The organism is Spirosoma sordidisoli (genome assembly GCF_004138325.1).
GTDB classification, from domain to species: Bacteria; Bacteroidota; Bacteroidia; order Cytophagales; family Spirosomataceae; genus Spirosoma; species Spirosoma sordidisoli.
Genome location: NZ_SBLB01000004.1, coordinates 346029 through 461371, shown reverse-complemented (window position 1 = coordinate 461371; position 115343 = coordinate 346029). Strand labels below are relative to the sequence as shown.

Here is a 115343-nt window from a genome sequence, read left to right as displayed (position 1 = left end):
CTGGCGGTTCATGACCGGCGGGAAAGTCTATTCGACCCCTGCCCTGCATAAGAACAGCATCGTAGTGGCCTCTACAGACGGCACCATCTACTGCCTCGACAAACGAAACGGGAAGGCCATCTGGACGGTCAGAACCGGTCAACCCATCGTCGCATCGCCCCGTATTGATGGCCAAACTGTATACATCGGTAGTTCGGAAGGTAAGTTTCGGGCGCTGGCACTCCGGACGGGGGCTGAGCGATGGACGTTCAACGGGGTAGAGGGCTTTGTCGAGTCGGTACCGGTAGTTGACAAAAAACGGGTATACGTGGGCTCATGGGGGTCAACGCTGTACGCGCTGAACCGGAAATCGGGGCAGCCAGCCTGGACCTGGACCAATAAGAAAGGGCGTAATTTCTCGCCCGCTGCCGGTATTCCGGTGCTGACCCACGGACGTATTTTCCTGCAAACCCCCGACCGGACCCTTACCGCTCTGGATGCGGAAACCGGACGCGAAGTCTGGAAATCGTCGGAGCATAAAGGATTCGAATCCAGCGGGTTGTCGGACGATGGGTCGCTGGTGTTTATCAAATGCATGACCGACACACTCTGGGCTATATCGGCCCGCTCCGAGACGCCAAAGCCGGCCTGGTTCGTCAACTGCGGATACGGGTACGAGATCAGCCCTTCGCCGGTTACGGTACGGAACGGCATGGCGTTCATCCCGACCGACGATGGGGTGTTGTATGCCGTCGATGAGCGAAAGCAACAGCTTGCCTGGGCTCATAAACTCTCCAACGCCATGGTAAACCGGGTGTATCCCCTGAGTCAGTACGAGGTTCTGATGACTACGATGGACGGGAAAGTAACCCGGCTCCGGTATACCCCCTAAGTACGAAACCAGGGGCTCCGCTCTCCGCAGCCATAGCCGCGACCCGATGGAGGGACGGGGTAGGGTGATTTGTATCCGTTGTATTATTATAGAAAACTAATGAGTCGAATAGCGCCTTATTCCGTATATACGTAATAGTATAAGTAAATAAAGATATCCCTAAGTAAATATTTTTATAGTATAATTTCTAATTTTAGCCTTCAATACAGCCTCTCCCCTACAATTTCTACATTAGTGATTAACTGTTCAGCTATTCGTAGACGATTTGCGGATGCATTACCACCGTTCCATTCCATATACCCATCTAAACCATGTTTTTCAGCGTGATTTTGACGGGTATATGCCGCCTGTGAAGGCGTTTGCGGGCTATTCGTTCAGGAGTAACCTGCCCCGATATACCTACATTCTGATTGCATTGACTGGTTTTCTGGGGTTACTGGGTGGCGGTACGGCCGTGGGTCAGCCAGTTGCCCGGCAGGGCGTGCTGGATTTGAGGCAGACGGATCTTTCGCAGGATGACGTGGCGCTGAGGGGGGAGTGGGTCTGGTACTGGAACCAGCTGCGTTTACCCAACCAGCCCGAATCGGCACACGAGTTCACCGATTTTCCGAAGCTATGGTCGTCCAGCCAATGGCAGAGACATGCCATACCCAGCCAGGGGTTTGCTACCTACAGACTAACCGTTCTGCTGCCGCCGGGCTCGGCGCCGATCATGCTGAAAGTACCCGATCACTACTCGGCTTATCGGCTGTTCGTGAACGGTACAGACGTCGCTCATGATGGCAACCCGGCCACTACCGCTGCCCAAACCATTCCGCACTGGTCGACCCAGCTGGTTCGGATGCCAGCTGCCGATACCCTGCAGCTACTGCTTCAGGTGGCTAATTTTCACCACGCCAAAGGGGGCGCTTCACAAGCTATACGGATTGGGGAGACCACGCAGATGGAAGCCAGTATGGCCACAGACCGGGCCCTGGCGCTGTTTCTGACGGGCTGCGTGCTGATGATCGGCTTGTTTTTTCTGGGGCTGTACGGTTTTAGCCGGATGGATCATCCCATGCTTTATTTCGGCCTGTTCTGTCTGGTGTACAGCTACCGCCTGATCGGCACCAACCTGTACTCGCTGCATACCCTGTTTCCGGGTTTACCCTGGGGCCTCACACTCCGGCTCGAATACGCATCGCTGTACCTGGCCATCGGCATCTTTGTCATTTATACGCAGTCGCTGTACCCGAAAGATACCCATCGGCGCATCATTACGCCCATGACCTGGATCTGTTTCCTCTTTGCCGGAACGGTGTTGGTGTTGCCAACGGTCGTATTCACGCAGCTGATGAATCCGTTTCTGGTCCTGATGGTCGCCTACATTGGGTATGCCATGTATGTGTACTGGACGGCCTATCGGCGGCAGCGCCCGGGAGCCGCGTATTCGCTCATGAGTACGGGGCTGCTCCTGTCGGTATTCAGTTTGATTCTGGCGCAGTATTTCGGCGTTGCCACTCCCGTTGTGCTCATATTGTTTGTGGGCTATGTGGGCTTCTTCTTCCTGCAGGCGCTTGTGCTGGCCTACCGGTTCTCGTTCGCCCTGAACGAAGCCCGCTATACGGAGAAGCAGTTTCTGGCCAACATGAGCCACGAAATCCGGACGCCCCTCAATGCTATTCTTGGCTTCTCGGCCATGCTCGAAACAACGCCCCTCAATACGGATCAGCAGGAGTTTCTGGGCTTTATTCGTACGGCGGGCAAAAACCTGCTGACCATCGTTAATGATATCCTCGATATTGCTAAAATTGAAGCTGGCATGTTACCCTTAGAATCGATCCCGTTTAGTATCAATTCGCTGACGGACTCAATCCGAACCATGCTCCAGCCCGTGGCTTCGGAAAAGAATTTACAGCTCACGGTCTATGTCGATCCTTCCTTACCGGCCATCGTGCTGGGCGACCCGACCCGGCTGACCCAAATTCTGCTGAACCTGCTCAGTAATGCCATCAAATTCACCAAACAGGGGGGCGTAACCGCCCGAATCGAAAAACTGGACGAAACGGCTGATCTGGTTCGGGTGCGGTTTGTGGTGCAGGATACAGGAATCGGCATAGCTGCCGATGTACTACCCTATATTTTTGAACGATTCCGGCAGGCCAGCGATTTTACGACCCGCTATTACGGCGGTACCGGGCTGGGACTCAATATTGTCAAGTCGCTGACCGAGATGCAGGGCGGCTGGGTAACCGTAACGAGCCGGCTGGGCGAAGGGTCGTGTTTCACGCTCGAGATACCGTATAAGATAGCGCCCAGCCAGGTCGAGACAGAAGGTGATCTGTTCGTAGCGCCATCCGGGCTCATTGGCCAGAACGTGCGTATACTGGTTGTCGAAGACAACATGATGAACCAGAAGCTGGCTCTGCAGGTCCTCAAGCGGCTGGGCTATACGGCGCAGGTGGCCGAAAACGGGCAGGAAGCGCTGGACAAACTGCAGGAAGAACCGTTTGATCTGGTGCTGATGGATATTCAGATGCCGGTCATGGATGGTTACACCACCACCCGCCACATTCGGAACACCCTGCAAAACTCGGTCCCGATCATCGCCATGACGGCCCATGCGCTGGCTAGCGAACGCGAGCAGTGTATTCAGGCCGGTATGAATGACTTTTTGCCCAAGCCGTTTCAGGTTGAGGAGCTGCAGCGCGTTATGCGGAAATACACCCCCATGGCCCGTCCTGATGCGGTTGCGGATCCGCTGCCGGCCCAGCCAGCCCCGGCTCCGCCCCAGCCCGCCACCAGTTCGGCCTTTACGCTCGAACCGCTACTGAACGCGGTAGATAACGATCCGGGCTTTGCGGCTGAGATTCTGGACCTGTTTCTTGAGCAGACACCGGTTGAACTGGAGCAGATCCGGCAGGCCCTGACCGCACAGGACACAAAAACAATTGGCCGGCTGATCCACACGCAGAAGGTGCCCATCCGGACGTTTGGCCTGACGTACATGAGTCCGCTGATTGCCACCCTGGAAGAGCAGATTGCCGCCGGTAACGAAGCCGCCGACGTTGCGCCACTGGTCAAACAGTACATACAGGCCATCGAAACCGAGCTGCCCGTTATGCGGCTGGCCCTGGAAACGACCCTACGGGGCACCACTGCCGACTAGGTACACAACTGTACCGGCTTTGTCGTTTATTGCGGCATGAATTCCTTGTCTCTGTATCTACAGGCCTTTTTGTACATCGCGGCCGGGCTGAATCACTTCATAAATCCCAGACCCTATCTGGCCATGATGCCGCCCTACTTACCCGCTCATAGCCAGATGGTGATCTGGAGCGGGGTTGCCGAAGTGGTACTGGGTCTTGGTCTGTTGCTGCCCGCCACCCGCCCCTGGGCCGCCTGGGGGCTTATTCTGCTGCTGATGGCTGTTTTTCCGGCCAACGTGTTCATGGCAACCAGCAGCCGGTTTCAGAAACTGCCGGCCTGGCTGCGCTGGGGGCGGCTGCCGCTGCAGGCCCTGCTCATCTGGTGGGCCTACCGCTACACCTAGCTTTAAGCGCTTTATACCTGGCTCAGAACGAAGTTGTGGAGCATTAAGCCTTTTTCAATTGGTTGGTTTTCTTTAGCTCTTTGCCGAAACCAATAGGTACGGTATTGTGGGTGCGCATCCATTGTAAACCCTGTTGCAGTGGCTCCTGGGTGTACAACAGCTTCCGATCGATTCAGTGGTAGAAATCCTCCATCAGTAGCTCTCCGTAACGGGGTGATTCAGAATGATTCGGTTGTTCCAGACGGCGTAGAGGGGAGCAATGATTTTCGCTTCAATGTCGGTCAGGTTGGCCATGAGCGAAAACAGACGATCTACGCAACGTCGGAACTGTTTAGTGCAGGACCAGATTCATAAAAAACTTTACCGACTCGTGTTATGTGTTCTTTAAGGTCTGTTTTTGTATGTAATGTTTGATCGAAATGTCAATTGTATAAGGTAGCAGAAGATCATCAATTTCATTTTCAATGTTATATAAAATTGACATAGTTAGTTTGGAGCCTTCTAAGCACAGATCGATATCAGAGCCTGTATGATAGTTGCCTTTAGCTCTTGAACCATACAAAATAGCCCGGTCAACCTGAGGATACCGTTTGAATATCTGCTGCAGTGCCATTGTTGCACTATCGGGTAATCCAAAAGGCATCATTAAAATAAACTTGTTTGTGTACCAGTCCTGTTTTGTTCCATAACGTATTGAAAGTTGAGGAACTCAGGGTGATATAACTCTAGAATATCGATAAAAATCTCGTCAGCAGTTGCCTGGTTATACGTATACGTATGCGAGGTTTTGTTTCTGCTTGCAATCATAGCCATCCAGGCTTCGCCATTTTTAATTAATCCCGTAGCAAAAGCTGCTCGGGTTGCGTCTCTGGAGCCATATATAGGTGTTGTTCCTCTTTCCATAAGAAAGTCTTTCATGACATTCCAGGCCAACTCATGGGTGTACTCAAATCGTTGAATGAGGCCTTCCTTGATGAGTTCATCTTCTTCGGCAAATAGTTCTTCCTGAAAAACATCGTGCCTATAATAATTTGCTTTAATGCGAATAACCGCCTGATCTAATTTGGCTAACGCTTTTTTATAATTAGCAAACCGTTGTTGCCAGCGAATATCCTGACTATTGTTCATAGGCTTTATTCTTCTGTTTTGGAGCCGAATGTTTTAGAGCGTGTTTAGAAATTGAGAAAGGTTGAGCGTCGTGAGCTTTGGTCGAATGGAATACCGACCGCCCCGGCGGCTCGGTTTGAGAAGGCTTCACGCCCTGAAACAGCCCACGGTTTCGTACTCATAGCCAAACGTAGAACGTAGGTAGTGGAACAGTCAATCGCCTGGATGGAGCGCACGGGCGCCCCTGTTCTTTCGACGGATTAGCAAAGACTACGAGTATGCTACATCAACTTCTGTGAATTGGCTGTATTTGGCTAACAGCCAAATCATGTTGCAACGGATTGACGCTTTGTACCAGCATAATTTCTCAATACACTCTAAACACTGTCAAATTGGTATAGCCTTATAAATCGGGTAAATCCTCTACAACTACAATTGTACCGCCTAGCTCAACGTCAGCGTGATTACTTTTTCAGCCAGCTCTCTGGCACCGGTACCGGGGGTTACAGACTGCTCTTTCACCTTGCCCCGGCCCTCTACCACAACCCGAAACCCGCGGTTTTCGAGCAGAAAGAGCGCATCGCGCAGGGTTAACCCGCGTACGTCGGGTACCTGATCCGATCGGGTCGGCCGCGATTGCCAGCGGCCCGTGGCCGACTTTTCGACCCAGCCTTCGGTGCTGGGCTCGTTCTGGGTGTTCAGGGCCGTACTGATGGTATGCAGATCGTCCGAATACCCGGCCAGCATACCGGTTGTGGTGCTGCTGGGGCGGGTGCTGGCCCGGATGGGTGCGTGCATACGTATATCGTAGGCAACAATCCGGTCGGCTACCTGCTTGAATACCGGAGCCGCTACCGAGCCTGCGTACAGGAGATCGATGTTGTTGCCCTGCGGACTATCGACCACCGTAATCATGCTGTACTTTGGCTTGTCGGCCGGGAAGTAGCCAATAAACGAGGTGTAGTATTTACCCACCTGGTATTTACCATCAATGATTTTCTGGGCCGTACCGGTCTTGCCGGCAATGGCGTAGTGCGGATTGTTGATGTGCTTGGCCGTTCCGTGCGATACTACCCCGCGCAGCAGCTCCTGTGCCTTGCGGGCAGTTTCTACCGAGCAGATGGGCTCGGGTGCCACGTAGGGTACGTTGTCCTGAATGAGTTCATTGGCGAGCCTGATCTGCCGGACAATAGTAGGTCGTACCCAGCGCCCTCCGTTGGCCACAGCATTGTAGAACGCCAGCATCTGAAGCGGGGTGATCTGCATCTCATAGCCGTACGACATGGAGGTGAGCGAGACCTTGCTCCAGCCTTTCATATCGGGGTTCCGGACCACGGGTATAGCTTCGCCTTTCATGTGTATGCCGGTTGGCTGCGTCAGGTGAAACCGGCGCAGGTACTGGCAATACAGGTCCGGGCGGCTGTAGAAATAGGTGCGCATGAGCATGTGCGTACCAACATTCGACGATTTTTCGAAGACCTGCCGGGCCGTGATGGTACCGGCTCCGCCCCGCTTGGCATCGCGGATGTGTAGCCCTTTGTAGATCGTTGAGCCTCCGCCCGTAGCAACCGGCTGCTCGAGCGAAATGGCTTTTTCTTCCATCAGGGCCATCATGGTCGCCAGCTTGAAAGTAGAGCCAGGGTCTGTGCGGCCGGCCAGCGCGTGGTTGAAGTTTTCGGTGTAGCCGGTGCGGGTTTTGCTGAGGTTCGCCATGGCCCGAATTTCGCCGGTAGCCACCTCCATCACGATCACACAGCCTTTGGCCGCGTTGTATTTTTCCAGCGCCGACCGCAGCGCCGACTCGGCCATGTCCTGGTAGTTGATATCGATGGTGGTGTACAGATCCATACCCGGCTCGGGGCGCATGTCGGGTCCATCTTCAACCGGTTTGCGGACACCACCCGAAAGCACTTCGACCAGCCCGACGGCGTTTTTACCCGCCAGCGCCGGCTGGAACGAGGCTTCGAGCCCAATCAGCCCCCGCCCAGTTTTGGCATCGAGGTTGCCGATGGTCCGTTCGGCCATCGATCCGAACGGATGGTATCGTTCGTAATACGGACGCAGCACACCGCCCCGGGCCGCCACCTTGGGCGACGATCGAAAAAACGGCCATTTGAGCATTTCCTGCCGCTCCTGAAACGTAACCCGACGGCGGTTCAGGAGTACGTACCGGCGTTTGCGCGCGCGGGCATCGCGTACCAGATCGGTATAGTCCCGCGCCGACCGGTCTTTGTAGATGCGCGACAGCAGCAGCCCCAGCGAGTCAACTTTTTTGGCGAAATACTCGGGTTTGGCCTGCGTCGGGTCGAGCCCAACTACGTAGGTAGGCAGGGAGGTAGCCAGCAGGCTCCCGTCGGCTGCGTAGATATTGCCGCGCATGGCCGGAATGGTGTCGCGCCGGATCAGGGTGGCGGCTACCCGTTCGCGCCAGAATTTGCCCTTGAACGTCTGGAAATACTGGACGTACACCAGCCGCATGATAACGCACATGGCCAGAAAAATAACCACGTAGTAGACGTGATTGGCCCGCGCAATGATGTCCTGCTTAATGTTCATCGATCTTGACAACGAGTTTATGGGGTGGTGTCAGACTGCTGTCGGTAAGGCCCAGGGCGGCCACCCGCTTGCTTAGTTCAGATTGCTTGCCGCTGAGGTTATAATCGGCCTGCAATACGGTAGCCTGCGAACGAAGCTCATCAACCTGCGTTTTGGTCCGCTGAATCCGCCGGACCAGCCGTTCGGCATTGTGGTTCAGGCCGATGTAGATAATCAGCAGGAAGGTAACCCACAAAATGCGGTCGATATGCCGAATCGGCCAGGCGTTATCTTCGCCAAAGAGCCGGTCGAGTCCAATAAAATCGTTGAGCCACGACGCCAGCCTGATCTGCCGCCGTTGCTTTTTCTGTTTGGCAACCCGTTCGGGCTGTTTGAACGTGTTTTTTGCCATGAAGTGGGTAGGGTCTTGACGCAATACGACAAAGTAACGAAATCCCCGGCGCTTGTTGTAGCCCGAAATCGCCTTCGTAGTAAATGGTCCCGGCTACTCTTTCCAGCGCCACTCGTTCGCAATTTGCAGCGGAGTGCGTAACCCCTGGGCAACCAGGTAGTCGCGGGTTTGGGTGTCGGTTTGTCGGCGCGTCGGAATATCGTCGGCATCGGCCAGGGCGTAGAGGAGCATGCTGGCATAGCGCACCGTATTCTTCAGCTGATCGGGGTTGACGAGGTCGATCCGGTCGCAGTTGGCGTGATAACAGTCGAGTACGGAGCGGTCGAGGTGACCGTTCATACCCACAACCGGTACGCCCTCCAGCATAAACGGCTGATGATCGGAGTGCAGCCCGGCCTGGTTCAGCATCTGGTTGGCAAAGGCGGGTTCGACCTGCTTCATGGTTTCGCCGACGGTTGTCAGAAACGGCAGTATATCGGTACGGCCGAAGGCATTCAGACCGCTGGGATCGTTGGTCATGTCGAGGTTCATCATGTAACGAACCCGGTCCAGCTGCCCGCTTTTCTTCAGGTTGTCGACGCTCGCCCGTGAGCCGAGCAGCCCCTGCTCTTCGCCCATGAACAGCACGAACTCGATGGTCCGTTTGGGCTTCAGCTTCAGGGCGCGGAAGGTGCGGGCAATGTCCATCACGGCAAACGACCCGATTCCATTATCGATAGCGCCCGTTGCCAGATCCCATGAATCGAGATGACCGCCTACAATGATTTTTTCGTTGGGGAGTTTGGACCCGCGCAGGGTGGCGATGACGTTACGGGCGCGAATTTTCCGACTCGTATTGGTCATGTCGATGACGGCATGAAGCCGCTCGCGTTCTTCTTCCATCCAGCCCCGAATCGCCTGGCCGCTTTCCAGCGAAACGCAGACCGACGGAATGGGAATAAGCTTCCCCGTAACCGATGCGGTGCCGGTTAGCAATACATTGCCGGGAACCAGGTTGACCATGATGACCCCCGTTGCGCCGTACTGAATGGCGAGGGCGGTTTTTTCGGACCGGTGCAGGTTGCGCGCGCCTTTGGTGGGGGCGGCCAGACCAATATTGACCAGCACCACCTTACCCTTGATTTTGTCGCGCAGCCCCGCAAAATCGCCTTCCAGACCATTGCCAACGTCAATGATTTCTCCTTTGATATGGGCTTCGACGGGTGAGTGGGCCAGCGCCACCACGGGTACTTCGCGGAAGTTGTCGCTGCGGTTGGGAACTACGGCCAGCGTAACGGTATCGCGCCCCCAGGCTTCTACCTCAAAGGGTTCGTAGCGCACGTTGTCAAACCCGTACTGGGTCAGCAGCGCATGGGCATACTCTTCCGCCCGGGAGCCGTTGGTACTGCCTGTCAGGCGATGGCCAATACGCTGCGACGCGTCAGACAGCGTTTCGTACGCTTTGCTGTGCTGCTGAACCTCGTTGTTGATGCGGGTAAAGGCTTTTTCGAGCGGGAGTTTATCTGGGTTGAAGGCGGTTATAAAACCGGCAGAACTGAGGGTGAACAGCACGAGCCGGAGTCGCGGCACGGTAAACGTTCGGTGCATAGAACGAGAGTAAGATTCGTTGCTAAAGATAGAGAAAAAAAAGCTCACTGATTAAGCACAATTGTTTAGACACCGCCTTTCTCAAAAGCGTTCTAGCAAACGGCAAAAAAGTTTGCCAAACAACGCTTATTTACCTTTAGGTGTTGATGGTAACCTGGTTGGTTTTATATATTTGATCGATCCATCAAACTATGAAAACACAGCTTATTTACGTCATCGCCCTACTGGCTGCCCTGTCGGCCTGCACACCGCAGGCCCAGGTGGTAACCTTACGGGGCAGCAATGTACAACCCGCTGCCGACGGGTTTGTACTCGATACCGATACGCTCACCCTGCGCTACTCGTTTTCGAGTGAGCGCGGTCAGATGGTCGTCTCGCTGGTCAATAAACTCGACCGCCCGCTGTATGTCGACTGGAAACGGTCGTCGTTCATCATTGGCGAAGATAAAATGGACTACTGGACCGATGTGGCCGATGTCAATCTGGCTACGTCGTCCTATACCAGCCGCTACTGGCGCTACACAATTGGCTCGGTAGCGGGCACTATTTCGAAAGACGATGCGGTGTCGTTTATTCCGCCCCGCACCCGGCTTGAAAAACGCCGGTTTGTGGTGGTGCCGAACGGGGCCCTGCGGCTGACGGGAACCCCAACGGTTCGGAACGAGCGGCCTAACTGGAATCCTGAACGCAAAAAACCAATCGATATAGCGGTTTATTCGTACGAGCCCAGCGAGTCGCCCCTCAGGTTCCGCAATTACCTGACGCTCTCGACCGATAAAGACTTCAAATCCGAGTTTCATCTCGATACGTCTTTCTGGGCGGCCGGGGTTGAGGTGATGCCAAAGCTGCAGGTGATGGGACCCATGGTACAGCAGTTTAACGGGACGTATTCGGCGCAGGTGCCGTTCAAAAAAAACGACGGCTTTTACATTCCCCTGCCGGCCCAGCAATAGAAAAACGGGTTTTAAACTCTTGGCCCCTTTTCCCAGAAAACCTTTCAGGCATACATGTTACCATTGATACCAACCCATTTGGGGGCTCACCTGCGTTTTTGTAACCTTGGGTCGGGGCCGTTTTCTGGTGCATCAATGGCCGTAACCTTCGTACGTATGAAACCACTACTTGCTTTGATCGGTCTGTTGCTGGCCGTTCCCGCTCTGGCGCAAACCGCCGACGAAACGGCTGCCAAAGCCGTTATCACCCAGATGTTCGACGGCATGAAACGAGCCGATTCAACGGCGCTCAAATCCCTATTTCTGCCGGGTGCCCGACTGCAGAGTGTTGTCAATAAGCAGGGCGAGGTATCGGTCAGCGATCAGGCCATCGATCGGTTTATCACCTCGGTAGGCAAAGCAAAGGCGGGCGCGCTGGACGAGCGGCTCAGTGGCATGGAGGTCAAGGTAGATGGCGATCTGGCTACCGTCTGGACACCCTACTCGTTTTATTACAATGGTCAGCAAAGCCATTGTGGTGCTAATGCGTTTACCCTTGTACGAATATCGGGTGCTTGGAAAATTCAGCACATCATCGACACCCGCCGAAAGTGCCAGTAGGTTACTACCCCCAGTTAGGTAGTCGTTTTTCCAGAAAAGCCGCCATGCCTTCCCGGGCATCGTGGGTTTGCTGAAGCTGCTGAAACTGATCGTGTAAAAAGGCCTGCTGCTGATCGGGTGGCAGGCTTTTCAGCGTCTGGAAGGCCCGTAGACCGAACTGCATGGCCACGGGCGAATACAGCCTGAGTTCGTCGGTCAGGAGCCGGACGGTTGGGTCGAGTCCATCGGCGGGTACGGAATGGGTCACCAGCCCGATCTCCTGCGCGTCGGCTGCGTTGAGGGTGCGGGCCCGAAGGCAGAGGTCGAGGGCCCGCCGGGCTGGCATGATGTCGAGCAGAACGGCCAGAACCTGAAACGGGAACAGCCCCCGTTTTACTTCGGGCAGGGCAAAGGTGGCCGAATTGGCCGCTACCACGTATGTACTGCCCCCCACCAGCAAAAAACCACCGGCATAAACCGGTCCCTGGACCCGCGCTATACAGGGCTTGTGTAAACCGGCCATGAGTTCGCCCAGCCGAACGGGGCCTGCCGGTTCGGGCACGCTCGCCTGTTCATCACTCCCCGCCGAGAGCGATTTTAAATCCATACCAGCGCAGAACGTGTCGCCCGTAGCCGCCAGCACAACGATCCAGACGTCGGCGGTGTAGTGCGCATAGGCCAGGGCGAAAGCCAGTTCGGCCAGCATGGGCGGGTGGAGCGCGTTCTTTTTTTGCGGACGGTTCAGGGTGATGGTCAGTATATGATCGTTGAGAGAAACGAGCAGGTAACGGAAGGTATCGGTGGGCAGCTGCGCGACTTGTTCGGCGGTGTAAAGCATGGGCAAAAGTAGAGAAAAGGCCGTTTACGGAATGTGCTTAATCGGCTATATAGTAAAACTACCGTAGCTGCTCAGGATACTGACCCGGTACCCTTTCGTTTGCATAAGATGGTAGAAACTGGTCGTTCAATTGTTTGGTTAACCGCAGCATAAGGCGCCGGGGTCCGGGCTGATCTGTTACGCCAGCCTCCGCACTCTAGGTCTTTGGAAATAAACTGTGTGTAGATGAAACCCGTGGAACAACAGCTGACGGGGGGCGCGAAAAGAAATTGTACGGAGTCGGGAGGGAGGGGAGCTAGACGAGCTGTTTCCAGGTGCCTTTGATCCAGTTGTATTTCAGCGTGCTGGGCAGGGCTTTCCAGAAATACTTCGTCACATCGACCGCAAATGACGGCTGCATGTAGCAGTTGATGGCACAGCCTTCGCAACCGGGCAGCCGACCTTCCTGCGCTACCAGCTGCTGTACATCGGCTGAGCGGTAGAGGGTGTACAGATTGTTGTTGATCGGGTGATCGGAGAGGCCGAGGTGATAGCAGGGCAGAACGAGCTTGTTTTCGGGCGAGATTACGATGGTTGTGCTGGCGGCCCGGCAAACGGGTTTGTCGATGTGGTTGCCGCCATCGCGCCGGAGCTGGATGAAGCCGTCGTTCAGGTAAACATTGGGTTGTTTGCCCCACCAGGCCATATCCCGCAGGGCGCTGTCGGATAACTGCCCGCCGGTGTCGACGCTGTTGTACTCGAAAACCGGATTCAGAATCAGGACCAGATCGTTGGGTCGGCAAATGTCTTCGTACATAGCCCGGATCTGGTGAACGTTATGGTCGAAGACGGTAAACAGAATGTCGGGCCGTTCGCCGAGTTGCCGGGCTATGTCGATCGACTCCATCACTTTGTCAAAGCTACGGACCCCCCTGGATCGGTCATGCTCCTCGGCCACCGGCGAATCGAGCGAGAAGTGCAGCATATCGACCAGTCCCCGAAGCCGCTCGGCCTGTTTGGGGTAGAGCAGCGCGTTTGTTGTAACGGTCGTGATGAGGCCGAGCTGTTTAGCTTCGCTCAGGAGCTCGGGCAGCTGGCGGTGCAGTAATGGCTCTCCCCCCGTAAAATCAATGACCCGAACGCCCAGCCGACGAAGATCGCGGAGGTTCGCCCGGGCATTGTCGAGGGTAACATAGGGCGATGGCCGCTCCCAGATATCGCAGAAACTACAGCTGGCGTTACAGCGGTACGTCACGTAGTAGTTACACAGAACCGGGTGTCGGACAAGGCGCATACGAATAAACCAATTTTCTTTCCGTACCAGCCCGTTTCTAGGCGAGCATGGTAAACAGGCTGGACAGCTTGTCTTTCAGGTCTTTCCGGTCGACGATGAAATCCAGAAAGCCATGTTCCAGCACGAATTCGGCGCTCTGGAAATCTTTGGGCAGGTCTTTACCGATGGTTTCGCGGATAACGCGGGGACCGGCAAAACCAATCAGCGCACCGGGTTCGGCAATGTTGAAATCGCCCAGCATGGCGTAGGATGCCGTTACACCCCCCGTTGTCGGATCCGTCAGCAGCGATACATACGGCAGTTTAGCCTGCGCCAGCAGCGCCAGTTTAGCCGATGTCTTGGCCATCTGCATCAGCGAGTAGCCCGCTTCCATCATGCGCGCGCCACCCGACCGCGAAATCATCAGGAAGGGCGTACGGCTCTGGATAGCGTGATCAACGGCACGGGCAATTTTTTCGCCAACGACCGATCCCATCGAGCCGCCGATGAAATTAAAGTCCATGCAGGCAACCGTTACCGTTACGCCATTCATGGGCCCGTAGGCGGTTCGGACGGCGTCTTTGAGGCCGGTTTTAGCCATCGTGGCTTTAACCCGGCCGGGATACGATTTGGTATCGGTGAACTTGAGCGGATCGGCAGAGGTCATGTTCGGGTCAAGCTCGGTGAACGCGTTCTCGTCGAAGAGGATCGAGAAATAAGCGTCGGACCCTATTTTTTCGTGATAATTGCAGTGAACACAGGTATATGCATTGATCTTATGCTCCCGCGTGTGCATTACTTTTTTGCAGTTCGGGCATTGATACCAAAGACCGTCGGGGGCCTCCCGCTTCATTTCGGTCGGGGTCAGAATCCCCTTATCTTTTCGGACGAACCAAGACATGACGTTTATTTACGGTTTACGATTTATGAGCCGCCGTTGATGAGGGCTTTTCATAAACGGGTCGTAAAGGTACAAAGAAAACGAGTGGTGGGTTGCAAAAGAAAATATAGGTACCCTCGTCCGGCTATCGTTTCGTATTTAGTCCGTTTTTTTGTGGCAGACTAACGAAGGCCGGCGTTTAACCGCTGGTACGGCCGTATCATCTTCATGCAACTAACCGATCTTCTGTATAAAATTCCGCTGCTGGCTACGTCGGGCAGTATGAATACCGATATTACCAGCCTTACCATGGATTCACGCCGGGTAGGCCCCGGTAGCCTGTTTGTGGCCGTTCGCGGCACCCTGACCGACGGCCATGCGTTTATCGAAACCGCCGTTCGGCAGGGGGCAGCCGCCATTCTCTGCGAAGACCTTCCCGACAATACCGCCGATGGGGTAGCTTACGTACGGGTCCAGAATACCCCGCATACCCTGGGCCTGATAGCCGCTGCCTTTTACGACCGACCGTCGCAGAAACTACGACTCGTGGGGGTAACCGGTACAAACGGCAAAACCTCGGTGGCTACGCTGCTGTTCCGGCTTTTTCGGGCCCTGGGCTACCGCTGCGGCCTGCTATCTACCGTGCAGAACCAGATCGATGATCAGGTAATACCGGCGACCCATACCACCCCCGATGTGATCACGACCAACCAGCTGCTCACCCAGATGCTGACCAATGGCTGCCAGTACGTCTTCATGGAGGTGAGTTCACACGCCGTGGTCCAGGAGCGGATTGCGGGTTTGCAGTTTGCTGGGGGGATCTTCACCAATATCACCCACGATCACCTCGATTTTCACGGTACATTCGACAACTACATCCGGGCCAAGAAAGGCTTCTTCGATCAGCTGCCGGCTTCGGCCTTTGCGCTGACCAACGTAGACGACAAGCGCGGGCTGGTGATGCTGCAAAACACAGCCGCCCGCCGGGAAACGTACTCACTCCAGACGCTGGCCACGTTTAAAGGCAAGCTGCTGGCCGATACGCTGTTTGGCCTGAACATGCTGGTCGACGATCGGGAGGTATGGTTCAAGCTGATCGGGAAGTTCAACGCCTACAACCTGTTAAGCGTCTACGGAGCGGCTGTGCTGCTGGGCGAAGACCCAACCGAGGTGCTGACCCAGCTGTCGGCTCTGATGCCCCCGCCGGGTCGGTTCGAGCAGGTCGTATCAGACGATAAGATTGTTGGTATTGTCGACTATGCCCATACGCCCGATGCGCTCCAGAACGTGCTGGAAACCATTGTCGGCCTTCGGCATACCGACGAGCAGGACTACCTGCCGCAAATTATCACCGTAGTGGGGTGCGGAGGCAACCGCGATGCTGCAAAGCGACCCATCATGGCCGATATTGCCTGCCGGTTCAGCAACCGGGTCATTCTGACATCCGACAACCCGCGCAACGAAGACCCGATGGCTATTCTGGAGCAGATGCAGGCGGGGGTGTCGCCGGTCGACTTCAAAAAAACAAATACCATCGAAGACCGGCGTGAAGCGATCCAGCGGGCCGTTGCCATGGCCCGGCCGCACGATATCATTTTGGTAGCGGGTAAAGGCCACGAAACCTATCAGGAAATCAACGGGATAAAATACGATTTTGACGACCGGGCCGTACTGCGCGATGCTTTCGCAGAACGCCGAAATCAGTAACTTTGGCCAATAATAATGGATGAGCGATTGAGTGATTGAGCGAATTAATCATGCACTGGCAACTCGCTCAATCGCTCAACCACTCATTCACTCATTTCGTGTATGCTGTATTACCTTTTCCAATTTTTAGACGAACGGTACAACTTTCCGGGGGCCGGGGTATTTCAATACATCTCGTTTCGGGCGCTGGGGGCGGTCATCACCTCGCTGCTGATTGCGGCCATTTTCGGCCGGCGTATCATCGATAAACTACGTACGCTGCAAATCGGCGAATCGATTCGGGATCTGGGGCTGGAAGGGCAAATGCAGAAGCGCGGTACGCCTACGATGGGTGGGTTCATCATCCTGTCGTCTTTGCTGATACCGGCGCTGCTGTTTGCCAAGCTATCGAACGTATACGTGGTACTGGCGCTGGTATCGACCGTATGGACCGGGCTGATCGGCTTCCTCGACGATTACATCAAAGTTTTCAAGAAGAATAAAGAAGGACTGGAGGGGAAGTTCAAAGTAGTTGGGCAGGTTGGTCTGGGATTGATCGTTGGCCTGACGCTGTACTTCAACGAATACGTGAAGATACGTATTTATGCCCCCCGGCTGCTGAGCACATCCAACGTACCGGACGTGTACACCGACGTTAAGTCGACGCTGACAACGGTACCGTTTCTGAAGAATAACGAATTCGACTACAGCTCCCTGCTGTTCGGCGTACTACCCGACGAGTATACCTGGATCGTATATGTACTGGTCTGCATTTTTATCATCACAGCCGTATCGAACGGTGCCAACATTACCGATGGTATTGACGGACTGGCGGCCGGAACATCGGTTATTATCGGGCTGACCATCGGGGTGCTGGCCTACCTGTCGGGTAACAAAGTATTTTCCCAGTATCTCAACATCATGTACATCCCCAACTCGGGTGAACTGGTGATTTTCTGCGCGGCTTTTGTGGGGGCCTGCGTTGGGTTTCTATGGTACAATTCGTACCCGGCGCAGGTGTTCATGGGCGATACGGGCAGCCTGATGCTGGGGGGCGTCATAGCGGTTCTGTTTCTGGCCATTCGAAAAGAGCTGCTTATTCCTATTGTCTGCGGTATTTTCCTGATCGAAAACATATCGGTCATTATGCAGGTCAGTTATTTCAAATACACGAAACAGAGGTATGGCGAGGGCAGGCGTATTTTCCTGATGTCGCCCCTGCACCACCATTTCCAGAAGAAAGGATACCACGAAGCAAAAATCGTTACCCGTTTCTGGATCATTGCCATCATTCTGGCCGTGCTTGCGCTGGCCACCCTGAAGCTCCGGTAGAGGATTTTCAGTCACTCCCTTGTATTTCAGCAGTATACCGCCTATATTTGCACTCCCGTTTCAGGACGGGAGTGTTTTTTGCGTAAGCAAATCATTAGAAATCAACCAATTAGTCTCCATAACAGTGAATACGCTCAGTTACAAAACCATCTCTGCCAACAAAGAAACGGCGCAGAAAGAATGGGTTGTGGTTGACGCTCAGGGTGAGGTGTTGGGTCGGCTGGCCAGCCAGATCGCACGCCTGATTCGCGGCAAACACAAAACCAACTTTACGCCCCACGTTGACTGTGGAGATAACGTAATCGTCATCAATGCCGAGAAGGTTCGTCTGACCGGCGCCAAGATGACCGACAAAGTCTACGTTCGCCACACCGGCTACCCCGGTGGTCAGCGCTTCGCGTCGCCCCGTATCCTGCTCGAAAAGCATCCTCAGCGCATCATCGAGCACGCCGTTAAAGGCATGTTGCCTAAAAATCGGTTAGGCCGTCGGTTGTTTACCAACCTGCACGTATACGCCGGGGATCAGCACCCGCATGAGGCTCAGCAACCCACAGTCGTTAAATTCTAAGTCACAGCCGAATGGATCGTATTAATACCATTGGTCGCCGGAAGACTGCCATCAGCCGCATCTACATGTCGGCAGGCAGCGGGGCCATCACGGTGAACGGAAAAGACTACAAACAGTATTTTCCCACCGAAGTGTTGCAAATCATTCTGAACCAGCCGTTCGCAACGGTAAACGGCGTAGGTGGCTACGACGTGAAGGTCAATGTTCGTGGTGGTGGTGTAGCCGGTCAGGCTGAAGCAACCCGTATGGCCATTGCCCGCGCACTGGTTGAACTGAACGCCGAGTTCCGCCCTGCCCTCAAGAAAGAAGGCTTCCTGACCCGGGATTCGCGTATGGTAGAACGGAAAAAGTACGGTCGCGCCAAGGCTCGTCGTCGGTTCCAGTTCTCGAAACGCTAATCAATGGAAAATGTATAATGAACAATGCCGTTACAGTCCTGTAAGCCTATTTTTCATTACACATTATTCATTTAAAATCGTCCAGACTACCCTTAGATGATGCCGACGGGTGGTGCTGCGTATTTTTAACAACATTCATTTTCAAAGTCTGAAATGGCACAAATCGAATATAAAGACCTCCTCGACGCTGGTGTGCACTTTGGCCACTTAACGCGGAAGTGGGACCCCCGGATGGCTCCGTATATCTTCATGGAGAAAAACGGCATCCACATTATTGACCTTAACAAAACGGTTGCGGCACTCGATGAAGCCTGCAACGCCATCAAAGGCATTGTACGCTCGGGTCGGAAAGTGATGTTCGTGGCTACGAAGAAGCAGGCTCAGGAAATCGTTTCGGAAGAAGCGCGTCGCCTGAAAATGCCGTACGTGACTGACCGCTGGCAGGGCGGTATGCTCACCAACTTCGCAACCATCCGAAAGTCGCTGAAAAAAATGCAGACGCTGGACAAAATGCTGAAAGACGAGGAGACCGTCAAGAGCATTGCCAAGCGCGAGCGTTTGACCAAAACCCGCGATAAAGAGAAACTGGAGCGCGTACTGGGCGGTATTGCCGACCTGACCCGCCTGCCAGCTGCTCTGTTCGTTGTCGACGTAAAGCGTGAGCACATTGCCGTATCGGAAGCACACCGTCTGGGTATTCCGGTTTTTGCTATGTGCGATACCAACTCGAACCCCGAGGAAGTAGATTTCGCGATCCCAGCCAACGATGATGCGTACAAATCTATCGCTCTGATTACGCTGGCCATTGGCCGGGCCATCGAAGAAGGGCTGATGGAGCGCAAACAGGATAAAGACGACCAGCGCGTTCAGGAAGAGGAAGAAGCCAAGCGTAACGAAGACGTTGTGCAGGCCCGCGCCGAAGACGAGAGCAAACTGGCTGATCAGCCCGAAGCAACCGGCTCGCCAGCCGCTGTTGCTGAAGATGAGCAGGATGCATAAACTGATTGACGGTATACCGGTTCCGGCGGTTTGGTGCTACGGCTGCTGATAGCCGACCGACTGATACCCGACATCAACATCAGAAAATAGCCCGTAGCAGCCGCTATGGGCTATTTTCTGATAAAAAGAAATTTACCGTTATGTTAATAACAGGCGGCTTTGTGAATCGAAAAATTAACAACTGAAAACCGTTTTTTACAATGGCAATTACTGCTGCTGACGTAAACAAACTTCGGCAAGAGACCGGAGCCGGGATGATGGATTGCAAAAAGGCCCTCACCGAAGCCGACGGCGATTTTGAAAAAGCCAAAGAGATTCTGCGCAAGCAGGGTCAGAAAATAGCCGACAAACGGGCCGACAACGCTACTGCAGAAGGTATCGTACTGGCTCACGTTAGCGAAGATGGTAAAACCGGCAAAGTGATTGCCCTGGCCTGCGAAACCGAACCCGTATCGAAAGTAGCCGATTTCCAGAATCTGGCTATGGCCGTTATGAGCACGGCTGTTGCTACCAACGCTTCCAGTAAGGAAACGCTGCTGGCAACCCCTCAGGCCGATGGTCGTGCCCTGCAGGATCATATCACGGATCTGATGGGTAAGATCGGCGAGAAAATCGATGTCGCTTCGTTCGAAACCGTTTCGGCCGACAAAGTGGTATCGTACATTCACTCGAACGGTAAACTGGGTGTGCTGGTTGGATTGACCAACACGAACGGTACCGACGTGACCGAAGTAGGTAAGGACGTAGCTATGCAGATTGCAGCGATGAAGCCCGTTGCTCTTGACAAGGATGGCGTCGATGCTACCATTGTTGAGCGTGAGATTGAGATTGGTAAAGAGCAGGCTCGTCAGGAAGGAAAGCCTGAAGCTATGCTGGAGAAGATCGCGATGGGTAAGCTTAACAAGTTCTACAAAGAGAACACCCTTCTGAATCAGGAGTTTGTAAAAGATAGCTCGCTTACTATTGCACAGCTGCTGGAGAAAACCAGCAAAGGGCTGACGGTTTCAGCCTTCAAACGTGTTGCAATAGGATAAAATAAGTAGTTAACTACCGTTTAGTAGATACCCGGCTTTTGAGCCGGGTATTTTTGTTTTTATTCAATCTGACAACTTAATGACCTACGTACATGAAATTATTTAACTAAATTTACCGAGTAACCCACAGTAACTTTATGAAACAAAAGTTAACTGACGAGGAATTGGTCAACAATTACCTCGAAACCCACCAGAATGACTACTTTGAGCAATTGTATGAACGCTATTGCCATAAAGTACATCGTAAGTGCCTTTCGTTTACAAAAGATGACGTACAGGCTCAGGATTTAACCCAGGACATTTTTCTGCGGTTGATGACCCGGCTTGACAGTTACAAACACCAGGCCCGGTTCTCGACCTGGCTATACTCGGTAACGCATAATTATTGTACTGATCAGATCAGGGGCGCCAACAAACGGCAGGCGCTGACTGGCGATAACGACTGGGATACGCTGGATATCAGTGCCGATGATGGTATAGCCGAGCAGGAAGAGCAGATAGCCCGCCGAATTCATCGGGCCATGACCTGTTTGAGCGCTGACGAGCAGATGCTGCTTCATCAGCGGTATCAGGATGGTATCAGCGTAAAGGAACTGGCAATGCAGCATGCGCTAACCGAAAGCGCGGTGAAGATGCGTCTGAAACGATCCCGTGATCGCCTGCGTCAGTACTATTGGCAAAACGATTAAACCCGCCAGCCGTCGAAGATCGATGTGTAGACAAACAGAGTATACTATTTCGCAAAAAAGCCCGGCTGCTCCAGTCGGGCTTTTTTGCTGCTAATCCCATGGGATTATTTGAGTATCGGTGAGTAATAGACCGTTACTTTCTGGCTAATTCAAGTCTTAGACAGGTTATAACCACCGTATGGCTGACTACTCGGATGAAGAATTGGTGCGTCGTTACACGGAGACCCAGCGAAATGAGTACTTCGAGCAATTGTACGAACGCTATTGCGATAAAGTGTATCGCAAGTGTCTGTCATTTAGCAAATCGCCGGCGCAGGCCGAAGACCTTACTCATGATGTCTTTTTAAAGCTGGTGCTCAAACTGGGCAGCTTCAAAGAACAATCGAAGTTTTCGACCTGGCTTTATTCCATAACCTACAATCACTGTGCAGACTACATACGGTCGGCGCAACGGCATACGGAAGTACACATTGATGAAGGCTGGGATCGGATCGATAATTCACAGGACGACGAACTCGCTGAGCTGGCCGAATTTGAAGCCCGGAAACTCAAGTGGGCGCTGGAGAAAATGCCTTACGAAGAACGGACCATGCTGCTAATGAAGTATCAGGATGGGGCCAGCCTCCGGGATATTGCGGAGGTGAGTGGTCTGACCGAAAGCGCGGTGAAAATGCGGCTGAAGCGTTCGCGTGATAAACTGCGCAAATATTACCTCGAAGCGGTTGTATTCTGGTTGCTTCTGGCACTTAAAGTAGCGGTATTGCTCCGCTGGCCCATTCGTTGACCGTATCAGTATGGATGAACCAAATCCTTTCCTGGCAATCGAGCCCGATGCCACGTGCCCACCCGAACTGCGGGAGCAACTTATATCCGAAATTGATCTGATTCGCGACACAATGACAGTTATCGAACTGTACGTGGGCGAATTCTTTAAAGCAGCCTCTATACTGGCTGACCCTCCGGTCGCTAATTCTGGCCAATCTTTTTAATTATGAAACAATTACCCAACCTGACAGAGGTTCTTCGGACGACTTTTCAGACGCTGATCGATCAGTTTATCCAGTTTGTACCGCGCTTACTGGGCGCATTGGTTATTCTGATCATCGGCATCGCCGTGGCGCGTCTGACTGCTTTTGTGGTCAGGCGAGTGTTGGCCCGGGTTGGCTTCGATAAAATTGGTGAGCGCCTGAACGAAATCAGCATCATCAAGCAGCTCAAAACGGAAATAAAGCTGAGCGAGATCGTAGCGAAAATCCTTTATTACTTTATTCTGCTCGTGTTTATTACAGCGGCAACCGAAACGTTGGGCGTAGCGGCCATCACAGACATGGTATCGTCGCTGGTAAACTTCATTCCTAAACTGATTGCGGCCGCCATTATGCTGCAGGTAGGCGTGTTACTGGCCGATGCAATAAGAGGTGCAGTTATTAGCGTTTGTGAGTCGTTCAAAATCGCATCGGGTCGCCTGCTGGGAACGATCGTATTCGTTTTCTTTCTCCTGATTACGCTGATCAGTGCGCTGGGTCAGGCTGGTATCAATACGGAGCTGCTCGAGTCCAGCTTCAACCTGATGATCGGTGGCGTCATTTTTGCCTTTGCCTTCGGATACGGCATAGCGTCGCGGGATCTGATGGCCAACATATTGTCTGCCTTCTATACAAAAAACAAGTATCAGGAAGGACAAACCATTGAGATCGACGGGGTGAAGGGACAGATTACCAGGATCGATACGACATCGATAACGCTCCAGACTGATCAGACCACAACGGTATTCCCGCTGCAACTATTACAGACAAAAAAAGTAGAGATTTATTAACATGAATCCGTTGCCTTTGGGGCTGAATGACGTCCAAACGGCTAAATCTATAGGTATGAAACACTACGTCTATTTACTACTGGGCTGGCTTGCCTGTCAGCCTGCACAGGCGCAGGACTCAACAATTGTCGCCAACTTCAAAGACACCGTAGCCATAAAACCCGATACATCCTACTGGCAGCGTTCGTTTAGCGGAGGTGTCAATTTTAACCAGGCCTCGTTCAATAACTGGACGGGGGGTGGGGTCAACTCGGTAGCCCTCGGAGCCGTCGTTGCCGCGCGGGCGCTGTACGAAAAAGAACGATGGTCGTGGGACAATACCGCCGATCTTCAATTAGGGTTTGTGACGCAGGCGGGGTTGACCCGAAAAGCCGCCGATCAGATTTTGCTGAATTCGGTAGCTGGCTATAAAATCTCGCCCAAGTGGGACATGTTTGGGTCGGGTACATTCACGTCGTTTTTTACGTCAGGCTATCGATACACGGGGTTGGCGCCCGGTCAGACACGTTTCAAAGTAGCTAATTTTCTGGCGCCCGGTCAGCTAACTATAGCCTGGGGCCTGGCCTACAAGCCGAACGACTGGTTTGCCTTGCGGGTGAGCCCGTTTGCGCCACGGTTTACGTTCCTGGCCGACCAGAGCGTCCGTTTCCGGGAGGGGGCCGATAAAATTCCGGTGCGCGACCCAAATGCGACGGTCTACGGCGTTGAGCCGGGACGAAGCATTCGTACCGAATGGCTGGCCTTACAACTGCAGGCGGCTCTGACCCGCAATCTGAGCGAGAACGTAAGCATCAACGCCAAATACCTCCTGTTTGCCAACTACAAGACCCTCAATGCCATCGATCATCGCGTTGATATCATTCTCACCGCCAAAGTCAGTCGATACATCAGTACGACCCTGGGCATAATTGCCTTGTTCGACAAAGATTTCTCCAGCGACTGGCAACTCCAGCAGACGCTGGGTATCGGACTCGTCTACAACGTGACGACGTTTCGGAAGAAATGACAAGGGGCGGGGTGGTTACCAGGTTGGTCAAGCTGCGTCAAAGAAGCCGTATCTGCTAGTACCACCTAAACTCCCACTTGTATCATGATAAAGGAATTTCGCACATTCATTGCGCAGGGTAACGTACTCGATCTGGCCGTCGGGGTTGTTATTGGTGCCGCTTTCGGCAAAATCATCACATCGCTGATCGAAGATATACTCAACCCAATTATTGGCCTGGTATTGGGGGGGGCCGACTTTAAAGAGATGAAGATTGTGTTGAAGGAAGCCGTTGGTACAGCGCCCGAAGTGGCTATTCGGTACGGTAATTTTCTGAATACAATTATTCAGTTTGTGCTGATCGCCTGGGTTATCTTCCTGATTGTAAAAGCTGCGAACCGAAGCCGCCAGGTACCGAACGCATAAAAGTCTATGGCTATCTGCCTGTCAGCAACCCTCCGCTTGGCCGGAGGGTTTTTTTATGCCGTCTGGTCAACTGCTGATCGGAACGACGTCTTGACCGCAATCAGCACGCGGCAAAACCCTCCCGGGTAGTGAATGAGAATGGTTTACCTGGCTGTAAGGTACCAACTTTTTTAAAAAAGTAATTTTACTTGGTTAGTTGTGCGCAGATCAGTATGTTGCATTTAGTACCTTTGATCTATTCAATTAGTAAACTAAAATCAGTCATCTGTATGCTAAGAGAATTTCGCACATTTATCGCCCAGGGTAATGTACTCGATCTGGCTGTCGGGGTTGTCATTGGTGCTGCTTTCGGCAAAATCACCACATCGCTGGTTGAAGATATCATTAACCCTATTCTGGGGCTACTCATTGGCGGTATCGATTTCAGTCAGCTCAAGCTTGTGCTCAAAGAAGCCGCAGGAACCAGCCCCGAAGTGGCCATCCGCTACGGTAATTTTCTGAATATAGTTATCCAGTTTGTGCTGATTGCCTGGGTCATTTTTCTGATCGTCAAGCTGGCCAACCGGTTGCGGCTGTCTGAGTCACTGGCCGCGAAAGAGTAGCGTTACGGCAAAACTTAGGGTAAAAGCTTTCCGGACATTCGGGGAGCTTTTGTTTTATGCGTTATTTTGCCAGTAGTACGTCGTTATCATGTCAGCAAAGAAAATAGTCATTTTAGGCGGGGGCGAGAGTGGAGTCGGCGCGGCCCTGCTGGCTCAGGCGAAAGGGTTTGAGGTCTTTTTGTCGGATAAAGGCTCACTGAAAGACAGTTACCGGGCTACGCTCGAAGCCGCCCAGATTCCGTTCGAGGAAAATCAGCACACCGAAGCCCGTATTCTGGCGGCTTCGGAAGTGATCAAAAGTCCCGGTATTCCGGCAACTGTACCGCTGGTCGAAAAACTACGGGCGCAGGGAACGCCCGTTATATCCGAAATTGAGTTTGCTGCCCGCTATACAAAGGCCCGTTTGATCGGTATTACCGGGAGCAACGGCAAAACAACCACAACCCTGCTGACGTATCATCTGCTGAAAACAGCGGGTTACAATGTAGGCCTGGCCGGAAACGTGGGCGATAGCTTTGCCGCGCAGGTTATCGACGACACGTTCGATTATTTTGTGCTCGAGCTAAGCAGCTTCCAGCTCGACGATATGGAGCAGACTCATCTCGACGTGCGGGTATTGCTCAACATCACTCCTGATCACCTCGACCGCTACGGGTACGTTTTTCAGAACTATGTAGATTCCAAATTCCGGATTCTGCAAAACGCCCGTCCCGACGATACATTCATCTATTTTGCCGAGAGTCAGCCTATACAGACCGAACTGGCCAAACGAAATCCGGCTATCGCCCAACTACCCATTTCGCTGGAGAACCCGGTGGAGGAAGGGGGGTATTTTCTGGACAACACCCTGACGGCCATTCGCAACGGCCATACGTTTCAGATGCCGCAGGCCGAAACAACGCTGCGCGGACCGCATAACGCCATCAATGCCCTGGCGGCTATCCTGGCGGCACAGTCGGTCGGCGTGTCAGACGAGGCCATTGCCGAGGGGTTACGCACGTTCGCGAACGCAGAACACCGTATGGAACCTGCCGGTACGATTCGGGGGGTTCGGTTCATCAACGACTCGAAAGCGACTAATGTCGATTCGGTATACTATGCGCTGGCCAGCATGGACGCGCCAACCGTCTGGATTGCAGGTGGGCAGGATAAAGGTAATGACTACAGCCAGTTAGCTAATCTGGTTCGACAGAAGGTAAAGGCGCTGATTTGCCTGGGCGTCGATAATCATAAACTGACAGATTACTTCGGCCCGGTCGTGCCGTCTATTCAGGAGACCCGCAGCGTAGAGGAAGCCGTATCGATGGGCCTGGCGCTGGCCGAACCCGGAGATATTGTACTGCTTTCGCCAGCCTGCGCCAGCTTCGATCTGTTCAGAAATTACGTAGACCGGGGCAACCAGTTTAAGGCAGCCGTAAAAAATGTACTGGCCGGCAATACGTAACCGAAGCCAACTCGCTCATCGTATATTGCTCATCCCTCATCCCTCAAACTCATGTTCCTTCGCGACTGGATTCGTACACATCTAAAAGGGGATCGCCAGATCTGGTGGATCGTGCTTTATCTGTCGATCATGAGCGTACTGGTGGTGTACAGCGCTACCGGTACCAAGGCGTTTCGGGAGCTGGACGGCAACACCGAAGTGTTTCTGCTGAAACATGGTTCACTGCTGCTGGTCGGTCTGGCCTGCACGTACTTTGCGCATAAGATCAACTATGTCTACTACGCCCGCCTGTCCAAGTTCGGGCTGTGGTTGTCTATTCCGCTGTTGTTATGGGCATTTTTCAAGGGGTCGACCCTGAACGATGCCTCTCGCTGGGTAACGATTCCGATCATCAACCAGACGTTTCAGCCCTCCGATCTGGCCAAGCTGGCGCTGATCTCGAATCTGGCTGCTATGCTGGCCAAGCGGCAGCGGTTCATGAGCGACCCAACCGTCCTGTTCAACATTATCATCTGGATCGGGCTGATCTGCTCGCTGATTATCCTGTCGAACACCTCTACGGCCCTGCTGCTGGGTTTTACCTGTTTTCTGCTGATGTACATTGGCCGGGTGCCGGTTCGCTACCTGATCATCATGGTGGGCGTTTGCGTATTCTTTGGCGGCATCGGTCTGTTCTTCGGCGAACGCTTCGGAACGGCTACCAACCGGATGAAGAATTTCATGGATTCCGACACCATCGTCTATCAGGTCGAGCAGTCGTACATTGCCCTGGCCAATGGCGGCCTGACCGGGCAGGGACCCGGCAACAGTCACCAGCGCAACACCCTGCCCAACCCATTTTCGGATTTCATATACGCCATCATCGTTGAAGAATATGGATTGCTGCTGGGCGGTATTCCGGTGGTGCTGGCGTACCTGTGGTTCCTCTGGCGTGGTATGAAAACACTACAGAAAGCCTCCCGACCGTTTGGGGGGCTACTCTCTGCCGGGCTAACCTTCAGTATTGTTTTCCAGGCTTTTGCCAGTGTTTGTGTCGCTATCGGGCTGGCTCCGGTTACGGGACAACCGCTGCCCTTATTGAGCATGGGAGGAACCTCGCTCATATTTACGGGTCTGGCCATTGGCATTGTGCTGAGCGTGAGTCGGGAAGAGGTAGACGAGAGTAAAATCTAGGAGTCGTAAGCTGGCCGCTTCACCCGCTGAACAGCCAGCTTACCGCTACCTGTCAGGAATAGCTATGAGAATTATAATCAGTGGGGGTGGAACAGGCGGGCATATTTACCCGGCTATTGCTATCGCCAACGAACTGAAACGCCTGGATGCGACCACCGACATTTTGTTCGTGGGGGCCGAAGGTAAAATGGAGATGGAAAAGGTGCCCCGCGCCGGCTACCCCATCGAGGGGTTGCCCGTTGTGGGAATCAAGCGCGAGCTGACGCTGGAGAACCTGATTTTTCCGGTGAAACTGGGTCAGAGCCTATTCCGGGCCCGCCAGATCGTACGGACCTTTCGGCCTGATGCAGCCGTTGGCGTTGGTGGCTATGCCAGTGGCCCTTTGCTGCTGGCTGCGTCTATGGCCGGTGTTCCAACGCTTATTCAGGAGCAGAATTCCTATGCCGGGCTAACCAATAAAGTACTGGCCCGCTGGGCCGAACGGATCTGTGTGGCCTACCCCGGTATGGAGGCATTTTTCCCGGCCGCTAAAATCAGGATGACGGGGAACCCGGTTCGGAGCGACATCCAGTTTGCCGATCAGCAGGTCAGCGCGGGGCAGCAGCTGTTCGGGCTGGAAGCCACCCGCCCCACTTTGCTCGTTATTGGCGGTAGCCAGGGCGCCCGAACGATCAACGAAGCGATGGAGGCCGGACTGACGCAGTTTGTCGATGCCGGCATTCAGGTAGTCTGGCAAACAGGCTCCGCTTTTATTGAGCGCGCCCGGAAGGCCGTAGCCACCGTAGGGTCATCGCTGGTAAAAGCGTATGACTTTATCTACGACATGGATAAAGCCTATGCCGTAGCCGACGCGGTTGTATCGCGGGCGGGGGCGCTGTCGGTGTCGGAGTTGTGTCTGGTAGGGCGACCGGCTATTCTGGTACCGTTTCCGGCGGCAGCCGAAGATCATCAGACCAAAAACGCCATGGCGCTGGTTGATCGGGATGCAGCTCTGCTGGTGCGTGATCAGGCGGCTCGTACCGATCTGATTCCGGCTGCGCTGGCGCTACTGAACAACCCGGCCCAGCGCCAGCAGTTGCGAACCGCTATCAAAACCCTGGCCAGGCCAGATGCAGCCCGCGAGATTGCGGAAGAAGTAGTAAATCTAATGAAACGATGAGTCTGGATCAGTTCAAGTACATCTATTTTCTGGGTATAGGCGGAATCGGTATGAGTGCCCTGGCACGCTGGTTTCGGATCAACGGCTACGAGGTGGCGGGGTATGACCGAACCCCCACCGCCCTGACCAATGCCCTGGAGGCCGAAGGTATGGCCATCCATTTTACCGAGGATACGCAACAGATTCCGGCCGAGTTTCTGGCCAACCCGGCCCAGACGCTGGTCGTTTATACGCCGGCTGTACCCAAGACACATGCCGAGTACATCTACCTGACAGATCATGGGTTTACCCTGCAGAAACGTTCGCAGGTACTGGGCCTGCTGGCCGGTCAGATGAAAACCGTTGGGGTGGCCGGTACACACGGAAAAACCACTACCTCGTCGATGGTCGCTCATATCCTGCGCGATGCGGGGGTAAACTGCGCGGCTTTTCTGGGAGGGATCACCAATAATTACAATACCAATTTTCTGCTCAACGAACCCGCCGATAACCTGCGGGAGGTGGTTTGCGTTGTCGAGGCCGACGAGTTTGACCGGTCGTTTCTGACGCTGTACCCACAGCTGGCCATCGTTACGTCGACCGATGCCGACCACCTCGATATTTATGGGGCGCACGATGCTGTCCTCGAATCATTCGGGCTGTTCGCCAGCCAGATTGCGGATGATGGTGTGCTGTTTATGAAACAGGGCCTGACCCTGGCTGACCAGACAAATGCTACCGTTAAGGAGTATTCGTTACAAAAAGGCGACTATTGTAGTCAGAATCTAAAAATAGAAAATGCAGCTTTTGTTTTCGACCTTGTGTATCCGAACGGTGTAATTACCGATATTCGCCTGACGGTTCCTGGTTTTCACAATGTTGAGAACGCTGTGGCGGCTGGCGCGGTTGCGCTGGAGCTGGGTGTATCGGCAGAAGCTATTCGTTCGGCATTGAATACGTACCGGGGTGTTCGCCGGCGATTCGAGTACATTCTCAAAACAGACGATGCGGTTCTAATCGATGATTATGCGCATCATCCTGAGGAGGTTAGAGCCTTTTTGTCGTCGGTGAAAGCCTTGTATCCGGATCGGGAGCTGACGGCTGTTTTTCAGCCTCACCTCTTCAGCCGCACGCGTGATTTTGCCGAAGGGTTCGCTGAAAGTCTGTCGCTGGCCGATCATGTGATTCTGCTGGATATTTATCCGGCGCGGGAATTACCCATCGAAGGAGTAACGTCGGATCTGATATTTCGGGCGGTACAATCGAAAACCAAACGACAAAGTACCAAAGCTGAATTGGCAGGCGTTGTGCGGGATATGAAGCCTTCTTTGCTGGTCACGATCGGAGCGGGCGACATCGATCAGCAACTGCCGATGCTGAAATCAGCATTAATAGACCAATAGATAAAAATAGTTGGATAATGACTTAGCTTATACGCAGATGTTTTCTACCTTTAAATCAACCAGGAAGTGGTTTTACATGGCCGGCGGGCTTGTCACGTTGCTTGGTCTGATCGCCTTCACCGAAGTGCGGCAGGATCAGAAACGGGTTCGTGCGGTGGTTGTAAAACTTAATCAGGTTGACGGTCACCAGTTTCTGACGCGTCGGGACGTGACGGGGTACTTAACAAACGGCGGAGCTGACCCGGTAATTGGTAAACAGTACGAAGAGGTTGATTTTCGGCAGCTGGAAGTTCGCTTACGGCAGCATGGGCTGGTAAAAACTTGTCAGGTATCCCGAGACTTAATGGGAAATCTACTCGTCAGTGTTGAACAGCCCAGGCCTGTTGCTCGTTTGATGACAGACAGCGAAGGGGTTCGGACCGTCTCGGGGCAGTACATTAGCGAAGAAGGTCGGTTCTTTCCGATCTCGATGAATTATACCGCTCGTGTGCCTATCCTGACCGGGCCGTATTTTAAACGGAACCGCTCGCTGGCCAGCGAACGGAACCAGCCTTTACTTGGCCTGCTTCGGTACATTGCCGACGACCCGCTCTGGCGGGCGCAGATCGCCGAACTGTCGGTCGATGAGCAGGGTGAGGTAACCATGTGGCCGCAGGTGGGAAACCACCGAATCGAGCTTGGCTTGCCAGCCGATCTGGATGCGAAGTTTAAGAAATTGAAGTTAGTATATACCGACGTTTTACCGGCTAAGGGATGGGATCGCTACAGCCGGGTAAACGTTCAGTACCGAAATCAAATCGTGTGCGAATGACAACAACGGGAAGTGACGAGAAAATTGTGGTCGGGCTCGACATCGGCAGCACCAAAGTGTGTGCGGTGGCTGGCCGGTTGGTTCGTAACAACAGAGAACAGGAAACGCTTGAAGTACTGGGCGTGGGAGAAACCGCTCTGGCCGATGGGGTTACGAAAGGGTCGGTGGTTAACGTCAACAACACGGTAAACGCCATCCGGCGCGCCGTAGCCGAAGCATCGAACCAGTCGAACCTGAACATTCACTCGGTCAACGTTAGCTTTAGCGGAGCACACGTGACGTCGATCAAGGCGAATGGCAACATCACGCGCTCGTCGATGGGTGATGAAGTTCAGATTGAGGATATCGATCACCTCCTGAGCGATATGTACCGAAACCGTACGTCAATTCCGGCCGATAAAGAGATTATTCACGTGTTGCCCATGGATTTCATGGTCGATAACGAATCGAATATCAATCAGCCGGTTGGTCGTAACGGCGTAAAGCTCGGGGCCGATTTCCAGCTCATTACGGCGCAGGCCAACGCGGCCCGTAACGTACGCAAGTGCATTACCCGAAACAATCTGGAGCAGGAAACGATGATGCTGTCGGCCCTGGCGTCGGGCCTGGCGGTACTGACTGATGAAGAAAAATACGCCGGCGTGGCCCTGGTCGATATTGGTGGTGGCACGACCGAACTGGCTATTTATTACCGCAACGTGCTTCGTCATGTGGCGGTGTTCCCGTGGGCCGGTAACAGCCTGACGTCCGATATTCAGGCGGGCTGTAAAATTCTGCCCAATCAGGCGGAGCAGCTCAAACGCAAGTTCGGCAGTGCCATACCGGGTGAGTACAATCTCAACGAAGTGGTGGCGGTACCGGGTCTGAGCAACCGGCGTCCTAAAGATGTTTTACTGAAGAATGTAGCGGTTATTATTGAAGATCGTCTGCGCGAAATTGCTGCGTTGATTCAGGCTGAAATCATTCGGTCGGGCTACGAAGGCAAACTGCTGGGCGGGCTTGTCCTGACCGGTGGTACGGCGCTGATTCCCGGCGTTGAGCAGATATTTGGGCGGGTAACGGGCGTTGAAGAAGTGCGCGTTGGCTATCCCGAGCATCTGGAACCCAACGGTCGGGCCGATCTGGTGGGCGACCCTGCCTATGCTACGGCCGTGGGTCTGGTGTGGGCTGGTTATAAGACCATTGATAATCGGATTTCGTTTATCAGCGATCCCAACCGGGCCGCCTATAACGACGAGCCAGCCAACGTGCCAACCCGCCAGCCGACATACGGTCCGCCACCAACGCCGGTGCGCGAGAAGGTAGAGAAAGCACCTGTCCCCGAGAAGGCGCCCGAAGAGGGCGGAGGTTTGCTGGGCTGGCTCCGTAAGGTAACGCGACCGATTCGCGGTAACGAAACCGACCCCTATTAACCGACCCGCGAGGGGAGACCGGCCCCAAGCCGGTTCATTTGCATTCAGGCAGTACCAACTATCGAAACAGACACCACAGACCCACACATGCAAAGTCAGGGCTATAGATTCGACATACCGGATGACAATCCGACAATCATTAAAGTGGTTGGGGTAGGGGGCATGGGCGGCAATGCCGTCAAGCACATGTTTGACATGAAGATGCAGGACGTCAATTTTGCCGTCTGCAATACCGACCGTCAGGCACTCATGAACAACCCCGTTCCAACCAAATTGCAACTGGGCGATGGGCTGGGAGCAGGTACCGAAGCCAAAGCGGGCGAAGATGCGGCCCGTGCCAGCATCGATGAGATCCGAAACCTGTTGGCGCCACCGACCAAGATGGTGTTCATTACGGCGGGTATGGGCGGTGGTACCGGAACCGGTGCTGCGCCGGTAGTGGCCGAGGTGGCCCGCGAAATGGGACTTCTGACAGTAGCTGTCGTCACGGCGCCCTACTACTTTGAAGGAACCGACAAAAAAGAACAGGCTCGCGAAGGGATCGAGAAGCTGAAACGCAGCTGCGATACGGTACTGGTCGTTCTGAACGACAAGCTGGCCGAACTCTACAGCGAACTGACCTGGACGGATGCCTACGCACATGCCGATGATGTACTGGCCAACGCGGTAAAGAGTATTGCCGAAATCATCACGACTCAGGGCGACATCAACGCTGACTTTGCCGACGTTAAGAAAGTACTGGAAAACGCGGGTCAGTCGGTAATGGGATCGGCCGAAGCGGCTGGTGAAGACCGGGCATTACGCGCTATCGAAGCGGCTCTGAACTCGCCCCTGCTCAACGATCATGACATTCGGGGTGCTAAACGGATTCTGCTCACGATCTCGTCGAGTAAGGAACACGCCATGCGACTGAAGGAGCAGATGGCCATCTCGGAGCATGTAGCCAAGAAAATTCAGACCGAAGCCCGAATGTTCAAGTTTGGCGCTATTACCGACAAGAATCTGGGCGACAGTTTGCGCGTCACGATCATTGCGGCTGGCTTCGACGGGACATCAACGCTGATGGATCAGCTCAAGAACACGGTTGTTGAACCTGAACTCATTGCGGAGCCGGAGAAAGAGCTGGAAGAGGTGATCGATGAACAGCCACAGGATGCGACCGAGCCGACCGAGCTATTCCCTGCCGATCCTGTAATCATCGACCCGGTGGTAGCTCCCAAACCGGAAGGCGTGGTGGTAGCAGTCGATGAACGGCAGCTGACACCAACCGGCTATAACGGCGCCACCATCGTCCGGCCCGACACGCTGCCGGGCGCGGGCATGCGGCCTAACCACCAGCATGACGAAAATGGTATTTTACTGCTCGACGAAGATGAACGCCCGAGCGACGCAGACTTGATCGAACGGATGATCCGGACGTTTGTGGATGGTAAATACACCGCCACCGAACTTGACCGGCCTACGTTCGAGCGGAACAAGACGCTGCTGTATTCGCTGCCGATGCTACCCGAACATGAGTTCGTCCGCTCGAAACTGAACGATTAATTAGTCATTGTCATACAAAAGTCCGGGGTTGCGGTAGCGCAATTGCCGGACTTTTGCGTTAAGCCCGACCCTGCCGTGACCCATACCGACGTTAAGACGGCGCTGCTGGCGCTGGAACAACCCGAACGGGCTTCGTTTGTAGCTCGTTTCTTCAAGACCCGGCCCGGCCAGTACGGCGAGGGCGACCAGTTCCTGGGGCTCTCGATGCCGCAGCAGCATGCGATTGCGAGGCAGTTCAGGTTGCTACCGGCCGATGACGTGGAGCAGCTGCTCCACGATCCGTACCACGAATGCCGGATGACGGCCCTGCTTATCTGGGTGTATCAGGCCCGAAAAACAGGGATAACCGGTCGGGCTGACCTGGCCGACCGCTACCTGGCCAATCGACAGTATGTCAACAACTGGGATCTGGTAGACGTGACCTGCCCGGCTATTCTGGGCGAGTATCTCCTGCATACCGATCGATCGGTGCTGTACGATCTGGCCCGGCAGGATCACCTCTGGAGCCAGCGAATAGCCATGGTGTCGACACTGGCGTTTATCCGGAAAGGACAGTTTGCGGATACGTTTGCCCTGGCCGAACTACTTCTATCCCATAAACACGACCTGATTCATAAAGCCATTGGCTGGATGCTGCGCGAGGTGGGTAAACGCAGCCCCGAAGCGCTGGAGGAGTTTTTGCACGACCACATCCGGCAGATGCCGCGTACGGCTCTACGCTATGCCATCGAGAAATTTGACTCCGCCCGTCGGCAGTATTATCTGAAGCTGTAAGGTGATGGCACGGTACTCAGCCTGTTTGGTTAACAACAGGACGGTTTCGTCGGATCGGGTGCGCTTTTAACATGGCACCCGATCCGACAAAAATTAGCACAAAATCCAAGACGTAATCTTCTTCTGCCAGCAAAGCCCGGACGGAATAAGTAGCTGTCAGAACGTACTGAACTTCAGCCGCTGATAGGGCGACACGCCTGTACAATGGTCGTGCACTATGGCTATTTACTGCTGCACCCCGACCAGATTCAGCATGAAGGCGTACTCCAGCGCAATTTCTTTCAGGGCCTGGAAACGGCCCGAAGCACCCCCGTGGCCCGCTTCCATGTTGGTATGGAGCAATAGCTGATTGGTATCGGTTTTCAGCGTACGGAGTTTGGCAACCCATTTGGCGGGTTCCCAATACTGCACCTGCGAGTCATGAAGCCCCGTGGTCACGAGCAGATTGGGATAGGCTTTCTTCGTGACGTTGTCGTAAGGCGAATACGATTTCATGTAGTCGTAGTAAACCTTCTGCTTGGGGTTGCCCCATTCTTCAAATTCACCCGTCGTGAGCGGAATGGTTTCGTCGAGCATAGTCGTGACTACATCGACGAAGGGGACGGCGGCTACAACGCCCCGGTAGAGCTGGGGCGCCTGGTTAATGACCGCACCCATCAGCAGACCACCTGCGCTGCCGCCCATAGCAAACAGCTTATCCGGCGAGGTGTATTTCTGGTTGATGAGGTGCTGCGATACGTCGACAAAGTCATTGAAGGTATTTTTCTTCTTCAGCATCTTTCCGTCTTCGTACCACCGACGCCCCATCTCCTGACCGCCCCGAATGTGGGCCATGGCGTAAATAAACCCCCGGTCCAGCAGGCTCAGGCGGGTCGAGCTGAAGCTGGGTTCCATGTTGATACCGTAAGAGCCGTAGGAGTATTGCAGCAGGGGTGCCGAGCCGTCTTTTTTGGTTCCTTTCCGGTACACGATCGATACCGGCACTTTGGCACCGTCGCGGGCCGTTACGAAAATACGCTCGGAGGTGTAGTTGGCCGGATCGAAGCCACCCAGTACCTCCTGACGCTTCATCAGGGTGGCGGTCTGGGTGTCCATGTTGTAATCGTAGGTCGAGCTTGGGGTGGTCAGCGACGCATAGGTATAGCGCACCACGTTCGTGTTGAAGTCCGGGTTGTAGCCGATGCCTGCCACGTAAGCCGGGTCCTGAAACGGCAGGTAAAAGTCGGCCCTGGCCGGATCGCCGGTCCCTTTCTGGCTGATAATCCGAATGTTGGTCAGGCCTGCTTTGCGTTCGCCCAGGACGAGGTGATTGGCAAACACGTCGAGGTCACTCAGGTACACGTCGGCCCGGTGCGGAATGACTTCTTTCCAGGCGTTCCGGTCGGCCGTTTTGCCTTCCGGCACTTCCATGAGCCGGAAGTTTTCTGCCTTCCAGTTGGTCCGCACGTAGAACTTGTCTTTGTAATGAACGATGTCGTATTCGTGTCCTTTCTCGCGCGGCAGAAATACCGTAAAGGCCCCAGTGGGTTTGCTGGCGTCGAGCAGCCGGTATTCCGTAGCGACACCATTATGATCGACGCCGATTGTGATGTATTTCTTTGATTTCGAACGGCCCAGCCCCATGTAAAACTGGTTATCCGGCTCTTCGTAGACCAGCACATCCTGCTCGGGACTGGTGCCCAGCACGTGCCGGAATACCTGATAGCCGAGCAGCGTCTGCGGGTCTTTCTTGATGTAGAACAGCGTCTTGTTATCAGCCGCCCAGGCAAAGCTGCCTGCTTCGGTATTGGGTATGATCTCGGGGTAGATCTGGCCGGTTTTGAGGTTCTTGATCCGCAGCGTATAGAGTCGTCGGCTTACGGTGTCTTCGCAGAATACGGCCAGTTCGTCGTTGTCCGACACCTCATAGCCGCCCAGCTGATAGTAGTTATGGCCGCGGGCCAGGGCGTTCCCGTCGAACATGACTTCTTCGGTACCGGTCAGCGCGCCTTTTTTGCGGCAGTAAATCGGGTACTCGCCACCGGTTACGTAGCGGGTGTAGTAGTAGTAGTCTCCTTCTTTGTAGGGAACCGATTCATCCTGCTGTTTGATGCGACCCTTCATCTCGTCGAACAGTCTGTCCTGCAGTCCCTTTACCGGCGCCAGTACCTGGTCCAGGTAGGCGTTTTCGGCCTTCAGGTAGTTGATTACGTCCGGATTTTCGCGCTCGTTGAGGTAGTAGTAATTATCGACGCGGGTGTCGCCGTGAATGGTGAGTTCTTTGGGCTTGATAGCGGCCCTGGGGGGCTGTACGTTTTGTGCCTGAGTCATGCTGTGCAGCGTGAGGGTGGTAATAATCAGTAAACACGTTCCCTTCATAGCAGTTCGTTTAAGAGGTCAGTTTGTAAAGATACGCTTTGTTTGCGCGCCCCGGCGATGCGGCCGACTCGCCAACAGGAAGAAACCAATCGACGGATCGAACTTTGCCCGACCTCTGCTGTTCTGCGAGTATCGCCTATGCTAGAACTTGTTGTTGCCCGCTATACCGAAGACCTGGCCTGGCTACGGAAACGCCCTGCCAGTCTGCACGTAACCGTCTATGATAAAAGTGCCGATGGGTCGGCGGGCCCCGATGCGCTTGTGCTTCCCAACGTAGGGCGTGAGGCCCATACCTACCTCCACCACCTCGTTGAGCGCTACGACACGCTGGCCGAATGGACCATCTTCTGCCAGGGGAAACCGTTTGACCATGCCTTCGATTTCAAGAAAACCCTGCGGGCCTTTGCCGATGCTCCCGACGCGATCAGTCCGCTGGGGTTTTGCTGGCTGGGCCACCTGATCGATACCGACGATGATCAGGGTGACCGCTTGTTCAGGCCCTGGAGCAAGAACGAAGACGGGCGCGGTCTCGATCTGCGCGGCTTTCATCGGGCGTTGTTCGACACTGACGGACCGCCAGCGTACACCTTTGTGCTGGGTGCTCAGTTTGCCGTTCATCGCGATGTAGTGCGTCGGCAAACGCGCGCCTTTTACGAGCGGGCTCTGGCTGTATCGATCACGTTTCTTGACGCAGCCCACTGTTTTGAGCGGAGCTGGGATCTGGTATTTGGCCTGGTCGGTATTGACCGCCAATGGCTGGCCGGTCGGCAAACGGTTCATCTGAAGCCGATGCGACACCAGACGCCTGATCTGCTTCAGTGAGTTTGAGGCCAGTTGCTGTAAGCAAATGCAGAAACTGTCTTGTGGCGCATGAGGCCTTATAAACCGGCGGCCAGTGGTTTCGATCACTGGCCGTCGGTTTGTAGGGATGAGTAAAGGGGTAGTCGGCAACGCCAATTATCTACAAGCCGGTCTTTTCCAGCTGGGTTAGCCACTTGCCGTACGCGTCGCGATACCGTTCCTGATCGCGGATGTTGGGATCGATGGTTTTAGTGACGTGGAGGCCGGTAAAGGCTTCCTGCGCGGTTTTGTAATAGCCAAGACCAAGTCCGGCTCCGCGGGCGGCTCCATGCGCCCCGTCGGTATTGTACAGCTCGATAGCCGCCCCGGTCAGGTTGGCCAGCGTGTCGCGGAAGAGCGGGCTGAGCATCATATTGGCTTCGCCGGCCCGGATCGTTTGCAGACCAACGCCCACGCTTTCCATAACCTGAATCCCGTAATAAAGCGCAAAAACGATACCTTCCTGAGCGGCCCGGATCAGGTGGGGCAGTTCGTGGCGGGTCAGTTGCAGGCCGTGGAACGACGCGCCCGGATCGGCGTTTTCGAGTACGCGTTCGGCGCCGTTGCCGAACGGCAGGCAAACCAGGCCATCGGCACCAACGGGTGCTTCGTGGGCCAGGCGGTTCATCTCATCGTAACTGATGGTCCGGCGCAGCACCTGGTTGCGGAGCCAGCTGTTCAGAATACCCGTTCCGTTTACGCACAACAGCACCCCGTAGCGTGGAGCCTCGGGGCGGTGGCTGACGTGCAGAAACGTATTGACCCGCGATTTGGGGTCGTAATCGGCCCGGTCGCTGACGCCGTATACGACACCAGACGTACCCGCCGTAGCGGCAATCTGGCCTGGTTCGAGTACGTTGAGCGAGAAAGCGTTGTTGGGCTGGTCGCCCGCGCGGTAGGTAACGGGCGTTCCGGCGGCAAGACCCAGTTCAGCGGCTGCCGTGCTGCTTAGTTCGCCCTGGGGAGCAAACGTAGGCCGGATGGTAGGCAGCAGCGATGCATCGAAGCCGTAATAATCGAGCAGAAACTGCGCGGGCTCGTTAGTCTGGAAATCCCAGAAGATTCCTTCTGACAAACCCGATCCCGTTGTGACGATCTCGCCCGTCATGCGGGCCGCCAGGTAATCGCCGGGGAGCATGAAGTGGGCTACCTGCGCGTATACGTCGGGTTCGTTAGCTTTGACCCAGGCCAGTTTGGCGGCTGTAAAATTGCCCGGCGAGTTGAGCAGATGTTTCAGTACCCGGTCGCGGCCGAGGTCATCGAAGGCCCGGTTGCCGTACGGAACGGCCCGGCTGTCGCACCAGATGATGGAAGGCCGCAATACGTTCATATCCTTGTCTACCACCACCAGCCCGTGCATCTGGTACGAGATGCCGATGGCTTTGACGTCCTCGGGCCGAACGCTGGCCTGTTTCAGTACCGCCTGGCTGGCCCGGCAGGCATTATGCCACCACTGCTCAGGCTGCTGTTCGGCAAACCCGGGCTGGGGCGAATCGATGGCCATTTCGGTTTCGGGGAAGAACACCGACGCTACGGCTTTACCGCTTTCGGCATCGAGTAAACACGCTTTGACGGACGATGAGCCGAGGTCGAAGCCAAGAAAATACATAACTAGCGAGGATAAACTGTGAATATCTGATCGGCATGCAAAATACAATGGCCAGCTGGTTAAAACCCGACTCTAATCATTATTTACTTGGGTTTATTCACTTTTGTACCCATGAACTTCCGACAGCTTCTTCTCGTACTGATTTCGGTACCTGCCCTGGCTCAGACAACAGCTCCTGCCAGTGCAACTACCGACTGGACTACTACCTACTGGCCTGCGCGCTGGATTCTGCACCCAACGGCGCCGGCCCGGCAGTATGGGGTGTTTCACCTGCGAAAAGCCATTGACCTGCCGCAAAAGCCGACCCGCTTCGTTGTACATGTTTCGGGCGATAACCGGTATCGACTGTTTGTGAATGGTCGGGCGGTGCTGCTGGGGCCGGCCCGCAGCGATACGCAGAACTGGAATTACGAAACGATTGATCTGGCGCCGTATCTGCAGGCTGGGCGGAATGTGCTGGCCGCGCAGGTCTGGAACATGGGCGAGGGCATTCCTTTCGCGCAGATGAGCTACCAGACCGGATTCGTGCTGCAGGGCGACACCGAGGCTGAAAAAATAGCCAACACCGACGCCAGCTGGAAGGTATATCAGAACCCGGCTTACTCGCCTATCAAGAACGATATCCCCAAACTACGAACCTACATCGTAGCGGGTGATGGCGACCGGGTCGATGCGGCCCGTTATCCCTGGGGGTGGGAGCAACCCGACTTCAACGACAGTGCCTGGCTGGCGGCCAAACCGTTTGGCTTTCCAACCAAGCCCCGCGGACTCGGCACCGATGGGAACTGGGGGCTGGTACCCCGTCAGATTCCGATGATGGAAGAACATCCCGAGCGACTGACGGCCGTTCGGCGGATAGAGAACGGACAGATGGAGGCCGCCTTCTTGCAGGGAAAAGCGCCCGTAACCGTTACTGCTAATAAAAAAGCGGTCTTTCTGCTTGACAATGGGGTGCTGACAAACGCCTACCCGGAACTGACCGTAAGCCGTGGCAAAAACGCGGTAATCACCCTGAGCTATGCCGAAGCCCTGATCGACGCAGCCGGTAAAAAAGGAAACCGGAACGAGGTGGAAGGCCGGTCGTTACGCGGCTTCGACGATCAGTTCATAGCCGACGGGTCGGACCGCCGTACGTTTCGGCCACTCTGGTTCCGGACGTATCGGTACCTGCAGCTGACGGTAGAAACCAAAGACGAACCGCTCGTACTGAACGACCTCGTCGGGCAATTTACCGGCTACCCATTCGAGCAAAAAGGAACGTTTACCGCAAACGCGCCCACATCAACAACATCCACACCGGGCGCGTCTACGCGTGGCGACTCGTCGTTGCAGGGGATCTGGGACGTGGGCTGGCGAACGGCCCGGCTTTGTGCGGGCGAAACCTACTACGACTGCCCTTATTACGAACAGCTGCAGTATACCGGCGATACGCGTGTACAGTCGTTGATTTCGCTGTATGTGGCGGGTGACGACCGGCTAATGCGCAAAGCCATTCTCGATTATGACCACAGCCGCTTCAATGACGGGCTGACCCAAAGCCGCTATCCCAGTGCGGACTTTCAGGTAATACCGACGTTTTCGCTCTTCTGGGTCTGCATGATCCACGATTACTGGATGCACCGGTCCGACGATGCCTTCGTCAAGTCTATGATGCCCGGCGTACTGAGCGTGCTGAACTGGCACGAAGAGCGGCTCGATAAGAACGGGTTGAATGGGCCGCTGCTCTGGTGGAATTTTGTGGACTGGGCCAAGTGGCAGAACGCGAAAGATGAGGTGGCGGGTGGGGTGCCGCCGGGCGCTAAGAAGGGTGGGTCCAGCATTTTAACTTTACAACAGGCTTATACCTATTTCCGCGCGGCCGATCTGCTGGCCCATTTTGGTCAGAACGAACGCGCCGAGCATTACCGCGAGCTAGCCCGTCGGCTGAACAAGGCGGTTTACGCCCAATGCTGGGATGCCGGACGGGGCCTGCTGGCCGATACACCCGCGAAAAACAGCTTCAGCCAGCATGCCAATCTGCTGGCGATCCTGACCGACGCTGTGCCGAAAAATCAGCAGGTGGCTTTGTTGACAAAAACAATGGCCGCTACGGATATCATTCAGGCTACCTTTTATTTCAAGTTTTACCTATTCGAGGCTCTGAAGAAAACGGGTCTGGGCGATGAGCTGGTGCCGCAACTCAAGCCCTGGCGCGATATGCTGGCTATTGGCCTGACTACCTTCGCCGAAAACCCAGAACCAACCCGCTCTGATTGTCACGCCTGGAGTGCCTCGCCCCTGTATGCGCTCCTGTCGACGACCTGCGGCATCCAGCCTGCCGAGCCGGGCTTCCGCACGGTGCGCATCGAGCCGGCCTTCGGTACGCTGACCCGTGTTGATGGCCGCGTGCCTCATCCGCAGGGTGAAATTGCTGTCAGCTTCCAGAAAACGGCAGCGGGCGGTTTGACCGGCAGCGTGAGCTTACCCGAGAAAATGACTGGTACGCTGCGCTGGAAAGGCAAAAGTCTCCCTCTGAAAGGAGGCACGCAGACGGTAAGTTTATAAGACCAGTTTCTGTCGGGTCGGCTACAGCAAGCTGGCGCCAACAACCTGTCCGTTGTCCGTTCGCTGAACGTAAACCAGTACGCTGCTTTGATCTGGACCGAGGCCATTGGGTATCGCCAGGGTGGCGCTGCCCGACGACCCCGCCTGGTCGATGGTCCTGAACTGCCGTACGATGTTGGTGTTGACAAGCGTTCGCCCCCCGTTTTCTCCGTTGCCGACGGCGGTACGGGCTTCTTTCTGTACGAGGGCGATATTGACGCGGTAAGGCCCTTTCGCCGACAGCGTATAGGTCACCGTCAGGATTTTGGCCGTACGACTCATCTGGCCGTTTACTGTTACAAATGAGGAAGCCGGTTGTTTTTGAATGGCGGCAACAGCCTGCTCAATGCGGCTTCGCTGGCCGCCAATGATGTCCTGTTGTCCATTTACGATCAGCTGGGGCGTATAGGTTTGCGTACGTAGCTGCCGGTTATACTGCCGCTGCCGATCGGTGAATTGCCGACTGCTGAACGGGTCCTGCCAGCCAAGCCGGTTCCAGTAGTCGACGTGAAACGACAGGCCGTATACCGCCTGGCCGAAGCGGGCGGCTTTTTCAGTGATTTCCTGTAAAGCCCGGTCAGCGGGTGGGCAACTGGAGCAGCCCTGCGAGGTGAACAACTCCAGCACCACGACCGGCTGCGCGGCTGGTTTGACGGGTGCTGGTATCGACTCGGCTGGGGCCAGCAGCAGGGTCACCGCCAGCCAGAAAAATGCGTTCATGAGTCACGTTGTTGAGTGATGATGCAGGGCTGCTGTGAACGGTACACAAGCCGTTTTACAGACCCAGATAGTAGTCGTAACCACGCTCGGCCCAGAAGTCGCGCGGGCGGGTGTCGGAGAAGAAAATCCGGCCAATGCGCTTGAGATTTTTGACGCCGTATTTGTGCGGAATAATCAGCCGGATGGGGGCGCCGTGCTGGTTGTTGATCGGCAGCCCGTTGAGTTCGTAAGCCAGTAGCGTTTGCGGATGCAGCGCACTTTCCATGTCGATACCCACATAATACCCTTTGTCAGGCGTCTCCATACCGACAAACGAATACAGATCGGTCGGACTGTCCGGCGTAGGGACATTGCCGCTTTTGGTGCCGAGTTTGTAACGCTCCAGAAAATCGGAGAGCCGCACGCCACCCCAGTGCTGAATCTGACTCCAGCCTTCCACGCATTTAAAATCATAGATCAGCTCCTGCTTCGGCAGCGCCCGGACGTCGTCCATGGTAAGAAGGAGCGGCTCCTGGTTTGGCCGGTCGATCTGTAGCTTCCAGTCGGTCGGCAGGGGTGCGCGTAACCCGTCGAAGCCGTTTACGCGCGGTTGTTTAGCCGCTTCTTCGCGGAGGTAGGTCTTAACCAGGTTAGTGTTGCTGAAATACGTACGGGCAATCTGTTCGTTGGCATCCAGTACCCGGCGCAACGGTTTTTTCATGCCCAGGACCTTCGGGCTGCTTTTAATCCACGAATAAACGCCGAACGGAACGGTGGCGGCCAGCGCGAACAGCCCAAACGAGCGGAGCGTTCGACGACGTATGGCTGATTCGGGAGCGTCGCTTTCCGGGAGCTTGGGTTCGTCATCGATTTTCATGACAGGGCAGGGTGTATGGGTGCAGGGGCGGGGGTGGGGTCGGGTTGGGGCTCGGGGGCCGGCCGAAGCGGCTGTCCAGGGTCGTCGGGTTTTTGTAATTCGAAACCCGTAATCATACTCTGAAAGTTGGTCCAGCCCGCCCGGATCACCTGCGCAATATGCACCACAAAAAACAGCACGTACCCGACCGTCAGCGCAAAGTGAATCAGCCGGGCGGTTTCGTAGCCCCCCGACAGGGCCGTGAGCCAGTAAAACTGCGTCGGCTTGTAAATGGCATATCCTGTCAGAACAGACCCGGCGCCCATGATCATGATCGAGAAGTACGCAATCTTCTGCGCACCGTTATATTTGACGAAGGGCGGCTGGGTTTTACGTAGGCCCAGATCATAGGCCGTAACCTGAATGGCTTCCCGAAAGGAGTGACGGTTCGGGACCAGGTGGCGCCACTCGCCCGATACAATCGTATAGCCTACGTACAGCAACCCGTTGAGCAGGAAGAGCCACATGAACACGAAGTGCCACGCCATACCCTCGGCCAGTCGGCGCGATAATCCCAGTGCTTTATAAAATCCGTCCGGAAAGAAGGAGATCAGTGTCCAGTCGCCCAGCACGATTTTGTACGGGTCATAGGCCCAGTAAATGAGCAGGCCGCTCCAGATCATGATGAACAGGACCGGGAAGTTAATCCAGTGAAACCAGCGGATGGCCAGCGGGTGTTTATGAACGATGCGTTTCATGACAAAGGCAGATTCGGGTACGTAAGCTACCGGTTTGCCGGTACGTACGCAAACAAAATAGGTACCGATTCCGCTACGACCGACCGGCCATCAATCAGGCGGTTACGGCTTCGGTAGTCAAAGCGGGCGCGGCCGGAAAATCGACGGGAATCTGGGTGATGCTGTGGAGGTAGTTTGAGATGACTTTATCACCAATGAGCAGCAGCAGATCCACCAGGGCGCTCTGCGCATAACCGGCTGCTACAAACTGGTCGATCAGCTGGTTGTCGGGATGACCTTTCGTTTCGGTGATGGCTTTAGCCAGTTTCACCAGCGCATCGAGTTTGGGGTCAAAATCGGCATGGCCCGCCCGTAGCTGCAGCATCTGCTCGTCGGAGAACCCGTTCAGTTTGCCCAGCGCGGTATGGGCTGCCTGGCAGTAGACGCAGTTGTTGGCCTGAGAGACCACGAGGTTGATAGCCTCCCGCTCTTTGGCTTTAAAAACACCCTTGGTCTGGCTTTGCTGAAAGGCGAGGTAAGCCCCCAGGCCATTGTCAGACAGGCCGAACGTGGCGTACAGGTTCGGTACAAAGCCTAATCCTTTTTGCAGGTTGTCGAAGAGTTGCTGGTTCTGGGCCGAGACCTGGTCGCGGGTTGGTACGTGAAACGTTGCCATTGTCGTGTTGTGTTATGGTGAATTGACAAGACAAAGGTGCAGCCAGTGAAGCCACCCGAAAATGGATGTATTTCCCGCCCTGTTATCAATTCTTCCCGATGGTTAGCCAGCAGAAGCTGCCAGGCCGTGTATTCCCAGTTTTTTGAACGTCGATGGCGGCTGACCGGTCTGTTTTTTGAAGAACCGACTGAAATGCGACACTTCATCGAAGCCCAGCTCGAAGGCAATTTCCTTGGTCGACTTATCGGTATAGAGCAGCAGCCGTTTGGCCTCCAGCGCAATGCGCTCATGAATAATTTGCAGCGGACTTTGCTGATTGTAGAGGGCAAACAGATTGGCCAGGGTTTTGGGCGATTTGTTCAGCAGGTCGGCGTATGCGCTTACGGTATGCAGGCTGCGGTACTGGTTCTCAACGAGCAGGTTGAACCGGCGCACCAGGTTAAGGTCGGCTTCGGATAAGTCAGGATTCAGGTACTGCTCTTTAGCCAGCCGCGTCAGCTTAATGATCAGCCGCTTCAGCAACATCCGCAGCATTTCGCCCTGAATGGTATCGCGGGTCGAAAACTCGTCGTCGAATACCATCAGCAGCGCTTCGAATTTGCGTTGCTCGGCTGGACTAAGCTGCAGGAAGAGCGGATTCCGGGCGCCATAGAACAAAAAGCCTACGCACGAGACTTCTTTGTCGTGGTCAACGATGCAGTAGAAATCCCGGTCGAACTGCCAGGCAACGACCGCGTCGGGATTGGCAAACCCGAACGACTGATTGACCATGAGCGGTAACACCGTCTGCGCCGGAAACGCATATGTCACTCCATCGATCGTGACCGGTTGCGCTCCCCCCGTATTCCAGGCAATGGTCAGCAGGCGTTGAGGATGCCGGTTACCCAGTCGGTCGCTGAAAAAGTGGCGGCCGAAACCGTTCTCCCGGCAGATCAGCTGTAGAACGCCATTCGTTTTCGGTTCGGTGTAGGTATAGACCATAAGGTGTAGGTACAGACCATAATCGGTATAGGTGAGCCAGACGGAGGCTATAAATATATAAATACTCCTGACGCGCTTTACCTTTGTTCCATTGCTTACCCTTACGTTGATGATCATTCATACCCTCGATACCGGCCCCTTCAAACTCGATGGGGGCGCTATGTTCGGCGTTGTCCCGAAAACCCTCTGGCAGCGCACCAATCCGGCCGACGACCGAAATCTCTGCGACTGGGCACTGCGTAACCTGCTCATCGAAACGACCGATGCCAGCGGCAAACCCCGGCTGGTGCTGGTCGATACCGGGGTAGGAGATAAGCAGGATGCCAAATTTTTCGGCTTCTATGACCTGCCCAACGGCAAAACACTCGTGCAGGCTGTTGAGCAAGCCGGCTACGCACTGAGCGAGGTGACCGACGTCCTGCTGACGCATCTGCATTTCGACCATGCGGGCGGAGCCGTTCGCTGGGCCGATACGGGCCGCACCCGCCTGGAGCCGACCTTTCCGAGGGCCACCTACTGGAGCCATAGTGGCCAGTGGCAATGGGCTATGCAGCCTAACCCCCGTGAGCGGGCTACCTACCTCCAGGAAAACATCATGCCGCTGCACGAAAGCGGCCAGCTCCGCTTTTCGGATCAGAGCGAGCTGGGAATTCCGGGCATCGAACTGCTATACGTCGACGGCCATACCGAGAAAATGCTGATGCCCCGGCTAAAGACAGCCGGCAAAACCCTGCTGTTCTGCGCCGATCTGATTCCGTCGACTTCCCACGTGCCGGTTCCGTACGTGATGGGTTACGACGTGCGCCCGTTGCTGACCATGGATGAGAAAACGACCTTCCTCGAGCGCGCTGTCGACGAAGACTGGCTCCTCGTTTTCGATCACGATCCCTATTGCGAAGCGGCCACCGTTGAGCGGACCGAGAAGGGCATTCGGGTGAAAGACAAGGGGCGGCTGGCCGACTGGTTGTAAGTCTGCTGGCGGACAGGAGCGACACAAACCAAATGTCCGTACGTACCGTTATCTGACCAATACGTCAGACAGTATGAAAATCGGTTTGGTTTTATCGGGCGGGGGCGCCCGTGGCATTGCCCATCTGGGTGTAATCAAAGCCTTGCAGGAAATGGGTATTCGCTTCGATCAGATTGCGGGTACCAGCGCGGGAGCTATTGCCGGGGCGTTACTGGCGAACGGCTACACGCCGGACGAGAGCCTGAAAATTATTGAATCGTCGTCGTTCGTGCGGCATCTGCGTCCGGCCTGGAACCGTATGGGGTTGCTCCGCATCGATACGGCCGTCGACTTATATAAGAAGTACATACCGCATGATTCATTCGAAGGGCTGCAGATACCGCTGCACGTAGTGGCGGTTGACCTCAATGAAGGTGAGCAGGTTGTTTTCGATCAGGGCGAGCTGATCCGACCCGTGCTGGCGTCCTGTTGTCTGCCGGGTATCTTCGAACCACTACTGATCAATAAGCGGCAGTACGTAGACGGGGGCGTTCTCAATAACCTGCCCGTTGAAGTAATCGAACACAAGGTTGACCTGGTCATTGCATCGCATACGAACCCGTTTGGGCTGGCCAAGCCGATCCGGTCCATGCGGGGGGTCATTGAGCGCAGCCTGATTCTGGCGGTACAAAGCAAAACCAGGGAGAAGTTCAACCGCTGTCAAGTGCTGATTGAGCCGGCTGATCTGGCTGGCTACAGTCCCACCGATGTCAGCAAAGCGCGCGAATTATTCCGGATCGGTTATCAGCACGCACGTTCCATGGCTGGCTTTATCGATAAAGCCCTCTCGCAACCCATGAACAACGAATCGATATAAAGCCAATCAGTTTACTGGACAAACTTATTTCTGCCATGCCGGGACACATGTTCCGGCATGTTGCTTTTCTGGCCGATTCAATAAGGCAAGAGATGCGGAAATAGGACATAACTGCTAATCGGGCAATTGGCAAAACCCTCTGAGTCAGTTGGCGTAGTTTAACTTTTCCAAGTTCTTTTAGAAAGATACTTAAGCATACTTACTAAATAAGTTATTTTAATGTGTTGATAAATAGTAAATAGAGTATTAATTACTAAGTAGTATAAAGATGGCTTTTAGAATAATATTCTATCTATTTGTATTAAGTCAGAATAAAAGATTGTTTAAAATATATTAGACAAAGAATTTGCCCGATAAATCAGCTTTATTACTTTTGTAATAACTACAGTGTTTTCTTAACCTAACTTAAATCAAGTATGAGTAGAATTTTACTTGTGGGCTTGCTGTTAGTATGCTCACTCTGCGTTCCTGTATGGGCGCAGGAGCGAACCATTACGGGTAAGGTAACGGCTGCCGAAGATGGCTCGTTAATGCCCGGGGTGTCGGTAGTGGTTAAGGGCACCACGCGTGGCGCGAACACCGACGCCAGCGGTGCTTACTCGATCACTGTACCGGACAAAGCCACGAAACTGGTCTTCAGTTTTGTAGGCTCAGCTTCGCAGGAAGTTGAAATCGGGAACCGGTCGGTGATCGATGTCAAGTTGGCTAACGACGCCAAACAGTTGGGCGAAGTGGTGGTAACCGCACTTGGTCAGCAGCGCGACAAAAAAGCGCTGGCCTACGCGGTCACCAACGTAAAGGGCGATCTGCTCCAGCAGCGTTCCGAGCCGGATCCATTGCGCGCTTTATCGGGTAAGGTTCCGGGCGTAAACATTACGGCTGGTAACGGAGCACCTGGAGCGGGTACTCGTATCACGATTCGGGGTAACAACTCATTTACAGGTAACAACCAGCCTCTGTTCGTTGTAGACGGGATTCCGTTCGACAACTCGGTAAACGGAAACCAGGGGTACAACCAGAACACCGTTTCTACCAACCGGGCGTATGATATCGACCCCAACAACATCGAGACGATGACAGTGTTGAAAGGCGCTGCTGCGTCGGCTCTGTATGGCTCGCGTGCGGCTAACGGGGTTATCGTGATCACCACCAAATCGGGGAGCAAATCAGCCCGTAAAGGATTGGAAGTTAACTTTAACACGTCTTATTCTGTAGAGAACGTATCGACCATCCCTGATTATCAAAACACCTACACGCAGGGCTCCAACCAGACCTACAACGGTGGTTTTATCGGAAACTGGGGAACGGTTTTCCCAGCCGAAGTAGACCGGGTCAATGCTGCGCTGGGTTTTGAACGGTATTCTAAAGTAATTGATCCGGACTATCCGGCCGGCACCATTCCGCACCCACTGGTCGATGCTACGGTTCCGTACGGCGCTGCGCGGTATCAGACCGCCTTCCCGGAATTGCTGCAGGCCAATGGTCGGGGTATCGCCGTTCCACTGGTGCCGTATGACATTATCGGCGGCTTTTTCCGGCAGGGTAAAGTACTGGAAAACGGCATTCAGATCACGTCGACGGGCGACAAAACGTCGCTGAACGCGTCGGTATCGCGGATGAAGAACGAAGGGATCATCCCTAACTCATCTACCGATCGTACCACGCTTAGCTTTGGTGGTAACGCTACGCTGAACAACAATATCAACATAGCGGGTAGTGTGGCCTACACGAACACCAACCAGCAGAGCCCACAGTCGGGAGCCGGTTATTACGCTGATTATGGTGGACTGGCTTCTGCTGGCTCTATCTACGGCCGGTTGTTCTACCTGCCCCGTAACTACAATCTGAGCGGCTATCCGTTTGAGAACCCGGTCGATGGATCAAACGTATTTTACCGCGCACTGGATAACCCGCTCTGGACGGCTAAATACAACCTCTACAACTCAGGCGTGAACCGGATATATGGAAACATGACCCTGAGCTACGATGTAGCTCCCTGGCTGAACCTGACTGCCCGGGGTGGTATCAACACCTACTCTGAAACCCGCAAAAACGTGATTCGCCCTGGCGGTACGTTCGTGCCACTGGGATCGGTTTTGAGACAGGATCTGACCAGAACAGAGACGGACTTTACCTTCCTGGCTACGGCGCAGCACGACTTTTCGGAGCGTTTCAATGCCAAGCTGTTGCTTGGTTTCAACCCCAACCAGCGCACCTACAGTGAATCGGGTATTGCGGGTGCGCCGGTTATCGATCCTAACGTGTTGACCATTGGCGGTACGCTGAACCAAACAGCTGCCGATTACCGGTCTCAACGTCGTCTGTACGGTATTTTCAGTGAATTAACGCTGGGTTATAACAATTACCTGTTCGTAACGGCATCGGTACGGAAAGACCATTCGTCAACGCTGCCTGCCGGTAATAACAGCTATTATTACCCGGCCGTGTCGGGCTCGTTCGTCTTCACTGACGTACTAAACCTGCCCAAAAACATTCTGAATTTTGGTAAAATCCGGGCTAACTATGCTAAAGTAGGTAAAGATGCTGATCCGTATCAGGTGTTTACTGCCTACAACCTGGGCCGTACGTTCTATAACGGTACCGCCATCTCGGTAGCGGGCTTACCCAGCCAGCTGAACAATATTGCCCTGAAGCCTGAGTTTACGGCTGAAGTTGAGTTGGGCGCTGAATTGCAATTTTTTAACAACCGGATCGGTATCGACGTCGCTCACTTCGACCGGGTGTCGACCGACCTGATCGTAACCCGTGAGTTGCCCCGCGCAACGGGTTTCTCTACGGAGATCACGAACGCCGGTAGAATCTCCAACAAAGGGTGGGAAATTGGCCTTACGCTCGTGCCCATTCGGACCGCCAGCGGGTTTACCTGGACGTCGTTTGCTGCTTACACACGCATTCGCTCACTGGTAGAAGATGCGGGTCCGGGTGGTGAAATTTTCATCGGCGGTACCGGTCTCTCGTCGTTGGGAACAATTTTCCGGAATGGCCTGCCATACGGACAGATCATCGGTTCGGTCAATGCCCGTGATGAAAGCGGAAACCTGCTGATCAACCCATCGACCGGTCTGCCGATCCGCGCGGCCAAGTCAGCCATCATTGGTGATCCCAATACCAACTACACCATCGGCTGGACAAACACGGTGAATTTCAAAAACTTCACGTTGAGCGTATTGACCGACTACAAAGCTGGCGGTAGCCTGTTCTCAAGTACAGCGGCTTCGCTTCTGCTCCGTGGTCAGTTGAAAAATTCGGAAGATCGCGAAGGAATGCGGGTAATTCCGGGCGTGCTGGGTGACCCGGCTACGTATAAGCCACTGGTGGGTGATGATGGCAAGCCCATCAAAAATACCATTGCCATGTCTGCTTTCCAGTATCACTTCACCGACGGATACGGTGCTTACGGTGCCGACGAGGTCAATATCTACGATGCCTCTGTGGTCCGGTTACGGGAGATTTCGCTGGGCTACAGCGTACCCAAGGCCTTCCTGCAGCGGTATGCTAAGGTACTGGGTAGCCTACGGATCTCGGCATCGGGCCGTAACCTGTGGTTCTACGCGCCCAATATGCTGAAAGGGCTCAACTTCGATCCTGAGGTACTGTCGAACTTCGCTGACTCAAACATTCAGGGCTTCGATCTGGGCGCTTCCCCATCTACCCGTCGTTTTGGCATCAACCTCAACGCATCATTCTAACTCTGAGCTGAAACGCCAATTACCCGGCGTTTCAGCTCGATGATCAACTATTACTCAGAGAAGTACATGACAAACTATAAGAATGTATTCAGGACACTAACACTGGCCGGGATCATCAGTGTGGCCAGTTCCTGTAGCATGACCGAACTGGATATTAACAAAGATCCTAACCGTCCTGCATCGGGTTCGCTAGCCCTGCTTATGCCTGTAGCTGAAAATGCAGCTATCAATGCGTTTAATGCGGTGAATGGAAGCGCCATGGGTTTTGCGGGTCTCTGGAGTTCTAACGACTCGTATAACCTGAGCAACACCAGCTTTCAGGGTACCTGGAATGCCGCCTACCAGAGTCTGCAAAGCATCGAGGAGATGCTGCGTGCTACCGAAGATGGCAAAAACCCCCGTTATCGCGGCATCGCGCTGGTACTGAAAGCCTATTCGGTGGGTAACTATGTGGATATGTTCGGCGATATGCCGTATACAGAGGCCTGGAAAGGAAACAGCGCCGAGCCTAACAAGACGCCCAAGTTCGATAAGGATGCCGATATATACGAAGATCTCCTGAAACTGTGTGATCAGGCAATTGTCGAACTGGCCAAGCCGCAGCCTGTGGCCGTTGGTGGCGACTATATGGGCTCGGGCAATGCTGCTACCTGGACCCGGATTGCCCGAACCGTTAAGCTACGTTTGTTGCTGACGTCCCGCAAAGGGCGGGCTAACGGCAATGCCGAACTGAAAGCCGCGTTCGATGCCGGTGGGTATATTACGACCCCGGCTCAGAACTGGACTTATCTGTACTCAACCCAGGTTTCGCCGGTCGATAACCGCCACCCCTGGTACTTTACGTACGCCGGTCAGGGTGACCCTACCTATATCAACCACCAGTTGATGGGTGAAATGATTCTGAACAAAGACCCGCGTCTGCCTTTTTATTTCTACCGGCAAACATCGCGGATCCTGGATCAGAACAACCCAACCGACCGCGGCACTACGCCCTTCGGCGGGTCATATCTGCCCCTGCGTGAATCGTTCCTGTCAGAATACAGGAGAGCGTTTAACATCACCGGTGCTATTCCGGCCGCCGACCTGGCCTACATTGCCGGCTACTTCGGCCGTGACCGGGCCGACGTGTCGGGTGCTGCGGCTGATGGTCCTCTGCGGACTGCGCCCGGTACCTACCCCGCTGGTGGCGTGTATTCAGACCGTAGTACGGCGGCTGTAGCGCTGACCGGGCAGGCTGCCCTGAACTATGGTGGTAACGGGCAGTGGCCTATTATTAACAGCTGGAATACCAAGTTTTACCAGGTTGAAGCCATCCTCGATGGAACCGGCGTCACCGGCGACGCCCGCGCGCTGTTTGAGGCCGCGATGCGTGAGCATATCGCCGTGGTGGTTGCGCAGGGGCTTAAGTCGGACCCGAGCAAAGCCAAAACACCTGCTACCGCCGAGGTAGATGCGTACGTGAAATCGTGGTTAGACCTGTACGATGCAGCAACGACCAATCAGGCGAAGCTGAACGTAGTAGCCAAGCAGATCTGGTTCTGCTCATGGGGGCAGGGGATGGACATCTGGAATTTCCAGCGCCGGACCGGTTACCCCATCCAAAGCCAGTTCAGACAGCTGTCTGTCGGTATTCAGGCTCCTATCTCGAAGCCTCCCCGTCAATACGCACTGCGGTTACCCTATCCGCAGTCGGAGGGCGCGCTTAACCCGAACGCATCAAAATACATCACTGACGTTGTTTTTGACCGCGATCCTGTCTTCTGGGACAAGGTGAAAGTGAAGTGGGAATTTTAATTAAGATTATGATCAGCTGAACCTCGAAACCAATGATCTGGCGAGGTTCAGCCGATCGACAAACTAAGAATAGCAATGAAAAAACTCTTTACATACTCGTTTATGGCAGCTATCACGCTACTGCTCAGCTGCCGCGATGAGTCACTTGATCCAAATAAGCCCTGGGAGCCAGGCGTACACGGTTGGGGCGTTTTTGATGGTGTTGCCGAAGCGGGCAAAGCCAACATTGCCGCCAATGCCAGAAACTTCCCGCTCACCGGGCAGGATAACTCAAAGATCGATTTCAAGATCCGCTGGGTGTCTCTCGATAATAAGTTGACAGTTAGTAAAATAGCTATCAAGGTCGACATGATCGAGTCCTACACGGATCCCGATGGTAACCCCAAAACGGTAGCATTAGGCGGTGGTGGCCGGGTTGTCAAAACGATTGATGCGCCGGCGGCCAACCGTCAGTGGAACAACTTCTCGATCACGCCCGCTGAAATCTACAACCTGTACAAAGATGCTACGGTGAAGTATGATAAAGTCAACGCTGTTAAAGTCTTCGAAAACCCAGCCCGGCCTCGTCCGGCGGGCGCCCGCCTGCAGGGGCCCCTGGTTGTAGGAGGCAAACCGGTAGCTAATGCCGACGCTTTCCTTGTAACCTGGGAGCTGACGACTAGCGATGGGCTTGTCTTTAGGGTATGGAACGAGGACAGCATCTGCCTCGATCCGACTCCTGTTTCTCAGGCCAACGCGAACTGCCGACTGAGCTTCACCGTTCGTTAACTGGCATTCGAACATGCTTAAAGCAGCAGGCTCAGCAATGGGTCTGCTGCTTTTTATTTATCTTCGGACGATGCGTACGCTATACTGCTGGCTAATACTGATTGGCATTAAGGGCACAGGACTGGCTCAGGTACCTACGTTCCTGACCGATGTGCAGCCGATCATTATACGAAACTGTACTACCCCCTGTCATCATACGGGTGGGGTAGGGCCGTTTCGCCTGCTTACCTATGACGATGTGGCTAAGCGAGGTAAGTTCATAGCCAGCGTAACCCGAACGCGCTACATGCCCCCATTTCCGGCCGACCGGCAGTTTCAGCATTACGCCAACGAACGCGGGTTATCTGACGCCGACATAGAAACTATTCAGGCCTGGGTGCGGGGCGGTATGAAAAAAGGAGAAACCCCAGCAGCGGTCAGCCGACAAAAAGAGGCTGCTTCCCTGGCGGCTACAGCCCGCCAGCCAGACCTGGTGTTTCGTATGAAACCATACCTAGTTCGGGGCGATGGGCAGGAAGATTTTCGGTATTTTCATGTGCCTATGAACCTCACGCGGGACATATGGGTAGAGGCCATCGAGTTCGTGCCGGGCAACCGGAAGCTAGTGCACCACAGCAGACTGATGGTCGACTCGACCGGTACAATGAGCGCCATCAATGGAATTGCCGAAGCGGACCCTAAACTACGCGAGTTTCAGCGGACGCCCCTGGCTGATGAGTTTCTGTACGGGTGGGTACCCGGTAATGACCGAGTCACGTTTCCAGCTGGTGCTGCCAAACGGATCCGGGCCGGTAGCGATCTCATTCTCAACATTCATTACGCGCCCTCGGCTAAAGAAGAGACGGATCAGTCGGAAGTTCGTCTGTATCTGGCCCGACAGCCCGTCGACCGGGTCGTACGAACCCTCAGCCTGACCGAAAATGACGTAACAAACCAGCCATTCCGGCTCGCGGCCAATACAAAACCTGTTTTTTATATGAAGTTCGGACCGCTGCCCGACAGTATCCGGCTGTTATCGGTCATGCCACATATGCACCGACTGGGCCAGTCGGTGAAAGCGTTTGCCATCACGCCCGATGGCGATGCTATCAACCTGATACAGATACCGGCCTGGGACTATAACTGGCAGCTGACCTATTTTTTTCGGCAGGCCCTGACCTTGCCGAAAGGCACAGTTATCCTGGCCGAAGCGCAGTATGATAATACCGATCAGAACCCGCTCAATCCAAACCGGCCTGCCCGAACCGTCGGCTACGGCTGGAACTCCACCGACGAAATGATGAACCTGGTATTCTACTACATCCGGTAGTTGGCGGTACTATTCGATCAGGCAGCCTACCGCTTCCGTTCTGGGCAGAGCTACCGCCTTACCGGCCAGTACAGCGTCTAGGGCATCACGCAGGTATGGCTGCGTAGCATCAGGCCGGTGTTTCCCGAGTGCTACGTACCAGTCATCAATAGCCCCCTGATACCGAATGCGCCCGCCAGGGTCGACCACGACTACTTCGGGAGTTACGGCAGTGCGAAACTGGTGGGCCAGTCGGGCACCCGGGTCGGGCCTGGCTTCCAGAGAAAGGTGGTACGTAGCACAGAAATGCCGGATCAGGCCGGGCGAGTCGGTGCGTAGCGGAAACAGGGCTACGAACCGGACGGCAGCCCGGTCGTACTGCCGGTGCAACGTTGTGAGCCGGCGTGCGTATTGCTGACTAATGGGGCATTCAGTATTCAAAAATACATATACCGTGATGGGCCCGGCGGCTGCAATGCATCGTGCCGGTGCAGTAAGCCCCAGCACCCACACCAATAGGATCGGAAAGAAGACAAATCGCCTGAGTAGCATGTGTATAATGTGGCGTTTGTAAAGAGCACATTATTTTGTTGGTTCCGCCGGGCTAACGGCCAAATTTTTATACAGTAAAGATACTTTTGTTCGTTGGTATTACGCTAAATTGTCCATATTACGCGCCCGTTTGCCTCCGCACGAGATGGCAAAAACGGATGGCGTACTGGATTACTCAACCCTAACCTGTTCTATGAGGAACAATTACCGATTATTTTGGGGGATTTTACTACTGCTGGCACCGGTTCAGTTACTGGCGCAGGGGCTACGGATTTCGGGGCGGGTTACCTCCGAGCAGGACGGGCAGCCCGTACCGGGGGTAAACGTAGTGGTTAAAGGAACAACGACCGGAATCAGTACCGATGCCAGCGGTAATTACAGCCTGACCGTACCGGGCGCCAATACGGTCCTGCTCTTCACGTCTATCGGTCTGGTGTCGCAGGAGATCAATGCTGGCAACCGGACCGTGGTGAACGTGGTCATGAAAGAGACCGTCAACGAACTGGCTCAGGTGGTTGTGACGGGCTATAATACTACCCAGCGAAAGGACATTACCGGCTCGGTTACCTCCGTCTCGCCTGATAAATTCAAAAACATTCCGGTTGCCAGCTTCGACCAGGCCCTGCAGGGGCAGGCGGCTGGTGTGCAGGTGACCCAATCGTCGGGTACGCCCGGAGGTGGATTAACCGTGCGGGTGCGGGGCAATACGTCCATTTCGGCCAGTAACCGGCCGCTGTTTATTGTCGACGGCGTGCCGGTAGAAGATGGTAACCTCACCGGCCGCGACTTCGGCGGGCAGCAGGATAACGCCTTTGCGCTCTTTAACCCGAACGATATTGAAAGCATCGAGGTGCTGAAAGACGCGTCGGCCAAGGCCATTTACGGCTCGCGGGCGGCTAATGGGGTGGTACTGGTCACCACCAAACGGGGGCGGTCGGGCCAGAAAACAACCTTTACGGCCGATGTCCAGCGGGGCCTGACGGAGATCATCCGCCGACCCGATATGCTGAACGCTACCGAACTGCTCGAACTCCAGCGCGAAGCGGTTACCAATGCCGGCCAGGACCCCGACCAGCGGGGGCTCATCAAAGGCGTGACGGACGGTGTCAATACCGACTGGGTAGATGAGGTGTTGCGCCGGGGCGTTTATCAGCAGTACCAGCTATCGGCCCAGGGCGGTAACGACAAAACCCAGTTTTACCTCAGCGGTAGCTACCGCGACGAGCAGGGCGTTCAGCTAAACAATGGCTTTACCCGCTATACGGCCCAGTTCAAGTTTGATCAGAAAGCGACTTCCAAGCTCTCGTTCGGAGCCAACATCACCGCTTCGTACGCGAAGAACAAACGGGTAAAAGGCGACAACTTTCTGGATGGCGTGTACTCGGGAGCCATCAAGAGCCTGCCGTATTACGCGCCCTACAACGAGCAGGGGCGCCTGTACGGGCCCAACGATCCCAACTACGCCGGGTTTCCTAACTTCAACCCGGTTGGCCAGGCCGTTTTGCCCCGGTTTGTCAGCTACACCGCCAAGTTTCTGGGGGGAGTTTACGGCGAGTATGAAATTATTCCGAACCTGCGCTTCCGCACTAAGGCCAGCGTAGATTATAACAACATCACCGAAGACAACTTCGAGCCCTCATCGACTGCTATCGGCGGATTTCTGGAAAGCGTTGGCGGTCAGGGCTATGGCGACTTCAGCAATACGACCCTTGCTACCCTGATCAGTACCAATACGCTGGCCTATAACTTCCAGCTGCCCGGAAAACACCGGTTCAGTACCCTGGCCGGGTTTGAGGTGCTGAGTCGGCAGCAGCGCAGCAATAACGTGCAGGGGCGGCTGTTCCCGAGCGACGATTTTACTTATATCCGCTCGGCCGGCGTTGTTGACCAGGGCGACTCGTACCTGCTCAACAGCGGGCTGATCTCGACCTTTGGCGAGGTCCGGTACGACTACGATGAGAAGTATCTGGCTACGATTACGGCCCGTTATGATGGCTCGTCACGCTTCGGTAAGGATCGGCAGTTTGGGGTGTTTCCGTCGGCCTCGGTAGCCTGGCGTTTATCCAGCGAGCCGTTCATGCAGCGGTTCCGTTTCCTGAACGATCTGAAACTGCGGGCCAGCTACGGCTTCACCGGCAACGAACGCATCGGCGATTTTCAGTTTCTGGGCACCTGGGCTTCGGTCACCTACAGCGGCTCTACCGGGGTTGGCCCGTCGGCGCTGGTTAATCCGCTCCTGCAGTGGGAGCGCACCCGCGAAGCCAATATCGGGTTCGATGCCTCGTTCCTGAACGGTCGGCTCAGCGTAACGGTCGATGCCTATGATAACCTGACGGATAACCTGCTCTTTGCACAACCCATTCCGCTCACGACCGGCTTTGGTTCCGTACAGGGCAACATCGGGAAAGTAGGCAACCGGGGTGTCGAGCTGACGATATCGACGGTCAACATCGACCGGGGCGGTATCCGCTGGAGCACCGACCTGAACCTGTCGCACAACCAAAATAAAGTGGTTGAACTGGTCAGTAACGAACCTATCTTCAGAGGCTACACAGCCGACGGCGTTAGCCGTACCAACGTCATTCTGCCGGGTCAGCCGCTGGGAACCTTCTGGGGGCTGAAGTTCCTGGGCGTTGACCCCGCCACGGGGAATGCGATCTACGACGATAAAAATGGTGACGGTCGTATCAGCCCCGAAGATGGGCAGGTGATCGGTAACGCACAACCCAAGCTGACCGGCGGCTTCACCAACCGGGTGAGCTGGAAAGGGATTGAACTGAGCGTGCTCCTGCAGGGATCGTATGGAAACAGCATTCTGAACTTCTCCAATACGACCCTGCTGAACGCGGGTGCCGACATCGAGAACAACCAGACGCGCAAGGCCCTGCAGCGCTGGCGCAAGGAAGGCGATATAACCAGTGTACCACGCTATGAGTTGGGCAACAGCTATAACAACTACCACAGCAGCCGTTTCCTGGAAGACGGTTCGTTTGTGCGGATTAAAAACCTGACCGTAGGCTACAACCTGCCCCGCCAGTGGGTTACCCGCTACGGCATGACCAGCGTCAGATTCTACGCGTCGGCTACTAACCTCTATACCCTGACACGGTATAGCGGTCCCGATCCGGAAGTGAGCACACTCGATGGGTCGACGGTCTCGCAGGGGATCGACTTCTTTACGCTTCCACAGGTAAAAACCATACTGGGCGGTTTATCCATCGTCTTTTAACCGCATCGACTCGACACTATGATTCATTCTGCACTTCTTATGCGTTCTGTTCGGTACATAACGGTACTGCTGCTGGTAAGCCTGGCTTCCTGCCAGACCGTGCTGGAGCCCGATCCGGTCGATCTGCTGGTCGATGAACTGGTCCTGAATGAACCTAACGACGTACAGCCGGTCCGGCTGGGTATGTACAATGCCCTGCGCGGCACAGCGGCTTCAACCATCATTGCTGGTGACTTTACGGCTGATTACATCCAGTTCAACGGTACCTTTACCGACAACCGCGAGTTTGGTAACAAACAGATTACGGCGGCCAATAGCGTTGTCAATACCTTGTGGGGCGCTCTCTACCGGACCATCTACGTAGCCAATTTCATCCTGGAAACGCTGCCTGGCGTAGCGGGAGTGCCCGAGTCGACGCGGAAGCAGGTGCTGGCCGAAGCCCATTTCATGCGTGCCTGGGCCAACTTCATCGGTACCTATACCTACGGGGATATTCCGCAGGTAACCTCTACCAACCAGGCCGCGAACCGGAATATTGGCCGCACCGCCCGGGCCACGATCCTGGCCTCGGTCCTGGCCGACTATCAGGCTGCGCTGGCTGACCTGCCTGCCGTTGCCGCCGGGTCGACTAATGTCACGACCAATGCAACTTACCTGAACAAAGCCACCTGCCAGGCGGCTCTGGCCCGGTTTTATCTGTACCAGCGTAACTGGGCCCAGGCCGAAACGCTGGCCGGTCAGGTCATTGCCTCCGGGATCTACGCACTCGAAACCAATTATTCCGATGTGGTGCTCAAGGACTTTACCCGTGAGTCGATTCTGGAAGTGGGCTACTCGCTGTCCGACGATCCGGGAACAACCGCAACCAGTCTGAATAACCTGCTGGTGGGTCGTCGGGAAGTGATTCCCTCGAACCAGCTCATCACGACCCTGGTCTCCACCGAAGCCGGTACCCGTCGGGAAACCATTGGCTTCAACGTACAGAACCTGCGCGGCAGCGATAACGGCTGGAGCGTTCGGAAATACGGTACCGCTTCGGAAGATAACAACAACATTGTACTGATGCGGCTGGCCGAGATGTACCTGATCCGGGCCGAAGCGCGCGCGCAGCAGGGTAAAATTACGGGGGCTGCCGGTGCCGTAGCTGATCTGAACGTACTGCGAACCCGCGCCAACGCGCCTGCCATTGCTTTGACCGCCCAGGCCGATGTGGTGCTGGCCGTAGAACGCGAGCGGGTCTATGAACTGGCTTTTGAAGGGCACCGGTGGTATGATCTGGTTCGGACCGGGCGGGCGCAGGCCGTCATGTCGGCATTCTCGCCCAACTGGACCAGCCGGTTTGAGCTATGGCCCATTCCGCAGTCGGAGATACAGCAAAACCCCGCGCTGGCCGGTAAGCAGAACCCCGGCTATTAACCGGTTGGCGCTGGCGCAGATTACAGCAAAGAGAAAAAGGCCAAAGGCCAGGAAATAGCAGACACAGACACTCGAATTATGAAGCTTTTTACCACTAATAAACACATTCGCTTCGGCTGGGGAGGGCTACTGATGGCGGTAGTTCTGGGCTGGGCGGCTATCGGCTGCGAGGAGCAGGATCTCGACCGAACGTTTGCAGGGCCGTATTTTGTGCGCTTTACCGACACAACGCTAACCTTCCGGGAAAGCTATAACCAGATTGTTCCAATTCGGGTGCATAATGTAGGGCCGGTACTGACAGAAGCCATCCGGATCAACTACACTGTTAGCGGCACCGCCCGCGAAGGCCGCGACTACGCCATCCAGGGCGAAAAGGGCATCGTGGTTATCCCGGCCAATAAGAGCTTCGGGCAGATCAACATCAGGCTGATCAACAATGCCAATAACATTCTGGAGTCGCAGTCGCTGACGTTTACGCTGACGGGGGTTAGTCCGGCGTCGCTGCGGGTAGGGCTGGCTCCGAGCGGAGCGCTGGGCCGGTCGATGCGGTTTACCATCAACGACGACTGCCTGTTCGGCGGCACCTACACCGGAACGAGTCGCGTTGGCAATCAGAATTTCACGTATCAGAACATCGACATTTCCAGTACCGACTGCAAACAGTACATCCTGAGCAACTGGAACATCGGTATTCCGTTCTTTAATTTCGACGCCATCAAACCGACGCTCCGGTTTGTCGATAACGGCGACAATACCATTACGGTACCAGCACAGACAAACGCCGAACTAGGCTCAACCGACACCCTGCGCGGCAACGGAGCCTGGAATCCGCGCGACCGCCGGATCACGCTGAATCTTCAGTTCAAGCTGCGGCTCACCAACAACCGCGACACAACGCTTTCCTACACGCAGACTTATACACCACAGTGATGCGAACTCTACTCCGTTTTCTGCTTATACCGGTTGGGGCTATGTGGCTTTTTGGAGGCTGCGCCGAAACCCTCGAACCCAAACCGCTTACGTATACGCAACTGCTGACCGGAACGACCCAGAAGTCGTGGCGGCTGGTGTCTTATCAGATTTTAGATGACGGTAACTCATCGCAGGTGATTCCGGTGCAGGGCCAGTTCGACCCCTGCGTGACGGACGATCTGTACACCTTCTATGCCAACGAAGGACGTCGGTATGCGGTTAGCGAAGGAGCCAGCAAATGCGGAGCCAACGACCCGGATATTTTTCTGGACGACCAGTGGACACTCGTCAACGCCAGCGCCACCCTGGAGTTCGCCTTTCCTATTCTGTCGGGTCAGCGCCTGCCGTATACCATCAAAAACCTGACGGGCAATGTGCTGACCATTGAAATCTACCTGCAAAACATTCAGGATATCAACGCCAGCTATCGATTTACGTTCAACGCCGTTACCACGCGCTAAGGCTACTCAACCGCACGACTATGATCCGAATACTACTGTTTATACTGCTTTTATCCGGGGTATGGGGAGCCGCTATGGCCCAGACCTTACCGCCCAGCCCGGAGCAGTGCGCCACCATGCAGATGGATAGCCTGCTTCGGAAAAAATACCCCGAGCTGGGGAGCCTGAACGATTTCGAGCGTGAGTTGCAGAAGAAAATCGTTACCATGAAAGCCAACATGGCTTCCGGGCGCGTGGCAGCGCCGGTCGTTACCATTCCGGTAGTCGTTCATATTGTCCATAATGGCGAAGCCGTCGGTACCGGCCGCAACATCAGTGCCGCCCAGGTGCAGGCTCAGCTCGAAACCCTGAACGAAGATTTTCGCCGGAAACCCAATACGCGGGGTTTCAACAACAACCCCGTCGGGGCCGACATCGAGATCGAGTTCTGTCTGGCCGCTGTCGATCCGCAAGGCCGTACCATGGCCGAGCGCGGGATCGACCGCTATAACGGCAACCGCGCCACCTGGAACCGCGATGCTATCGAGGGCGTACTGAAACCCAGTACCTTCTGGGACCCGAACAAGTATTACAACATCTGGGTACTCGATTTCGATAATGCCGACCGGCTGCTGGGCTATGCGCAGTTTCCGAGCCAGTCGAGCCTGCCCGGTATTCCGTCGCAGGGGCCGGCCAGTACCGATGGGGTCGTTATTGCCTACCGTTCGTTTGGTAATTCTGAGAAAGGGAACTTCCCGATTATGCAGGCACCCTACAACCTGGGCCGGACGCTCACCCACGAAACCGGCCACTGGCTGGGCCTGCGCCACATCTGGGGCGACGCCAACTGTGGCGACGACTTCTGTGGCGACACACCCCCGCAGGCTTCCGAAAGCCGGGGTTGCCAGGTTGGGCGGATCAGCTGCGGCAATACCAACATGGTGCAGAACTACATGGACTACTCCGACGATGGCTGCTTCAACATTTTCACTCTGGATCAGAAAGCCCGGATGCGAGCCGTTATGGATGTGAGTCCGCGTCGGGTGAGCCTGATTACGGCCAACGTCTGCGGCACGCAGGTTGTCTCGCGGCCTATTCCCAACTTCCGGGCCGAAGCCCAGCGGGTGCTGCTGGGGGGGCAGGTGCGCTTCAACGATCTGTCAGGAGGATTCCCGACGCGCTGGGAGTGGACGTTCGAGGGCGGCACGCCAGCCACCTCTACTGACCAGAACCCCGTGGTGACCTACAGCCAGCCCGGTCGGTTCCGGGTTACGCTGCGGGTTACGAATGCGGTAGGAGCGTCGGAACCGCTTGTCCGCGAGCAATACATCGAAGTCCTGAGTTCGGGCCTGTGCGCCGAGCTGACCAACTTTAACGGTACGCCCACGGTGCTGCGCGAAACCGGCGGCACCGGCTACGTAGCGGGGCAGAACAGTCGGCGAACGCAGGCGGTGTCGGAGTTTTTTCAGAACGAGCTGGGCTATAGCAATCTGGCCGGAGCCGCCCTGCGGTTCGGGGTTGCCAAAGCCGCCCGCGGAGCCGCCACGGAATCGGTCGTTACGGTAACGGTCTGGAACGGTCGGGGCTTCCAGAACGGGCCTGGCGCTATTCTGGAGCAGAAAGACGTGCCGCTGCGCGACATCCTGAACGACGTTGCCAACAACCGCCCCACTACCGTAACCTTCGAGCGAAATGTGCCGCTCAGCGGGTTGCCCTTCCACATCGGCATCACCCTGCCCTACGTAGCGGGCGACACCGTAGCGCTGGTAACGACGCAGAACGGCCAGTCGACCTTCGCCACTTCCTGGCGGCAGAACCGCAACGGCGACTGGCTGCGCTACGCCGATAGCCTCGGACTGAACGTCGCGCATAACGTAACGGCTCGTATCGGCATGAAATCGTCGGTGCAGGTAGCTTCGTCGGCCCTGTTCATCAACCCCGGCGAAACCGTTACCCTCAACGCCCGCGGGGCCAGCGTTTTCAGCTGGACAGGTACGGGCCTGAACACGACGCTGGGGCCGCAGGTGATTGCTTCGCCCAGCCAAACTACCTCGTACACGGTATCGGCCACCGGGCAGGATTTGTGCAGCACCTCGGCGGTAGTTACCGTAAATGTCAGGGCTGGGGTCGTAACGGCCACGCCATCGACGGTAGATCAGGCGCTGATGGTGACGCCCAATCCCAGCGATGGGCTGATGATGGTGTCGCTGAGCGGGCCGCAGCGGGGGGCGCTGAATTTATCGGTACGGGGCCTCAACGGAGGGCAACTGCTTCGACAGAAGCATCAGAAAACAGGCGATCTCTTCCAGCAGTCGCTCGACCTGCGCAGCTCGCCGGGGGGCGTCTACTTTATCGAGGTGCAAGTCGGAGACGTCACCTTCCGACGACGAGTCGTGAAGCAGTAACCCCAGTCAGGCAGGGGCGATACGTTTATAGTGACGAATGGTTAGGTAGTCAATCCAGCCCCGGTCGGGGGTTCGCCTGTTGCTATGGACCCGTGCGGGGTGAATACATGGTTGCGAAGGGGCCTCGTCTACCCCAAATCATTTGGGATACAATAAAGGGATGCCAGACTGTGCTGACATCCCTTTATTAATCTTGAATCGTCATATTCGGGCTTTTCTCCGGCTGCTCGGCCGGAATGGCAAATCAATGGCGAGTCATGCAGTAAGTTAGTTTAACGACGGTACGGTCCAGTCGATCCAGGTGCTTTCGTCGACGGTAAAGCCACCATCAGTCCGCATGATGCTGGTATTGCCCGTACCGGTGCCGATCAGAAACTTCTCGACATAGGCCCGCAACTCCGGCAACTGCGAGTCGGGTAAAGCGCAGTGGTTATGCCCGCCGATCTGCGAAAAACCCATCCAATCCGGAATACCGAGTGCCTGCCACACCTTGTGTGCGGCATGCGCCGTATTCCAGGAGCTGACGGGACTCAGCCAATCGATCGACGTGTTTTCGATGACGAGCAGGGCGCGCGGAGCGCAGAGCGCCAGTACGCTGTGCTGATCGAACGGAAGCTTGTCGGACGTTTTGCTGAATTGCGAGAAGCTCTGTCTGAACCACACGTTTTCGTTGACGATCTGCGAAAGTGTCTGCACCGTTTTGCCGCCCGCCAGCTGCGCATCGGAAATACGCCAGCTGGCAGCGCCCCCGGCTCCGGGTTCCTGGGGAATGGTGAGTTTAATGCGCTCATCGAACGCACCCACGGTTAACGCACCTTTGCCATTCCGCGAACAGCCCGTAACACCCAGGCGGGCCGGGTCAATGTTGGCGGCCGGGGTTTTCTCCAGCGCATCGATCAACCGACTGACGCCCCACGCCCAGGCCATGGTAGCCGAGGCCGAGTGATCACTGCCATACATGTCGAAGAACAACCCTTTGCCGCGCGAACTGCCATTGGTTTGCTGAGCCACCTGGTTGTTGGGAAAGGTAATAATAGCCACGCCCATGTTCAGCAGGGCCGTATTGTTGAGGTTCGACCCGCCAATACCCACGATGGCCGGATAAGGCTTACTGCCCGTGGTTGGATACGTTATGGAACAGACGAAGGAGATCGTTTTTCCATTATCGGTAACGCTGACCGTGACGCGGTTATCCGCAAAACTCCCCGTTACGGCCGAGGAGGGCGTATTAGGCTTGTAGCCGTACTCAAATTCCTGCGCCAGAGCGGCTAGTTCAGCGCGCCGGTATTTCCATTCGTCCTTGCTGGTCATCCGCATGCCGTTCATGAACAAAAACGGATCCGGAAGTTTGGGGTTACTGGTCAGCGACGCATAGGCAGGCATGGGGGGAATGGAGTAGTCCCGGGCAGGAATGTGATCACTACAGCTGATGGCCAGCGACATAGCCAGCGCAGCACTGACCGAAGCGAAGAGGGAAATGGGTTTTCGGTTCATACGACAATTGAGTTAAGGAATAGATAATCAGTACGTAAAGGGGTAAGGCTGGTTGATCACTGTATGGCCATCATCTCCGTCAGGAGGCCATGGGTAAACAATTTTACTGCAATCGATTGCTAACGAATAACACACAGACAGACCCAGTTAATTGCGCCAGCTATGCCTATGTGAGTAATATGATTATATAAACTAATCGATTATTGCAATAAATTGATCTCTAGCAAACATACAGAACAAAATGGTTATTGAAACCGATTGCATGAAATTTTTTAGAAAAAATATATTTTATGACAGGTCATCCTAAAACGAATGCCAGATAGGGAAATGATCAGCTATCGAAGTACATGTTAAACAGGCTGTCGCAGGGGCCTGAGCCACGAGATGAGCGCCCGGGATTAGCCCCAAAAAAACCGCCAGCGACTGGTTAACAGACCGCTGGCGTGATACTAGTAGCTGGGAACAGGATCAGCGCTGGGCCGACAGCTCCCTGACGGCGTCGACGAAGCAGCGGGCCTTATCGGGGTCAGTGTCGGGGTAGATACCATGCCCGAGGTTAGCTATGTAATGCTGATGACCGAACGCGTCGAGCATCTGCTTCACCTCCGTCCGAATTTGCGCAAAATCGGCGTAGAGGACGCAGGGGTCGAGGTTACCCTGCAACACTTTGTTGGGTACCAGCGTCCGCGATTCGGCGGGGTCCATGTTCCAGTCGAGACCGACGACCTGACAGTCGAGCTGGCCGATTTCGTGCCGGGCAAAGAAAGCGCCCTTGGCAAAAACCGTAACCGGTACCTCCGTGATGGCGTCGCAGATCTGTTTGATATACGGCAGCGAGAAGGTGCGGTACTGCTCCGGCGACAGAATCCCGGCCCACGAATCGAACAGCTGGATCAGGTCAGCACCAGCCCCGATCTGGGCTTTCAGGTAGGCAATGGTACTGTCGGTGATTTGCCGCAGCAGCGTATGCGCAAAGTGTGGGTCGGTATACAGCAGCTTCTTGGCGACAGAAAAGGTTTTAGACCCTTTCCCTTCGGTCATGTAGCAGAAGATGGTAAAGGGTGCCCCCGCAAACCCGATGAGTGGTACGCGGCCGTTCAACTCACGTTTAGTGAGCCGGATGGCATCCAGTACGTACCCCAGATCGGTTTCAGCATCGGCCACGTGCAGGCGGCTGAGGTCGGCCGACGATCGAACCGTTTGCGGAAAAACGGGCCCGCGCGCTTCGATCATTTCGTAGGGCAATCCCATTGCTTCGGGAACAACCAGAATATCGGAGAAGATGATGGCCGCGTCGACCTCGAACGCATCGACGGGCTGGATGGTCACCTCGGCGGCTAGCTCGGGTGTTTTGGCCAGGGTGATAAAACTGCCCGCCCGCTCCCGAACGGCCCGGTACTGGGCCAGCACGCGGCCTGCCTGCCGCATCATCCAGACCGGTACTCGCTCGGTCAGCTCGCCCCGCGCGGTGCGGAGTAGCAAATCATTCTGTAAAATCATGCTGCAAAAGTACGGCTGAACCGGTATTTGTAGGTCCGAATGCTCAACATGATTTTACATAGCTGGCAGATCGTACCCCGTTCGACAGACCGACACAGGGCAGATTCGGCGGCAGACAGTGTAGATCGTTCAAGATTTGCCAATTTTGCTGAAATTAGACTAATCGCTATGCCTTCATTGTTTATCGATGCTGAACGCCTGCGCGACCTGAACAGCGGGTTAGGCCAGGTTTGTCTGCACCTGGGTCACGAGCTGGTTCGCCAACGCCCGGCCGACTGGCAGCTCACGTTTTTAGTGCCCAAAGGACAATCAGGTATATTCGGCGATTCGGTGTCGTACGTAGAGGCCTGGTGGATGCGGAAAGTCTGGATATCGGGGCAGTTCGACGTATGGCATTGCCTGCACCAGGATTCAGCGTACCTGCCCCACGCGGGCCAGGGTAAGCTGATGCTGACCATCTACGACCTGAACTTTCTGGAGCGCAGCGACTACTCGGCCGCCAAAAAAGCCCGGCGCCTGGCTGCTCTCCAGCGCAAGATCGATCGGGCTGCGCTGCTGACGGCGGGGTCGAAGTATACCGGGCAGGTGGTTCGTGAGCACCTCCGCGTACCCGACGCGCTGCCCTTTCCGGTGGTGCACACAGGGGTGGCCGTGGACCCGTCCAGAACCCCGGCCGACCTGCCCGCCGACTCGCCGATTCGATCGTTTACCGACTCGCCATTCTTCTTTTTTGTAGGGGTTGTGCATCCCAAGAAAAATGTACATACCCTCTTGCCCTTGCTCGAAGCGTTTCCGGACTACCGGCTGGTGCTGGCCGGGCCAGACGGGCATCCGTACGCTCAGCATATCCGCGAGCAGGCGCAGAAGCTGGGCGTAGCCGACCGCTTGCTGATGCCCGGTGCCATCGACGAAGCAACCAAGCTCTGGCTCTACGACCATTGCGAGGCCTTTCTGTTCCCGTCGCTGTCGGAGGGGTTTGGTCTGCCGGTGGCCGAAGCCATGACATTCGGCAAACCGGTGTTTATCTCCAGCCTGACCAGTCTGCCCGACGTGGGCGGTAAGGAAGCCTACTACTTCGAGGATTTCGAGCCGGAGACTATGGCGCGTACCCTGCACGACGGGCTGCACGATTTCGGGCAGAACACCCTGCGACAGGAGCGGTTGCGGAAACGGGCGGCTCAGTTTACGTGGCCGAGTGTGGCGGGTGAGTACTGGAAACTGTATAAGAGTCTGGTCGGGTAAAGGGGCTTATTTTTTCTGCTGGTTCCAGTAGATGAGTACATTCAGCGTGGCGCGGCCCGAGGCAATCAGGTCGAGGTCGCCGTCGTTGTCGAGGTCGGCGGCCTGCACGTCTTCGCAGGCCATCCGAACGCTGTCGTCGAGCACGTAGCCTGCCAAATTGTTGGTTTCCTGCGGAATAAAGAGCCGTAGTCCTACTTTGCCTTCGGGGTTGGGGTTGCGCCAGCCCGCTACGATCTGGTCGCGACCCGTTCCTAAAAAATCACCACACACCAGCGCATGGCCCTGGCTGAGGTCATCGGTAAGGATGTTGATCTCTTTGTCTGACAGGTCGGCGCGGGGGCGTTTGGTCGAGTAGTAACCCGTCTCGACCTGGATGAGGTTACCGTGCATGGGCTGGATGGTAGCGATACCGGCTCCTTTATCGAACCGCCGAATCTCGCCGATGCCGTCGGTATTGTGAGTGACGAGCGGCAGGGCGTTGCGGGCGGCTTCTTCAGGCTGATACCGCCATTGTCCGTTCTGCCATTCCATGATTTTGCCCCCTTCCTTCCCCGCCAGAATAAGCCCGGTTATGGGGCCGTCTTCCCAGATTTCGAAGTTGTGGGTCATGTGCAGGGTAGAGTCGACGAGGTGCTGTTTCCAGGGGCCGCGCGGATTTTTCGGAAATTCATACCCCCACACCCGAACGCCCCGACCTTCGCCCTGCTGGTTGCCCAGCCCGTGGAGCGGCACAACGATAAGCTGGTACGTGCTGCCGGTTTTGGCCCAGCGCATCCGGTGGGTCGTTACCTCGTGGGGCAGCCGGACCGCTTCCCAGCGTTGGGTCGGGTCCTGCGGGCGTATGAGGTAGAATACGGCGCCTGATTTGGTGCTGTCGCTGGTTTCGGCGGGGTTCCAGCCTGCGCCAACGGCTACTTCGACACGGCCGTCGCCGTCGAGGTCGCGGGCGGCAATACACACGTTATCCTGGGGAGTGAGATTGTCGGCCATCACATGCCGCGTCCAGGTGCCGGTTTTCTGACCGGGGTTTTTATACCAGACAAACTGCTTCTGGTCGGCCAGCAGAATATCGGCCTGCCGGTCGCCATCGACATCGCCGATGGCGAGGCCATAGCCGATATTGATCTGGTTATCGACGACCTGAATGGAAAACGACGGTTTGGGGGCCTGAGCCAGTGCCAGAGCCGGGCAGAGAAGCAGGAGCGAAAAGCGCATAACGAGAGCGTCGGGTTAGGGTTAGTCGCGATTGTTGTCAAATGTACGAAAACCACCGGCCGTACAGGTTATTTGGCCGGATGGTTTGGTGCTGTCGCGCCGGGCCGCCGTCGCGGTTGCGTCTCCCTCACCTTGGTCCGTGTCCCCACGGACCAGTTGCCCGGATGGTTTGTTGCTGTCGCATGAGTGGTCCAACTACGCGTCCCGGTGCGGACACGGACCACGGTGGGGTATGTGTCCCAATTACGCGTTCCTGTGTTTATTACGGATTACGCATGCGGGCAATCAGACGGTGATGCCTTCGCCCAGTTGCATGACGCGGTGGGGGGTGTCGTTTTGATGACAGGCCTGGACAAAGTCGTTCGGGTCGGCGGTGTTGAAGGCGAACAGGTCGTAATGATGCGGAATAACGAGTCGGGCACCTATGGCCTTGCCCAGTCGGGCGGCTTCGTCGGGGTTGAGGTTACCGGCCACGCGCCGTTCGGGTTTGTTGCCGTTGATGGGTAGAAACGCAACATCTACATCGAAGGGCTTCAGTATATCGACCAGTCCGTCGTACCAGAGCGTATCGCCGGAGTGGTAAACGGTATACGGGCCCAGTTCGACAACGAATCCCATAAACCGGCACTGGCCCTGTTCGTCGCGCTCCAGGTCATTATGGGCGGCTGGTACGCCGTGAACGATGAAAGGCCCCACGGGGCGGGTCTGGCCGTCGTTCATACCGATTGGCCAGGCTACCCGGTCGGGCACCGAAGCTCCTTGCAGCCGGCTGGCCACAAACGAGCGGTTGGCTTCGGGGATGACCAGCTGTAAACCGGGATTGGCCGCCAGCAAGGGAAGCAGGGTATCGGCGTCGAGATGATCGGTATGGTTGTGGCTGGAGGTAACAACGTCGATCATGGTCAGCCGGGCCGGGTCGATTACCCGTTCCGAAATACGGGTGTGCGGTTTGTCGGTATCGGCGTATTTGGTCGTGAGTGAATCAGACAGGTAGGGGTCGAAGAGCAGATGCCGACCCTGGTGCTGCAGCAGGAAACCACTCTGGCCAAGCCACCAGATATGAAGCTTGTCCGGGGTTTGGGTAGCCCGGTCAATGTGGGCCAGCAGCGACTCGTTTTTTTGAAAAGCAGGTTTGAGCATACCAGACTTGTGGTTAATTCATCAATCGGTTCAGCACCCAGTCCAGAGTTCGGGCGGGCAGGAGCCGGGGCAAAACCCAGCCGGTTAGTTTGCCGGGGACAAGGGCGTATCGGACACGCGGCCGGGCGGTTTCGTGAATCTGAACGATACGTTCGCCGAGGTAATCGGCCGGGAAGCCGCGCGCTTCGGCCGCCCGGACCTGCTTCAGGAATCGCTGCATGGAATCGTAATACGCGGTTTGCTGATACGGGCTGATGTCCGTTCCCTTACCCCAGATTGGGGTCTTCACGGCTCCGGGGCCAACGATGACCACCTCAATGCCAAACCGCGCCACTTCACGCCGGAGACTGTGCGACATGCCCTCAACGGCATGTTTTGAGCCAACATAAGCGCCCATGAACGGGATGGCCACCTGCCCGTTTACCGAGCTTATGTTCTGGATTCGGCCGGGCCGGACGGGGTGGTCAGTGCGGGCACCGAGGAGAGGCAGGAACGCCTGGGTGACCTGCATCAGACCCAGCACGTTGACCTCGAAATGATGCCGGATCACATCGATAGGCTGGTGCTGGAGGGGGCCGCCAATGGCAATGCCGGCGTTGTTGATCAGCCCACCCAGGCCGCTGCCGCTGAGCCGGTCGGTGAGCTGCCGGGCGGCCTGCCCAACGGCGGCTGCATCGGTCACGTCGAAAACCAGCGGTACGAACTGGTTGCCCAACTCGGTCTGCAGCCGATGGGCATCGGCATCGCTGCGAACGCTGCCAAAGACCGTATAACCGCGCCGGATAAACTGCCGGGCAGCTCCGTAACCGATTCCGGTCGATGCGCCGGTGATGAGGATGGTGGTACTGACGGGTTTCATAAGAGCCAAGGTAGACATATCCACTGAATAGGGTAAAGACATCGGGAATCTACCCGTTTTCGCAAACCGGTCGACCGGCTGCCGACGAATCTAAATAAACCATGCCATACGACGGCCCGGTCTGTTTTATCCGCCCGGGAACCGGCTGGCGCACTGGCGCAGGGAAGAGGTTCCGATGGCGAGTTTATAAGCCGTAAAAAGTGCGCTTCCGCTAACTTATTCGGCCAAAAAGGGGTTACGAATTTGATGGGCAGGGGAGTGCCGACGGCATCAGATCATCGACAAATTACGCGTCGTTTCTGCACTCGTTTGCTCTTTAACGCTTTTGCTTTCTGGTTATGCAGGACATTGAACCCTTTTACGGCTGGGAGAAATATTATGTAGCGTCGGAGGATGAACGATCGCCGTTTCACGAGCGGGAGTACAACATGCAGCAGTACGAGAATGACATCTACGGCTACTACATCCATCCGCTTTGGGACGAGATCGGTTCCGAAACGCTCTATTGCAAAATTCTGTTTGCCAACTACGACCGGCAGTTTGCCGTCATCGAACTCTTCGGCGAGTGGAACGATACGCTTCATAACGACATCATGTACCTCAAGCGGCAGGTGGTAGACCCGCTCGTTCAGGAGGGGATCAAATATTTCGTGCTGGTGGCCGAGAATATCCTCAACTTCCACGGGTCCGACGATAGCTATTACGCAGAGTGGTTTGAAGACGTAGAAGACGGCTGGATCGCAGCCATTCACTCGCCCGAGTTCATCGAACGCGAATGGAAAAAATACCACCTCGACTACTACATCAATTTTGGCGGAACCCTCGACCTGGCCAACTGGCGCACGCTCAAGCCAGCTGCCCTATTTGAGCTGGTAAACGGTCTGATTGTTCGGCGGCTGGGCTAGATTGGTAAGGCGTGAACGGCGCGAAATCGATATGTTTGCAGGTTGTAAGTCATTCGTATGTATACCTTATTTGCCATTCCGAATTGCGATACCGTAAAGAAAGCCCGCACCTGGCTGGCCGAACACGCTGTCTCGTATCAGTTTCACGATTATAAAAAACAAGGCATCGATCGCGCCACCATCGAGCACTGGCTCACGCAGAAAAACTGGGAAGAGCTGGTCAACCGGGCCGGTACGACCTGGAAAAAACTGCCTGACGGCGAGAAACCAACCGATGCCGAAGGCGCCATCCGGCTCATGCTCGAAAAACCGTCCGTAATTCGTCGGCCCCTCATCGAGTCAGACGGTCAGGTTGTGGCTCTGGGCTTTAAAGCCGACGACTACGACACCGTATTTGCCGGCTAGGTCAACGCGCTGTATACCCCTCTGTCATGACTCAACAAACTCTCGACTCGCCCGAAGCGGTACGTCTGCTGGTCGATTCGTTCTACGAAAAAGTACAGGCCGACCCGCTGATCGGGCCCGTTTTTACCGACGTGGCCCAGGTCGATTGGGCCAGCCACCTGCCTAAAATGTATGCGTTCTGGGAGTCGATCATTCTGGGTAACGGCGCCTATGACGGTCACCCGTTTCGGCCACACCTGATTGTGAACCAGAAACACCCCCTGCGTGTCGAGCATTTCGAGCGCTGGCTGACGTTATTTTCGGCAACCCTGACCGAGCAATTTACCGGCGAAACCGCCGAACTGGTCCGGCAGCGGGCCACCCAGATCGCCCTGGTCTGGAGTCAGAAACTGACCTACCTCAACACCCCGTAAAAACGCAACTGCCCGGCGGCCTCATCACGGTCCGTGTCCGCACCGCGACGCGCAGTCCGGGACGCGCAGTCCGCGACGCGTAGTCCGGGACGCGTAGTCGACAGTAACAAACCATTCGGACAGGAGACGCAATGGCCGGGCCGCCGTCGCGGTTGCGTCTCTACATGGTAGCGATCGGCCGGATGTGTAGAGACGCAACCCCTTGCGTCTCCTACGCGTCAGCAACAACCATCCATACAAAATACGCAAGGACCAGGCCATTGTGGTCCGACTACGCCACAGCAATCCTTACCGGATCTATGCAGCAGAACCGGCTGGCTGGCGTTCTGAATCCCGTAGCCAAAATCCGTTGGTTAACTTCAGCCCATCGCTACACCTGTTGTGTTTTGGTAGCTACTTGATAAATATGGTTATATATATGTATTAATAAATGAAAATAATAAACTTAGTTTTAAGAAAAAAAGATAATTAGTTTACTTTAAGGCGGTGTCAAATTGCGCTTCATTAAAAAGTGAATAAAATTTGTGGCCTAATTCAAGAATTCCTTTCTAATCTCATTATGATACTTGATTGATTGAGCCAACCAGTACCGTGACTGGCAAAAATGAACCTGACATGGAGAGTGAACGGATTCCTGACCGGCCTGTAGCGTCGTCTTCCGATGCTCAGCTGATGCTGGAAAACGAGCGGCTTCGGCGCGAACTACAGCGGCTGGAAGCGCTTGTTCAGCAGCAGCACGATACAATCGTCCAGAACGAACAACGCTGGACGTTTATGCTGGATGGTATGGCCGATGGCGTTTGGGAACTCAACCTGCAGACCCAGACGATCACCCGTTCGGCCCGCTATCGGCAAATGCTGGGCTACAGCCTCGACGAGTTTCCGGATACTGTACAGATCTGGATGGACCTGCTTCATCCGCAGGACCGGGCGGCTATGGCTGATCCCGGCCTCAGACCTTATGAGGAGGGACTGCGGCAAAGCCACGAGACGACCTACCGGCTGCTGGCTAAAGATGGGTCGTACCGGCATATTGTAGATCGGGGGCAGGTTGTCAGCTATTCGGCCGATGGCAAACCGTTGATGATGGTGGGGATCAGCACCGACGTGACCGAGCAGAAAAGGCTTGAAGAGGATTTGCGCAGAAACCTCAACCGCCTGGCCAATCTGATCGCCAACTTTCAGGATGGCATCTTGCTGGAAGATGAAAACCGATCGATTGTCCTCGTCAATCAGCACTTCTGCGACATGTTCTCCGTGCCGCTCGCTCCGGATCAGTTGATCGGGCTGGACTGTTCGGGTATGGCCGAGCAGAGCAAGCATTATTTCGCGGAACCCGAGCCGTTTGTCGAGCGGGTTAATCAGCTGCTCAGGGATCAGAAGCTGGTTATTGGGGAGGAATTGCTTCTGGCCGACGGCCGCGTGCTGGAGCGCGACTACGTTCCGGTTTTTCTGGACAATGTCTATACCGGTCACCTCTGGAAATACTCCGACATTACCAAACGCAAACGCGCCGACGATGCGGCCCTTCGGCAGAAAGAAAAATACCAGCGCATTATCGAAAACATAAACCTGGGCCTTATCGAGGTCGACCTCGACGACCGGATCGTCTATACCAACCAGAGTTTCTGCGCCATGAGCGGCTACCGCGCCGACGAACTCATTGGCGAAATTGCGACGGACGTACTGCTGCGGGGGCAGAATGTGTCGTTTATGAAGGAGAAGAGCGAAAGTCGCCTGAGCGGAAAGATGGATGCGTATGAGGTAGCCGTTACCAGCAAAGGCGGAGAAGCTATGTGGTGGCTGATCAGTGGCGCTCCGCTGTACTCGGAAACCGGGCAGGTAATCGGCTCAACCGGTATTCACCTCGACATCACCAAACAGAAACAGCTCGAATCGGAACTGCGCATCGCCAAACAGGAGGCCGAAAATTCGGCGCGGGCCAAAGAACTCTTCCTGGCCAACATGAGCCACGAGATCCGGACGCCCATGAACGCTATCCTGAGCCTGGGGCAACAGCTGACCAAAACGCCCCTCAACGAACAGCAACAGTTTTTTCTCCGCATGATCAATACGGCAGGCAGTAATCTGCTGGTGATCATCAACGATATACTCGACTTCTCGAAAATCGAGGCCGGGCAGCTGTCGCTGGAAAAAATCGGGTTCGATATGGCGGAGTTGCTGCGGAGCGCGGTGCACGTGATGACGCACAATGCCGATAAAAAAGGCCTGGGGCTGAGTCTGCAGCTCGATGGCGGTATTGCTCCCGTGCTGCTGGGTGACCCGTACCGGCTGAACCAGATTCTGCTGAACCTGATCGGCAACGCGATTAAGTTCACCGATAGGGGGCGGGTCGACGTGCACTGTACATACCAGCAGCACCACCAGATGCAGACCATCTCGATCACCGTGGCCGATACGGGCATTGGTATGGACCCCCAGTTTCAGCGGAATCTGTTTACCAAGTTTACCCAGGAAGACGGCAGCATTGGCCGACGGTATGGCGGAACGGGGCTGGGGATGAGTATTACCAAGCAACTGGTCGATCTGATGGGCGGTACGATCCGCGTCCGGAGCGTCAAGAACGAAGGCACGACCGTAACCGTGCAGCTAACCCTGCCGATCGGTACCGAAACCGATAAACCAGCCCAGAGCCAGGAGATCGGCCAGACCGGCGCGCTGAGTTCCCGGCGCATTCTGCTGGTAGAAGATAATGAAATGAACCGGCTGGTAGTGACTACTATTCTCGACCCCTACAACATGGTCATTATCGAAGCTACCAATGGGCTGGAAGCCATTGAGCTACTACGCACCGAGTCGGTCGATCTGGTGTTGATGGATGTACAGATGCCTGTGCTGGATGGCCTCGAAGCCACCCGGATCATTCGGCGCGACATCAGCACATCGCTCCCCATCATTGCGCTGACGGCCAGTGCGATCCGGAAAGAGAAAGAAGCCTGTTACCAGGCCGGAATGAACGACTTTCTGGCAAAACCATTTGACGAGAAAAACCTGATAGGTAAATTGGCGAACTGGCTCAAAGCCGATAGTAACCTCCCTCAAAACCAGCAGGAAACCATGAACGAAGATAAGTATGACTTATCGAGCCTACAGGCAATCAGCCGGGGAAATGACGAGTTTGTTCGGAAGATGATCAGTCTCTTTTGCACGGAAACCCCGGCCGCTGCGGCTCAGATCAAAGCTGCCTACGAGTCGGGCGATTTTGAAACGATCAAATACCTGGCCCACCGCACCAAGCCATCGATCGATAATCTGGGCATCGAATCGCAGCGGGCGCCTATCCGGCAGATCGAGCAGCTGGCCGTAACAGACCCGGCCTCGCCGGAGCTGAAAACCCTCATCGACAATTTTGAGCGGGCCGTTATCAACGTAACCACCCACATGCGGCAGACGTACCTGACCGACCAGGAGCCGGGCTGACCAGGTGGGCTTACACCGTCTGTGAAAACAGCGGCTGCTGCGAAACGGAACTGGCGGCCAGGTACTGGTCAAACACCATGCAGATGTTCCGCAGAAAGGGGTGACCGGCGGGCCTGACCCGCAGGCGGGTATGGTCATAATCCAGCAGACCGTCGGCCATCATCGCATCCAGCAGCCCGTCAATGCCGTTCCATTCCGTCTCGGTCCAGTCGTTGGCCGACCAGCTCGTCTCGAACCGGCACATGATATTCAGGATCTGTTCCCGGATGAACTGATCCCGCGGGGTCAGGAGGTGACCTCGTAGCACGGGTAGTTCATCGCGCTGGATGCGATCCTGGTAGGCGCCAATCTCTTTTTCGTTCTGCATGAAGGCCGTACCCACATCGCTGATGGCCGATGCGCCCAGCCCAATCAATACATTAGTGCGGGCGGTGGTATACCCCATGAAGTTACGATGGAGGGTGCCGGTCTGCATGGCCTGGTAGAGCGCGTCGTGGGGTAGGGCAAAATGATCCATGCCTATTTCGCTGTAGCCGCCTGCTTCGAGTAGGGCGCGGCCGGTTTCGTAGAGTGCCCGTTTCTGATCGGCATCGGGCAGGTCGGCGTCCTGAAAGCCCCGCTGGCCGGTTCCTCTGATCCAGGGAACGTGGGCGTAGGAGTAAAACGCGATGCGGTCGGGCCGGAGCCGGAGGGTCTGCGCCACGGTATTCTGGATAGACGACAGCTGCTGAAACGGCAGGCCGAACACCAGATCATGACTGATGGAGGTGTACCCGATAGCGCGCGCCTGATCGGTTACCCGCTCTACGTTCGCAAAAGGCTGGTGACGATGAATGGCCCGCTGCACCGCCGGGTCGTAGTCCTGCACGCCGAAACTGACGCGCCGGAAGCCAAACGAATACAGGGTTTGCAGGTGCTCGCCGGTGGTGTTGTTGGGGTGGCCCTCCCAGCCATAATCCGGATCGCCGACGGGGTCGGCCCAGCGGAAAATACCCGTCAGCAACCGCCGGAGCTGATGGGGCGAAAAGAAGCTGGGCGTACCCCCGCCCAGATGCAGCTCGGCAATACGCGGCCGCTCGGGTAACCAGTCGCAGTACAGCTCCCACTCGGCCAGCAGCGCATCGATATACGGTTCCTCTACGCCATGGTTGCGGGTAATCCGTTTGTTACAGCCGCAGAACGTACACAGGCTTTCGCAGTAGGGGAGGTGGATATACAGGCTGATGCCGTCGGTATAGTTGCTATTGGCAAAAGCCGTAGTCAGCCGTTGCTGCCAGTCGTGGGTAGTGAAGGCGGCCTTGTTCCAGAACGGAACCGTTGGGTAGCTGGTGTAGCGTGGCCCGGCTACGTTATACCTGGCAATCAGCGAATCGGTCATCGGGGTAGCCGCGCCGGTGTTGAGAGCAAGTGCGGCTACGCAAAATTCGGTGGTGCCGATGGGCATCGGGCTAATCAGCATTAGCCAGCCAGCTGATAAAAATCAGCTCAGCCTACTCGTCTTCGCGAAGCGGAACGACCAGCACCGGCAGCTGTGCATGGTTAACGACATCTTCGGCTACGCTGCCGTTGAAAAAATGCCAGAAACCCGTCCGCTGGTTGGTAAACAGCACGATAAGGTCGAACTGGTGCTGCTCGGCAAACTGGATAATGCCTTCGTGGGCAGTGTGGTGCGGCATGATTGACAGATGATAGTCGGTCAGCTGCCGGGCTTCGGCCAGTTCGCTCATCCAGTCGCGGATGCCCTCCGGGGCGCGCGGGTCGTTGGGGGTGGTGACGAACAAAAATTCCAGGTGCGGATTGCCCACCGGCAGGGGGTTGGTGAACTGCGTTTTCAGCCGGTCGTCGGCGTCGATGGCAAACAGGATTTTCTTCAGACTCAGCTCCGGGTGCGCCTGCTTCACGACCAGCACCGGACTATGGACGGCCTGTACGATATGCTCGGCATTGGAACCCACGAGCCACTCGGCCCAGCCCTCGGACCCGTGCGAGGCTACAACGATCAGATCGGCGTTCTCACTGGCCACGGCGCCGTACAGGCCGGCTTCGTGGCGGCTTAAAACGGGGGTTACCGGTACCTCCGCGGTCTGGTAGCGGCTACAGAGCTGGTCGAGTGCCTGCCGGGCTTCGGCGGCCTGCTCGTCGAGGTAGTGGCCAATCGCAATAGGGGCTCCGCTGAGTTCGGGGGCAATAAGGCCGGTCGTGAGGTAGTGCAGTACCCGCACCTCGGCGCCGTATTGGTTGGCCAGACTGATGGCAACGGGTAGTGCCAGGGCAGAGAGCGGGCTCAGATCGGTAGGGACCAGAATCGTTTTCATGAGTCAGTTCAGTTAGTGTGTCAGAACAGGAGGGCGGTCCACAAAAGTCGCCGATCGATTCGGTCGCTATGCCCTATCAGAATCAGGCTGCGGGCTGATTTATGTCAGCTGACGGCCCGGTACGCCCGGGCAATTTTGGGGAAATATTTGGCCATTATGATGACAGCTGCTCCCTCCCGAACGGTTTGCTACCACTGCGGCAACGACTGCCCTGCGGAGGCTGGACCCCTGGTTTTTGATACTAAACCGTTTTGCTGTACGGGCTGCCAGACCGTTTATCGGGTGCTGAGCGAGCACCAGCTCTGCCAGTACTACGACCTCAATACCAGTCCGGGTGTTACCATACTGGGCCCCGGGCTATCCAGTCAGGCAGCCGCCCTCGACCGGCTGGCTTTTCTGGACAACCCGTCTATTGCCGATCAGCTGATCGACTTCCGCAACGATCAGGTCGCCCATGTCACGTTCTACGTACCAGCGATCCACTGCTCGTCGTGCCTGTGGCTGCTGGAACACCTGTACCGCATCGAACCCGGGGTGCAGCAAACCCGCGTCGACTTCCTCAAAAAACAGGTGCATCTGGTTTTCGATCCGGCACGGCTGTCGCTGCGGCAGGTGGCCGAGCTGCTCACGTCGCTGGGCTACGAGCCGCTCATCAGCCTGAACGATGTGGTTAAAGAGCAGCAAAAGCCGTTGTACCGGTCGCTGCTGTATAAGCTGGCGGTGGCGGGTTTCTGCGCGGGTAATATCATGCTGTTCAGTTTTCCCGATTATTTCGGGCTCGACGATCCGTCGTTCAGGCATCTGTTTGGTATGCTGAACCTGCTGCTGGCGACGCCCGTCGTTTTTTATTCGGGTTCGGGCTACTTTGTCTCGGTCTGGAAGAGCCTCCGCCGGGGCATCATCAACATCGACTTTCCCATCCTGCTCGGCATTCTGGTGGCTTATGGCCGTGGTACCTACGAGGTGCTGGCACTAGGCGGGGCGGGTTATTACGACTCCGTGAGCGGGCTGATTTTCTTCCTGCTCTGTGGCCAGTGGTTTCAGCAGCGTACCTACGATTTCCTGTCGTTCGAGCGCGATTACAAATCCTATTTTCCGCTGGCCGTTACGCGCCTGGAGCCCGACACGTCGCTGCCGGCTGCAGAAACCGAGTCGTCGGTGTCGGTGGCTGATCTGCGCAAGGGCGACCGGATTCGGGTGCGGCATGGCGATCTGATTCCGGCCGATGGACTTTTGTACTGGGGCGACGGGCTAGTCGATTATTCGTTCGTGACGGGCGAGTCGGTACCGGAGCGGAAAGAACCCGGTGCCCTGCTCTACGCCGGTGGTCGGCAGATGGGCGGCAGTATCGATCTCGAAATCGTGCGGGAGGTGTCGCAGAGTTACCTGACCCAGCTCTGGAACAACGACGCTTTTCGGAAAGATCAGCCCAGCCGGGCGCAGACCTTTGCCGATGCGGTCGGAAAATACTTCACCCTGACCGTGCTGACGCTGGCTACCCTGATCGGAGCGTACTGGTACGTAGGGGCTGGTCAGCCAACCACCGCCGTCAATGCCTTCACGGCAGTGCTGATTGTGGCCTGCCCGTGCGTACTCTCGCTTTCGTATCCGGTTGCGCTGGGGCATGGGCTGCGGCTACTGGGCAGGCAGGGCTTCTACCTCAAAAATGCCGACGTAATCGAGCAGCTCACCCGTTGCGATACCCTCGTGTTCGACAAAACCGGAACCCTGACCGAGGTTAGCTCCCCAACCGCCGATATCGACAGCGTTCTGCCCGAGGGCGTAAGCCGGACTGGGGCCGTAACGGACCTGTTCGAGCCACCGCTGACCGGTATCGAGCGCGCTATGATCCGGTCGGTGGTCAGCCAGTCGGCCCACCCGCTGAGCCGTCGGCTGAGCCAGTACCTGGCCGATAGCCTGCCCATGCCCGTCAATAACTTCACCGAACTAACCGGCCAGGGTATCATAGCGCTGATCGACGATGAGTTGATCAAGATAGGCCGGGCCGACTTTGTAGCGGCTGACCGCGTCGTAAACGAACCACCCGACGGCTCTGCTGTGCATGTCAGCATCGATGGGGTATACCGGGGGCGGTTCCGCTTTACCGCCCAGCTGCGCGATGGGCTGGTCGACATGCTGACCGCGTTTGTGGGCCGGAACCAGCCGATGTATCTGCTCTCGGGCGATACCAACGCCGACCGGTCCAGCCTGCGCACCTGGTTTCCGGATGATGCCATGCGGTTCGGGTGCAGCCCCGAAGACAAACTGCGATTCATTGACGACCTACAGACCAGCGGCCACCGTGTGCTGATGATTGGGGATGGACTCAACGACGCCGGGGCGCTGAAACAGGCCGATATTGGCATTGCCGTCACCGACGACACCCTTCGGTTCACCCCGGCCAGCGACGCCATTCTGGAAGCGCGCTCGCTGCGGGCGCTGCCCCGGTTTCTGCGCTACAGCCGGTTTGCCATGCGGCTGATCCGGTTCAGCTTCGCCGTGTCGTTGCTCTACAACCTGATCGGGCTGTCGTTTGCGGCTACGGGCCATCTGTCGCCGGTGGTGGCTGCGGTGCTGATGCCGCTCAGTTCGGCCACAATGGTGCTGATTGCCACGGTAGGTATGCGGTTCCGCCGGCAGCTGATCGCGGTTCGGTAGCGGATGGCGGTTACCGGCTGGTCAGGTCGTTTGCCTGCCCGATCAAGGGGTCGGTGACGCCTTCCTGCCCGGTTTCGACCCGACCGGCATACCGCTGTTCAACATCCGGAAAACCGTCGATCAGTACGCTGACATCGTACCAGTTATGGCTGCGGGTCAGGTTCAGTGTGACCGACTGCCGGGCGCCCGGCAGGCCCGCTTTGGTTAGCTGAACCGACTGCTCACCCCTCTGGTAGGCGTTATCCCTGAGCCGCACGACGTACGAGCGGCTGGGGTCCGGGTTTTGTAATTGAATGACAAGATGACCCGTATACTGCTTCCGGGCGTTCTGTTCGTATCGGCAGTCGATCGTTACCGGTGGATTCGAGCCCGGGTAGGTAAACGACCGGAAAAAGCCGTTCGGGCCGTATACGCTCAGGTGGAGCGGCTCGCTGAGCGGCCACTCATCGGTCAGCGTATCGCCGGGAGCTACGGTATACGAACGAAAGCGCACATCGTCCCGGAGGTGCTGGTGTACCTGGAAGGCAGTACCGGCCGCCCGTTTGCCGAATACGGCATTGTCGGCGGTTAGCTTCAGCACAAACCGGTCGGCCTGGCTGTGCCCATCGGCATAGAGTTCATACGGCAACGCGCAGGACGATCGCATGCCTGCCTCCTGACGCGGCATCCAGGGCGACAGGCTGGGTCGCTGGCTGGCCTGCCGGGCTTCGTCGGGCGAGAGCGACTTGTAGTTGGTCGGTACGTCTTTGAACTGCGCCTTGTGAATACCTTCGATGAATGGCTCGCGGGGCAGGAAAGCCGGTAGCCGGAGCGACTCGCCCCGGTAGGGCCGAAAAGCCGACGACAGATCGCCACAGACCGTCCGTCGCCAGGGGCTGATGTTCGTTTCCCGGATCGGTTTGCCGGTCTTATGGCTCACGAAATTCTCGAGAAAGCGGAGCGTCGAGGTATGGTCGAACACTTCGGAGCAGACATACCCGCCCCGGCTCCAGGGCGACACAATAACGAGCGGTACCCGATAGCCTAGCCCGATGGGCCCGGTTCGGCCTTTGGGCCCGCGACTCTTTTCCTGCTCGGCCGTCACGAACTCCAGCCGGGTGTCGATGCCCTGGCTGGACTTGCCGGTCTGGGGCCGGTCGGGATGCGCCGGTACCAGCGGAGGCACATGGTCGAAGTAGCCGTCGTTTTCGTCGTAGGCCAGAATGAAAATGGTTTTCTTCCAGACGTCGGGGTTCTGGGTCAGTATGTCGAGCATCTCGGACAGGTACCAGGCGCCATACCAGGGGGCGGAGGGGTGATCGGAGAAATTCTCCGGCGCCACTACCCACGAGACGGTGGGCAGCGTCCGGTTCTTCACATCGGCCCGAAACTGGTGCAGCACGTCGCCTTTGGGTACCGTAACCTGCCGTTCGGTGGCGCCATCCTGATACGTCAGCGTGCTCAGCTTCCGGTAGTCGGGGTCATTGGTATTGGTCGTAAAGGCCCGTTGGCAGAGCGCCTGGTCGCGCGCCGACAACTGGCTGAACTGCTCAGGGGCGTAGGTAACCAGATCGGCTTTAACCTGGGCCAGGGCTTTCTGCTGATGCTGAAGGGTTTTTTGTACGCTGGCGTAGGCCGGGTCGGCGGGCGTCAGGGTGCTGAGCCGGGTTTCCAGGCTGGCTATCCGATCCGGAATGGCTTTTTCTTCGCGCTGGATAAAGGCGTAATAGGCCGGATGAAACCGAACCCGGAACTGCGAAAACCATTCGATGGGGTTGTCGGTAAAGTTGCCGAGCCAGCCGTCTTCGTCGCCCTGTAATCCGGTGGGCAGGCTGATCTCGTTCTGGTATATTTTCCAGGAAACGCCATGGTCCTGCAGCCGTTCGGGAAAGGTGGTCCAGCTGACTTCGGCGTCATAGTCTACGTTTTCGTTACGAACGAGGGCCGGGGCTTTCGGGTCGCGGGGGTCGCGCAGGGTGCCACTCCAGAAATAAAGCCGGTTGGGGGTGGTGCCGGTCAGTGAGGAGCAAAAGTTCTGATCGCAGACGGTGAAGGCATCGGCCAGTGCGTAATAGAAGGGTAAATCCTGCCGGTTGTAATACCCCAGGGTCAGGGGTATGTTGGCGTATTCCTTGCGGCCCGATCGTTTGGCATCCAGCCACTTGTCGAACTTGCCGTCATGCCGGGCATCTACCTGGTCGGTCCAGGAGTGGGGCAGCGAACTCATCCAGGTGGCTTTGGTATCGTGGATATTGAGCCGGAAGGGCGCGTAGGTTTCACCGGCCGCGTTGGTCTGGAGCCACACTTTGTTGCCGTTGGGCAGGGTGATGGCCCGCGGATCGTTAAAGCCCCGTACGCCCTGCAGCGAGCCGTAAATATGATCGAAAGAGCGGTTCTCCTGCATCAGAATGACCACATGCTCCGCGTCCAGGTAGGTAGTCCCCGGCGACGGGTCGATGGCCAGCGCTTTCTGAATAGAGTCGGGCCAGGTACCCGACAGGCTGGTGGCCAGTAAAGCGGCTTTTCGGATAAACTCCCGTCTCGAATCCATACCAGTAGAAAGGGGTGAAATGAAAGGGGTAAAAGTAGCGTAAGCCCCGAATCCTACCAGCGATCGGGCATTATGAAACTGTTACCTGAGGAGTCGATTGAAACTTCTTACCCCTACATCCCCTTCAGAGCTTGTTTGGGGAAGGAATTTGCTGGCTTTAGTCGGCTCGAAAGGCTGCCTTTTTTACCCCCCAGCCCCCTAAAGGGGGAGCCGTCCGCGCCGAATGGGCTCCCCCTTTAGGGGGCTGGGGGGTAAAATCCGGTGTCTTCGTAGATCTACCTTCTCAGCCAATCTCCCCCAAACAACCCTTCGGAGGAGTTAGCGGTGTTAATGGCGAAAAAGAACAATCCCTACCGGAGGTTTGCGCGCAGAAGTGGCTTATTTCCGGGTAGAGAACTGGTAGAGCGTGGTGGTTTTGTACGTCTGACCGGGGCGGAGCGTCGTTGTTGGGAAGGCGGGCTGGTTAGGCGAGTCGGGGTAGTGTTCGGTTTCCAGACAGAGGCCGTAGCGTTTTTTGTAGGGATTTCCTTCCCGACCCGTTACCGAACCGTCGAGGAAGTTGCCCGTGTAGAACTGTACGGCCGGCTCGGTCGTCTGTACCTCCAGCACCCGTCCGGTGGTTGGCTCGAAAACGGTGGCCACCGACTTCAAACCCTGGCTGCTGTCGGCAAATACCCAGCAGTGGTCGTAGCCCAGGCCGTACTTGATCTGGGTGTCGGCGGGGTCGTCGATGCGGTCGCCAACGCGGGTCGGCTTGGTAAAGTCGAACGGGGTGCCGGCAACGGCCTGGAGCTGTCCGGTCGGAATCAGCGTCTTATCGACGGGTACGAACCGGTCGGCCTTGATGGTTACCACGTGGTCGAGGATGTCGCGCTTTGCCCCGCCGGTCAGGTTGAAATAGGTGTGGTTGGTCAGGTTGACGACCGTGGGTTTGTCGGTCGTGGCTTCGTAGTCGATCCGGAGGGCGTTGTTTTTCTGAAGCGTATACGTTACGGTAACGGCCAGGTTGCCGGGGTAGCCTTCTTCGCCGTCTTTGGCGGTGTAGGTCAGTTTCAGCGCGGGTTCGTCGCCCTCGACGGGGGTAGCTGTCCAGAGCACTTTATCGAAGCCGACCTTGCCGCCGTGCAGGTGGTTGCCCATGTTGTTGGTCGCCAGCGTGTAGGCTTGCCCGTCGAGGGTAAACTTACCCTTGGCGATCCGGTTGCCGTAGCGACCCACCAACGCTCCGAAGAACGGATTGTTTTTGCGGTACGTGGCGAGCGAGTCGAACCCCAGCGTGACATCGGCAAACTGACCGTCTTTATCGGGGGCGGTCAGGCCGACCAGAATGCCGCCGTAGGTCGTTATCCGGGCCGTCATGCCGGCTTCGTTACGCAGGGTGTACAGATCGACCGGGCGACCGTCGGGTAATTGGCCATAGGCCTGTTTGTCAATAGTCATCGTTTGGGTATTCGTGGTTTTTTTAGACGCGCAGGCATTCAGGAGCGTCAGCGCGCCGAGGGCCATCAGGCCGACATACTGAGAAAAACGGTTCATGGGGTGACTGGTGGGGGGTTTAGGTGTTAGGGTGGGGGCGAACCAGCCGGCCGGTGCGCCCGGCTGACTAGCAGCCCTGTCCGTAGTAGGCGTTCGTACCGTGCTTGCGCTGGTAGTGCTTGTTGCGGAGGGTATCTTTAATACGGGCTGTGTTGGGGTTGATCTGTAACGTCAGGTAAGCCATACGGGCTACTTCTTCCAGTACGGCTGCGTTGTAGACCGACTTTTCGGCGGTCTTGCCCCAGGTGAACGGGCCGTGGTTCTGCAACAGCACCATCTCGACCTCGGTATGCGAGAGGCCTTTCTCCCGAAACACATCGAAAATCTGGTTGCCGGTCTCGTGTTCATAATCGCCTTCTATCATGGCGTCGGTCAGGACGGGCGCACACGGAATGTCGTGATGGGTATGGTCGGCATGGGTAGTTCCGAAAATGGGGATGTCCAGACCTGCCTGGGCCCAGGCTACTGCATGGGTGCTGTGGGTATGGGTAATGCCGCCAATGTCGCTCCAGGTTTTATAGAGCAGCGCGTGAGTCTTGGTGTCGGACGACGGACGCAGGGTACCGGCTACCACCCGGGCGTCGTAATCGCAGATTACAATGTCGTTGGGGGTAAGAATGTCGTACGATACCCCACTCGGTTTGATGGCAAATACGCCCTGCTCGCGATCTACCGCGCTGACATTGCCAAAGGTAAACAACACCAGCCCCAGCCGGGGGAGCTGCATGTTGGCCTCGTAACATTCTTCCTGTAAGGTCCTGTACATGGGTGATTGAGTGATTTGTCTATTGAGCGATTGAGTGGATGAGTGAGTTTTCTATTGAGTGATTGGTGATTGAGTGATGAATAGCTGGCACGGCCAACTTTATCACCAATCGCTCAATCACCAATCACTCAATCAACAGACCTTCGTTATTTCATTTCCAGCACGACTACGGAGACCGGGGGGAGGGTTACCGTCAGGACGTCGCCATTGCGGGTAGCCCCGGTGAAGGGGACGGGTTTTACCTTGTTCGGCTGCTCGAAGGTGTTATGGTCCTGTACTTTAGCCGACGTAAGGATGCGGCCCGTCAGGCTGGTGGCGCTTACCCCTTTCAGGTTTACCGTAACGGTTTGCGGCTTCCCGGCGTCGATGTTGACCAGCGAGATATGTACTTTACCCGCCTGGTCGCGCGAGGCCGATGCGGAGATGGCCGGGAGTTTGTATTTGCCTGATGTATAATCTTCCGTTTTGAGGTCGATAGGCAGCATCGTGGCGTCCTGGTGTACATTATACATCTCCAGCACGTGGTACGTTGGGGTCAGCAGCATCTTGTCGCCCTTGGTCAAAATTACGGCCTGGAGCACGTTCACCGCCTGGGCCAGATTCGCCATCCGTACCCGTTCCGCGTGTTTGTGGAAGATGTTCAGCGTGGCACCGGTCAGAATGGCATCGCGCATGGTGTTCTGCTGATACAAAAATCCCGGATTCGTTTTCGGTTCGACCTCATACCAGGCGCCCCATTCATCAACAACCAGGGCGATCTTCTTCTGGGGGTCATACTTGTCCATGATTTCCGAATGCTTCTGCACGAAGGTGTCCATCTTCAGGGCTTCGTTCATGGTATGGGCGTAGTCGGTTTCGGTAAATTCAGTAGCCGAGCCTTTCTCATTCGGTCCCCAGCCAAAGGTAGAATAGTGGTGCAGGGCTACGCCTTCGACCATTTTGCCGGGAATATTTTTCATCAGCGTTTCGGTCCAGTTAAAATCATCTGAACTGGCTCCTGATGCAATCCGGAAGATGGTTTCTTTACCCACCTGAGTACCCATGAACGTAGCGTACTGGCGGTAAATATTGGCGTAATAATCGGCCGTCATGTTGCCGCCACATCCCCAGGCTTCGTTGCCAACACCCCAGTAGCGCACGTTCCAGGGGGTTTTGCGGCCGTTTTGCTGCCGCAGGGTAGACATGGGGCTATTGTTGGGGAAGTTGACATACTGTACCCAGTCGCTCAGGTCCTGTACTGTTCCGCTGCCCACGTTACCGGCCAGGTAAGGCTCCGTGCCGAGTAGTTCGCACATGTTCAGAAAGTCATGGGTACCGAAACTGTTGTCTTCCGTTACGCCCCCCCACCAGGTGTTCACAATCTTTGGCCGTTTGGCTTTCGGACCGATCCCGTCTTTCCAGTGGTAGGTATCGGCAAAACACCCGCCCGGCCAGCGCAGGTTGGGGATTTTCATCTTTTTGAGGGCCTCGATCACGTCCAGCCGCACCCCGTTTTTGTTCGGGATTTTCGTGTTGGTCTCGCCCACGTAAAAGCCATCGTAGATACAGCGGCCAAGGTGCTCAGCAAAGTGGCCATAGATATGGCGGTTAATAACGGTCTTGCCGTCGCTGGCGTTGACCGTTACGCGGTTCTGCGCCGTTGCTGACAGGGTCAGTGCCGCGAGCAGAAGAGGAAGCAGTTGTTTTTTCATAAAAAGTGGGTTTATGTAAAAGGTTCAGGTTAATCAGCAACCCCATTGGGCGGTTAGTCCTGATCGTAGTTTGTGTCGTCCACCGTGGTCCGTGTCCTCACGGACCACCCGCGCGTCAGCAAAACCATCCGGTCATGTGGTCCGACTACGCGTCCCGGTGTTGACACGGACCACGGTGTAGAGACGCAACCGCAACGGCGGCCCGGCTCTTGCGTCTCCTGTCCGGATGGTTTGTTGCTATGACCGTAGTTCATGTCGTTTACCGTGGTCCGTGTCCCCACCGGGACGCGTAGTCGGACCACTTATGCGTCAGCAAAACCATCCGGTCATGTGGTCCGACTACGCGTCCCAGTGTTGACACGGACCAAGGTGAACGACCGCGGTGCAGACCTCGTGAACCGCTTACGCAACAGCAGGGTAATCGTGAAACAATTACCGGCGGTAAGCGGCTTCGCTCCAGCGGAGTTCGTTTTTCAGCTGGCGCAGCTTCGTCTGGCTATCGATCACGACGAGTTCGACCCCAAAGATGTCGGCGAAGTCCTCGATATGGCTGGTGGTCAGGTTCTGGCTGAATACCGTATGGTGGGCACCCCCCGCGAGTATCCAGGCCGCGCAGCCGGTAGCCATGTCGGGCATGGGTTTCCAGAGGGCGCGGGCAACGGGCAGTTTCGGCAGGGCCTCCGTAACGGCTACGGCTTCTACCTCGTTTACGATGAACCGGAACCGGTTGCCCATATCGACCAGCGACACGTTGATGGCCGGGCCGGCCGGTGCGTTGAACACCAGCCGAACCGGATCTTCCTTGCCGCCGATACCGAGCGGGTGAACCTCGCAGCTAGGCTTGCCATCGGCAATACTGGGGCAGATCTCGAGCATGTGGGAGCCCAGAACGAGCGGGTTGGTCGGGTCGAAGTGGTACGTATAATCTTCCATGAACGAGTTGCCGCCCGGCAGTCCGGCCGCCATCACTTTCATGACGCGTACCATAGCCGCCGTTTTCCAGTCGCCCTCGCCCGCAAAGCCGTAGCCGTCGGCCATGAGCCGCTGCGACGCAATGCCGGGTAGCTGTTTCATGCCGTACAAATCCTCGAAGGTGTCGCTGTAGGCGCCAAACCCGCCGTCCTGCAGGAAGGCCCGCATCCCGATTTCGATCCGGGCTGCGTCGCGCAGGGAGCTGTGTTGCGCGCCACCCCGCTGCAGCGAATCCATCAGGGTATAGGTGTCGGCATACTCCGTTACGAGCCGGTCGACGTCGGCATCGCTAACCTGATTGATTACCGTGACCAGATCGCCGATGCCGTGGGTGTTGACCGACATGCCGAAGGTCATCTCGGCGGCTACCTTGTCGCCATCCGTAACGGCCACCTGCCGCATGTTATCGCCAAACCGGACTACCTTCAGGGTTTTCAGCTCGTGAGCGGCTACAGCTACCCGCGCCCAGTCGGCCAGTTGGGCAACGACAGAGGCTTCCTGCCAGAACCCGACCACCACTTTGCGGTTCAGGGTTGGTCGGGCCTGGTGCATGCGGGTCATCATGAAGCCAAACTCACGGTCGCCGTGGGCCGACTGGTTCAGGTTCATGAAATCCATGTCGATGTCGCCCCACGGAATGTCGCGGTTGAACTGGGTATGGAGGTGCAGCAGCGGTTTGTTAAGGATCGTCAACCCCCGAATCCACATCTTGGCGGGCGAAAAGGTATGCATCCAGGTGATGACCCCGATGCAGGCTGGGGCTGCATTGGCGGCCTGGCAGATGGCGTAAATCTCGTCGGTTGTTTTAACTACCGGCTTAAACACGATCCGTACCGGCATGTCGGCGGCCCGATCGAGAAATTCGGCAATCGCCTGCGAGTGCGCATCGACCTGCTGCAAGGTCTCCTCCCCGTATAAATGCTGGCTCCCTGTGATGAACCAAATCTCAAACTGTTTCAGGTTGATCATTATGAACGTTGTACTGATTTTGAATGATGAATGATGAATGTTGCAGTGGCTTCGCCGACCACGATGTAGAGACGCAACCCTTTGCGTCTCCTGTCCGGATGGTTTAGGGTGTAGAGACGCAAAGGGTTGCGTCTCTACACCCTAAACCATCCGAACTACGGTATCGACCGCTCAGCCCGCGATGAAACCGCCTTGTCCGGCCGGAAAGCTACTTATACGGCGCTGGCAGCCAGGGGTTGGCGGGCTGGGGGGCCTTCGACAAAACCGCCCAGTTTCAGGTATTTCTGGTAGAGCGTTTCGTAGAGAGCTACCCGGTCGGGTCGGGGCTGGTACTGGGCGTCGAAGCCCGATCCCATTGCCTGCTGCGCCGATTCCAGTGACGGATGAACGCCCGCAGCTACCGACGCGCACATGGCCGCCCCCAGCGCACAGGCCTGGTCAGACTGGGCTACCTGAATGGGCTGGTTTAGCACATCGGCCAGGGTCTGCATCACGAAGGGCGACTTCTTGGCGACCCCCCCAATGGCAATCACTTTGCGGATCGGAACCCCTTCCTGAATAAACCGATCGACGATGCTGCGCGATCCGAAAGCCGTTGCTTCGACCAGGGCTTTGAACACCCGAGCCGCATCGGTACCGAGGTTGAGGCCGGTGATCGCGCCCTTGAGCGTATGGTTGGCGTCGGGGGTCCGGCGTCCGTTTACCCAGTCGAGCGCAATCAGGTCATTTTCCGTAACGGGTAGCCGCGACGCCTGCTCAGACAGGTGCGGAATGAGCTGGCGGTTCAGGGTGTCGGCGGCTTCGGGGCCGAGCAGGTCGCGCACGGGGCCGGTCAGCAGACGCGCAAACCAGGCGTAGACATCGCCGAAGGCCGACTGACCGGCTTCCATCCCCAGCATGCCGGGAGCCACCGACCCATCGACCTGACCGCAGATACCGCGGATGAGCCGATGCCCGATTTCTTCGTTGGGCGCCATCAGAATGTCGCAGGTAGAGGTGCCCATGATGCGGACGAAGGCATAGGGCTCAATTTCGGCCCCGACCGCGCCCATGTGCGCATCGAAAGCACCGACGCCCACGACTACCCCGGCCGGCAGCCCCAGCTTCTGGGCCCAGTCGGGCGAGAGCGTACCCATCGGCTGATCGGCGGTATAGGTCTGGGTAAAGAGCCGGTCGCGCAGACCAGCCAGCAGCGGGTCGAGCTGCGTCAGAAACTCGTCGGAGGGCAGGCCGCTGAACTCGTCGTGCCAGAGCGCTTTATGGCCGGCCGCGCAGCGTGACCGCCGTAGCGTCAGCGGGTTCGTCTGGCCGGTCAGCGTTGCCGATATCCAGTCGCAGTGCTCGACCCACGAGAACGCATGCTGCCGGACGGCCTCGTCGACGCGCAGGGTGCGCAGGATCTTGGCCCAGAACCACTCCGACGAGTAAATACCCCCAACGTACTTGGTGTAGTCGGTATCCCAGTGGTGGGCCAGCTGATTGATTTCGTCGGCTTCGCGGTTGGCCGTGTGGTCTTTCCAGAGAATGAACATGCCGTTCGGGTTCTCGGCAAAGTCGGGCCGCAGCGCCAGCGGGAGTCCGGTTTCATCGACGGCAACGGGGGTCGAGCCGGTCGTATCGATCGAGATGCCGGCTACCTGCTGCCGCACGTCGGCGGGGGCGTTGGCCAGCGCGCCCGTAATGGTTGCTTCGAGCCCTTCGAGGTAATCGAGCGGGTGTTGCCGAAACTGCGACTGCTCAGGGTTGCAGTAGAGCCCCTGTTTCCAGCGGGCGTATTCGTGTACGTGTGTCCCTACGGTTTCGCCGGTGTGGGCGTTGACCAGCAGGGCCCGTACGGAGTCGGTGCCAAAATCGACACCCAGGACATATTGATTTTTCATAGCAGGCTGATAGTCGGGCCAGGAAAGAGTGGATGCGTGAAGGTTAGTTAGCCGCCTGATAATTCGGCCAGTTCGGGTAGAAAGGTGTAGTAGCCGTCGAGGTATTTCCGATAGCGGTCGCTGTTGAGGGTGTAGAGCTGCCCCTTTTTGGTGACGGAGTTGGTATCTTTTTCGCCGGTACTCAGCAGCAGGTCGGTAGCCATAATTTTGCGGCTGAAGTTGCGCCGGTCCAGCTGGGTGCCGTAGATGGCTTCGTAGAGCTTCTGCAGCTGCGGTACGGTGAACTTGCTGGGCAGCAGCTCGAAGCCTATCGGGTGCAGCGCGGCTTTGTAACGCAGCCGTTGCAGCGCCACGGTAACCATCTGGTCGTGATCGAAAATAAGCGTGGGCTTACTGTCCAGACTGATCCAGGACGCGTTGTGTGCTTGAATGGCCGCTACGTCCTGATCGGCAATGTTGACCAGCGAGTAATACACCACCGAAATCGTACGCTCAACCGGGTCGCGGTATACGGTGCCGAACGTCTGTAGCTGCTCCAGGTAGTTGTTTCGCAGGCCCGTCAGGTTGTACAGAATCCGGCCGGCGGCTTCTTCGAGGTCTTCACCCTCGTTCAGGAATCCGCCCATCAGCGACCATTTTCCGTATTCAGGCTCGAAATTTCGCTTGATCAGCAGCAACTTCAGCGACTCACCGTCGAAACCGAAGATGATACAGTCCAGCGCGACCAGAATGCGGGTGTTGTGTTGATAAACGGCCATGATGGGATACCTACAAGAACGTGTGTTTTTGACACAATTCTAGGTTGGTAAAAGCAATTCTCCAACTAGTTCTACCATTTTTTATACATTCGCGTAGTTGCGAACCCTAATCGCCGAAACGAACGCTTTACGCGCCGACAGGTCATCTGGTCGAATCAGCAGCAGGCAAAGTGGCCCGGAAAGGGCTAAATACGCGTCCGACACGGCCGCTTGACGCTGTCTTTCCTCGAACCCGGCCAAACCGACGAAGCCGTAATCTACCGCGACGCGGCCAATGCCGACTGGAAAACCAAGCCCGAAACCTATGTCATTTAGAAGAGACCTGTTACGGATAAAATGAAACTGACGCTTCATCTGGCGAAAGGGGGCGGGTGCGCTATACATCTTGTACGAAAGTAAAAGTTGTTCAGGACAACCTTTAAAGAAACCATCACCCTGAAATGATAGCTCATCTATCAGTAACGTGCATGTATTGTCAGAGCATGTTGGGAATTTTATTTAGTATTATGCTAGTTGGCTTCCTCTACGACTTACAAAGCACTATGAAGACGGGTTTGATTAAAAGAGCTTTGGTATAAACAGGGTTATAATTCTATTACTTTCGCTTATTAACAGTTGACGTATAAGCAGTTGGTTATCAATAGCTAATAAATTAAAACACGCTCTAGCCAGTCAGTGTTGCAACAAAAAACACGCCAAAACTTTCTCATATTTAAGATTTAGTGGTAATTTAAAATGGAAAGAGACTGGAGAGACTTTATCACCAATGCTTTCACGTTAGGTGCAATTATATGAGACTATTATTATTAATAATATTGACATTTTTATTCTTGATTGTTCAAGTTTCATTTGGACAGAGAAAAACACCTAAAGATTTTGCTGATGCAATAACTATTTTGCAAACGGACTGCCCAGACAGTTTAAAACTAATCATAAAAAAAACGGCAAACGATAGCTTGATTAAATTATGCTACCCTTGGAGCGGAGACTATAAAACAGTATTTGAATGGACTAGCATTGATAACAAAAAATCAAAGATAAAAAAATATCTTATTGATAAAGGAATTTCATCAAATCAACACCAAAATGCCGTTATTCTCATCGCTTTTAAGAAGACGTTATTAGGAGAAGGTTTTGATGAGGATAAAATACTTCTGCCATATCAAATTATAGAAAATAAATGGGCGAAGGAGGATAAGGTCCGTTTAACAACAGATAGCTTGAGGGGTGTATATATTCCCAAAGACCTTGAAGACTGTTTTAAGCAGATAGATACTTTCTGGAGCGATTCGACAGAAACAAAGATTAAGCAATCGACGGAAGATGAATTTTCAGGTGGTGCACATATGGGCTTCGGGATGTGGATGCGGAATAATTGGCAACTTTGGGGTGGTTCAAGACTTTCAAAATACTTTAACGAGAAGGGCATATATCATCCAGATGATATGTCTGGTATTATACTTGATAGCTATCATAGACATCTGACAGGCAAAGAAATAAATCTGCAACAACAAATTGACTACTACAGCGCATATTGGAAAGTTAATAAAGAGCCGTCAGAGGATATTTACCCAAAAGGCGAAAAGAAATTAGAGTTTAATACAAAACAAGTTTATAATTTAAAGCAAGGTAATATTCCAGCCTGTGTGCATATACAATCAAACTCAAAGACTGACAAAGTTTGGATTTATGATTATCATTTTGGTTGGAAACAACTTTCAGAAGAAGAATTGAGAAAATTAAAAACAACAACTTATGAAAATAGAGAAGATACTATAAAAAAAATATTTGAGAAACAAGAATAACTGTGCCTAACACGGGTTTTGCGTCAGGCGGGTTGACGCGCAAACTTGGAGCTTTGTACTACTATTAAACTTTAATAGTCAATTTAAATTTTCTGCTCCGAAACTCGCTCGAACACAAAGCTTGAAAACGTTATGCCCTTGCTAGGATGACCGTAATCAAAACGAAAACAAAAAATAGACATATGGTAAAGACTCCAGGTCCGAACATAGGCCCGTGAGCGGCAACCACCACTATCTCAAGGGCGAGTTATAGAGCGTCGGCCGGTATTGAAGCAGGCTAGATACGCGCTACTGTTTGCCTGTAGCCACTACAGCTTGCGGGCAGACAGGCCAATTACGGGCTGGCATTCAAGGAGGGGCGCCCAATAGCCCGCTCCGAACTCGTCGATACCCCCCGGCGATACGACCAGCGGGTGCCACTGAATGTCGGTCAGGCCAGCTTGCCGGAGGGCGGTTTCGTGGGTCGCTTTTTCAAGGTGGTAATTGGTAACGGCAATAGGTGATCCGTTGGGCTGATAGAAGCGATAGATGATCTCGGCTCCTTCGATATAGCTGCTGTTTTCGCGGGTGAACCCGTACGGAAACATCGTCTCGACGGTAGCCCGGTAATCGGGGTTGCTGTTGATGGTCACGAAGCGGCCGCCCGGTTTTAGATGGCGGGCTATTACGGTAGCCATCTGAACCAGCTCGTCGGCGGTGCGGGCGTAGTTGAGCAGGTAAGTCGCCGTAACCAGATCGAATGACTGACCGAGGTTCAGCGTGAGCGCATCCTGACAGATGTACACCAGGCCCAGTGGATTATGGGCTTCGGCCTCGTGGGCCAGTTGGATCATGCCGGCCGAAATATCGACCCCGGTTACCTGGGCTGCCCCTCTCAGTTTCAGCTGTCGGGTGTAAAAACCCTCTCCGCAGGCTAAATCAAGCACATTCAGGTCGGTCAGGTCGCCGGCCAGCTCGAAGAAGGTGTATGATTCGGCCTGCTTCCGCCAGGGGAGCATTTTTGAGGCCTGGTATTCTTTCGCAATGGTATCGTAGTTTGTCGCCACGGGTTGCCGGTGTTTAGGAAGGTATTGGGCTATAAATCAGCTCAATATACGTTCTAATCCTGCATGATCCGGTTCATGTGGCTTTTAGGGCGGTTTTAATCAGTCTCCAGCAGGCCCGCCGAGTAGAGCCGGCTTTGCATAACGGCCGCAATCGACTGAGCGCGCAGCAGCGCTTCGCGGGCGCGCTCGCCGGCAAAGCAGTCGGTCAGGGTTTGGGTGAAGAGGGCCAGCCACCGGTCGAAGTGGGCGGGGGTAATGGGGGTTTTACGCGCCAGATCGACGTGAGCGCGCATGGGGTTTCCCTGGTAGCTGCCATCGCCCCCGAGCAGCAGGTTAGTCCAGAAGGCGTTGATACGGGGCAGGTGGTCGGGCCAGTTGACGTGGGCTACGCCATCGAAAATATAACCCAGGTCGGGGTCCTGCCGCACGCGCTCGTAGAAACGATCCAGCAGATACGCGATGTCGGCTTTGGTGTCGATGTCGTGCAGTACGGGGGCTGTTGTGTCGGTCATAAGGGCAGGCGATAGAACCGGTACTACATATAGGCTTCGTCGCGGCCGAGCCGGAGTTTCAGCACGCCCACCCGGTCGAGGAGCCGGATAAGCGGATAGGCCGGGTCGAACTCGTGCCAGCGGAAGCCGCCGAAGTTAGGGCGCCCGCCAAACTTGTGGTGGTTGTTGTGGTACGATTCGCCCATCATCAGAAAATCGAACGGCAGCAGATTTTTGGCCGTATCGGCCAGTTCGAAATTGGTGTAGCCGTAGCGGTGGGCATACCAGTTGATAATAGCGCCATGGACCGGCCCCATCAGGAAATGAACCGGCAGCAGCAGAAATAACCAGGGGGAGGTCGCAAACTGAATGTAGAACAGGGTATAGGCCGTTCCCCAGGCAAGCCGCACGGGCCAACGATCGCCCAGCCGTTCCATCCATTCCCAGTTCGGTACTCCCTTTTTGAACCGGGCCGGAATCGAGTCGCGGTTGTTCAGGATGTCGTTGTAGAAAATCCGCGTTTTCCACATCATGTCGAACAGGTTTTTGGAATACTCCGGCGAGTGCGGATCGTGCTCGGTGTCGGCATGGGCGTGGTGCAGGCGGTGCATGATGCCGTACGCCCGCGGACTCAGGAACGACGACCCCTGTCCGATAAAGGTCAGCACGTAAAAGAATTTCTCCCAGCCGGGACTCATGGTAAACATCTGGTGGGCTGCGTACCGGTGCAGAAAAAACGTTTGCATCAGCACCGAGAGGTACCAGTGGCCCAGAAAAAACGCAAGAATAAGCATGTAGTACAAAATGGTATCGGCCGGGTGGGAGTACGCCATCACCACCGGACCGATCGGCGGTTAGATTAAGTTAAGCCGTACCAGCCCCGACAGGAACTGATAGCAGGTAGCGCGTACGGTATTGAATTCGTCGTTGAGGAGGGAAAAAGAAAGAGGAAGGGCTTCGTGACGACCAAACAGTTTCTCGTGGCAGATGGCCCCGCAGGTGCTGCTGGTACATAAATACATACTGCGAATCTGTCTGAACCGGCCTTTCAGCCGGAACAGCTGCCCGTAATAGCGGACGGCCCGGCTGTGTACCGACTGGTAGGCAGGCTGCTCCAGCAGGTCGGCCAGCAGGCCCAGCAGCCCGTCAATGTCCGCTTCGTTCATCGATAGCGCAGCGGTCCAGCGCTGATTTTCCTGACGGCAGGTCAACAAAGCCGCAATGGCTTCTTCCGACGAAGGTGGGGTGGGGGCAGCGTGCATGAAGAGCTGGTTTCAGATCAATTCTGGCTGTAAAACTCCGTTCCCCGCCCAGCCTTATCCCTGATGTACGTCAGCCCCCCGGATGAGTTTTGTTACGGCGCGGTTTCGATTGTCCGCACAAAACGTTCGTTTCTGAACAACGCCTGTCCGATTCCGTACAGCGTATTCACGAGTTTTTGGTGGTAATGTGTTGATAATCAATATATAAATTTTGTGGCACGTGGTTTGGCATATAAGAGGAGAACAGTAAACAACATACAAAACACATAAAGCCATGATCACCACAATCCTCCAAACCAGCGCCCTGATGGGCTTCAAGAATCTGATGGGCGGCCTCCTTATCGGCGCCACCACCTTACTCGGCAATCCGGAAAAACCGGCCAAACCATTGTCGTTCGATGCCAGCGTATACGTAACCAAGCAGGGTAAGATTAAACTGGCTATTCAGAAGGCGGCTCCCGGAACCGTATCCGTTGCGCTCCTCGACCAGAAGAACAACGTGCTGTTTGCGAACCGGGTCGCCAAAAAAGAGATGAAAGCCGCCCTGCTCTTCGACATGAGCGAGGTAGAAGATGGTTTGTATACGCTGGAAATAAGATCGGACGAAGGGGTTATTCAGAAGCAGGTCAACCTGGGCACCTCGAAGTCAGAACGCCTGGTTGCGGTTAACCTGCAGTGACTGATTGCGCCAGTTATCGCCCTCCTCATCATTGACTACTGGCTGTCTCCCGACTGCCATCCCCATTGGAACAATAGTTTATCGTAGGTTAAGATTAACGCCCGGAAAGGTTGGTTCGCACTGCGGCCAACCTTTTTTTATGCGTTGTTCTTCGTGGCCTCCCCCGTAGAGACGCGACCCTTCGCGTCTCCTGTCCGGATGGTTTACCGTCTTGTCGGGCTGGTATTGTTGCTGTCGCGAATGAGACGCGAGGGCGGTCCGCCGTTGCGCCGGGCCGCCGTTGCGGTCGCGTCTCTACGGGGGAGATGGTTTACCGTCTTGTTGGGTTGGTATTGTTGCGGTCACGTAGAGACGCGACCGCCCGGCGGACCGCCCTCGCGTCTCGTGCCCGGATGGTTTTATGGTCTTATCCGGATGGTTTACGGTCTTGTCGGTTTGGTATTGTTGCTGTCGCGAATGAGACGCGACGGATCGCGTCTCTACGGGGAGATGGTTTACCGTCTTGCCCGATTGGTATTGTTGCTGCTGCGTAGAGACGCGATCCTTCGCGTCTCGTGTCCGGATGGTTTTACGGTCTTATCGGGCTGGTATTGTTGCTGACGCGAATGAGACGCGAGGGCGGTCCGCCGTTGCGGTCGCGTCTCTACGGGGGAGATGGTTTACCGTCTTGTCGGGCTGGTATTGTTGCTGACGCGTAGAGACGCGATCCTTCGCGTCTCCTGTCCGGATGGTATTGTTGCTGACGCGAATGAGACGCGGGCTGGCGCGTCTCTACGGGGGAGATCCGATGCCTACGGTTGGGCTGCGTCGTTCCAGCAGGAGCACGTCGCGCCAGACGCCCTGCCGCTGGCCTAGTTTTTCGCGGTAGCCTACCGTACGGAAGCCCGCCCGGTGGTGCAGGGCAACGCTGGCCAGGTTCTCGGGGAAGATACCGGCCTGCAGCGTCCAGAACCCCTGGGCTTCGCTGTCGATAATGAGCTGCTCGAGTAGTTGGTGGCCAATGCCTTTGCCGCGTTCGCTGGCCCGGACGTACAGGCTTACTTCGGCAACACCGCCGTATACGCAACGGCCCGATACGCCCGAGAGCAGCGCGTAGCCGACCAGCGTGCCGTTCTGGTCTGCAACCAGCTGGGGAGCCGGCAGGTAGTGCTGGGCCATCTCATCGGGCGGGGGGGCTTTTGTCTCGAAGGTAGCGTGGCCAGTGTCGATGCCCTGCTGGTAGATGGCAGCCAGGGCGGGCCAGTCGGCGGGCTGAACGGGTCGGATGTGTAGCATAGTCGAAGAATCAAGAAAGCGGGTGAGGGGGCAGGCAGGCTTAAAGATAATGATTCTGCATCATATCGCAATATTGCGATAAGGGTAGGTGTGGCTGACTACCACCACGCCAGTTCCAAAACACTGCCAGCTGAATTTAATCAGTCGGGCATCTGACGAATCTCATCGTTGACCCGGTCAGCGACACTCACTTTTGTGACTGTCAAACGCCAATGGGTATGTCAGTCCTCTTCTTTATGATCGGAATTAGTCTGTTGATGGCCCTGGGGTTTCTGGGTGCTTTTATCTGGTCGATGCGTACCGGACAGCAGGACGATCTGTATACACCGTCTATGCGGATGCTGCTCGACGACGACGCCCTGCCCGACCAGCCGGCCGCGTCGGGTACCAAAAGCCCGCTACCCGCTGCGCCCCTGACACCCAGCCCTACCTGTCGGATTACCTCTAAAATCACCGTTACTGCCGTATGAACGCTACGACGAACCAACCCCCTCTGATCATCTCTCCCGATAGGTCGGCTATTGGGCAGCCCCCGCCGGGGGAGCTCCGCCCAGGACAGCCGCCTGTGGCCGAGCGATTTACCTACGACAATGCCATTGTCCGCAACTTTGCCGTGGCCACCATTATCTGGGGGGTTATCGGTATGCTGGTGGGCGTCATCGTGGCTACGCAGCTGTTTGCGCCGGCTGCCAACCTGGGTAACCAGTATACTACCTTCGGGCGTATCCGGCCGCTGCATACCAACGCCGTCATTTTCGCCTTTGTCGGCAATGCCATTTTCATGGGCGTTTACTACTCCCTGCAACGGCTCTGCAAAGCGCGCATGTTTTCTGACCTGCTCAGCAAGCTTCACTTCTGGGGCTGGCAGCTGATTATTCTGTCGGCGGTGGCAACGCTGCCCCTCGGTATTACGACCTCCAAGGAATACGCCGAACTCGAATGGCCCATCGATATTGCCATCACCCTGATCTGGGTAGTGTTTGGGATCAACATGTTCGGCACCATCATCAAACGGCGCGAGCGGCACCTCTACGTAGCCATCTGGTTCTACATCGCCACCTTCGTAACCATTGCCGTGCTGCACATCGTGAACTCGATGGAGATACCCGTCACGTTCCTGAAAAGTTACTCGCTCTACGCCGGTGTGCAGGATGCGCTGGTGCAGTGGTGGTACGGGCATAACGCGGTAGCGTTCTTCCTGACGACGCCGTATCTGGGTATGATGTACTACTTCCTGCCCAAGATGGCCAACCGACCCGTGTACTCGTACAAACTGTCGATTCTGCACTTCTGGGCCCTGATTTTCATTTACATCTGGGCCGGTCCGCACCACCTGCTGTACAGCTCGCTGCCCGACTGGGCCCAGTCGCTGGGCGTCGTGTTCTCCATTATGCTCATAGCACCGTCGTGGGGCGGTATGATCAACGGGCTGCTGACCCTGCGCGGGGCCTGGGACAAGGTGCGCGAAGATGCCATCCTGAAGTTCATGGTTGTCGGGCTGACCGCCTACGGTATGGCCACCTTCGAAGGCCCGATGCTGTCGCTCAAGAACGTCAACGCGATTGCGCACTTTACCGACTGGATCGTGGCCCACGTACACGTTGGGGCACTGGGCTGGAACGGCTTCCTGACGTTCGCCATGCTCTACTGGCTCATCCCGCGTATGTACCACACCCCCCTGCACTCGAAGCGGCTGCTCAACCTCCACTTCTGGATCGGCACGCTCGGTATCCTGTTCTATGCGGTGCCTATGTACATCTCGGGGTTCACCCAGGGTATGATGTGGAAAGAGTTTACGCCGGAGAGTACGCTGCGGTACAGCAACTTCCTCGAAACAACGCTGCAGCTGCTGCCCATGCACCGGATGCGCGCCATCGGCGGAACGTTCTACCTGGCCGGGGCGATCATCATGGCCTACAACCTTTTCAAAACCATGGCTGCCGGTACCCTTACCGCCAACGAACCCGCCGAAGCCATGGCGCTGCCCAAAGCCTATACGCCAACGGGTGGCGATACTTTCTGGCACCGCTCGCTGGAGCGCAAGCCGTTCCCGCTGCTGGTTGGATCGCTGGTGGTAATCCTGATCGGATCGCTGATCGAGCTGATTCCGACCTTCATGGTCGAGAGCAACGTACCTACCATTGTGGCCGTACAACCCTATACGGCGCTCGAGGTAGAAGGGCGCGATCTGTACATCCGCGAAGGGTGCGTCGGTTGCCACAGTCAGCTGGTTCGTCCTTTCCGCTCCGAAACCGAGCGCTACGGCGAGTACTCCAAAGCGGGCGAGTTCGTATATGACCACCCGTTCCTCTGGGGCAGCAAACGAACCGGGCCTGACCTCCACCGCGAAGGCAGCAAATACCCCGACTCCTGGCATTACCACCACATGCGCGACCCGGAATCGATGTCGCCGGGGTCTATCATGCCGCCCTACCCCTGGCTGCTCGAACAAAAGCTGAACGTGGCCAGTACCTCGGCCAAACTCAAAGCCCTGCAAAGCGTAGGCGTACCCTATGACGACGTAACCGTTCGCTACGCGGACGAAGACCTTAAGAAACAGGCCGCCGAGGTCAGCAGCCGACTCGCCAAAGACGGCATCAAGGTACCCGCCGACCGCGAAATAATAGCCCTCATTGCCTACCTGCAACGCCTGGGCACCGACATCAAAAAAGCAGAAACCGCTGTAAAATGAGTGATGAGCGATGAATGATGAGCGATGAGCGTCGCCGTGGTCCGCGTCCCGGTGTGGCCACGGACCACCCATTCATCGCTCATCATTCCTCACTCATCACTAAAAAAACCGACTGCCATGTTCAAGCAATTCATTGACAAGATTCCCGGGGCCGACGTTTACATGGTCGCTTCGTTTCTGACCTTCTTCGTCTTTTTCGTGCTGGTGGGGCTGTATCTGTGGCGGGTCGACAAAGGCCATATGGGACAGATGAGCCGCCTGCCGTTCGATGATTCTCCCACCGATTAACCGACTGTATTCCATGAACCTGCATTCTATTTTACTGGCTGCCGATCCGGGAAAATCCATCTGGAGCCTCCAGACCGGCGAAGAGCTTGTACTGCTCATCGTGGTCATTTTGCTGCTGACCGGTATGGTTATCGTCGGCGTGGTGGCTTTGTATCTGCTGCTGACACTGCGGAAGATGGTAACGCCACCGGTCGCCACCCAGCCCAGCGATACGCGTACGCTCTGGCAGCGCTTCACCGGCCTGCACGCACTCAGTCAGGAGAAAGACCTGATGATGGACCATGCCTATGACGATATCCACGAACTCGACAATCCCACTCCGCCCTGGTTCATGGGCCTGTTCTACGGCACAATCGCCTTCGGGGTCGTGTACCTGCTCATCTTCCACGTTATCGGCACCGGTGATCTGCAAACGGCCGAGTATACGCAGGAAGTAGCCCTGGCCGACCGGCAACGCGACGCCTACATCAAAAAAGTAGCGGGCTCGATCAACGAAAATACGGTGGCCGTAGTCAGTGATGCCAAATCGCTCGATGCGGGCAAGGCGGTATTCATGCAAAGCTGCGTAGCCTGCCACGGGCAGCAGGGGCAGGGGGGCGTTGGGCCTAACCTCACCGACGAGTACTGGCTGCACGGCGGCTCCGTAAAGGCTATTTTCCATACCATCAACGAAGGCGTGCCCGAGAAAGGAATGATGTCCTGGAAGAAGCAGCTCAACCCGCTACAGGTGCAGCAGGTAGCCAGTTTTATCTTGTCCCTGCAGGGTACCAAACCGGCGGGCGCTAAAGAACCACAGGGCGATAAAGAAGCTCCGGCTGCCGCCCCCGCCGATAAACTGGCAACCCGCTAAAATGAAACCGCCCCCGCCGAGGCCGATACGAGAACCGTCTTCATCAGCGCCGGTCAGTAATCCGTAATTCAGCCGCTCCTCCCATGATAACTCAACAAGCCCCCGTCGACGATTATTTCCGGTCCCATCTGCCCAATCAGTACGAACAGGGCGGACGGAAGTGGCTCTACCCCCGCGCTACGTCGGGGCGCTATACGCGCTGGCGTACGGCGGTAGCGGTTGTGCTGCTGGTGGCTTTGCTGGCGGGGCCGTTTGTCTGGGTCGATGGGCATCCGTTGTTTCTGTTCAACATACTCGAACGGCGGTTTATCTTCTTCGGGGTGACGTTCTGGCCGCAGGATTTCTACCTGGTAGCCATCGGACTGATCACTTTCGTTGTCTTCGTGACGCTTTTTACGGTCGTATATGGCCGGGTGTTCTGCGGCTGGGCCTGCCCGCAGACCATTTTTATGGAGATGGTGTTCCGCCGGATCGAAAGCTGGATCGAGGGTGATTTCAAGGCCCGCCAGCGGCTCGACGCCGGTCCCTGGACGACCGAAAAAATCCTGAAAAAGGCCGCCAAGCATGCCGTGTTTTTCCTGATTTCGTTCGTCATCGGCAATACGTTTCTGGCCTACATCATCGGCCGCGACCAGTGGATGACCCTGATTACCGACAGGCCTTCTCAACACCTGGCCGGCCTGACCGCCATGCTCGTTTTTACGGGGGTGTTTTATGCCGTGTTTGCCTACCTGCGCGAAATTGTCTGTACAACTATTTGCCCATACGGCCGCCTTCAAAGTGTGCTGCTCGATAAACACTCCCTCGTGGTGGCCTACGACTATGTTCGGGGCGAACCGCGCGGCAAGAAAGAACGGAAGCAGATCACACGGGATACGGGGTCTGGGGGAGGGCGTCTGGAGCAGCCTGTGGTAGCCGCCCACGCTTCTGCTCCGCGCCCCCTGCCCCAGACCCCCAAAGGCGATTGTGTCGACTGCAAGCTGTGCGTACAGGTATGCCCGACGGGTATCGACATCCGGAATGGTACGCAGATGGAATGTATCAACTGCACCGCCTGTATGGATGCCTGCGACGAGGTGATGCACCGGATCGACCGGCCGCAGGGCCTGATTCGGATGGATTCGCTGACGGGCATCGAAACCCGCGAGCCGTTTCGGTTTACGACGCGTATCAAAGCCTATACAGGTGTGCTGCTGGCCTTGCTGGCGGTGCTGGGCGGTCTGCTCGGCACTCGTCCGGCCCTCGATACAACGGTCTTGCGGGCGCCGGGGCAACTGTTTCAGCGCGAGGCAAACGGGAAAATTGCTAACCTGTATTCGGTAGAGGTGATCAACAAAACCTACCAGCCGATGCCCGTACGGTTTCGGTTGAGCCATCCGGCGGCCCGGCTGCGGTTCGTACAGCCCCTGGCAGAAGTGAAACCCGGCGAGCTAACCAAAACCATGTTTTTTATCACCCTGCCCGAAACCGCCATTCGGCAAAGCAACACACCCCTGACAATCGACATCCTGTCGGGCAACACCCTCATCGACCAGGTCGAAACCAACTTCCTGGGACCAGAACAGTGAATCTTTCATTGAGTGATTGAGTGAATAGACAGGCACGGCGCCGACATACACTCAATCGCCAACTCGCTCAATCACTCAATGAAACATTCACTCAATCAATGATCAATATGAACTGGGGAAAAGCTATTGTACTTGTTTTTATTGTGTTTGCCGGCTTCATCGGCACGATGGTATTTCGGATGAGTCGTCAGCGTATCGATCTGGTGCGCGACGATTACTATCAGGACGAAATCGCCTATCAGCAACATATCGACCGCCTGGCGCGCACGGCTCATCTCAAACAGGGCCCTGTGTTGCAGATCGATCCGGCTCGGCAACAGCTCGACCTCCGGCTGCCATCGGGCTGGACGCAGGGCCAGCTGACGTTTTACCGCCCGGCCGACCGGGCGCAGGACCGGACCATTACGCTCAGCCCCGGCCAGCAGACCATCTCTACGGCAGACCTGGGCAGCGGGCGCTGGCGGGCTCAGGTCAGCTGGTCGGCCGGCGGACAGACTTTTTACCACGAACAGTCCTTTACCAAACCCTGATGGCTATCACCTGGATACTGGCGGCCCTGACAACGGGCCTGGTAGGAAGCCTCCACTGCGTCGGTATGTGTGGACCACTGGCTATGGCGCTGCCCGTTGGTCGGTTGCCCGTAGCCCGCCGGGGGCTGGGTATCGGTCTCTATCATCTGGCGCGGGTAAGCGCCTATGCTGGTATCGGGCTTGTAGTCGGGAGTGTCGGGCAGGGCTTGTTGCTGCTGAATTTGCAACGGCCTGTGTCTATCGGGGCCGGGCTGTTTCTGGTGGTCTGGACAATGGCGGCCCGGGGTAAATTCGGCAGCCTGTCGGGTCGACTGCCATCCCGATGGCTGGTTGGCTCCATGGCGCGCTTCCTGCACGAGCCGTCGCTGCGGGCGTTTGCGGCCCTGGGTTTGCTGAACGGCCTGCTGCCGTGCGGATTTGTATATGTAGCGCTGGCGGGGGCTGTTGTCACCGGCAACGTAGGGCAGGGGGCACTTTACATGATCCTGTTCGGGGCCGGTACGGTACCGGCTCTGCTGGCTGTTCGGTCCATTCCGGCGTTGTTTCCGGTTGGGCTGCGTCAGCGCTTTGTCCGGGTCATACCGCTGACCACGCTCGCGCTGGGCGTTTTGCTGGTTGTGCGCGGGGTCTACGTTGCCCCACCCGCCAGCCCCGATCAGCCGCCTATTCCGCTTTGTCACGGGAAAACGACACCGGCGAAATAAGGTCTCGACCGGATGCCCGGTCAGCGCAGCGAAAGCAGCACCGGTCCGGGTGCGTTCTCAGAACGAGTTTACTTTTTGGAGCAGACCGGGCAGGGCGGCCAGCACATCGGTTGAGCCGACGCCCTCTTTCCGCCAGTATTCGATGCCGCGCTGCACGAGAACGAAAGCGGGGAGCTGATGCAGGTTGAAACTTTTAACGACCTCCGGATGCAGCGACTCGTCTACTTTTAAAATCCGTATGGTGCTGGGCAGCAGTTGCTGAAGCCGGGCCGTGAGCAACATCCGTTCCTGGTACATCTCCGGCGAGCTGGCCGTCGGTAAAAAACACAGCAACACCGCTGTGCTGGCCGGAATAAGAAGGGGAGAAGTGCGGTTCGCTTCCATACAGGTACGGGCATTGTTCGGGCCAGCGCGCAGCCAAAAAAATTTATGTAAAAATGGTATTGTTACCAGCAGGTAGGTATGACGACTATCAGAATAGAAGTTGATTTTTGCTGGAGCAGCGGCTGTCCATAAAGTAAAAAAGACAATACCAGCCGTTATGCTACAAACCAGCCCGTTGTCTCATGCTAACATCCAGCGGTAATCCGGCCCTTACAGAGTTACTTTTCGAGCAAAGTGATGATTTCATTGGCCTCTATGATGTCGATCTCGGGCGGTTCGTTCAGGTGAATACGGCCGGTATCCAGCTGCTCGGATTTGAGACAAAAGAAGCGTTTCTGAATGATCCCGTCTGGTCACGCTCGCTGCGGGCCAATCAGCTCAGCGAGTCCGAACGAACCCGCCTGATTGAGCGTATCACGCGGGAAGGGTTCTATGACGAAGTGACCGAACTGCGACGGGCCAACGGAGAGTTGTTCCTGGGTCGGCTAAAAGTTACGTCGTTCAACAACGAAGGGCACCTGTTTGTGATGGTACGGATGCTGGATCAGGAACGGCTGCACCGGGCCGAGCGTGAACTCAAACAAAGTGTGCTGCGCTACGAAGCGGTGTTCACCAATGCCACCATCGGCATTATCGTCTCCAACCAGCAGGGCCGGATCGTATCGCTGAACCAGATGGCCGGCCAGCTGTTCGGCTACGAGGGCGACGAGCTAACCGGGCAGTCGATCGATATGCTGGTCCCGATGGATGTCGAGAAATATCACGAGCGGCTTCGGCAGTCGTTCGTTGCCAATCCGCAGGTGCGCGCCATGGGCCACAACCGCGACCTCCACGCCCGCCGGAAAGACGGGTCGGTGTTTCCGGTCGAGGTCAGCCTGAGCTACTTCCGGCTCGACGACCAGCTACACGTAGTGGCCTATATTATCGATATCACGTTCAAGAAAGAAGCCGAGCGGGAGCTGCTGGCGGGTCGGGACCGGATCGAGCGGCTCAATGCCGAACTGGAGCAGAAAGTGGCCGACCGTACGCACGCGCTGCTCAACACCCTCGAACAGCTCGAGCAGTCGAAAAACGAGCTGGCCGTGGCGCTGGCGGCCGAACGGGAGCTGGGCGAACTCAAATCGCGCTTTGTTTCCATGGCATCGCACGAGTTCAGAACGCCCCTTACCACGGTGCTGACGTCGGCTACGCTGATCGAAAAATACCCCGGTGGCGATCAGCAGGACAAGCGGCAGAAACACCTGTCGCGGATTCGGGCGTCGGTCAACCACCTGAACGATATTCTGGAAGAGTTTCTGTCGGTCGGGCGGCTCGAAGAAGGCAAGATCGAGGCCAACCCCGCTGCGGTCGATCTGCCGGAACTGGTGGCCGACGTGGTGGCCGACATGCAGGGCATGCTAAAAACCGGCCAAACGGTGCAGCTGGCGCTGGGTAACCTGGGCCGGGTCTGGCTCGACCCCTCGTTGCTGCGCAAGGTGATGGTCAACCTGCTGTCTAACGCCATCAAATACTCCGGGCCCGACTCGGTCGTAATCGTTACGGGGGGGCAGGCCGATAACCAGATTACCCTGACGGTCGAGGATCAGGGCGTTGGCATTTCTGCCGATGATCAGGAGCATCTGTTCGAGCGCTTCTTTCGGGCCAAAAACGTAACTAATGTGCCCGGTACCGGGCTGGGGCTGCATATCGTAGCCAAATATATTGAGCTGATGGGCGGTACCGTTGCCCTCAGCAGTGAACTGGGTCAGGGAACCACTATTACCTTAACGCTGCCGTATGAAAACCATTCTGCTAATTGAAGATAACGACGCCATCCGCGAAAATACCGCCGAAATACTGGAGCTGACCGGCTATCGGGTACTGACTGCCGAGAACGGGAAAGTGGGCGTCGAAAAAGCGCTCGAGACCCGGCCCGATCTGGTCATCTGCGATATCATGATGCCCGTGCTGGATGGGTACGGGGTGCTGCATATTTTTAACAAAAACCCGCAGCTGGCCAGTGTACCGTTTATTTTTCTGACGGCAAAAACCGAACGGACCGATTTTCGGAAAGGCATGGAACTGGGCGCTGATGACTACCTGACCAAACCTTTCGATGAGTCTGAGCTTCTCAGCGCCATTGAAGGGCGGCTGAACCGATTCCGACACGTGGGACCACCGCCGGGTCAGCCCGCCACCGCCGACGATCTGAACGAGTTTATCAATGAGGCCCGGCAGGTAGCCGACCTGAAAAGCCTCCCGGCCGACCGTAAGGTGCATACGGTCCGTAAGAAACAGTATATCTACACCGAAGGCGACGAACCGACGCGGCTGTACTTCGTGCAGTCGGGTAAGGTCAAAACCGTACGAACGAACGCCGACGGTAAGGAGCTGATCACCGGACTCTACGGTCCGGGCGACTTTTTCGGATACCTGCCGCTGCTCGAAATGACCGAATACACCGACTCGGCCGTAACGCTCGATGACTCGGAACTGATTTATATTCCGAAGGAAGATTTTACCCAGCTGCTGACGGCCAACGTGGAGGTAGGCCAGCAGTTTATCCGCCTGCTGGCGGGGCGGGTGAGCGAGCGCGAAACCCAGTTGCTCGGTATGGCTTACAGCTCGCTGCGTCGGCGGGTGGCCGATGCGCTGCTGCGGCTCCACGACCAGCATCCCGGCGAACTGATTCAGCTCTCGCGCGATGATCTGGCGTCGGTGGTGGGTACGGCTACCGAGTCGCTGATCCGTACGCTGAGCGAGTTCAGGCAGGATGGCCTGATCGAGCAGACAACAGTAACCGGCGGATCGGCCACGACGGGCATTCGGGTGCTGCAACCCGACAAGCTGCGCCGGGCCAACTGGTGATCAGCGCTGCAGCTGACCAGAGTCAGCCGACCAGCTGACAGGACTCATCAGCGCTGATGGGCCGGAAACGTAGGTTTGTCTGACCATCTGTACGTCGTTCCGGTTTATGAAAAAAGCGCTCTTCATTACCAACTGCTCGGTCGATTCGGCCCTGGCCCTCCGCAACTGGGCGGTCGAAAACAAGCAGGAATCCATTGCCCTGACGGTAGTGCATCCGTACGATCTGGAATCGTGGGAGCTGAACAAACAAGCGATCAAAGAGGCTAAGCAACGGGCGCAGTATCAGCTGGGCAGCTGGCTGGAACTGCTGGCGCGGCTCGACGGTCCCGACGGCTGGCCCGGCACCCTGCAGACCGAAACCCTGATGGCCTCGCCCCGGCTGGCGGCTACCATTCATCTGCTGCTGCGCACCTACGATTACGTAGTTGTCGAAGATCCCTGGAATCAGACGCCCCTGGTATCGGCCGAACTCCTGCGTCGGTCGGGGGCGCAGCTATGCCCGCTTGCCGAGTCGGCTGGCGTACTCCGGTAACGGAGGGCTGGCGCTAGAAATACGCTTTCATGGCTTTCGGGTACTGCGGAATCACCTGCTCCGGATCGGCAATGTCGGGGTGCCACAGCTTTTCCCATTCGAAACTATAGAACCCCTGATAGCCCCCGGCCCGAAGTGCGCCGATGGCTTCGCGCAGCGGAGCCACCCCCTGCCCAACCGCTACATAATGATGGGCCGCCCCCTCGATCCGGGCGTCTTTGATGTGTACATGCCGGATAAACCGGTTTAGTTGCTGGTACACGGCCACAGGCGTTTCGTGCGCATCGACCCACATGTTGAACACATCCCAGATCAGTCCCACGTTCGGATGCTCGGCCGCGGTCATGATCTTAAGCAGCCAATCACTTTTGGTCAGTTCGCCGTGCGACTCGAGCAGCACCGTGACGGCGCGCTCTTTGGCATACCCGCCCAGTTCGAGCAGACCCTGACTGATGAGGTCGAGCGTTTTGGCGCGGTCCTGGTCGGGCGGTAGCTGGTCGGGAAAAACCCGAACGAAGGGGCAGTCGAGTTGCCGGGCCAGATCGATAAACCGCCGGGCTTCGTCGAGGTGTTTGGCTCGTTTGGTGGGGTCGGCATGGTGGAGCTGGGTCGATGCGCCCAGGTTACAGATCCGAACGCCCTGGCTGGCAAAGCGGTTTCTGGCGTCGGCCGCGCGTTCGGCCGTGCTGAAGTCCGGACTTTTGGTCAGGTCCAGCTCGCCCATGAGCCCCCGAAACTCGACGCCCTGATAGCTCCCGTCGACGGCGGTTTTCAGGATGGTAGCCAGCGGCCATTTCGGGCAGCCCAGCGTTGAAAATGAAAACCGGGGGGCAGCCGCGCTAATCCCGAAAGCCGGTGTCATCAGGGCCGTGGTCAGACTGGCCAGGGTCGTTTTCAGCGCCGACCGGCGGGTTATCGTGCGCATCGGAGTGGGAGAGTAGAGGGTGAAAACAGCGGATGAAATAGTCTACAGCTGGCGGGCTTTCAGCTGCCGAACCGCATAGTTGGCCGCCCGGGCGGTAAGCGCCATGTACGTCAGCGACGGGTTCTGCGTCGAGGTGGAGGTCATACAGGCGCCGTCGGTGACGAACACGTTCCTGCAGTGATGCAGCTGGTTCCAGCCGTTCAGTAACGACGTTTTAGGGTCGCGCCCCATCCGAACACCCCCCATCTCGTGGTTCTCACTGCCGGGCAGCCGACCCGTATCGATGGGTTTTATGGCCGTAAAGCCCGCCCGCCCGAACATCTCGGTGAACTGCTCGAAAAAATCGCGCAGCATCTTCGCGTCATTCTCATCGTAGGCCACCGATACCCGCAGCAGTGGAACCCCCCACGCATCGTTCTGCATCGGGTCGAGCCGGACGGTGCTGTGTTCTTTCGGGATCGTTTCGCCCATCATGCTGGCCATGACCGACCAGGGGCCGGGGGTGTACTGCGTGAGCCGGTCCTTGAGGTCGGCACCAAAGCCGTTCCGGTCGGGCTGCGAGGGTCGGCTGGCCGAGAAGATCGTGGCGTAGCCGCGCAGGAAATCTGTCTCCTGCCGGTGTACGTTGCGGAAACGGGGCAGGTAGGTGCTGTTGGGGCGCCGTCCCCAGGTAGTCGAGTAGGCAAACCCGTCATACTGGGCTGACATACGGCCGCGGTAGCTATGAAAAGCCATGAACTTACCCAGCAGTCCGTTATCATTACCGAGCCCGTTGGGAAAGCGGTCAGAGGTCGAGTTGAGCAGAATCCGGTTGGTGCTGAGCGCCGACGCGTTCAGGAAGAGCACGCTGGCAAAATATTCGGTCATGCTGCCCGTCTGCCGGTCAACGACCCGCACGCCCGTGGCCCGCTTCTTTGCTGCGTCGTATATAATCGAGTGGACCACGGCGTCGGTCTGCAGGGTGAGCTTGCCGGTTTTCATGGCCCAGGGGAGGGTTGACGAATTGCTGCTGTAGTAGCCGCCGTAGGGGCACCCCCGTTCGCAGAGCGTGCGGTGCTGGCACTGGGCCCGGCCCTGTTGCATATGAATCGCGCCGGGCCGGGTCAGGTGGGCCGCCCGACCCATAATAACCGGTCGGGTCGGATAGTGCTGACTCATCTGCTGCTGGAAGTATTTTTCCACGCAGTTCATTTCATGGGCCGGTAAAAACTCGCCGTCGGGTAAGGTAGGCAGCCCGTCGCGGTTACCCGAAACGCCGATAAACCGTTCGACATAGCTGTACCAGGGCGCCAGGTCGGCGTAGCGGATTGGCCAGTCGATGGCGAACCCGTCGCGGGCGGGGCCGGTAAAATCGAAGTCGCTCCAGCGTTGTGTCTGGCGACCCCATAGCAGCGAACGCCCACCCACCTGGTTGCCCTGAATCCAGTCGAAGGGTTTGTCCTGCAGGTAGGGGTTCTCGGCGTCGCTGGCGTAGAAATGTTTGCTCCCTTCGTAAAAGGCGTAGTTTCGGCTGGCTACCGAATAGGCTTGTTTAGTCTCCAGGGAAACCTGCCCGCGGTGTTCAAAATCCCAGGGATTCAGCGTAGCGGTGGGGTAATCGGTAACGTGTTTTACATCCCGTCCCCGCTCCAGTAGCAAGGTGCGCAGGCCTTTGCCGGTCAGTTCTTTCGCGGCCCAGCCACCACTCATCCCCGACCCAACCACGATGGCGTCGAAGTGATTGGGCAGATCGGCATTGCCGCGCAGGTTACTCGTAATCAGGTGTGCCATAGTATCCTTATGCGTCATCAGAGCGAGCGTACCCGTACTCCGGCCCGATGGCTATTCTAACGTAAACAGATGCCCGACCTATATCGGCGGCATCTGAAAAAGCGCGTCCCCGCCGATCTATACTACTGCCCTCATAACAGATAAGCACCCGTTAGCGTGTTCTCACCGGGACGCGTAGTCCGGGACGCGTAGTCGTCGACCTGCGCGACAGCAAAAGCCATCCGGTCAGGTTGCCGTGTCCTCACGGCAACGGGTGAGAGTGCACCGACCTGCTCGACAGCAAAAAACCACTCGTTACCGCGTGGACACGGTAACGAGTGGTTTCGTAAGTACAGTAACCGCGTGCTACTGCTGCACTTTGTTCAGGAATTTGATGGACGATACGGACATCAGCGGCTGAATGGCTTTGGCCTGCTCGTTTTTAAAGACGAAATACACATCGTGAACGCCCTCCGTTGGCTGAAGCGTCAGGAAGACCGGCGGTCGGGCAAAGGGATTGAAATTACCCCCGCCCTTGCCGCCAGCCGCTGGGGCTCCGGTTTTGGGAGCGGCACCCGGGGCTGGGGCGTTGACTCCGCCAGCGGCAGGTGGTTTCTGACCAGACTCCATCTGGGCCATGAGTTTTTCAATGTCGACTTCGGGAGCCAGCTCCAGCGAGGTGGTGCCGATGAGCGGACCCGTGGGCGAGTTCAGATGCACTTCAATGGTGCCGCCTGCGCTACCCTCGCGTCGCTGGGCCGAAGCCGCCAGTTCCAGCTGCCGGATACCGGTCAGGTCCAGCTTCCGGAAGCCGATGTAGCTATTCTGGTAGGGGATAACATTTTCGCCCTTGCCCATACCCTTGGCTTTTACGTCGGCGCCTTTGATGACAGCCGCCGTTGACGCATCCATTTCGGGACTGCGCAGCACCAGCATCTGCTCGGCCGTCTGGGCCGGAACCGGTTTGCCGCCCTTCACCTGACTACCCCGGTCGGTATAGGCCGCCCGGATCAGCACCGACCCTTTGCCCGGGTCGCCCTCGGGGAGTTTTACCGTATAGCTACCCTGCAAAGGCAGGCTGCTGAACGTTTTCTCGGTGCTGTGCAGGATGTAGTTGACCAGAATACGGGCATCGGCAACCGACATGGCCGGGTGGCCCGGCATGGCTACGTCGCCCCAGTTGCCAACGCCCCCCTGCCGGATTTTGGTAATCAGGCGGTCGGGGGCCGCTGCGTCGTTTTTGTATTTGGTCGCAATCGCCGTGAAGGCAGGGCCCACCGATTTGGTTTCGAGCTGGTGGCACACCTTGCAGTCACTCTGGTTGATCAGCGCCTGCGCTACGGCATACTGGGTCGACGCATCGACGCTGCGCTGGCGCTGGGCTACCTCGGCATAGTCGAAACCCTCGGAGGTATAGTCGATACTCATCGCCACCCGTGCCGGACTGATTTGTCCCGGAGCCGCGGTCGACCGGGCCAGGCTACCATCTTCCTGATCCGTTACCTGAACGGCGTACTGGATGGGCTGGTCGGGGAAGAAGAACGTCTGGTTGCTGGCCAGGTTGACGGCTACGGTCGGGGCTTCGTTGCCGGCAATGATCCGTACCGACTGGCTGTTGGCGGCTCCTTTGGCGTCGGTAACGGTCAGCGTCGCCGTGTATACCCCTGCTTTGTCGAAGGTGACGGCGGGGTTGGCGGTCGTTAGGGTGCGGGCCGGCTGGCCGGGCGATGTGATTTTCCACTGGTAGGTAAGCGGATCGCCGTCGCTGTCGCGGCTACCGTCGGCCGAGAGGGTGAGCTGCAGCGGCACCTTACCCCCGGGTTTGCTGGCCGAGGCCTGTACAATGGGTTTGCGGTTGCCGCTGTTGTATTCGATCCGAACCAGCCGGGCGTTGTCGCTCTTGCGGAACCAGTTGCTGCCGTATTCGAGTACGTAAAGATCGCCGTCGGGGCCGAACTTCATATCGATGGGCTCGACCGGGTGGTAGCTGGGCAGAAACCGTTCCATCGACTGGTAATTGCCTTCGGCATCCATAGTGATGGCCATGATCCAGCCGCGCGAAAAATCGGTCACGATCCATTTGCCTTCGTAATAGGCAGGCCACGGCCGTTTGGCGTTTTTGAAATCGGCCTGCCGGTATACGGGGCCACCCGTAGCCGACCGCGAGCCGGTTCCTACCAGCGGAAACTCTTCCGAAACCGCGTACGGGTAGTAAACGAACGAAGGCGCCGTTGGGGGTAGCTCCGTCAGGCCGGTGTTGTTGGGCGAGTTATTAACGGGGTGGGTCGGATCTTTCTTTTCCAGGGGCTTCTTGTTGGCGTAGTCATAGACCGGAAAGGCCTGGTTGTTCCCAACGAACCACGGCCAGCCGAAGTTACCCGGCTTGCGGGCCTGGTTCAGCTCGTCGTAACCCCGCGGGCCGATCTCCGAATCTTTGGTAGCGTCGGGGCCAACTTCGCCCCAGTAGATGTAACCCGTCTGGCTGTCGACCGAGATGCGCCAGGGGT

General features: G+C 56.1%; 96 protein-coding genes (2 of these 96 cut by a window edge). 57 read left to right on the top strand and 39 right to left on the bottom strand.

Annotated elements, in window-relative coordinates; all coding sequences use genetic code 11:
- From EQG79_RS16840 to EQG79_RS16830, 3 genes are all read left to right on the top strand, one after another.
- A protein-coding gene (locus EQG79_RS16840; protein WP_129602730.1) for an outer membrane protein assembly factor BamB family protein crosses the window boundary here: on the top strand, positions 1-871 show its end. 989 nt of this gene lie to the left of the window's left edge; 871 of the gene's 1860 nt are visible here — the last part of the coding sequence; its start codon lies off the left edge, out of view; the stop codon is at positions 869-871.
- A gap of 340 nt (positions 872-1211) precedes the next feature.
- Positions 1212-4019 (top strand): response regulator, encoded by a 2808-nt coding sequence (locus EQG79_RS16835; protein ID WP_165358917.1) that lies wholly within the window; start codon positions 1212-1214, stop codon positions 4017-4019.
- A gap of 36 nt (positions 4020-4055) precedes the next feature.
- Positions 4056-4403 (top strand): DoxX family protein, encoded by a 348-nt coding sequence (locus EQG79_RS16830; protein ID WP_129602726.1) that lies wholly within the window; start codon positions 4056-4058, stop codon positions 4401-4403.
- 373 nt (positions 4404-4776) lie between these two features.
- Here the strand turns inward: EQG79_RS16830 and EQG79_RS16825 are convergent, their stop codons facing one another.
- The 5 genes from EQG79_RS16825 to EQG79_RS16800 form a co-directional block, all read right to left on the bottom strand.
- Complete coding sequence (locus tag EQG79_RS16825; RefSeq protein ID WP_240699376.1) at positions 4777-5049, bottom strand: nucleotidyltransferase domain-containing protein; 273 nt, start codon at positions 5047-5049, stop codon at positions 4777-4779.
- Positions 5049-5531 (bottom strand): nucleotidyltransferase substrate binding protein, encoded by a 483-nt coding sequence (locus EQG79_RS16820; RefSeq protein ID WP_129602724.1) that lies wholly within the window; start codon positions 5529-5531, stop codon positions 5049-5051. Before EQG79_RS16820 ends, EQG79_RS16825 begins: the two co-directional genes overlap by 1 nt.
- A gap of 423 nt (positions 5532-5954) precedes the next feature.
- Positions 5955-8066: a penicillin-binding protein gene (locus EQG79_RS16810; RefSeq protein ID WP_077922534.1), complete on the bottom strand. Its 2112-nt coding sequence runs from the start codon at positions 8064-8066 to the stop codon at positions 5955-5957.
- Positions 8056-8457 carry an FtsL-like putative cell division protein gene (locus EQG79_RS16805; protein ID WP_077922533.1) on the bottom strand — a complete coding sequence of 134 codons (402 nt, stop codon included), beginning with the start codon at positions 8455-8457 and terminating at the stop codon, positions 8056-8058. Before EQG79_RS16805 ends, EQG79_RS16810 begins: the two co-directional genes overlap by 11 nt.
- Positions 8458-8550: 93 nt before the next feature.
- Positions 8551-10044 carry a M28 family peptidase gene (locus EQG79_RS16800; protein WP_077922532.1) on the bottom strand — a complete coding sequence of 498 codons (1494 nt, stop codon included), beginning with the start codon at positions 10042-10044 and terminating at the stop codon, positions 8551-8553.
- A 191-nt stretch (positions 10045-10235) separates the two neighbouring features.
- On the opposite strand from EQG79_RS16800, the gene EQG79_RS16795 reads away from it, so the two are divergent.
- Together EQG79_RS16795 and EQG79_RS16790 are read left to right on the top strand one after the other, a co-directional pair.
- Positions 10236-10997, top strand: coding sequence for a hypothetical protein (locus EQG79_RS16795; RefSeq protein WP_077922531.1), 762 nt, complete (start codon positions 10236-10238; stop codon positions 10995-10997).
- Between the two features lie 156 nt (positions 10998-11153).
- A complete protein-coding gene (locus EQG79_RS16790; protein ID WP_077922630.1) occupies positions 11154-11597 on the top strand; it encodes a nuclear transport factor 2 family protein in 444 nt (147 codons plus the stop codon).
- Between the two features lie 4 nt (positions 11598-11601).
- Here the strand turns inward: EQG79_RS16790 and EQG79_RS16785 are convergent, their stop codons facing one another.
- From EQG79_RS16785 to accD, 3 genes are all read right to left on the bottom strand, one after another.
- A complete protein-coding gene (locus tag EQG79_RS16785; RefSeq protein WP_077922530.1) occupies positions 11602-12414 on the bottom strand; it encodes an enoyl-CoA hydratase/isomerase family protein in 813 nt (270 codons plus the stop codon).
- Between the two features lie 295 nt (positions 12415-12709).
- A complete protein-coding gene (locus tag EQG79_RS16780; protein WP_077922529.1) occupies positions 12710-13687 on the bottom strand; it encodes a radical SAM protein in 978 nt (325 codons plus the stop codon).
- A 37-nt stretch (positions 13688-13724) separates the two neighbouring features.
- Positions 13725-14567: an acetyl-CoA carboxylase, carboxyltransferase subunit beta gene (gene accD, locus EQG79_RS16775; protein ID WP_077922528.1), complete on the bottom strand. Its 843-nt coding sequence runs from the start codon at positions 14565-14567 to the stop codon at positions 13725-13727.
- 207 nt (positions 14568-14774) lie between these two features.
- Here accD and EQG79_RS16770 point away from each other — a divergent pair, with 207 nt between their 5' ends.
- From EQG79_RS16770 to EQG79_RS16670, 20 genes are all read left to right on the top strand, one after another.
- Positions 14775-16253 (top strand): UDP-N-acetylmuramoyl-L-alanyl-D-glutamate--2,6-diaminopimelate ligase, encoded by a 1479-nt coding sequence (locus EQG79_RS16770; protein ID WP_129602722.1) that lies wholly within the window; start codon positions 14775-14777, stop codon positions 16251-16253.
- 102 nt (positions 16254-16355) lie between these two features.
- Positions 16356-17564 carry a phospho-N-acetylmuramoyl-pentapeptide-transferase gene (gene mraY / locus EQG79_RS16765; RefSeq protein WP_077922526.1) on the top strand — a complete coding sequence of 403 codons (1209 nt, stop codon included), beginning with the start codon at positions 16356-16358 and terminating at the stop codon, positions 17562-17564.
- 124 nt (positions 17565-17688) lie between these two features.
- A complete protein-coding gene (gene rplM / locus EQG79_RS16760) occupies positions 17689-18132 on the top strand; it encodes a 50S ribosomal protein L13 (RefSeq protein WP_077922525.1) in 444 nt (147 codons plus the stop codon).
- Between the two features lie 11 nt (positions 18133-18143).
- Positions 18144-18530, top strand: coding sequence for a 30S ribosomal protein S9 (gene rpsI / locus EQG79_RS16755; RefSeq protein ID WP_077922524.1), 387 nt, complete (start codon positions 18144-18146; stop codon positions 18528-18530).
- 153 nt (positions 18531-18683) lie between these two features.
- Positions 18684-19529, top strand: a complete 846-nt coding sequence (gene rpsB, locus EQG79_RS16750; RefSeq protein WP_077922523.1) for a 30S ribosomal protein S2 — start codon at positions 18684-18686, stop codon at positions 19527-19529.
- Between the two features lie 200 nt (positions 19530-19729).
- Complete coding sequence (tsf, locus tag EQG79_RS16745; protein WP_129602720.1) at positions 19730-20563, top strand: translation elongation factor Ts; 834 nt, start codon at positions 19730-19732, stop codon at positions 20561-20563.
- Between the two features lie 137 nt (positions 20564-20700).
- Positions 20701-21252 carry an RNA polymerase sigma factor gene (locus EQG79_RS16740; RefSeq protein ID WP_129602718.1) on the top strand — a complete coding sequence of 184 codons (552 nt, stop codon included), beginning with the start codon at positions 20701-20703 and terminating at the stop codon, positions 21250-21252.
- 178 nt (positions 21253-21430) lie between these two features.
- Positions 21431-22036, top strand: a complete 606-nt coding sequence (locus tag EQG79_RS16735) for an RNA polymerase sigma factor (protein ID WP_077922520.1) — start codon at positions 21431-21433, stop codon at positions 22034-22036.
- A gap of 207 nt (positions 22037-22243) precedes the next feature.
- Positions 22244-23068 carry a mechanosensitive ion channel family protein gene (locus tag EQG79_RS16725; protein WP_077922518.1) on the top strand — a complete coding sequence of 275 codons (825 nt, stop codon included), beginning with the start codon at positions 22244-22246 and terminating at the stop codon, positions 23066-23068.
- Positions 23069-23123: 55 nt separating this feature from the next.
- Positions 23124-24074: a DUF3078 domain-containing protein gene (locus tag EQG79_RS16720; RefSeq protein WP_129602714.1), complete on the top strand. Its 951-nt coding sequence runs from the start codon at positions 23124-23126 to the stop codon at positions 24072-24074.
- Between the two features lie 84 nt (positions 24075-24158).
- Positions 24159-24479, top strand: coding sequence for a large conductance mechanosensitive channel protein MscL (gene mscL, locus EQG79_RS16715; protein ID WP_099073573.1), 321 nt, complete (start codon positions 24159-24161; stop codon positions 24477-24479).
- Positions 24480-24748: 269 nt separating this feature from the next.
- A complete protein-coding gene (mscL, locus tag EQG79_RS16710) occupies positions 24749-25081 on the top strand; it encodes a large-conductance mechanosensitive channel protein MscL (RefSeq protein WP_077922516.1) in 333 nt (110 codons plus the stop codon).
- Between the two features lie 88 nt (positions 25082-25169).
- The gene (murD, locus tag EQG79_RS16705; RefSeq protein WP_077922515.1) at positions 25170-26525 is read left to right on the top strand and encodes a UDP-N-acetylmuramoyl-L-alanine--D-glutamate ligase; all 1356 of its coding nucleotides are present in this window, start codon (positions 25170-25172) and stop codon (positions 26523-26525) included.
- A gap of 51 nt (positions 26526-26576) precedes the next feature.
- A complete protein-coding gene (locus tag EQG79_RS16700; protein ID WP_077922514.1) occupies positions 26577-27698 on the top strand; it encodes an FtsW/RodA/SpoVE family cell cycle protein in 1122 nt (373 codons plus the stop codon).
- 64 nt (positions 27699-27762) lie between these two features.
- Positions 27763-28857 (top strand): undecaprenyldiphospho-muramoylpentapeptide beta-N-acetylglucosaminyltransferase, encoded by a 1095-nt coding sequence (gene murG, locus EQG79_RS16695; RefSeq protein WP_129602712.1) that lies wholly within the window; start codon positions 27763-27765, stop codon positions 28855-28857.
- A complete protein-coding gene (murC, locus tag EQG79_RS16690) occupies positions 28854-30239 on the top strand; it encodes a UDP-N-acetylmuramate--L-alanine ligase (protein WP_129602710.1) in 1386 nt (461 codons plus the stop codon). The genes murG and murC overlap by 4 nt, the downstream gene beginning before the upstream one ends.
- A gap of 37 nt (positions 30240-30276) precedes the next feature.
- Positions 30277-31050, top strand: coding sequence for a cell division protein FtsQ/DivIB (locus EQG79_RS16685; RefSeq protein WP_129602708.1), 774 nt, complete (start codon positions 30277-30279; stop codon positions 31048-31050).
- Positions 31047-32462, top strand: a complete 1416-nt coding sequence (ftsA, locus tag EQG79_RS16680; protein WP_077922511.1) for a cell division protein FtsA — start codon at positions 31047-31049, stop codon at positions 32460-32462. Before EQG79_RS16685 ends, ftsA begins: the two co-directional genes overlap by 4 nt.
- An 87-nt stretch (positions 32463-32549) precedes the next feature.
- Positions 32550-34007, top strand: coding sequence for a cell division protein FtsZ (ftsZ, locus tag EQG79_RS16675; RefSeq protein WP_129602705.1), 1458 nt, complete (start codon positions 32550-32552; stop codon positions 34005-34007).
- A 75-nt stretch (positions 34008-34082) separates the two neighbouring features.
- Entirely contained in the window at positions 34083-34781 is a 699-nt protein-coding gene (locus EQG79_RS16670) for a DNA alkylation repair protein (RefSeq protein WP_129602703.1), read from the top strand.
- A 225-nt stretch (positions 34782-35006) separates the two neighbouring features.
- Here EQG79_RS16670 and EQG79_RS16665 read toward each other — a convergent pair whose 3' ends face one another.
- A complete protein-coding gene (locus tag EQG79_RS16665; protein ID WP_129602700.1) occupies positions 35007-37139 on the bottom strand; it encodes a S9 family peptidase in 2133 nt (710 codons plus the stop codon).
- Positions 37140-37277: 138 nt separating this feature from the next.
- Here EQG79_RS16665 and EQG79_RS16660 point away from each other — a divergent pair, with 138 nt between their 5' ends.
- Positions 37278-37961 (top strand): DUF3431 domain-containing protein, encoded by a 684-nt coding sequence (locus tag EQG79_RS16660; RefSeq protein WP_129602697.1) that lies wholly within the window; start codon positions 37278-37280, stop codon positions 37959-37961.
- Between the two features lie 139 nt (positions 37962-38100).
- Here EQG79_RS16660 and EQG79_RS16655 read toward each other — a convergent pair whose 3' ends face one another.
- On the bottom strand, positions 38101-39588 hold the full coding sequence (locus EQG79_RS16655) for a xylulokinase (RefSeq protein ID WP_129602695.1): 1488 nt from the start codon (positions 39586-39588) through the stop codon (positions 38101-38103).
- Between the two features lie 111 nt (positions 39589-39699).
- Here EQG79_RS16655 and EQG79_RS16650 point away from each other — a divergent pair, with 111 nt between their 5' ends.
- A complete protein-coding gene (locus EQG79_RS16650) occupies positions 39700-42132 on the top strand; it encodes an alpha-L-rhamnosidase-related protein (protein ID WP_129602693.1) in 2433 nt (810 codons plus the stop codon).
- 21 nt (positions 42133-42153) lie between these two features.
- On the opposite strand, the gene EQG79_RS16645 is transcribed toward EQG79_RS16650, so the two are convergent.
- The 5 genes from EQG79_RS16645 to EQG79_RS16625 form a co-directional block, all read right to left on the bottom strand.
- Entirely contained in the window at positions 42154-42891 is a 738-nt protein-coding gene (locus EQG79_RS16645) for a DUF1223 domain-containing protein (RefSeq protein WP_129602691.1), read from the bottom strand.
- Between the two features lie 55 nt (positions 42892-42946).
- Positions 42947-43747, bottom strand: a complete 801-nt coding sequence (locus EQG79_RS16640; protein ID WP_129602689.1) for a molybdopterin-dependent oxidoreductase — start codon at positions 43745-43747, stop codon at positions 42947-42949.
- Positions 43744-44484, bottom strand: coding sequence for a cytochrome b/b6 domain-containing protein (locus tag EQG79_RS16635; protein WP_129602687.1), 741 nt, complete (start codon positions 44482-44484; stop codon positions 43744-43746). Before EQG79_RS16635 ends, EQG79_RS16640 begins: the two co-directional genes overlap by 4 nt.
- Before the next feature lie 94 nt (positions 44485-44578).
- Complete coding sequence (locus tag EQG79_RS16630; RefSeq protein WP_129602685.1) at positions 44579-45139, bottom strand: carboxymuconolactone decarboxylase family protein; 561 nt, start codon at positions 45137-45139, stop codon at positions 44579-44581.
- A gap of 102 nt (positions 45140-45241) precedes the next feature.
- On the bottom strand, positions 45242-46237 hold the full coding sequence (locus EQG79_RS16625) for a helix-turn-helix domain-containing protein (protein WP_240699375.1): 996 nt from the start codon (positions 46235-46237) through the stop codon (positions 45242-45244).
- On the opposite strand from EQG79_RS16625, the gene EQG79_RS16620 reads away from it, so the two are divergent.
- The 6 genes from EQG79_RS16620 to EQG79_RS16595 all read left to right on the top strand — a co-directional run bounded on the left by EQG79_RS16620 (position 46230) and on the right by EQG79_RS16595 (position 55527).
- The gene (locus EQG79_RS16620; RefSeq protein WP_077924328.1) at positions 46230-47090 is read left to right on the top strand and encodes an MBL fold metallo-hydrolase; all 861 of its coding nucleotides are present in this window, start codon (positions 46230-46232) and stop codon (positions 47088-47090) included. The two genes, EQG79_RS16625 and EQG79_RS16620, sit on opposite strands and share 8 nt — an antisense overlap.
- A 73-nt stretch (positions 47091-47163) precedes the next feature.
- The gene (locus EQG79_RS16615) at positions 47164-47946 is read left to right on the top strand and encodes a patatin-like phospholipase family protein (protein ID WP_077924329.1); all 783 of its coding nucleotides are present in this window, start codon (positions 47164-47166) and stop codon (positions 47944-47946) included.
- Between the two features lie 416 nt (positions 47947-48362).
- Positions 48363-51656 (top strand): SusC/RagA family TonB-linked outer membrane protein, encoded by a 3294-nt coding sequence (locus EQG79_RS16610; RefSeq protein ID WP_077924330.1) that lies wholly within the window; start codon positions 48363-48365, stop codon positions 51654-51656.
- 66 nt (positions 51657-51722) lie between these two features.
- Positions 51723-53450, top strand: coding sequence for a SusD/RagB family nutrient-binding outer membrane lipoprotein (locus tag EQG79_RS16605; RefSeq protein WP_077924350.1), 1728 nt, complete (start codon positions 51723-51725; stop codon positions 53448-53450).
- Positions 53451-53525: 75 nt separating this feature from the next.
- Positions 53526-54218, top strand: a complete 693-nt coding sequence (locus tag EQG79_RS16600; RefSeq protein ID WP_129602683.1) for a hypothetical protein — start codon at positions 53526-53528, stop codon at positions 54216-54218.
- 13 nt (positions 54219-54231) lie between these two features.
- Entirely contained in the window at positions 54232-55527 is a 1296-nt protein-coding gene (locus EQG79_RS16595; RefSeq protein ID WP_240699374.1) for a monooxygenase, read from the top strand.
- A gap of 9 nt (positions 55528-55536) precedes the next feature.
- Here EQG79_RS16595 and EQG79_RS16590 read toward each other — a convergent pair whose 3' ends face one another.
- Positions 55537-56058, bottom strand: a complete 522-nt coding sequence (locus tag EQG79_RS16590) for a thioredoxin domain-containing protein (protein ID WP_129602679.1) — start codon at positions 56056-56058, stop codon at positions 55537-55539.
- Positions 56059-56251: 193 nt separating this feature from the next.
- Between EQG79_RS16590 and EQG79_RS16585 the strand changes: the two genes are divergently transcribed.
- From EQG79_RS16585 to EQG79_RS16565, 5 genes are all read left to right on the top strand, one after another.
- Positions 56252-59287 (top strand): SusC/RagA family TonB-linked outer membrane protein, encoded by a 3036-nt coding sequence (locus EQG79_RS16585; RefSeq protein WP_077924352.1) that lies wholly within the window; start codon positions 56252-56254, stop codon positions 59285-59287.
- An 18-nt stretch (positions 59288-59305) separates the two neighbouring features.
- Positions 59306-60703 (top strand): RagB/SusD family nutrient uptake outer membrane protein, encoded by a 1398-nt coding sequence (locus EQG79_RS16580; RefSeq protein WP_236648949.1) that lies wholly within the window; start codon positions 59306-59308, stop codon positions 60701-60703.
- A gap of 78 nt (positions 60704-60781) precedes the next feature.
- A complete protein-coding gene (locus EQG79_RS16575) occupies positions 60782-61633 on the top strand; it encodes a hypothetical protein (protein ID WP_077924334.1) in 852 nt (283 codons plus the stop codon).
- A complete protein-coding gene (locus EQG79_RS16570; RefSeq protein ID WP_077924335.1) occupies positions 61633-62136 on the top strand; it encodes a hypothetical protein in 504 nt (167 codons plus the stop codon). Before EQG79_RS16575 ends, EQG79_RS16570 begins: the two co-directional genes overlap by 1 nt.
- A gap of 20 nt (positions 62137-62156) precedes the next feature.
- A complete protein-coding gene (locus tag EQG79_RS16565) occupies positions 62157-64520 on the top strand; it encodes a M43 family zinc metalloprotease (RefSeq protein WP_129602677.1) in 2364 nt (787 codons plus the stop codon).
- Positions 64521-64787: 267 nt separating this feature from the next.
- On the opposite strand, the gene EQG79_RS16560 is transcribed toward EQG79_RS16565, so the two are convergent.
- Positions 64788-66014, bottom strand: coding sequence for a glucuronyl esterase domain-containing protein (locus EQG79_RS16560; RefSeq protein WP_129602675.1), 1227 nt, complete (start codon positions 66012-66014; stop codon positions 64788-64790).
- Between the two features lie 468 nt (positions 66015-66482).
- The gene (gene hemE / locus EQG79_RS16555) at positions 66483-67514 is read right to left on the bottom strand and encodes a uroporphyrinogen decarboxylase (RefSeq protein ID WP_077924338.1); all 1032 of its coding nucleotides are present in this window, start codon (positions 67512-67514) and stop codon (positions 66483-66485) included.
- A 168-nt stretch (positions 67515-67682) separates the two neighbouring features.
- Here hemE and EQG79_RS16550 point away from each other — a divergent pair, with 168 nt between their 5' ends.
- Positions 67683-68756, top strand: a complete 1074-nt coding sequence (locus tag EQG79_RS16550) for a glycosyltransferase family 4 protein (protein ID WP_129602673.1) — start codon at positions 67683-67685, stop codon at positions 68754-68756.
- A gap of 6 nt (positions 68757-68762) precedes the next feature.
- Here the strand turns inward: EQG79_RS16550 and EQG79_RS16545 are convergent, their stop codons facing one another.
- From EQG79_RS16545 to EQG79_RS16535, 3 genes are all read right to left on the bottom strand, one after another.
- Positions 68763-69971, bottom strand: a complete 1209-nt coding sequence (locus EQG79_RS16545; protein ID WP_129602671.1) for an FG-GAP repeat domain-containing protein — start codon at positions 69969-69971, stop codon at positions 68763-68765.
- Positions 69972-70256: 285 nt separating this feature from the next.
- Entirely contained in the window at positions 70257-71111 is an 855-nt protein-coding gene (locus tag EQG79_RS16540) for an MBL fold metallo-hydrolase (protein WP_129602669.1), read from the bottom strand.
- Between the two features lie 13 nt (positions 71112-71124).
- Complete coding sequence (locus EQG79_RS16535; protein WP_129602667.1) at positions 71125-71970, bottom strand: SDR family NAD(P)-dependent oxidoreductase; 846 nt, start codon at positions 71968-71970, stop codon at positions 71125-71127.
- A 338-nt stretch (positions 71971-72308) separates the two neighbouring features.
- On the opposite strand from EQG79_RS16535, the gene EQG79_RS16530 reads away from it, so the two are divergent.
- The 4 genes from EQG79_RS16530 (at position 72309) to EQG79_RS16515 (ending at position 77134) form a co-directional block, all read left to right on the top strand.
- Complete coding sequence (locus EQG79_RS16530; RefSeq protein ID WP_129602665.1) at positions 72309-72875, top strand: hypothetical protein; 567 nt, start codon at positions 72309-72311, stop codon at positions 72873-72875.
- 57 nt (positions 72876-72932) lie between these two features.
- Positions 72933-73280 carry an ArsC family reductase gene (locus EQG79_RS16525; RefSeq protein ID WP_129602663.1) on the top strand — a complete coding sequence of 116 codons (348 nt, stop codon included), beginning with the start codon at positions 72933-72935 and terminating at the stop codon, positions 73278-73280.
- A 26-nt stretch (positions 73281-73306) separates the two neighbouring features.
- Entirely contained in the window at positions 73307-73693 is a 387-nt protein-coding gene (locus EQG79_RS16520; RefSeq protein ID WP_077924345.1) for a group III truncated hemoglobin, read from the top strand.
- 615 nt (positions 73694-74308) lie between these two features.
- Positions 74309-77134, top strand: a complete 2826-nt coding sequence (locus EQG79_RS16515; RefSeq protein WP_129602973.1) for a PAS domain S-box protein — start codon at positions 74309-74311, stop codon at positions 77132-77134.
- A gap of 10 nt (positions 77135-77144) precedes the next feature.
- Here the strand turns inward: EQG79_RS16515 and hemN are convergent, their stop codons facing one another.
- Together hemN and EQG79_RS16505 are read right to left on the bottom strand one after the other, a co-directional pair.
- Positions 77145-78512 (bottom strand): oxygen-independent coproporphyrinogen III oxidase, encoded by a 1368-nt coding sequence (gene hemN, locus EQG79_RS16510; RefSeq protein WP_129602971.1) that lies wholly within the window; start codon positions 78510-78512, stop codon positions 77145-77147.
- Positions 78513-78624: 112 nt separating this feature from the next.
- Positions 78625-79449 (bottom strand): universal stress protein, encoded by an 825-nt coding sequence (locus tag EQG79_RS16505; protein ID WP_077924347.1) that lies wholly within the window; start codon positions 79447-79449, stop codon positions 78625-78627.
- 156 nt (positions 79450-79605) lie between these two features.
- Here EQG79_RS16505 and EQG79_RS16500 point away from each other — a divergent pair, with 156 nt between their 5' ends.
- Positions 79606-82107, top strand: coding sequence for a heavy metal translocating P-type ATPase (locus EQG79_RS16500; RefSeq protein ID WP_129602661.1), 2502 nt, complete (start codon positions 79606-79608; stop codon positions 82105-82107).
- 10 nt (positions 82108-82117) lie between these two features.
- Here EQG79_RS16500 and EQG79_RS16495 read toward each other — a convergent pair whose 3' ends face one another.
- From EQG79_RS16495 to EQG79_RS16465, 7 genes are all read right to left on the bottom strand, one after another.
- Positions 82118-84637 carry a phosphocholine-specific phospholipase C gene (locus tag EQG79_RS16495; RefSeq protein WP_129602659.1) on the bottom strand — a complete coding sequence of 840 codons (2520 nt, stop codon included), beginning with the start codon at positions 84635-84637 and terminating at the stop codon, positions 82118-82120.
- Between the two features lie 378 nt (positions 84638-85015).
- Positions 85016-86173 (bottom strand): aldose epimerase family protein, encoded by a 1158-nt coding sequence (locus tag EQG79_RS16490; protein ID WP_129602657.1) that lies wholly within the window; start codon positions 86171-86173, stop codon positions 85016-85018.
- A gap of 67 nt (positions 86174-86240) precedes the next feature.
- Positions 86241-86939, bottom strand: coding sequence for an L-ribulose-5-phosphate 4-epimerase (locus EQG79_RS16485; protein WP_129602655.1), 699 nt, complete (start codon positions 86937-86939; stop codon positions 86241-86243).
- A gap of 146 nt (positions 86940-87085) precedes the next feature.
- Entirely contained in the window at positions 87086-88630 is a 1545-nt protein-coding gene (locus EQG79_RS16480) for an alpha-N-arabinofuranosidase (protein ID WP_129602653.1), read from the bottom strand.
- 432 nt (positions 88631-89062) lie between these two features.
- Complete coding sequence (gene araA / locus EQG79_RS16475; protein ID WP_129602651.1) at positions 89063-90571, bottom strand: L-arabinose isomerase; 1509 nt, start codon at positions 90569-90571, stop codon at positions 89063-89065.
- A gap of 212 nt (positions 90572-90783) precedes the next feature.
- Positions 90784-92451, bottom strand: a complete 1668-nt coding sequence (locus EQG79_RS16470) for a ribulokinase (protein WP_129602649.1) — start codon at positions 92449-92451, stop codon at positions 90784-90786.
- A 47-nt stretch (positions 92452-92498) separates the two neighbouring features.
- Positions 92499-93209 (bottom strand): NUDIX hydrolase, encoded by a 711-nt coding sequence (locus tag EQG79_RS16465; protein WP_077923331.1) that lies wholly within the window; start codon positions 93207-93209, stop codon positions 92499-92501.
- A gap of 210 nt (positions 93210-93419) precedes the next feature.
- Here EQG79_RS16465 and EQG79_RS31330 point away from each other — a divergent pair, with 210 nt between their 5' ends.
- The gene (locus EQG79_RS31330; RefSeq protein ID WP_240699373.1) at positions 93420-93524 is read left to right on the top strand and encodes a glycoside hydrolase family 97 C-terminal domain-containing protein; all 105 of its coding nucleotides are present in this window, start codon (positions 93420-93422) and stop codon (positions 93522-93524) included.
- A 515-nt stretch (positions 93525-94039) separates the two neighbouring features.
- Positions 94040-95014: a DUF6794 domain-containing protein gene (locus tag EQG79_RS16455; RefSeq protein WP_206445594.1), complete on the top strand. Its 975-nt coding sequence runs from the start codon at positions 94040-94042 to the stop codon at positions 95012-95014.
- A gap of 308 nt (positions 95015-95322) precedes the next feature.
- On the opposite strand, the gene EQG79_RS16450 is transcribed toward EQG79_RS16455, so the two are convergent.
- The 4 genes from EQG79_RS16450 to EQG79_RS16435 all read right to left on the bottom strand — a co-directional run bounded on the left by EQG79_RS16450 (position 95323) and on the right by EQG79_RS16435 (position 97813).
- Positions 95323-96060, bottom strand: coding sequence for a class I SAM-dependent methyltransferase (locus EQG79_RS16450; RefSeq protein ID WP_165358916.1), 738 nt, complete (start codon positions 96058-96060; stop codon positions 95323-95325).
- Between the two features lie 95 nt (positions 96061-96155).
- Positions 96156-96572 carry a group III truncated hemoglobin gene (locus EQG79_RS16445; protein ID WP_129602643.1) on the bottom strand — a complete coding sequence of 139 codons (417 nt, stop codon included), beginning with the start codon at positions 96570-96572 and terminating at the stop codon, positions 96156-96158.
- Between the two features lie 23 nt (positions 96573-96595).
- Positions 96596-97345, bottom strand: coding sequence for an acyl-CoA desaturase (locus EQG79_RS16440; RefSeq protein WP_077923345.1), 750 nt, complete (start codon positions 97343-97345; stop codon positions 96596-96598).
- A 60-nt stretch (positions 97346-97405) separates the two neighbouring features.
- Positions 97406-97813, bottom strand: a complete 408-nt coding sequence (locus tag EQG79_RS16435; protein WP_129602641.1) for a hypothetical protein — start codon at positions 97811-97813, stop codon at positions 97406-97408.
- A 274-nt stretch (positions 97814-98087) separates the two neighbouring features.
- Here EQG79_RS16435 and EQG79_RS16430 point away from each other — a divergent pair, with 274 nt between their 5' ends.
- Positions 98088-98492 carry a hypothetical protein gene (locus EQG79_RS16430; RefSeq protein WP_129602639.1) on the top strand — a complete coding sequence of 135 codons (405 nt, stop codon included), beginning with the start codon at positions 98088-98090 and terminating at the stop codon, positions 98490-98492.
- A gap of 771 nt (positions 98493-99263) precedes the next feature.
- Here the strand turns inward: EQG79_RS16430 and EQG79_RS16425 are convergent.
- Positions 99264-99767: a GNAT family N-acetyltransferase gene (locus tag EQG79_RS16425; RefSeq protein ID WP_129602637.1), complete on the bottom strand. Its 504-nt coding sequence runs from the start codon at positions 99765-99767 to the stop codon at positions 99264-99266.
- A gap of 218 nt (positions 99768-99985) precedes the next feature.
- Between EQG79_RS16425 and ccoS the strand changes: the two genes are divergently transcribed.
- The 7 genes from ccoS (at position 99986) to EQG79_RS16395 (ending at position 106399) form a co-directional block, all read left to right on the top strand.
- Entirely contained in the window at positions 99986-100237 is a 252-nt protein-coding gene (ccoS, locus tag EQG79_RS31325) for a cbb3-type cytochrome oxidase assembly protein CcoS (protein ID WP_236648880.1), read from the top strand.
- On the top strand, positions 100234-102459 hold the full coding sequence (ccoN, locus tag EQG79_RS16415; RefSeq protein ID WP_129602634.1) for a cytochrome-c oxidase, cbb3-type subunit I: 2226 nt from the start codon (positions 100234-100236) through the stop codon (positions 102457-102459). Before ccoS ends, ccoN begins: the two co-directional genes overlap by 4 nt.
- Positions 102460-102576: 117 nt before the next feature.
- Positions 102577-102747: a hypothetical protein gene (locus EQG79_RS31040; protein WP_165358915.1), complete on the top strand. Its 171-nt coding sequence runs from the start codon at positions 102577-102579 to the stop codon at positions 102745-102747.
- Between the two features lie 13 nt (positions 102748-102760).
- The gene (locus EQG79_RS16410) at positions 102761-103597 is read left to right on the top strand and encodes a cbb3-type cytochrome c oxidase N-terminal domain-containing protein (RefSeq protein WP_129602632.1); all 837 of its coding nucleotides are present in this window, start codon (positions 102761-102763) and stop codon (positions 103595-103597) included.
- 83 nt (positions 103598-103680) lie between these two features.
- Positions 103681-105165 (top strand): cytochrome c oxidase accessory protein CcoG, encoded by a 1485-nt coding sequence (gene ccoG, locus EQG79_RS16405; RefSeq protein ID WP_129602630.1) that lies wholly within the window; start codon positions 103681-103683, stop codon positions 105163-105165.
- 107 nt (positions 105166-105272) lie between these two features.
- The gene (locus EQG79_RS16400) at positions 105273-105695 is read left to right on the top strand and encodes a FixH family protein (protein WP_129602628.1); all 423 of its coding nucleotides are present in this window, start codon (positions 105273-105275) and stop codon (positions 105693-105695) included.
- Positions 105695-106399: a sulfite exporter TauE/SafE family protein gene (locus EQG79_RS16395; RefSeq protein ID WP_129602626.1), complete on the top strand. Its 705-nt coding sequence runs from the start codon at positions 105695-105697 to the stop codon at positions 106397-106399. Before EQG79_RS16400 ends, EQG79_RS16395 begins: the two co-directional genes overlap by 1 nt.
- A 57-nt stretch (positions 106400-106456) precedes the next feature.
- Here EQG79_RS16395 and EQG79_RS16390 read toward each other — a convergent pair whose 3' ends face one another.
- Positions 106457-106783, bottom strand: a complete 327-nt coding sequence (locus EQG79_RS16390; protein WP_129602624.1) for a thioredoxin domain-containing protein — start codon at positions 106781-106783, stop codon at positions 106457-106459.
- Positions 106784-106965: 182 nt separating this feature from the next.
- Here EQG79_RS16390 and EQG79_RS16385 point away from each other — a divergent pair, with 182 nt between their 5' ends.
- The 3 genes from EQG79_RS16385 (at position 106966) to EQG79_RS16375 (ending at position 110162) form a co-directional block, all read left to right on the top strand.
- Positions 106966-108582: a sensor histidine kinase gene (locus EQG79_RS16385; protein WP_077923315.1), complete on the top strand. Its 1617-nt coding sequence runs from the start codon at positions 106966-106968 to the stop codon at positions 108580-108582.
- Positions 108560-109630: a response regulator gene (locus tag EQG79_RS16380; RefSeq protein ID WP_077923314.1), complete on the top strand. Its 1071-nt coding sequence runs from the start codon at positions 108560-108562 to the stop codon at positions 109628-109630. The genes EQG79_RS16385 and EQG79_RS16380 overlap by 23 nt, the downstream gene beginning before the upstream one ends.
- 106 nt (positions 109631-109736) lie before the next feature.
- Positions 109737-110162 carry a hypothetical protein gene (locus EQG79_RS16375; RefSeq protein ID WP_077923313.1) on the top strand — a complete coding sequence of 142 codons (426 nt, stop codon included), beginning with the start codon at positions 109737-109739 and terminating at the stop codon, positions 110160-110162.
- Positions 110163-110175: 13 nt separating this feature from the next.
- On the opposite strand, the gene EQG79_RS16370 is transcribed toward EQG79_RS16375, so the two are convergent.
- The 3 genes from EQG79_RS16370 to EQG79_RS16360 form a co-directional block, all read right to left on the bottom strand.
- On the bottom strand, positions 110176-111087 hold the full coding sequence (locus EQG79_RS16370; RefSeq protein WP_129602622.1) for a sugar phosphate isomerase/epimerase family protein: 912 nt from the start codon (positions 111085-111087) through the stop codon (positions 110176-110178).
- Positions 111088-111129: 42 nt separating this feature from the next.
- Positions 111130-112857, bottom strand: a complete 1728-nt coding sequence (locus tag EQG79_RS16365) for a GMC oxidoreductase (protein WP_129602620.1) — start codon at positions 112855-112857, stop codon at positions 111130-111132.
- A gap of 345 nt (positions 112858-113202) precedes the next feature.
- On the bottom strand, positions 113203-115343 hold the 3' portion of the coding sequence (locus tag EQG79_RS16360) for a PQQ-dependent sugar dehydrogenase (RefSeq protein WP_129602618.1). 808 nt of this gene lie beyond the right edge of the window; the window shows 2141 of its 2949 coding nt (coding positions 809-2949); the start codon falls outside the window, past its right edge — the gene reads right to left on this strand; it ends in the stop codon at positions 113203-113205.

Coding starts and splice junctions, on each gene's coding strand:
- EQG79_RS16770 (WP_129602722.1), top strand. CDS start 14,775: ATGCAACTAACCGATCTTCTGTATAAAATTCCGCTGCTGGCTACGTCG.
- EQG79_RS16520 (WP_077924345.1), top strand. CDS start 73,307: ATGACTCAACAAACTCTCGACTCGCCCGAAGCGGTACGTCTGCTGGTC.
- EQG79_RS16565 (WP_129602677.1), top strand. CDS start 62,157: ATGATCCGAATACTACTGTTTATACTGCTTTTATCCGGGGTATGGGGA.
- EQG79_RS16660 (WP_129602697.1), top strand. CDS start 37,278: ATGCTAGAACTTGTTGTTGCCCGCTATACCGAAGACCTGGCCTGGCTA.
- EQG79_RS16700 (WP_077922514.1), top strand. CDS start 26,577: ATGTTCCTTCGCGACTGGATTCGTACACATCTAAAAGGGGATCGCCAG.
- EQG79_RS16665 (WP_129602700.1), bottom strand. CDS start 37,139: ATGAAGGGAACGTGTTTACTGATTATTACCACCCTCACGCTGCACAGC.
- EQG79_RS16525 (WP_129602663.1), top strand. CDS start 72,933: ATGTATACCTTATTTGCCATTCCGAATTGCGATACCGTAAAGAAAGCC.
- mraY (WP_077922526.1), top strand. CDS start 16,356: ATGCTGTATTACCTTTTCCAATTTTTAGACGAACGGTACAACTTTCCG.
- EQG79_RS16370 (WP_129602622.1), bottom strand. CDS start 111,087: ATGCGCACGATAACCCGCCGGTCGGCGCTGAAAACGACCCTGGCCAGT.
- EQG79_RS16585 (WP_077924352.1), top strand. CDS start 56,252: ATGAGGAACAATTACCGATTATTTTGGGGGATTTTACTACTGCTGGCA.
- EQG79_RS16630 (WP_129602685.1), bottom strand. CDS start 45,139: ATGGCAACGTTTCACGTACCAACCCGCGACCAGGTCTCGGCCCAGAAC.
- EQG79_RS16375 (WP_077923313.1), top strand. CDS start 109,737: ATGAAAAAAGCGCTCTTCATTACCAACTGCTCGGTCGATTCGGCCCTG.
- mscL (WP_077922516.1), top strand. CDS start 24,749: ATGCTAAGAGAATTTCGCACATTTATCGCCCAGGGTAATGTACTCGAT.
- EQG79_RS16530 (WP_129602665.1), top strand. CDS start 72,309: ATGCAGGACATTGAACCCTTTTACGGCTGGGAGAAATATTATGTAGCG.
- hemE (WP_077924338.1), bottom strand. CDS start 67,514: ATGATTTTACAGAATGATTTGCTACTCCGCACCGCGCGGGGCGAGCTG.
- EQG79_RS16615 (WP_077924329.1), top strand. CDS start 47,164: ATGAAAATCGGTTTGGTTTTATCGGGCGGGGGCGCCCGTGGCATTGCC.
- EQG79_RS16465 (WP_077923331.1), bottom strand. CDS start 93,209: ATGGCCGTTTATCAACACAACACCCGCATTCTGGTCGCGCTGGACTGT.
- EQG79_RS16430 (WP_129602639.1), top strand. CDS start 98,088: ATGATCACCACAATCCTCCAAACCAGCGCCCTGATGGGCTTCAAGAAT.
- tsf (WP_129602720.1), top strand. CDS start 19,730: ATGGCAATTACTGCTGCTGACGTAAACAAACTTCGGCAAGAGACCGGA.
- EQG79_RS16740 (WP_129602718.1), top strand. CDS start 20,701: ATGAAACAAAAGTTAACTGACGAGGAATTGGTCAACAATTACCTCGAA.
- EQG79_RS16495 (WP_129602659.1), bottom strand. CDS start 84,637: ATGGATTCGAGACGGGAGTTTATCCGAAAAGCCGCTTTACTGGCCACC.
- EQG79_RS16590 (WP_129602679.1), bottom strand. CDS start 56,058: ATGCTACTCAGGCGATTTGTCTTCTTTCCGATCCTATTGGTGTGGGTG.
- EQG79_RS16655 (WP_129602695.1), bottom strand. CDS start 39,588: ATGTATTTTCTTGGCTTCGACCTCGGCTCATCGTCCGTCAAAGCGTGT.
- EQG79_RS16570 (WP_077924335.1), top strand. CDS start 61,633: ATGCGAACTCTACTCCGTTTTCTGCTTATACCGGTTGGGGCTATGTGG.
- EQG79_RS16595 (WP_240699374.1), top strand. CDS start 54,232: ATGCTTAAAGCAGCAGGCTCAGCAATGGGTCTGCTGCTTTTTATTTAT.
- EQG79_RS16605 (WP_077924350.1), top strand. CDS start 51,723: ATGACAAACTATAAGAATGTATTCAGGACACTAACACTGGCCGGGATC.
- EQG79_RS16440 (WP_077923345.1), bottom strand. CDS start 97,345: ATGCTTATTCTTGCGTTTTTTCTGGGCCACTGGTACCTCTCGGTGCTG.
- EQG79_RS16500 (WP_129602661.1), top strand. CDS start 79,606: ATGATGACAGCTGCTCCCTCCCGAACGGTTTGCTACCACTGCGGCAAC.
- EQG79_RS16490 (WP_129602657.1), bottom strand. CDS start 86,173: ATGAACCGTTTTTCTCAGTATGTCGGCCTGATGGCCCTCGGCGCGCTG.
- EQG79_RS16480 (WP_129602653.1), bottom strand. CDS start 88,630: ATGAAAAAACAACTGCTTCCTCTTCTGCTCGCGGCACTGACCCTGTCA.
- EQG79_RS16805 (WP_077922533.1), bottom strand. CDS start 8,457: ATGGCAAAAAACACGTTCAAACAGCCCGAACGGGTTGCCAAACAGAAA.
- EQG79_RS16610 (WP_077924330.1), top strand. CDS start 48,363: ATGAGTAGAATTTTACTTGTGGGCTTGCTGTTAGTATGCTCACTCTGC.
- EQG79_RS16835 (WP_165358917.1), top strand. CDS start 1,212: ATGCCGCCTGTGAAGGCGTTTGCGGGCTATTCGTTCAGGAGTAACCTG.
- mscL (WP_099073573.1), top strand. CDS start 24,159: ATGATAAAGGAATTTCGCACATTCATTGCGCAGGGTAACGTACTCGAT.
- EQG79_RS16625 (WP_240699375.1), bottom strand. CDS start 46,237: ATGATCATCAACGTAAGGGTAAGCAATGGAACAAAGGTAAAGCGCGTC.
- EQG79_RS16575 (WP_077924334.1), top strand. CDS start 60,782: ATGAAGCTTTTTACCACTAATAAACACATTCGCTTCGGCTGGGGAGGG.
- murG (WP_129602712.1), top strand. CDS start 27,763: ATGAGAATTATAATCAGTGGGGGTGGAACAGGCGGGCATATTTACCCG.
- ccoG (WP_129602630.1), top strand. CDS start 103,681: ATGATAACTCAACAAGCCCCCGTCGACGATTATTTCCGGTCCCATCTG.
- araA (WP_129602651.1), bottom strand. CDS start 90,571: ATGATCAACCTGAAACAGTTTGAGATTTGGTTCATCACAGGGAGCCAG.
- EQG79_RS16515 (WP_129602973.1), top strand. CDS start 74,309: ATGGAGAGTGAACGGATTCCTGACCGGCCTGTAGCGTCGTCTTCCGAT.
- EQG79_RS16725 (WP_077922518.1), top strand. CDS start 22,244: ATGAAACAATTACCCAACCTGACAGAGGTTCTTCGGACGACTTTTCAG.
- EQG79_RS16540 (WP_129602669.1), bottom strand. CDS start 71,111: ATGCTCAAACCTGCTTTTCAAAAAAACGAGTCGCTGCTGGCCCACATT.
- EQG79_RS16550 (WP_129602673.1), top strand. CDS start 67,683: ATGCCTTCATTGTTTATCGATGCTGAACGCCTGCGCGACCTGAACAGC.
- hemN (WP_129602971.1), bottom strand. CDS start 78,512: ATGACCGATTCGCTGATTGCCAGGTATAACGTAGCCGGGCCACGCTAC.
- EQG79_RS16650 (WP_129602693.1), top strand. CDS start 39,700: ATGAACTTCCGACAGCTTCTTCTCGTACTGATTTCGGTACCTGCCCTG.
- EQG79_RS16810 (WP_077922534.1), bottom strand. CDS start 8,066: ATGAACATTAAGCAGGACATCATTGCGCGGGCCAATCACGTCTACTAC.
- EQG79_RS16560 (WP_129602675.1), bottom strand. CDS start 66,014: ATGAACCGAAAACCCATTTCCCTCTTCGCTTCGGTCAGTGCTGCGCTG.
- EQG79_RS16390 (WP_129602624.1), bottom strand. CDS start 106,783: ATGGAAGCGAACCGCACTTCTCCCCTTCTTATTCCGGCCAGCACAGCG.
- accD (WP_077922528.1), bottom strand. CDS start 14,567: ATGTCTTGGTTCGTCCGAAAAGATAAGGGGATTCTGACCCCGACCGAA.
- rpsB (WP_077922523.1), top strand. CDS start 18,684: ATGGCACAAATCGAATATAAAGACCTCCTCGACGCTGGTGTGCACTTT.
- EQG79_RS16600 (WP_129602683.1), top strand. CDS start 53,526: ATGAAAAAACTCTTTACATACTCGTTTATGGCAGCTATCACGCTACTG.
- ccoN (WP_129602634.1), top strand. CDS start 100,234: ATGAACGCTACGACGAACCAACCCCCTCTGATCATCTCTCCCGATAGG.
- EQG79_RS16395 (WP_129602626.1), top strand. CDS start 105,695: ATGGCTATCACCTGGATACTGGCGGCCCTGACAACGGGCCTGGTAGGA.
- EQG79_RS16385 (WP_077923315.1), top strand. CDS start 106,966: ATGCTAACATCCAGCGGTAATCCGGCCCTTACAGAGTTACTTTTCGAG.
- EQG79_RS16425 (WP_129602637.1), bottom strand. CDS start 99,767: ATGCTACACATCCGACCCGTTCAGCCCGCCGACTGGCCCGCCCTGGCT.
- EQG79_RS16400 (WP_129602628.1), top strand. CDS start 105,273: ATGAACTGGGGAAAAGCTATTGTACTTGTTTTTATTGTGTTTGCCGGC.
- EQG79_RS16635 (WP_129602687.1), bottom strand. CDS start 44,484: ATGAAACGCATCGTTCATAAACACCCGCTGGCCATCCGCTGGTTTCAC.
- ftsZ (WP_129602705.1), top strand. CDS start 32,550: ATGCAAAGTCAGGGCTATAGATTCGACATACCGGATGACAATCCGACA.
- EQG79_RS16640 (WP_129602689.1), bottom strand. CDS start 43,747: ATGAAAATCGATGACGAACCCAAGCTCCCGGAAAGCGACGCTCCCGAA.
- EQG79_RS16535 (WP_129602667.1), bottom strand. CDS start 71,970: ATGAAACCCGTCAGTACCACCATCCTCATCACCGGCGCATCGACCGGA.
- EQG79_RS16435 (WP_129602641.1), bottom strand. CDS start 97,813: ATGCACGCTGCCCCCACCCCACCTTCGTCGGAAGAAGCCATTGCGGCT.
- EQG79_RS16445 (WP_129602643.1), bottom strand. CDS start 96,572: ATGACCGACACAACAGCCCCCGTACTGCACGACATCGACACCAAAGCC.
- EQG79_RS16820 (WP_129602724.1), bottom strand. CDS start 5,531: ATGAACAATAGTCAGGATATTCGCTGGCAACAACGGTTTGCTAATTAT.
- EQG79_RS16645 (WP_129602691.1), bottom strand. CDS start 42,891: ATGAACGCATTTTTCTGGCTGGCGGTGACCCTGCTGCTGGCCCCAGCC.
- EQG79_RS16620 (WP_077924328.1), top strand. CDS start 46,230: ATGATCATTCATACCCTCGATACCGGCCCCTTCAAACTCGATGGGGGC.
- EQG79_RS16545 (WP_129602671.1), bottom strand. CDS start 69,971: ATGCGCTTTTCGCTCCTGCTTCTCTGCCCGGCTCTGGCACTGGCTCAG.
- rpsI (WP_077922524.1), top strand. CDS start 18,144: ATGGATCGTATTAATACCATTGGTCGCCGGAAGACTGCCATCAGCCGC.
- EQG79_RS16720 (WP_129602714.1), top strand. CDS start 23,124: ATGAAACACTACGTCTATTTACTACTGGGCTGGCTTGCCTGTCAGCCT.
- ccoS (WP_236648880.1), top strand. CDS start 99,986: ATGTCAGTCCTCTTCTTTATGATCGGAATTAGTCTGTTGATGGCCCTG.
- EQG79_RS16470 (WP_129602649.1), bottom strand. CDS start 92,451: ATGAAAAATCAATATGTCCTGGGTGTCGATTTTGGCACCGACTCCGTA.
- EQG79_RS16800 (WP_077922532.1), bottom strand. CDS start 10,044: ATGCACCGAACGTTTACCGTGCCGCGACTCCGGCTCGTGCTGTTCACC.
- EQG79_RS16505 (WP_077924347.1), bottom strand. CDS start 79,449: ATGAAAACGATTCTGGTCCCTACCGATCTGAGCCCGCTCTCTGCCCTG.
- EQG79_RS16735 (WP_077922520.1), top strand. CDS start 21,431: ATGGCTGACTACTCGGATGAAGAATTGGTGCGTCGTTACACGGAGACC.
- EQG79_RS16795 (WP_077922531.1), top strand. CDS start 10,236: ATGAAAACACAGCTTATTTACGTCATCGCCCTACTGGCTGCCCTGTCG.
- EQG79_RS16380 (WP_077923314.1), top strand. CDS start 108,560: ATGAAAACCATTCTGCTAATTGAAGATAACGACGCCATCCGCGAAAAT.
- EQG79_RS16785 (WP_077922530.1), bottom strand. CDS start 12,414: ATGCTTTACACCGCCGAACAAGTCGCGCAGCTGCCCACCGATACCTTC.
- murD (WP_077922515.1), top strand. CDS start 25,170: ATGTCAGCAAAGAAAATAGTCATTTTAGGCGGGGGCGAGAGTGGAGTC.
- EQG79_RS16685 (WP_129602708.1), top strand. CDS start 30,277: ATGTTTTCTACCTTTAAATCAACCAGGAAGTGGTTTTACATGGCCGGC.
- EQG79_RS16410 (WP_129602632.1), top strand. CDS start 102,761: ATGAACCTGCATTCTATTTTACTGGCTGCCGATCCGGGAAAATCCATC.
- ftsA (WP_077922511.1), top strand. CDS start 31,047: ATGACAACAACGGGAAGTGACGAGAAAATTGTGGTCGGGCTCGACATC.
- EQG79_RS16790 (WP_077922630.1), top strand. CDS start 11,154: ATGAAACCACTACTTGCTTTGATCGGTCTGTTGCTGGCCGTTCCCGCT.
- EQG79_RS16580 (WP_236648949.1), top strand. CDS start 59,306: ATGATTCATTCTGCACTTCTTATGCGTTCTGTTCGGTACATAACGGTA.
- EQG79_RS16780 (WP_077922529.1), bottom strand. CDS start 13,687: ATGCGCCTTGTCCGACACCCGGTTCTGTGTAACTACTACGTGACGTAC.
- EQG79_RS16365 (WP_129602620.1), bottom strand. CDS start 112,857: ATGGCACACCTGATTACGAGTAACCTGCGCGGCAATGCCGATCTGCCC.
- EQG79_RS16830 (WP_129602726.1), top strand. CDS start 4,056: ATGAATTCCTTGTCTCTGTATCTACAGGCCTTTTTGTACATCGCGGCC.
- EQG79_RS16485 (WP_129602655.1), bottom strand. CDS start 86,939: ATGTACAGGACCTTACAGGAAGAATGTTACGAGGCCAACATGCAGCTC.
- EQG79_RS16825 (WP_240699376.1), bottom strand. CDS start 5,049: ATGATGCCTTTTGGATTACCCGATAGTGCAACAATGGCACTGCAGCAG.
- murC (WP_129602710.1), top strand. CDS start 28,854: ATGAGTCTGGATCAGTTCAAGTACATCTATTTTCTGGGTATAGGCGGA.
- EQG79_RS31040 (WP_165358915.1), top strand. CDS start 102,577: ATGTTCAAGCAATTCATTGACAAGATTCCCGGGGCCGACGTTTACATG.